Raw genomic sequence first — 112,582 nt, forward strand, 5'->3', positions numbered from 1 at the left:
CTCGCCGACGGCCGCGCGTACGCCCTGCTCTCCGAATCGGAACGCTGGCGCGTCGACGCGCACATCGCCGCGGCAATCAGCCGCTTCTCAGGCCTGAAGATGCTCGTGCTCGATCGTGCCGACGTCCTGGTCGGGCCGCAGCGCGACCGGCTGCTCTACTGGCTCGATGATCTCGCCTACACCGGCCAAGTCGATACCGCCCTCGTGTTCATGAGCCTGAAGTCGGCGCCGGCCGGCCTGCCGGACGGCATCGAGGCATTCTGGGTCGAAGATGGACAGGTCGGCGCCACCGCGCCGCGCGCAGTACGGGAGGCAGCGTGAGAGAGGACATTGAGCGGTATCTCGCTGATACGTCGGAAGCCACGGCGAAGGCCGTGGCGACCGGAACAGGACTTCCGCAGCTCGACGTGACGAAGGAGTTGAACCGCATGCTTGGCGACGGGCTGGTCGAGCGCGAAAAGCGCGCCGGCGGCGGCAACGAATACGTGTATTGGCTCGCGCGCGCGCTGCAGGCGCCCCCGCCGCCAGGCGACACGCCGTCGTCCCCCGCAGCGCCGGCGCTGGTATCCGTCGGCCTGGTCGAGAAGTCGCTGGACCCGAACGCCGGCGTCATCGACGCCGCGCGAACCATCGCGGACCTGCGCGCCGACGTCGAGCGCCTCACCGCCGAACGCGACGCCGCGCATCTGAAGGCCGACACCTGGCGCACAAACGCCGCGACGCTCGAGGCTCGTATCGACGAGCTGACGCTCGGCCCGGTCGGCGCCCGCGCACCGCTGTTCGTGACGATCGGCCGCACGTGTAAGCCGCAGCGTCACGCGTCGCTCGAACTCGCGCAACGCCGCGGCAGCGCGCTCGTGCGCAGCGAGAAGGAATCCGAGGTGCTCGTGCTCGAACCGGTTGGCCGGATCATGCGCGGCACGCAATGGATGCCCCGCTGATTCAACAGAGCCTATCCCGCGCGGCTTACCTCGGTCCGAGCGGCATTCGAAGGGCGCGATTCGGCGCCCTTCTCTTTTCCGGAGAAACCATGCAGATCCAGCTTCCCACGCTCGCTGAAGGCGAGATCTACCTCGGCGGCTTCGTCGACAAGAACGGCGACGTCACGCACACGATCCTGCTGCCCGGCGAGAACGATCGCGGGACCTGGCAGGAACAGATGGACTGGGCCAAGAGCCGCGGCGGGGACCTTCCGACGCGCGCCGAGCTCGTGGTCGCCTACGAGCAGCACCGCGACCTGTTCGAGAAGGCGGCGTACTGGTCCAACACGCCGGATGACGATCCCGATTATGCCGGCTGGGCGTGGTACCAGAACTTCTACGATGGCACCCAGATCAGCTACCACCAGGGCTACGAGTTGCGCGCCCGCGCCGTCCGCAGATTGTCGATTTAACCCTTCATCCATTCACAATCGGAGCATGCAATGACGATCACGCTCGAACAGATCGAAGCAGATCACGCGCGCATCGGCGCGATGATCGACGAGTTCAAAAAGCAGCCGCGCGCGACCGAGTACCAAGTCGACGCCGTCACGATTCCGCTCGCGGCCGGTGAGCGCATCGCCGGGCAGATCCTTCTCGAAGACGGTTCGCTGAGCCACTACCTGATTCTCCTGCCGGGCGATGCCGAAGATCTGGACTGGGAAGCGGCGAAGGCCTGGGCCGCCGAACGTGGCGGCGAACTGCCGACGCGGCGGGAGCAATCGCTCCTGTTCGCGAACCTGAAGGGCGAGTTCGAGCCGAGCTGGTACTGGTCCAGCGAGCGCCACGAATCGAACTCCGGCTGGGCGTGGTGCCAGTACTTCAACGGTGGCTACCAGTACGGCAACCGCCAGGGCCTCGAGTTGCGCGCCCGCGCCGTCCGCAGATTTATCCCTTCAGTTTTTTGATCATTTAACCCACCGTGGCCCTGCACAACCAACTCCCGATATATCGAGCGGCCTACGGGCTGCTCGATGACGTCACCAGCCTGGTCAAGAACATGCCCCGCGACTTCAAGCGCAGTATCGGCGAGAAGATCAGCGCGGAGTGCATCGAGATCATGGTGTTGGTGTTCCGCGCGAACGTCGCGGCCAACAAGGCGCCGCACCTGGTCGAATTGCTCGAGCGCCTTCAGGTGATCGAGCTGCTGCTTCGGCTCAGCATGGACAAGCGCCTGATCGCGCGGGAAGGCTACGCAGCTGCCGTCGAGAAAACGACGAGCATCGGGAAGCAGGCCACCGGCTGGAAGAACGCCGCAAACCGTCGCCCGCTCCGCTAAGGTCAAGGCCTTCGCGGCTGAGCGATATATCAATCTGGTCGTGCCGCTGGCTCACAAGGCCACCGCCATGCGCAATGAGGAAACCGGCCGCCGGCGTGCGGAAAGGTCCAGCGCAGTTTCCCGACTGAGAAATCGGCCGGGCGACGTAGATCGCACGATACCTCCGGCTGGGCGTGGTACCAGAACTTCAACAATGGCAACCAGAACAACAACCACCAGAACAACGAGTTGCGCGCCCGCGCCGTCCGCAGATCGAGGGCCGTTATCGTTCGCCGAGCTGGTCGAAGCATATCTCGACTGTCGGCGAACGAAGAGAAACAGCAATGCAGCGCTCGCGTTCGAGATGCGGCTCGAACGGAACCTGCGCCGCCTGTACGACGAGCTGGCCGACGGCAGCTACATGCCCGGCCGCTCGAAGTGCTTCGTCATTACGCGACCGAAGCCGCGCGAAGTCTGGGCGGCTGCGTTTCGCGATCGCATCGTGCACCACCTGCTGTACAACCGGATCGGCCCCCGCTTCGAGCGGTCTTTCATCGCCGATTCCTGCGCCTGCATCAAGGGGCGCGGCACGCTGTACGCTGCGCAGCGCCTCGAATCGAAGGTGCGATCGATCACGCAGAACTGGTCGAGGCGCGCGTTCTACCTGAAGTGCGATCTCGCGAACTTCTTCGTCAGCATCGACAAGCTGATCCTGCGCGACCTGTTGCTCGCGAAGATCTCCGAGCCGTTCTGGCGATCGCTGACCGAAACCGTGCTGATGCACGATCCACGGGGCGACTACGAGTACCACGGCGATCCCGCCATGATGGAGCTCGTGCCGCCCCACAAGCGGTTGCTCGAACAGGCACCGGACCTTGGGCTGCCGATCGGGAACCTGTCGAGCCAGTTTTTCGCGAACGTCTACCTCGACGTGCTCGACCAACGCGCGAAGCACGTGCTCGGCGCGCGGCACTACGTCCGCTACGTCGACGATTTCGTGTTCCTGCACAACTCGCCGGCGCGGCTGAACGAGATCCTCGCCGACGTAACCGCGTTCCTGCCCGCGCAGCTCGGCGCGCGGATCAACCCGCGCAAAACCATCCTGCAACCGATCGACCGCGGCATCGACTTCGTCGGCCAGGTCATCAAGCCGTGGCGCCGCGAGACGCGGAAACGCACGCGCAACGAAGCGCTGCGGCGCGTCGCCGAGACGCCGGCCGCCGACCTGATGCCGGTCGCAAATTCGTATTTCGGCCTGCTGCGCCAGGCAACAGCAAACCATCACGACCGAGCGAGCCTCGCGAACGTCCTTCGATCGCTCGGCAAAGCCGTTGATCGCGATCTCACGAAAACTTTCTGAGGATTACATCATGACCATCCAAACCGAAAGCAGCCACGCAGCTGATGTGCGCGTCGTCTGGAGCCGCAACAACGAGGATTTCACGTGTGACGAGCTTGATGAGCTGCTCGACACACACGACGACCTCACCGTCGGCGACGTGGTGTTCGTCGGCGATGCCGAACCCGTCCCGATCAAGTACCTATGCGATGCGGACGACGTGATTGGCACGATGGGAGATCGTGCCTACGACCAAGTCGGCGAATACGCGGATGGCTACCCGGACGTCACGCCAGAAGCAAGGGCCGAACTCGATGCGCTGCTGGCCGGCTGGATCGAGAAGCACGCGAAGCCGACGTTCTACAGCGTCGTCAATGTGCGCCAGTACGTCATCACCGCTGCCGACATGGAGGGCCGGGAACAATGACCACCACCGATACCCCGCGCGCCGCTATGCCGGCCGACCTCCAGGGGCTGCGCCGCGCGATTCTCACGCCGCGCGAGATCGTGCGCGACGAGGAAGGCATGCTGTCGCACCCGTCCGTCCCGTACCTCGACGAGGACGTGAACTACGAGACGTTCTTCGCCGCTTTCGATATCGAAGCCGCGTTCATCCACATGGAGAACGACGTCGATTGCGACACGTACGAACAGTACTTCGCATCCAATTGTGCGAACTGCAGCTTCTGGACGCCGAGCGCGCCGGCCGGCGACGGCTGGCTGCTGCTCGAAATCTACGACACCGAAGACGGCCCGGTCGCGCTGTACGTGCGCGAGAAGAAACGTGAATCGATGCGCGATCGCCTGAAGCGGAAAGAACAGGAGACGTGCGCCGCCACGCGGTCGGAGTCGCTCATCAAGAGCCTGTCGGACATCATCCACGACCAGACCGTCGCAATGCAGTCGGCAGTTATCGAGTGGCAGTACGGGAAAGGTGCTGAAGCCGGCCTGAGCTGGATCGTCAACACGCTGGAGGGGCCGGGCAACTTCCCCGATTTCGATGCACCCCACGGCAAGCATGCTCAGTTTTGGTTCAATGCAAATCAGGCAAATCCGCTCCCGGCGTGCTTCTGCGGCAATCCGTCTTCATCGCTCTGGATGGGACAAGGCTTCTGCTGCGACGAACACTATCGCGAGGCCCGGGCCAAACACGACACTGCCCGCGCAGGAGCCAGCCAATGAAAGCCCTTTCAATCCGCCAGCCGTGGGCTTGGCTCGTGGCCCACGGCCACAAAGACATCGAAAATCGAAGTTGGCCGACGTCGTATCGCGGGCCACTGCTGATCCATGCGAGTAAGGGCATGACGCGCGCAGAGTACGAGAACGCTATGCGCTTCGCGATCGTGGCAGGCGTGGCATACGAGCAGTTGCAGCGCTTCGACGACTCGGCGCGCGGCGGCATCATCGGCGTCACCGACCTGTTCGACTGTGTGCCGCCGTCGCGCGCTGAATCGCCGTGGCACATCGAAGGCAACTACGGCTTCGCGCTGCGCAACGCCAGACCGCTGCCATTCCTCCCCTACACCGGACGGCTCGGTATCTTCGAAGTGCCCGACGAGGTCCTGCACTTCGACCGCATGGGAGCAGAAGCATGAGCGAGAACACGAAGATTGAATGGTGCGATCATACTTTCAACCCGTGGGAAGGCTGCCAGAAGGTGGGCCCGGGCTGTGACCACTGCTACGCCGAGACGCGCAACGCGCGCTTCGCGGGAGGTGTGGCCGTGAACTGGGGGCCCGGCGCGCCGCGTCGCCGCACGTCGGCAGCGAACTGGCGGAAGCCGCTGCAGTGGAACCGGGACAGCACGTTCTACGCAATCCACGGCCGGCGCCAGCGCGTGTTTTGCGCTTCGCTCGCCGACGTGTTCGACAACGAGGTCGACCTGTTGTGGCGCCGCGACCTGTTCAAGCTGATTGTCGACACGCCGAATCTCGACTGGCTGCTGCTGACGAAGCGGATCGGCAACGTGCCGACGATGCTGCGCCACATCGGCGTCGAGCGGCTGCCCGATAACGTCTGGATCGGTGCGACGATCGTCAACCAGAAGGAAGCCGACCGCGACATCCCGAAGCTGCTCGAGGTGCCGGCGCGCGTGCGCTTCCTGTCGATGGAACCTTTGCTCGGCCCCGTGCGCCTCGATGCCATTCGCGGTCACGAATGGGACGAGGATCTTCGCGTGGATGTGCTGACGGGATACGGGATCACGTCTCCCCGTCAAGAAGAGCCTCATCGGGTTCTGGACGAGATGATCGATTGGGTGATCGTCGGCGGTGAAAGCGGTCCCGGCGCGCGGCCCATGCACCCGGACTGGGCCCGCTCGCTGCGCGACCAGTGTTCGGCCGCCGGCGTCGCATTCCATTTCAAACAACACGGCGAATGGGCGCTGGGCTCTGGCGACTTCGGCACCGGCCGCTTCGAAACCGCCGCGATCGCGCGCGACGGCCGTATTGCGACGGGCGGCCACCGCGTCGAGGACTTCCCGAACGGCGCGGCGAGCGGCGACGGTTGGGCGATGGTCCACCGTGCCGGCAAGCGCGCCGCCGGCCGCCACCTCGACGGCCGCACACACAACGAATTCCCGGAGGTATCGTGAACATTCGACTGATGAGCGAACAGGACCTGATCGACGTCACGGGGAAGAAGCGCCATAGCGCGCAAGTCGCATGGTTCAAGCTGCACTTCGGGTTAACTCCCGTGCAGAGCGCCGACGGCCGAATCATCATCACCTGGTCGGCCTTTGAAGGGCTGCAGGCGAAGCGCGCCGGAATCGGGATCCCGACTTCTGGCGGTGGCGAGCGCCCGCAGCTCGTTCCTCTCCGGAGGGCAGCTTGAACGCAAGGCGTAGAAAGAAAGACGAGCCATGGCCGCGCCGGGTTTACGTCCGGTCCAGCACGTTCTGGTGGGTACGCCCCACCGACGAACAGTGGATCAAGCTCTGCCGCGTCGAGGATGGCGAGACGAAGATGCTCGAGCGTCTCGCCGAAGAGAAGCGCAAGATCGAGATCGATCCGAACGCCGGCAACATGCCGCGCCTGGTCGACATCTACATGGACACGCACCAGACGAAGTATGCCGAGTCGTTCCGAGCCGAGTGGCGCCGGCGCGGCGAGTCGGTGAAAACTGGGTTCGTCCACTTCGATATACAGCAGGTCGATGCGGGGGCGATCTACGATTTCCTGCACGACAACTGGGGTGACAAGCTGCCGACGTTTCAGGCCATGCACGCATGGCTGTCGAAGTTCTTCGCCTGGGCGACCGTCAAGCGGTATGCCGCGTCGAACCCGTGCCGCGAGATCGAGGTCAAGAAGCCGAAAAAGCGGAAGGTCTACATCCCGAACGAGCATTTCCTCGCGATCCGCGAGGCTCTAGGTGTTTACACCTACGAAAAGAAGATCAAGGGCGAGAAGCGCACGATCTCGGCGAAGGTGCCGACCGGCCCGATGATGCAGGTGTTCATCGACCTCTGCTACCTGACCATCCAGCGCTCGACCGAGATCCGCGAGCTGCTCTGGAAGGCGGACCCCTCCGACCCGTTCGGGTGCAGTTGGGTCGACGAGAAAGCCGGCGTCATCCACTTCGTGCCGTCGAAGACCGAGGACAGCAGCGGCGAAACGGTCGACTGGCCGATCACGCCCGAGATTCAAGCCGTGCTCATTCGAGCGAAGGCGCTCGCGCCGACGTTCGGCCAACGATATGTGGTGCGCGATGAGAACGGGGCGCCGAAGACGGACGCAGCGTGCCGGGACGCTTGGCGAGATGCGAAACGTCGCGCCGGCCTCGCGAAGATGCCCTACACCGTGAAGGATATTCGGGCCAAGGCCATGACCGACGCAAAGCGCGCGGGCTACGACATCGACGCGCTGCAGATCGCTGCAGCGCACGCGGATCGGGCCACGACCGAGATCTACATCAAGTCGCGCGAGGTGCCGGTCTCAACGATCAGGATGGCGTTGCCGGCCGCCTGATTTTGGAAGTCTTCCAAATGGGCACCTGGACGCGCCGAGGTAGAAAAGAGAAAGCCCGCGTAACCGATTGATTACGCGGGCTTAATTTGGTCGGGGCGAGAGGATTTGAACCTCCGACCACCTGCACCCCATGCAGGTACGCTACCAGGCTGCGCTACGCCCCGAAAGAAAAAAATTATAACAGACAGTTTTCCGATTTAGAACGGGCCGCATGCATTTTGTGAATATTCTTGTGAAATTTTTTGGCGCGAAGGCACCGATGCGGGCAACGACGCGCGTGGCATGAACGAATTGCGCAACAGCAACCACACGACGCCGCCTCGCATTCACCGCTTGCGCGCCACACAGATGGCCGTGAGCCCGGCGACGCGGTTGAAACGGAATATCGGTAACTCGATCCGACAGATCGACTTGAGCAAGCCGTTGACGAACGGATGGTGACGACGCAATTGCGACGCCGGCTCGCTCGGCTGCCGACGCACCCGCTCGCCGAGCCGCAACGCTGCCGCAAGCGGAAACGTGAGACCGAAATAATAGGCGCCGTGCTCGACGTCGAGCCCCGAGCGGCGCACCACGTCCTCGAGACTGCCCAGCGTATATCGGCGTTTGTGCTCGAGAAAATCGTCGTGCCCGCTCCAGAGGAACTGGAACGCGGGAACCGTGATCAGAAAGCGGCTCCCCGAAGGCGCCCCCTTCACATACTGCGTGAGCAGACCGACATCGTCGTCGACATGCTCGAGCACATCCATCAGCAACACGAGATCGGCGTCGAATCGGTCGACAGATCGCCGAAAGTGGATGGGCTTGCCGGACGCTTCGCCGTCGGTATCGTCCGCATAGCTCGTATCGACACACCACGCCTCCGTCGCCTGCGTACGCTCCAGCAAGTGCTTCGAGAAGAAGCCCGAGCCTGCACCGACATCGAGTATCCGGTTTGCACCAGGCACCCCAAGGAACCGACGGATCGCACTCGCCTTCGACGCGTAGTACCAGTGATCGCCCACGCCCGCACCCAATACGTCGACTTCCTTGAGATCCATGACGTTTCCCCGTGATGGCTACTGTGCTTTGGTCGATACAGCCACTGATGTCGATCTTACCGCGCTGCCGCCGCCGATCCTACCTGTCGACAACGCGCAGCCGGCCCTGACAACCCGCATTCCGACCTAATCGAAAAGGACGATGGCCGGTTCGCCGCAAATCGTTACCGTGCGGTTACCCGGCGCGAGATCGATGCGCACGGGCGAACCGTCCGACTGCATGCCGATCGATCCGGCCCGGCTTTGCCGCGTCGCACGTGATACAGGAGGCAACCTCGGCCACCACCGCAGTCGCGACCCCTTGTAACCGTCTCCGATACAGGGCATTGAATGCATCAGAAACACGAAATTTCCCGTCGACAGTTTCTCCGGCTGGGCGCCGGTACGATAGGCGTGGCGCTGGGAAGCGCATCGCTTCTGTCGGCATGCGGAGGCGACTCGATTTCGGTCGCGCCGGTCACGACACCGCGGTTGAGTTCCGTATCGAATTTTCGCGACTCGGCCGGGCCGGACGGAACCGGCTACGTGACAACGAGCGGCGCCAAGATGAAAAAAGGCGTGATCTATCGTTCCTCCGCGCTCGCGTTGTCGGCCGCGGACATCGCCACCGTCGGCACGCTTGGCATCAGGCAGGTCTGCGACCTGCGCACGCCCGCCGAGATCAAGACGCAACCGGATGTGCCGCTGGCCGGGGCCACCTGGCAAAACCTCAACGTGCTCGGGGCGGCCAGCGTCGAGCCGCTCCCGACCACCGGCGCCACCGCGACGGCATTCATGTTGAGTATGTACCGCGCGTTCGTCACGTCGGACACCGCGCATGCCAGCTATCACGCGCTCTTCACCGGATTCGCCGGCTCAGGCGAAAACCTCGTGTTCCACTGCACGGCCGGCAAGGATCGCACGGGCTGGGCCACCGTGATCCTGCACACGATCCTCGGCGCGTCTGAACAAACGATACTCGCCGACTATCTGCTGACGAACGTCTACAGTGCATCGGCAATCGCGACTTCGGTCGCCCAGGCGCAGAAAGCCGGCGGGCAAAATGCGGCAGCCATGATGACCGCGCTGCAAGGCGCGCACACCGACTATCTGCAGGCGGCATTCGACCAAGTCACCGCATCGTACGGCTCGATGACGTCGTATATCGCGAACGGGCTGCAACTCGACCAGGCGACGCTGAACGCAATCCGGCGGCACATGCTGGTCTGACCGACCCGCGGCTGCTGCGTCGGGGCCGGATCGCAGCCCCGCTTCGACCGCCGCGGCCGCTGCCCGTCGCATCCGGCGAAACCCGCATCGGCCAAGGCTGCGGCGGATTTTCCCGGTCGCAGCGACATTCGCCGGCGACGGGCCGCGCAAACCAAACGACCGTTTGATCCGGCCGCCCAATCACCCTGAATCCATTGTCCCGCAGCCCGCCGGACGGCCCTACCCCGGCGCCCGTTGTTTGGTAACGCCGCTCTAGCGCGCTATGCCACACTGCACGGCATCGACGCTCGCGCCGTGCAGTGGCGCGCGCCGCCGTCGATCACGACAAGACATGGAGACAGACGATGCGGAATGCGGTCCGGCGCGGCCATCGCTTGCCTTTGGCAATTTTCGACTGGATTTCCGGCCCGCCACGCGCGGCCCGCCCCCTCTCGCCCACGACGTCCCGCATGTTCGGCTGCGGCGTGCTGGCGCTCGCGCTGCTGTGCGCCGGTTGCGCGGAATCCTCCGCGCAGCGTGACGGCAACACGTCGGTCGCGTCGACGAAGATCGAACGCACCAAGGCCGAACGCCTCGCCCGCGAGCAGCAGGTCGCACGCACCGTGCCGTCGCTCGCATCGATCAGCCTCACGCAACCGCGCCCGTTCACGCTGCGCGACTCCGGCCAGAACGGCGCGATGACGTTCCTGCGCGACGTCGATTTCCGCATCGTCAACAATCTCGGCTTCTTCATCCACCAGTTGTCGGCCACGCTCGTGCCGACGCAAGCGGGCGCGCCGATCGTGTTCGACGATCCGACCAGTTTCCAGATCGACGTGCATGAAGGCACGGTTACGCTCGACGACGCGAAACTCACCGCCCTCTTCAACACGTACATCTTCGGCTACCGCAACGCGCCCCTGCGCAAGCTCGCCGTGTCGGCCGGCGACGGCGTGATTCACCTGCAAGGCGAGATGCAGCGCGACGGCTGGGTGCCGTTCTCGCTGACCGGCACCCTCGCGATCCGTGACGGCAGCCAGCTCGTGTTCCATCCGACGGGCGTGCGCGTATCGGGCATCAACGCGCAGCCGGTGATGCGCGCGGCCAACGTGAAGATGGCCGACCTGCTGAAAGTCCAGACGCCGATCGCGCAACTCGCCGGCGACGATCTCGTGATGTCGGTCGACAAGCTGATGCCGCCGCCGCGCCTGAAGCTCACGATCACCGCGCTGCGCGTGACGCCGGCCGGGCTCGACCTGAAGCTCGACGACGGCACGCATGCCGGCTTCGCGATGCCCGCGAATGCGCCACAGCAAGCGATGTACATTCGCGGCGGCGACGTGAAGTTCATGCGCTCGATGCCGATGAACGCGGACATCCTGATCGGTCCGGTCGATTCCACGAAACGTGACCAGACTTTCGTGTTCGACCTGTATCACTATCGCGACCAGGTATCGGCCGGCTACTTCAATTTCGACGAAAGCGGCGCGATGGCGATCCGGATGCCGTCGTATGCGGGCCCGGCCAGCGGCGCGTTGCTCGGCAACGCGACCGCGCGCCTGAACGACAGCTTCCTCGCCGCGCAACAGAATGCGTTGCGCGACATACGCCAGCACTGGGAAGCCTACGCACTCGCGGCGAACCCCGCTCACCCCGGCATGCAGAAGGTCGCGATGCGGCACACGTCGACCACGCCGTTCAACGAACGGCACGTGTCGAACCGCAACCCGACGATCCATCTGCACAACGTCGACTTCAACCTGTCCGGGGATATCGGCTTTCACGTCGAGGACCTCGACGTCGAGCTCGTATCGAAGCGGCCCGGCGACCCCGTCGATCTCGACGATCCGAACCAGTACGACATCCGCATTCTCGGCGGCACCGTCGTCGAGTCGTGGAAGGCGATGTCGGCGCTCTTCAACAACTATCTGCTCGACTACTCACCGCGCTCGCTCAACGATCTGCAACTGAGCGCGGACGGCACGAACCTGCGCGTCGAGGGCGGCATCAAGCTGTGGAACCACGTGCCGGGCGTCTGGCTGCCGACCGACATGAAGGGCACGCTGTCCGTGCTCGACGACCGGCATCTCGCATTCACGCCGTCCCAGGTGTCGGTGCTCGGCATCCCGCAGGCGAAGCTGCTGCGTTCGCTCGGCATCGACCTCGCTTCGCTGACGCCGTTGCAGCGGCGCGGCGCGGAACTGCGCGGCGACACGCTCGTGCTCGACCAGTACACGGTGTTCCCGCCCCCCGTGCTGAACGGCAAGCTCGGACAGGCAACGGTCGAACGCGACGGGCTGCGCCTCACGTTCAGGCGCATGGCAGGCGCGCCCGCGCCGCAACGGCCGCAGATCGATGCACCGAGCTACATGTGGATGGAAGGCGGCGACATGAAGATGTTCAACGTGCTCGAACTGAACGTGCGTGCGCTGATCCGCAATTCCGCCGAGGCCGGCCCGATGCGTTTCGACCTGTACGGCTACCGCAACCAGGTCGCACAAGGCTCGGTGCGGATGCTGCCCGACGGTACGCTGGTCGTCGACATGGGGCAGAAGAACCCGCTGGCGTCACGCTGAAACGCACCCGGCACGCATGAAAAAAGCCCGGTGGCACGCTGCCAACCGGGCTTTTCATTTCATTCTTCGCGCTTCGCACTCAGTCGTGCTTCAGTCCGTCGAGCACGTCGAGCAGCGCCTGCCGCAATGCAATGACGTCGACGGTCGCGCCCGGCTTGCCCGCTGTACGAGCATCGGCGGCCTGCGCCTCCGGCTCGACGGGTGCTGCCGCAGCCCGCTCGCCGGCCGGCGAATCGAGCCGGTTGCGCGCACCGTTGATCGTGAATCCCTGCTCGTACAGCAACTCGCGAATCCGCCGGATCAGCAGCACTTCGTGGTGCTGGTAATACCGCCGATTGCCACGCCGCTTCACCGGCCGCAGCTGAGTGAATTCCTGTTCCCAATAACGCAGCACATGCGGCTTGACCCCGCACAGCTCGCTGACTTCACCGATCGTGAAGTAGCGCTTCGCGGGAATCGGAGGCAAGACGACTTTCTCAACCGTAGTGGTCATCGTCGGTTAACCGTCGGTAAAGGGTGCGCGGCGGCCGCGCGGAGACGTCAGCGCGCGGGGCTTACTCCGCGCCGTTTTCGACCAGCGCCTTCAGCTTCTGGCTCGCGTGGAAGGTTACCACCCGGCGGGCCGCGATCGGAATCGCCTCGCCCGTCTTCGGATTGCGGCCCGGGCGCTGCGGCTTGTCGCGCAACTGAAAATTGCCGAACCCCGACAGCTTGACGCTCTCGCCGTTTTCGAGCGCGTCACGGATCACCTCGAAAAACGCCTCGACCATGTCCTTCGCTTCACGCTTGTTCAGCCCGACGCTGTCGAACAGCAGCTCCGCCAGTTCCGCCTTCGTCAGCGTGGGCGTCTCGGTAGACGCCGGCGCCGAAGCGTCGCGGTTCATGGCGCTGCGTTGCGCCGTCAGGAGGGCTTCGAATTCACTCGAGGTCATGTCGTTCATATCTGCCATACAGCGCGTTAAATCAAAACTTACGATCGGAAAAGGCCGCCCGCGAGCGGGCGGACCTCCTCCTTAGCCGCGCAGGCGCGCACCGGCACGAGCCATCCGCTCGACCAGCGTCTGGATCGCCTGATCGACGACCTCGTCCTGTAGCGTGCCAGCCGCGTCCTGCAGCGTCACGCGGAAGGCAAGGCTCTTCTCGTGCGCGGCAAGACCACCGGAAGTGTTTGATTTTGCACGAAATTCGTCGAAGAGTACAACCTTCTGAACGAATCGGCAGGCCTCTTCGGCAAGCGCCTTCTTCATTTCGTCGAAAAGTGCCTGAACCTCGACCGCCTGATCGACGACAACGGCGATATCGCGACGAACCGGCGGGAATTTCGATACGTCGGTCGGCGCGGGCAACGCACGTGCAATCAGCGCGTCCGCGTCCACCTCGAACATCACCGGCGCGTGCGGCAGCTCGTACTTCTGCATCAGGCGCGGGTGCAGTTCGCCGATCCAGCCGACCGCACGGCCATCGACTTCGATGCGCGCGCTGCGGCCCGGATGGAGGGCCGGATGCTCCGCCTTCACGAAGCGTGCGGTTGCGGGCGCGAGCAGTGCCTCGAGATCGCCCTTCACGTCGAAGAAATCGACCGCGCGGGTTGCCGTGCCCCATTGCTCGTCGAGCGCCGGACCGTACGCAAGCGCACCGACGCGCTTCGGCTGCACGTAGCCCTCGACCGTCAGCTCGCCGGCCTTCGCCGCCGTATCGGTGAGGAACACGCGGCCGGCCTCGAACACGCGCACGCGATCCGCGCGGCGGTTCAGGTTGTGGCGCAGCACGGAAATCAGGCTGCCGAACAGCGTCGTGCGCATCACCGACAGCTGGCTCGCGATCGGGTTCAGCAGACGGATGGGTTGGTCGTTGCCTGCGAAATCCTGCTCCCACTCCGCATCGACGAAGCTGAAGTTGACGGTTTCCGCATAGTCGCGCGCGGCGAGCGCGTGACGGATGTCGTGGATCGAGCGCCGCGTCTCGTTGGTCGCGCGCATTTCGCTCGTCGCGACCGGCGGACGCGCCGGGATCTTTTCGAAGCCGTAGATGCGGGCCACTTCCTCGATCAGGTCTTCCTCGATCTCGATGTCGAAGCGATGCGACGGCGGCGTGACGAGGAATGCGTCGTCTTCACGCTCGAACGGCAGCCCGAGGCGCGTGAAGATGCTGGCGATCTCGTCGGCGCCGATCTGCACGCCGATGATGCGGTTCGCGCGCGACACGCGCATCTTCACCGGCGCGCGCTGCGGCAGGTTCACGGACTGATCGTCGACCGGGCCGGCCTTGCCGCCGCAGATCTCGAGAATCAGTTGCGTGATGCGCTCGACGTGCTCGACGGTCGTCGCGTAGTCGACGCCGCGCTCGAAGCGATGCGCCGCATCGGTCGAGAAGTTGTACTTGCGCGCGCGGCCGCGGATGCTGTCCGGCCACCAGAATGCGGCTTCCAGATAGATGTTGGTCGTATCGAGCGTGACGGCCGTGCTGTCACCGCCCATGATGCCGGCCAGGCTTTCGACCTGACGGTCGTCCGAAATCACGCCGACCGTTTCGTCGAGTTCGACCGTGTTGCCGTTGAGCAGCTTCAGCGATTCGCCGCGCTTGCCCCAGCGCACTTCGATGCCGCCGTGGATCTTGTCGAGATCGAACACGTGCGACGGGCGGCCGAGCTCGAACATCACGTAGTTCGAGATGTCGACGAGCGCCGACACGCTGCGCTGGCCGGAACGCTCGAGGCGCTCGACCATCCACTGCGGGGTCTTCGCATGCGCGTTCACGCCGCGGATCACGCGACCCGAGAAGCGGCCGCACAGATCGGGCGCGGCAATGCGCACCGGCAGCGTTTCGTCGAGTTCGACGCGCACCGGGCGGATGTCGACCGGCGTCAGTGGTGCGCCGGTGATCGCAGCCGTCTCGCGCGCGATGCCGAACACGGACAGGCAATCGGCCTTGTTCGGCGTCAGCTTGATTTCGAAGATCGTGTCGTCGAGATTGAGCGTCTCGCGGATGTCCTGGCCGACCGGCGTGTCTTCCGGCAGCACCATCAGGCCGCTGTGGTCCTCGGAAAGCTTCAGCTCGCGTGCCGAGCACAGCATCCCCTGGCTCTCCACGCCGCGCAGCTTCGACAGCTTGATCGCGAACGGCTTGCCGCCCTCTTCTGCCGGCGGCAGTTCCGCGCCGACCAGCGCGACCGGCACCTTGATGCCGGGCGCGACGTTCGGTGCGCCGCAGACGATATTCAGCGTCGCGCCGGTGCCGGCGTCGACCTGGCAGACATTGAGCTTGTCCGCATCCGGATGCTTGACGACTTCGAGCACGCGGCCGACGACGATCTTCGACGTCGGCGGCGCAGCCTTGCTCAGCGATTCGACTTCAAGCCCCGCCATCGTCAGCGCGTGCGACAGTTCGTCGGTCGTCAGCTGCGGGTCGACAAAGGTTCTCAACCAGGATTCAGGGAATTGCATGGATGTCTACGTTCGAAACAGGTTAGATCGACGCCCGGGCCCCTCGGAAATGTCCGTCGGGGCGTGCACGGGCACAGGTCGGCGCGGCGCGCGGCGTTACGCGAACTGGCGCAGGAAACGCAGGTCGTTCTCGAAGAACAGCCGGAGATCCTGGACGCCGTAGCGCAGCATCGTCAGGCGCTCGAGGCCGCTGCCGAACGCAAAGCCGATGTAGCGCTCGGGATCGAGGCCCATGTTGCGAATCACGGTCGGATGCACCTGCCCCGAACCGGAGATCTCGAGCCACTTGCCGGCGTTCTTGCCTTGCTCGAACATCATGTCGATCTCGGCCGACGGTTCCGTGAACGGGAAATACGACGGACGGAAGCGCACGAGAATGTCGTCGCGCTCGAAGAATTTTTTCAGGAAGTCGGTATAGACGCCCTTGAGGTCGGCGAAGCTGATGTTTTCGTCGATCCACAGCCCCTCGACCTGATTGAACATCGGCGAGTGGGTCGCATCGCTGTCGACGCGATACGTGCGGCCCGGCGCGATCACCTTGATCGGCGGACGGTTCATGCGCGCGTAACGCACCTGCATCGGGCTCGTGTGCGTGCGCAGCAGCAGCTGGCGGCCGTCGGCATCCTTGCCTTCGACGTAGAAGGTGTCCTGCATCGAACGCGCCGGATGGTTCTCCGGGCTGTTCAGCGACGTGAAGTTGTACCAGTCGGTCTCGATTTCGGGGCCGTCGGCCACATCGAAACCGATCGAGCCGAAAATCTGTTCGACACGCTCCCACGTGCGCATCACGGGGTGCAGGCTGCCTGCACCGGCGCCGCGGCCCGGCAACGTCACGTCGATCGCTTCGGCAGTGAGGCGCTGATTCAGTAGCGCGTCGGCCAGTGCCTGGCGACGGGCGGTCAGCGCGGCTTCAACCTGCTGCTTCGCGACGTTGATGCGTGCGCCTTCGGTCTTGCGTGCTTCGGGATCGAGCTTGCCGAGGCCCTTCAGCAACTCGGTCAGCGCACCCGACTTGCCGAGAAATCGTGCTTTCTCGTTTTCGAGCGTGGTGATGTCGGCAGCCTGTTCGAAGGACTGCTGCGCGTCGGCGACAATCTGGTCCAGATCCATAGATCCCATCATTTCCAACGTCATTCGGTCTTGGTGAGCGAAATCGCCCACCAAACAAAAAAGGGGCTCGGAAGAGCCCCGTTTTCGCTGCAGCGGCCGAGACTACCGGAACCTCGCTGCAACTAACCACGCAGTGCTAATTTCGCAATTAGGCTGCAACGGCGGCTTTCACCTGCTTGACGATCGCAGCAAAAGCAGCCTTGTCGAACACCGCCATGTCGGCCAGAACCTTACGGTCGAGTTCGATCGACGCCTTCTTCAGGCCGTTGATGAACACGCTGTAGGTCATGTCGTGCTGGCGAACTGCCGCGTTGATACGCGTGATCCACAGTGCGCGGAACACACGCTTCTTGTTGCGGCGATCGCGGTACGCGTACTGACCAGCGCGCATCACCGCCTGCTTGGCGATGCGGTAGACGTTATTGCGGCGGCCGCGATAACCCTTGGCCAGGTTGATGATCTTCTTGTGGCGGGCCCGTGCGGTTACCCCACGTTTGACTCGAGGCATGTTTCTCTCCTTAGAGTATCAGTTAGGGGTTACGCGAACGGCAGCATCGCGCGGACGGAGTTCAGATCGGAATCATGAACTGCCGTTGCGCCGCGCAGGTGACGCTTGTTCTTCGTGGTTTTCTTGGTCAGGATGTGACGCTTGAAGGCTTGACCGCGCTTGACGGTACCGCCCGGACGCACCACGAAGCGCTTTGCAGCACTCTTCTTGGTCTTCATCTTAGGCATGACGAACAACTCCAGTTTATTAGATGGCGATGGGTGTGCGGTTGGCTTGCGCCCTTGACCCGCCCTTCGAAACCCAGTCCACTTGTGTACGGCAAACCGCTTGCGCAGCCGCCGTCATTGCTGGCGCGCCGCCCTGACCGGGCAACGCGCCGAACCTCTGCGAACCTGCGCGCGACGCGCGCGGGCCCGTTACTTCTTTTTCTTCGGCGAGAGCACCATGATCATCTGGCGCCCTTCCATCTTCGGCATCTGCTCGACCTGGCCGACTTCCTCGAGATCCGTGCGCAGACGCTCAAGCATCCGCATACCGATTTCCTGGTGAGCCATTTCGCGGCCGCGGAAACGCAACGTGATCTTCGTCTTGTCGCCTTCTTCGAGGAAGCGCACGAGATTGCGGAGCTTGACGTTGTAGTCACCGTCATCGGTACCCGGGCGGAACTTGACTTCCTTGACCTGGATGACCTTCTGCTTCAGCTTCGCTTCGTGCTGCTTCTTCGACTCCTGGTACTTGAACTTGCCGTAATCCATCAGACGGCAAACCGGGGGAACCGCTTGCGGCGCGATTTCCACCAGGTCAACATCCAGTTCTTCCGATTTACGGAAAGCATCAGCGAGTTTTACGATACCGAGCGGTTCGTTCTCGATCCCGACCAGGCGCACTTCCGGCGCAGTGATTTCACCGTTGATGCGGTGCGACGACTTATCAGTAGCGATGTTACGTTTCCTCTAAAAATTAAAAAAACGAGCCGCGCTGCCAGGGCGGTTACTTGAACGAGCGCAGGTCTTCCTGCAGACGCTCAACGAAGGCTTCGACCGGCATCACGCCAAGATCGACGCCGCCACGGGCACGCACGGCTACCGTTTGCGCATCACGCTCCTTGTCCCCCACGACGAGGAGATAAGGCACCTTTTCCAGCGTGTGCTCGCGTATTTTATAGCTAATCTTCTCATTGCGCAAATCGGCCGTCACTCTAACCCCTTGTTTTTGCAACGATTGGGCCAGAGATTGCGCATATTCGGCCTGACTTTCGGCGATATTGAGCACAACTGCCTGGAACGGCGCGAGCCAGGCCGGCATCGCACCAGCGTGGTGCTCGATCAAAATGCCGAGGAAACGCTCCATCGAACCGACGATCGCACGGTGCAGCATCACCGGACGGCGACGGCTGCTGTCATCCGCGACATACTCGGCGCCGAGGCGCTCCGGCAGCACCATGTCGAGCTGCAGCGTGCCGCACTGCCACGAACGGCCGAGCGCATCCTTGATGTGGTACTCGATCTTCGGACCGTAGAACGCGCCTTCACCCGGCAGCTCTTCCCACGTGAGGCCGCACGCCGTCAGCGCGTCGCGCAGGCCCTGCTCGGCGCGATCCCAGGTTTCGTCCGTACCCGCGCGCTGCTCCGGGCGCAGCGACAGCTTGATGTCGATGTGATCGAAACCGAAGTCCTTGTACACGCTCATCGCCAGCGTGTTGAACGCGATCGATTCCGAGATGAACTGGTCTTCCGTACAGAAGATGTGCGCATCGTCCTGCACGAAGCCGCGCACGCGCATCAGGCCGTGCAGCGCGCCCGACGCCTCGTTGCGGTGGCACGAACCGAATTCCGCGTAACGCAGCGGCAGGTCGCGGTACGAGCGCAGGCCGTGCTTGAACACCTGGACGTGACCCGGGCAGTTCATCGGCTTGATCGCGTAGTCGCGCTTCTCCGACTCCGTCGTGAACATGTTCTCGCGGTAGTTCTGCCAGTGACCCGACGCTTCCCACAGCGAGCGGTCCATGATCATCGGCGTCTTGATCTCGAGGTAGCCGGCTTCGTTCACGCGGCGGCGCATGTACTGCTCGACCTGCTGCCACAGCGCCCAGCCCTTCGGATGCCAGAACACCATGCCCGGCGACTCTTCCTGCATGTGGAACAGGTCGAGCTGCTTGCCGAGCTTGCGGTGGTCGCGCTTTTCCGCTTCCTCGAGCATGTGCAGGTACTGGTCCTGGTCTTCCTTCTTCGTCCAGGCCGTGCCGTAGATGCGCTGCAGCTGCTCGTTCTTCGAATCGCCGCGCCAGTACGCGCCGGCGACCTTCATCAGCTTGAAGACCTTCAGCTTGCCGGTGGACGGCACGTGCGGGCCGCGGCACAGATCGGTAAAGCCGCCGTGCGAATACAGCTTGATTTCGTCGCTTTGCGGAATCGACTCGATGATCTCGGCCTTGTACTTCTCGCCGATGCTGCGGAAGTAGCCCGCCGCTTCGTCACGCGACACGACTCGGCGCGTCACGGGCTCGTCCTTCTTCGCGAGCTCCTGCATGCGCTTTTCGATCTTTTCCAGATCTTCGGGCGTAAACGGGCGGTTATACGAGAAGTCGTAATAGAAACCGTTGTCGATCACCGGGCCGATCGTCACCTGCGCGTCCGGATACAGTTCCTTCACCGCGTACGCGAGCAAGTGCGCCGTCGAGTGACGGATGATGTCGAGGCCGTCGGCGTCCTTGTCGGTCACGATCGCGAGGGACGCGTCGCGGTCGATCACGGCCGACGTATCGACGAGCTCGCCATCGAGCTTGCCACCAAGCGCAGCCTTCGCAAGGCCGGGACCGATCGAGGCTGCAACCTCGGCAACTGTCACCGGATGCTCGTATTGTCGAACTGAGCCGTCAGGCAAGCGTATCGAAACCATAGCAATCTCCGTGATGCCGACAGTGGGCGGCAGACCAGGTACGCGATATAAAAATCACGCGGGAAAATTTCACGACAAAAAAAATGCGGCCCCGCTTTCGAGGGGCCGCATTCGATACTTCACTCAAACTGAAAGGGCGAAAGGGTTCCTCGACTAGCGTCGCTCCGAAAAAGTTTCGGTCAACGTTCGCGGTGCCATAACCGTATTCGCCTTGTTCGCGTTGAGTTATTTGCTGCATCGAACACCCGGCAAGCGGGCATTCTCAATTCGTTGGTAGGCTCGATTGGACTCGAACCAACGACCCCCACCATGTCAAGGTGGTGCTCTAACCAGCTGAGCTACGAGCCTAGTGAAGCTAAGATTATATGGAGCCCTTACCCGCTTGGCAAGTATTTTTATGCGGTCGCAGCAAAATAACGGTGTTCGAACCCCACATCAGGCCTTTCGCCCCGCCCGCACGACGCCCTGCACCTCGCCGAGCAGCGTGCACGCGCGCTGCACCTGCGCCGAATTCGACACCTCGACCGTGAACTGCATGAATGCCGCATTGCGGCGGCTCTGCGTCTTCACGCCCACGACGTTCATCTTCTCGCGCGCAAACACTTCGGAGATGTCGCGCAGCAACCCTTGCCGGTCGCTCGCCTCGATCATCAGGTCGACCGGATAGACGGACGCACCGCGCCCGCCGAGCACGTCGGCCGACCAGGTCGTCTGCAGCACGCGCTCCGGCGCGCGCTCGACCATCCGGCGGAACGTCGGGCAATCGGTGCGGTGGATCGACATCCCTTTGCCGCGCGTGACGAAACCGCTGATCGGATCGGGCGGCGCCGGACGGCAGCAGCGCGCGAGCTGGGTCAGCAGCGCGTCGACGCCCACGACCAGCACACCGGTCGACGCGCCATGCGCCACGCTCGCGCCGCTGCTGCGCTTCTCGAAATCGGCAGGCGCCTCGGGCGCCGGTTCGGGCGGCGGCGCATCGGACAGCGCGTGCTCGACATTGCGCAGGCTGAACTCTTCCTTGCCGACGACCGAGAACAACTCCTCGGGCGACTTGAAGCCGAGCTTCGCGGCGAGATTATCCAGGCTGACCGACGTCTTGCCCTCGCGTTGCAGCGTCTTTTCGACGAGCGCGCGGCCATGCGCGACGTTTTCTTCCTGCTCGATCGAGTTGAACCAGGCCCGCACTTTCTGACGCGCGCGCGGGCTCTTCAAATAGCCGAGCTGCAGGTTCAGCCAGTCGCGCGACGGCCCGCCCTCCTTCACCGCGACGATCTCGACCGTCTGGCCGTTTGCGAGCGGCGTATTGAGCGGCACCATCGCGCCGTCGACGCGGGCGCCACGGCAGCGATGACCCAGCTCGCTGTGCAGGTGATATGCGAAATCGACCGGCGTCGCGCCCTGCGGCAACGCGATCACGCGCGCCTGCGGCGTCAGTACGTAGATGTGATCGTCGTCGAGCGACGTCTCGCGCAATTGCGCCCACGCCTTGTCGCCGGACTTTTCCGCGCCGTCCTCGACGTCATCCTTCCACGCGAGCAGCTGGCGCAGCCATGCAATCTTCTCGTCGTACTTGTCGCTTGCCGAGAACTGGCCGCCGTAGCCGCGCGCGCCGGCTTCCTTGTAGCGCCAGTGGGCGGCGACGCCGTACTCGGCGAAACGGTGCATCTCCTGCGTGCGGATCTGCACTTCGAACGCACGGCCATCGTCGCCGATCACGACCGTGTGCAGCGACTTGTAGCCGTTCGGCTTCGGCCGCGAGATGTAGTCGTCGAATTCCTTCGGCACCGGCTGCCACAGGTGATGCACGATGCCGAGCACCGCGTAGCAATCCTTGATGTCCGGCACGATCACGCGAAACGCGCGCACGTCGTACAGCTCGGAGAAGTCGAGTTCCTTGCCGCGCATCTTGCGCCAGATGCTGTAGATATGCTTCGGCCGGCCGCTCACGTCGGCCTGGATGTGCGCATCCGCCAGCTCTTGCTGCAACCGGTCGATCGCCTGCGTGACGTACGCTTCGCGCTCGATGCGTTTCTCGTCGAGCAGCTTCGCGATCCGCTTGTAGGTGACGGGATCCTCGAAGCGGAACGCGAGATCCTCGAGCTCCCACTTCAACTGCCAGATGCCGAGACGGTTCGCGAGCGGCGCGTAGATCTCGAGCGTCTCGCGCGCGACGTCGGGCGGCGGGTCGATCTTCGCGGCCGCGTAGTAGCGCAGCGACTGCAAGCGCGACGCGAGCCGGATCAGCACGACGCGGATGTCCTGTGCGAACGCCAGCAGCATCTTGCGCAGCGCCTCGATCTGCGTGCGCCGCTCTTCGGCCGCATCGCGCCCGGCGTCGGCCCCCGCGTTCTGCGCGGCACGCAGGCTGACGGTACCGAGCCGCAACAGCTTGCGCACGTCGGACACGAGCCGCGCCACTTCGTCGCCGAAACGCTCGGTGAGTTCGCGCTCGGGGTCGCTCAGGTGCGGCGTCAGCACGAACAGCGCGGCCGCCTGCATCGCGGACGGATCGACATTCAGCGTGCGCATGATCGACGCCGTGCCCGCCGAGTGATCCGCAAGCAGTTCGCCCGACGACAGGCGCACGTCGCCGGCCCGCTCGCGCACGAACGCGAGCACGTCATCGAACGACGGCGCCGCGACGGGGGAGGCGGAAACGGACTCGGTCATTGCTCGGCCTGGCGAAATGCGATCATCGTCGGGTGACGTTCAGTTCAGCTCCGCTGCGCGGCGACGACCACGATCTCGACGAGCAGCGCGGGATCCGCGAGCTTCGCCTCGACGGTGGCGCGCGGCGGCGTGTTGCCCTGCGCGACCCATGCATCCCACTCCGCATTCATGCCTTCGAAGTTCGCCAGATCCGAGATGTAGATCTGAACCGACAGCAGATGCGCCTTGTCGCTATTCGCTTCGGCGAGCAGGCGATCGATGTGGCCGAGCACTTCGCGCGTCTGGCCCCTGATGTCCTGCGTGGTGTCTTCGGCGATCTGGCCGGCCAGATACACGGTACCGTTGTGGATCGCGGTTTCGGAGAGACGGGCCCCGACGTGGTGACGAATGACTGCCATGGAATGTTCCGGTCGTGAGTGGATGGAGATTCGGGCGGCGGCACGGCCCGCGTGCCGTCGAACCGCATATTATGACGCGTTTATGCGCCGCCTTCGACGAAAAACCGCCGCGCGAGCGCAATCTGGCTTGCGTCGATGAACGCCGGCGCGTGGCCCGCCCCTGGAATCTCGGCATGGGTCACATGCCGGCCGCGACGCTCCATCTCGGCCACCGTCTCGCGCGACAGCAGGTCGGACGTCTCGCCTCGCACGACCAGCAACGATGCGTTCGTCGTCTCGATCGCGTGCCACAGCGCGGCCTCGCCGAGCGCCGCCAATTCGGGCGTCGTCGCCTTGAACGGTTCGGCGATGCGCGGATCGTAGCGAACCGTCCAGCCCCCTTCGGGCAGCTCGCGCAGCAGCGGCCCGTTGATCTCGCGCCATTCGTCGGCGGTCAGCGCCCCGAACGGCAGCGACAGCGACGTCAGATAGTCGATGCCCTCCTGCCGGGTCGCAAAGCGCGGCTGCACGCCGAGATATTCGCCGATGCGCGTGAGCGACTCGGGTTCGATGCGCGGGCCGACGTCGTTGACGATCATCCGGCGCAGCGGCGAACCCGGTAGCCCCGCGAACGCCATGCCGATCAACCCGCCCATCGACGTACCGAACCAGTCGACCGATTCGACGTCGAGCCGCGCGATCAGCGTCACCATGTCGGACACGTATTGCGGGATCGCATAGAGCCGCGGATCGGCGAGCCAATCCGACTGGCCGCGCCCGACGACATCGGGGCAGACGACGCGATACGTATCGGACAGCGCCGCGGCGAGCCGGTCGAAATCGCGCCCGGAACGGGTCAGGCCATGCATGCAGACCAGCACGCGCGGGTTGGCGGGATCGCCCCACTCGGTATAGGCGACGTGGTGAAGGCCGGCCGCGCTCGCACACTGCACGCGCCGCTGGCGAGGAACCTGGGAATTCGCTGGGGTCGTTGGCATCGTTGGCATCCTGTCGAACGGGGGGCGACGCGCAGGGCAACGCATGCGACGCCCGATGCAAACGATTGTAAACCGCTTCAGCCGCACGGGTCCGCTCGCCGGGCACCCGACAATCGGCCGGACGGAGGACACCATGGCAAACGCCCCGCATGCCGTCGTCCGGCATGCGGGGCGTCGAAGCTGCGCGTACGCGCGGAACCTTATGCGACCGCGCTGACGTCGAGCGGCGCGCCCGTCTTCGCCTGGATCTCGTCGACGCTCACGCCGTCGGCGAGTTCAAGCACCTTCAGGCCGGACGGCGTCACTTCGATCACGCCGAGATCGGTGATGATCAGGTCGACCACGCCGACGCCCGTCAGCGGCAGGTTGCATTCCTCGAGGATCTTGTGCTGGTCGCCCTTCGCGACATGCTCCATCAGCACGACGACGCGCTTCACGCCGGCGACCAGATCCATCGCGCCGCCCATCCCCTTGATCATCTTGCCGGGGATCATCCAGTTCGCGAGGTCGCCCTGCTTGCTGACCTGCATTGCGCCGAGGATCGCCAGGTTGATGTGGCCGCCGCGGATCATCGCGAACGAATCGGCCGACGAGAAGATCGACGAGCCCGGCAGCGTCGTGACGGTCTGCTTGCCGGCGTTGATGAGATCGGCGTCGACTTCGTCTTCGGTCGGCGACGGGCCGATGCCGAGCAGGCCGTTCTCCGACTGCAGCCACACCTCGACACCTTCCGGCACGTGGTTCGCCACGAGCGTCGGCAAGCCGATGCCGAGGTTCACGTAGAAGCCGTCCTGCAATTCCTTCGCCGCGCGCGCGGCCATCTGGTCACGATTCCAGGCCATGTCAGTCTCCTTTGGCGCGTACGACGCGTTGTTCGATGCGTTTTTCGGGCGTCGCGTTCAGCACGATGCGCTGCACGAAAATCCCCGGCGTGTGGATGTGGTCCGGATCGAGCGCGCCGTTCTCGACGATCTCCTCGACCTCGGCGACGGTGATCTTGCCGGCCATCGCGCACATCGGGTTGAAGTTGCGCGCGGTGCGGCGAAAGATCAGGTTGCCCGACTTGTCGGCCTTCCAGGCCTTCACGAGCGCGACATCGGCCGTCAGCGACGGCTCGAGCACGTAGTGGCGATCGCCGAACTGGCGCGTTTCCTTGCCTTCCGCGATCACGGTGCCGTAGCCCGTGTTCGTGAAGAACGCCGGGATGCCTGCACCGCCCGCGCGCAGCTTTTCGGCGAGCGTGCCTTGCGGCGTGAATTCGAGCTCGAGTTCGCCGGCCAGGTACTGACGCTCGAACTCCTTGTTCTCGCCGACGTACGACGAGATCATCTTCTTGATCTGGCGCGTCTCCAGCAGCAGGCCGAGGCCGAAACCGTCGACGCCCGCGTTGTTGCTGATGCAGGTGATGCCCTTGACGCCCGTATCGCGCAACGCCGCGATCAGCGCCTCGGGAATCCCGCACAGGCCGAAGCCGCCCACCGCGAAGGTCTGTCCGTCGCGGACGATCCCTTCCAGCGCGGCAGCCGCGCTTGGATAGACTTTGTTCATCAGTTGTCCCTTCCTCTATGGAAACCAGCGAAACCGGTTCACGCGCCCACGTGGCCCGCAAGCCCGCCGCATCATTCTATGCATGCACGGCGATGCCTGCGTCGAGGCGCGCTGTTTTTATGCCGCGGCAAACCGCCACGAGATGCCTGAAAGGGTACGATGCGGCGCGGATGCGGCACAATACGCAAAAATACATAAGCGTTTGCCTCCGCTTGCCTGCGCCATGCCCGCTCTCGATTACCAGACTGCCTTCCACCTCGCGCCGCTCGGCCTCGTGCTGTCGCGCGACCGCGTGATCGAGGACTGCAACGACGCGCTCGCGTCGATCTTCCGCTGCGCGCGGGCCGACCTGATCGGGAAGTCGTACGAGGTGCTCTACCCGTCGACGGACGAATTCCAGCGCATCGGCGAGCGCATCGCGCGCGTGATGGCCGCGAACGGCATCTACTCGGATGACAGAATCATGAAACGGGCGGACGGCGAACTGTTCTGGTGCCACGTCACCGGCCGCGCGATCGATCGCACCGCCCCGCTTGCGGCGGGTGTGTGGACCTTCGAGGATTTGAGCGCGACGCGCCGGGTCGCCGTCGAACTGACCCCGCGCGAGCGCGAGATCGCCGCGCAGCTCGCGACCGGCAAGACCAGCAAGCAGATCGGGCGCGTGCTGGACATCAGCTCGCGCACGGTCGACATCTACCGCGCACGGCTGATGCGCAAGTACGGGACCAACAATACGCCGGAGCTGCTGCAGCGCCTGCTCGGGCAGTGAGTGACGGCGCCCGGATGACAATCGGCCGCACACGGCGGCCGATTCGGGAAACAACGGGTATCGCGTGCCGCCCCGGCGACCGTGTGCCGGCCCGGACTCGCCGACTCGACGCTCAGCCGACCTTCGCCGCGAGCGCGCGCTCGATCGTGTCGCGCAGCAACTGGGGCAGCGGCACCGACTTGCCGAGCGCGTAGTCGACCCACACGCAGCGTGCATTGCCGCGCGCATAGACATGCTGCGGATCGTCGGCGCGCGTCAGTTCGAAACCGGTGTCGAAGCTGCTGCGGCCGGGTTTCGCAGCCGACATCTTCGCGATCACGTCGCCCGGATAGTGCAGCTGCTTGAGAAATTCCATCGACGCCGTGACGATGACGGGCCCCTGCCCCTCGCCGTTGCCGCCGGCAATGCCGAGCGCCTCGAACCACGAGATCCGCGCCTGCTCCATGTAGCGGAAATAGACCGTGTTGTTTACATGGCCGAATGCGTCCATGTCGCCCCAGCGGATCGGCATCGACATCTCAAAAACGGGGGAATAATCGCTCATTGCAGTCTTCTTTGTTGCGGTACGTCATCCGCTCAGGCGAGGCCGAAGCCATCATCGGCGGAGATAATCGAGCCATTGATGAACTGCGACTCGTCGGCCGCGAGCAGCAACAACAGCCCGTCGAGATCCTGCGGCTTGCCGACGCGCCGGCGCGGCAGCATCGACTGCAGCTTCTGGCCCTGCTCGGTTTCCCACAGGTAATGATTGATTTCGGTATCGATATAGCCCGGACAGATCGCGTTGACGTTGATCCCGTGGCGCCCCCATTCGAGCGCCATCGCGCGCGTCATCTGCACGACCGCGGCCTTGCTCATCGCGTACAGCCCGATCTGCGGAAACACGCGCAGGCCGGCCACCGACGCAATGTTGATGATCCGGCACGGCGGCTTGCCGTTGCCGCTTCCGTTCGCGCGCATGATCATCCGCTTCGCGACTTCCTGCGCAACGAAAAATGCGCCGCGCGTGTTGGTGTCGAATACGAACTCGAAATCCTCCGGCGTCACGTCGACGAGCTTCTGCATCGTCGAGACACCCGAATTGTTCACGAGGATGTCGATCGTACCGGCCTCCGTCTCCGCGTGCGCGACCGCCGCCTTGATGCTCTGGACATCGGTGACGTCGAGCGACACGACGTGCGCGGCGCCGCCCGCCGCCTCGATCTCGGCACGCAGCTCCTTCAGGCGCTCGACGCGACGGCTCGCGAGCACGACCTTCGCACCGGCCTGCGACAGCACCTGTGCAAAGCGCTGCCCAAGGCCGCTCGATGCGCCCGTGACCAGCGCAACCTTGCCTTCCAGATTGATCGACCGACCCATTTGCACTTCCCCTTTCGATGTCGTTTCGCCGCCACGGGCAGCACAGCCCGAGCGGCATTACCCTAGCACTAAAATAGAACGATCGTGCTAATCTAGCCGCATGCTGTTGCGGCAAGCGTTTCGTTTCGCAGACAATACGCTCCCGAATAAAAGCATTCTAACGGTTAGAGGAACGCCAATGACCCCCGCAAGCCTCATCGAGCAGTACGGCCCGCGCGAATCGATGGAATACGACGTCGTGATCGTCGGCGGCGGCCCCGCCGGGCTGTCGGCGGCGATCCGGCTCAAGCAGCTGGCCGCCGAGAAAGGCACCGAGATCGGCGTGTGCGTGCTCGAGAAGGGTTCAGAGATCGGCGCGCACATCCTGTCGGGCGCGGTGATGGACCCGCGCGCGATCACCGAGCTGTTCCCCGACTGGAAGGAACGCGGCGCGCCGCTCGACGTCGAGGTGACGGAAGACCGCTTCCTGTTCCTGTCCGAGAAGAGCGCGGTCACCACACCGAACTGGGCGCTGCCCGCGAACTTCCAGAACCACGGCAACTACGTGATTTCGCTGGGCAACGTCACGCGCTGGCTTGGGGCGCAGGCCGAAGCGCTGGGCGTCGAGATCTTCCCGGGCTTCCCGGCCGCTGAGATCCTGTACAACGACGACGGCTCGGTCAAAGGCGTCGCGACCGGCAACATGGGCGTGGGCAAGGACGGGGAGCCGACCGAGAACTTCCAGCTCGGCATGGAGCTGCACGCGAAGTACACGCTGTTCGCCGAAGGCTGCCGCGGCCACCTCGGCCGCCAGCTGATCTCGAAGTTCAAGCTCGACGCGAACACCGATCCGCAGGCCTACGGGATCGGCATCAAGGAACTGTGGGAGATCGATCCGGCCAAGCACAAGCCGGGCCTCGTGATCCACACGGCCGGCTGGCCGCTGAAGTCGGATACGTATGGCGGCTCGTTCCTGTATCACATGGACAACAACCAGGTCGTGGTCGGCTTCGTGGTCGGCCTCGGCTACACGAACCCGTACCTGTCGCCGTTCGAGGAATTCCAGCGCTACAAGACGCACCCGTCGATCCGCGCGTTCCTGGAAGGCGGCAAGCGCGTGTCGTACGGCGCGCGTGCGATCACCGCGGGCGGGCTGCTGTCGCTGCCGAAGACGGTGTTCCCGGGCGGCGCGCTGATCGGCGACGACGCGGGCTTCCTGAACGCATCGCGGATCAAGGGCAGCCATGCGGCGATCAAGACCGGGATGCTGGCGGCCGACGCGGCATTCGACGCGGTGCAGGCCGGCCGCCAGAGCGACGAACTGAACGCGTACCCGGACGCCTTCAAGCAGTCGTGGCTGTACACGGAGCTGTACCGCGCGCGCAACTTCAAGCAGTGGATGGCCAAGGGGCTGTACCTCGGTACGCTGATGGTCGGGCTCGAGCAGAAGGTGATGGGCGGCAACGTGCCGTGGACGCTGCACCACAAGCATGCGGATCACGAGATGCTGAAGCCGGCGTCGCAATGCCAGCCGATCGAGTATCCGAAGCCGGACGGCAAGCTGACGTTCGATCGTCTGTCGTCGGTGTTCATCTCGAACACGAACCACGAGGAGAACCAGCCGGCGCACCTGACGCTGAAGGACGCGAGCGTGCCGGTGAACGTGAACCTGCGCACGTACGCGGGGCCGGAGGGCCGTTTCTGCCCGGCAGCCGTGTATGAATTCGTGAAGAACGACGACGGCAGCGATCGCCTGGTGATCAACGCGCAGAACTGCGTTCACTGCAAGACCTGCGACATCAAGGACCCGACGCAGAACATCGTGTGGGTGACGCCGGAAGGTGGTGGCGGGCCGAACTACCCGAACATGTAATGGCCGGAACGCGCCGCCACGAGCGGCGCGCTTTTTCGGGTGCCGCAAACGAAACGGGGCGCTGCTTGATGCAGCGCCCCGTTTTGCATGCTCCGCGCAACTGCCGGCGAGACGCGCTGCGCCCCGCCCGCTTGCGTCAGGTCGCGCTGCCCGCAATCTTCGGCGTCGGCGTCTCGACATCGCCGCACTGCGCGCGATGGCGCAATGCATGGTCGATCAGCACCAGCGCGAGCATCGACTCCGCGATCGGCGTCGCACGAATGCCGACGCACGGATCGTGGCGGCCGAACGTTTCCACCGTCGCTTCCTCGCCGGCCTTCGTGATCGAACGGCGCGGCGTGCGGATGCTCGACGTCGGCTTGATCGCGATCGACACGGTGATGTCCTGCCCCGTCGAAATCCCACCGAGCACGCCGCCCGCATGGTTGCCGACGAAACCGCCCGGCGTCAGCTCGTCGCCGTGCACCGAGCCACGCTGCGCGACGCTGTCGAAGCCCGCACCGATCTCGACGCCCTTCACCGCGTTGATGCTCATCATCGCCTTTGCGATGTCCGCATCGAGACGGTCGAACACCGGCTCGCCCCAGCCGACCGGCACACCCGATGCGACGACGTCGATGCGCGCGCCGATCGAATCGCCATCCTTGCGCAGCGCATCCATGTACGCCTCGAGCTCCGGCACGACGGCCGCATTCGGCGAGAAGAACGGATTCTCATGGACGTGCGACCAGTCGACGAACGGCACGTCGATCTCGCCGAGGCCGCTCATGTAGCCGCGCACCTCGACGCCGAAGCGCTCGCGCAGCCACTTCTTCGCGACCGCACCCGCGCCGACGATCGGCGCGGTCAGGCGCGCGGACGAGCGGCCGCCGCCGCGATAGTCGCGGATGCCGTATTTCTGCCAGTAGGTATAGTCGGCGTGGCCGGGACGGAACGTCTCGACGATGTTGCCGTAGTCCTTGCTGCGCTGGTCGGTGTTGCGGATCAGCAGCGCGATCGGCGTACCGGTCGTCACGCCTTCGAACACGCCCGACAGGATCTCGACCTCGTCGGCCTCCTGCCGCTGCGTCACGTGGCGCGACGTGCCGGGCTTGCGGCGATCGAGTTCGACCTGGATGTCGGCTTCGGTCAGCCCCATTCCCGGCGGGCAGCCGTCGATCACGCAGCCGATCGCGGGACCGTGCGATTCGCCGAAGGTCGTGACAGTGAAAAGCGTGCCGAGGGTATTGCCGGACATGATGGAACCGCCCAAAGAGAAATGGACAAACCGATGCGCTGCCCAGGCCGCAGGCAGGTCGATCGTTTGCCGGTCGAGAAAAAGAGGTAAGCCGCTATTATGCCAGCCGTCCCGGGCACGCGGGCCGTGTGAACCGTTCGGACCACACCGGCCGGCCACGGGAGCGGCCCGGGGCGACGCTTGCGCACCCGCGCCGTTCCGGTCGAACGGGCCCGTTCACGGCGGCCATGACGGCCCGAGGCGATGCCGCCGGGCCCGCCCCGCCTACTTCCGCGCGCCGCGCAGTTCGGTGACTGCCGCCTGCAGCGCCTCGGGCGTCGCGACCGACGCCGGGATCGGCTCGCCGACCGCCAGCGTCAGCCGGCTCATCACGCCGCGCTTGATGGGCCGCGGCATCCGCGCATCGGAATGCCGCGAAAAATAGCTGCCCCAAAGCCCGCGCAGCGCCATCGGGATCACCGGCGCCGGCGTGCGGCCCAGGATCTCCGTGATGCCGTGGTGGAACGTGTTGATGTCGCCCGTCTTCGTCAGCTTGCCCTCCGGGAAGATGCACACGAGTTCGCCTTCCTTCAATGCGGCCTCGCATGCGTCGTACGCGCGCGCGAGCATCGCGGGATCCTCGTGGCGCGGCGCGATCGGGATCGCCTTCGCATGCCGGAACACCCAGCTCGCGAAGCGCGTCTTGAAGATCCGGTGGTCCATCACGAAACGGATCGGGCGCGGGCTCGCGGCGGCCAGCACGAGCGCATCGACGTAGCTGACGTGGTTGCACACGAGCACGGCCGCCCCTTCCGCCGGAATCCGCTCCGCGTGCACGAGGCGAATCCGGTAGAACGTATGCACGAGCACCCATGCGACGAAGCGCAGCAGGAACTCGGGCACGAGCAGGTAGATGTACGTCGCGACGATCACGTTCAGCAGCGCGGTGACGAGGAACAGCCCCGGGATGTCGACGCCGGCCTTGGTCAGCCCCATCGCCATCACGGCCGACAGGATCATGAACAGCGCGTTCAGGATGTTGTTCGCGGCGATGATCCGCGCGCGGTGCGTCGGTGCGCTGCGGCTCTGGATCAGCGCGTACAGCGGCACGCTGTAGAAGCCGCCGAACATCGCGAGCAGGAACAGGTCCGCCAGGATGCGCCAGTGGCGCGCGCCGGCCAGGAATTCGCCGACCGACAGCAGATGGCCGGGCGACGGCAGCGCATGGCTCGCGAAATACAGCTCGATCGCGAACACGCTGATGCCGATCGAACCGAGCGGCACGAGGCCGATCTCGACGCGCCGCTGCGACAGACGTTCGCACAACAGCGAGCCGAGGCCGATACCGACCGAGAACGTCGCGAGCAGGATCGTGACGACGTCGGGGCTTGCGGACAGCACGTCCTTCGCGAAATTGAAGAACGACGTGAGGAACGTCGCACCGACGAACCACAGCCACGAGATACCGAGCAGGCTCAGGAACACGGTGCGGTTCTGCCGGGCGAGCCCGAGGTTGCGCCAGGTCTCGCTGACCGGATTCCAGTTGATCACGAGATCGGGCTGCGGCGCCGGCGTGGGCGGCACGCGCTGCGCGACGAACCGCCCCGCGAGCGCGATGACGACGACGCTCACCGCGAGCACGCGCTCGCCGTTGCCCTCGATGCCCGCGGCCGCGCCGCCGATGATCGTGCCGATCAGGATCGCGATGAACGTGCCCATCTCGACGAGGCCGTTGCCGCCGACCAGCTCGTGCTCGCCGAGATGCTGCGGCAGGTACGAATACTTGACGGGCCCGAACAGTGTCGAGTGCATCCCCATCATGAACGTGCACAGATACAGCAGCGGCGCGCTGTGCGTGACGAAGCCGGCCGCGCCGACCAGCATCAGTACGATCTCGAAGGTCTTCACGAAACGCGTGAGGGTCGCCTTGTCGTACTTGTCGGCGATCTGGCCGGACGTCGCCGAGAACAGCACGAACGGCAGGATGAAGATCGCGGAAATCAGGAAGGCCGCCGTCTTCGCATCGACGCCGGAGAACCGCGCGGTGTGATAGGTGACGAGCGACGTGAAACCGATCTTGAAGACGTTGTCGTTCAGCGCGCCGAGGAACTGGGTCGTGAAGAACGGCGCGAAACGGCGCTCGCGCAGCAGGTCGAACTGCGACGCGTGCGCGCGCCGTTCGTCAGGCCGCCTGGAAGTGGCTTGCGTTTGATCGCTCATGCGGAATACGCGCGCGCCGTCTGGGCAGCGCTGCGCGGGCCTCGTGTGGTCATTGAAAAAAAGGCGGCGCAGGACCGACCTGCGCCGCCGCGTGCCGGGTGGCGGCGCCCGCGCATGACGGCGACGGGCGCGGCAGGGTTCACGACTTGTGCGCTTCGGCTTCCGATTCCGGCCAGTCGCGGATATATGCCTTCAGCATCCGGTTCTCGAAGCTCTGCGCCTCGACGACCGTCTTCGCGACGTCGTAGAACGAAATGACGCCCATCAGCACCTTCTTGTCGAGCACCGGCATGTAGCGCGCATGGCGCTCGAGCATCATCCGTCGCACTTCGTTGACGTCCGTTTCCGGCGTGCACGTGAGCGGCTCGTCCATCACCTTGCGCACCTGCACGTCGCCGATCGCGCCGCCGTTCACGTGCAGGCGCAGGATGATCTCGCGGAACGTCAGCATCCCGACGAGATCGCCGTACTCCATCACGACGAGCGAACCGATGTCGTGTTCGGCCATCGTATCGACCGCTTCGCGCAGCGGCTTATCGGGCGTCACCGTAAACAGCGTGTTGCCCTTCACTTTCAGAATATCGCTGACGCGCATCGTAGTCCCCTCATGCTTGAATGCAAAACCTCTTTCGATCCTATCGGAAAGCCTGTCAAAAGGAAAGCGCGGGCCCGCGCGGCGGGCCGCCCCCCCCGCTTGCGGAAGCGGACTGCCGGCAGCACAATGGCCCCATGAACAGCGGCCGGAGGAGACGTCCATGGCGCATACGCATTCGGAGCAATTCGCCAGCTTCGCCGATTTCTACCCGTATTACCTGAATGAACACCAGAACCAGACGTCGCGGCGGCTGCACTTCGTCGGCTCGCTCGGCGTGATCGGCTGCGTCGCGATGGCGATCGCGACCGGCGACTGGCTGTGGCTGCCTGCGGCAATCGTCTGCGGCTACGGCTTCGCGTGGGTCGGGCACTTCTTCTTCGAGAAGAACCGCCCGGCCACGTTCCGGCACCCGATCTACAGCCTGATGGGCGACTGGGTGATGTTCAAGGATATCTGTACGGGCAAGATCCCGTTATAACGCGGCCGGGCGCCCCGCTTACGCGGGGCGCGGCGGCCGCGCGTGCGGATCGGGCACGGCGCCCGGCGCCTGGCCCGCAATCGCCGCCGGCTGCGCCCCCGCAAGCCGGTGCGCAGCGATCAGCGACGCGAGCGACACGTCGAAGCGGTCGCTCGACAGCGCCGCAAGCAGCGCCGCGCCGTCGACGTGGCTGCGGCGCCGCTGCAGCTGGTAGGTCAGTTCGGTGCGATCGATCACCAGCACGTCGAACAGTTGCGCGAGCGTCAGCTGCTCCGGGTTCGCGAGCAGGATGTAGCGCGGCGTGGTCTCGCCGCCGCCGTCCAGCCGCGCAATCCATTCCCGCTCCTCCATCGTCGTCAGCAGGCGCTGCGCGGTTTCCATGTCGCAGCGCAACATGGTCGCGAGCCGCATCGCCGTGTAACCACGCTTGCCGGCGGCGCGCGCCTCGGCCAGCCGCGCGAGCATTTCCAGCGCGTCGAGCAGGTCGCTGCCCGGGTAGTGGATGCGGTGGAACTGGCCGACGCGGATCGCCGGCAGCGCGGACGCCACCATCGCGCCGAGCAGCGCGATGAACCAGCTCAGGTACACCCACAACAGGAACACGGGCAGCGCGGCGAACGCGCCATAGACGGCCGTATAGGTCGGAATGCGCCGCACGTAGTAGCCGAAGCCGCGCTTCGCGAGCTCGAACGCGACGGCCGCGAACAGCCCGCCGATCACCGCGTCGCGCCATGCAACCGTGCAGTTCGGCAGGTATACGTACAGCAGCGTGAACGCGAGCACCGTCAACGGCAGCGAGACGAGCGCGAGCAGCCACTCGACGATCGATGTGGACGGCGCGGCACCGGTAAACGCCAGCGACTGCGTAAACAGGTACGACGAGATCGACAGGCTCACGCCGAACAGCAACGGGCCGAGCGTGATCAGCGCCCAGTACGCGAGTACGCGCTGCGCGAACGGCCGCGGCTTGCGCACCCGCCAGATCAGGTTGAACGCCGACTCGATCGTCATCATCGTCATCACCGACGTGACGACGAGCACGATCAGGCCGGCCGTCGTCAGCCCCTTCGCCTTCGACGCGAACTGGTTCAGGTACTTGAAGATCTGGACGTTGAACTGCGCGGGCATCAGGTGATCCGCGAGGAACCCCTGCAGCGAGATCTGGAACGACGCGAACATCGGGAACGCGGTGAACAGCGCGAACGCGACCGTCACGAGCGGCACGAGCGCCAGCATCGTCGTGAACGTGAGGCTGCCCGCCACTTGCGGGATGCGATCCTCGGCGCTGCGCCGGGCCGCGAACTGCGCGAGGCGCTTGATGGTGTCGAGATCGACGCTCAACTTCGGCAAACGACTTCTCCTTCTTGATGCCGCGCGCCCGACGGCGCGCCGCCGCCGCGCTACGCGACAGCTTCAGCCCCTATAATAGCCGCTCGATTCCAGCAGGGGCCGACTGCACCGGGCACGCGCGCGGCCGCACGCGGCTCCGTCGCCCATGAAAGACATCCTCGTCCTCTATTACAGCCGCCACGGCGCCACGCGCGATCTCGCGCTCGCGATCGCGAACGGCATCGACAGCGTGCCGGGCATGCAGGCCCGCATCCGCACCGTGCCGCCCGTGTCGGCCGTCTGCGAAGCCACCGCCCCCGACATCCCCGCCGACGGCCCGCCGTACGCGGAGCTGCGCGATCTCGAGGAATGCGTGGGCCTCGCGCTCGGCTCGCCGACCCGCTTCGGCAACATGGCCGCCGCGCTCAAGTATTTCCTCGACGGCACCACACCGCAATGGCTGTCGGGCGCCCTGACCGGCAAGCCGGCCTGCGTGTTCACGTCGACGGGCAGCCTGCACGGCGGCCAGGAATCGACGTTGCTGTCGATGATGCTGCCGCTGCTCCATCACGGGATGATGATCGTCGGGATCCCGTACACGGAATCCGCGCTCACCACGACGCGCACCGGCGGTACGCCGTACGGCGCGTCGCACGTCGCGCAGCACGATCGCTCGGCAGCCGCCGGGCTGTCGGCGGACGAAAAGGCGCTCGCGGCCGCGCTCGGCGTGCGGCTCGCGCGCGCGGCGGCCGCCCTGTCCAGCGCCCAGGCCGCCGAGACCGCATGACCGCCCCCGCCCGCCCCGCCGTCGCGGCCCGGCCGCGCCACGCGCTGGTCGCCACCGCGTGCCTCGTCGCACTGATCGCGCTGTCGCTCGCGTGGGAGCTGTGGCTCGCGCCGCTGCGCCCGGGCGGCTCCGCGCTGATGCTCAAGGCGATCCCGCTCGCGCTCGCGCTGCCCGGCGTCTGGCGGCGTAACATCTATACGATGCAGTGGGCGAGCATGCTGATACTGGTCTATTTCGCCGAAGGCGTCGTGCGCGGCATGTCCGATCGCGGACTGTCCGCGACGCTCGGCTGGTGCGAGACCGCGCTCGCCGTCGTCTTCTTCGTGGCGGCGCTGGCGTACGTCGCGCCGTTCAAGCGCGCGGCGAAAAAGTCGCGCGCCGCGTCCTGACCCTTACGCGACAAGGTGATGATGTCCTCCGAAGCTTTCGTTTCCGCGTGCCGTGACGCGATCGGCGCCGATCATGTGCTGACCGACCCGCACGACACCGAACCGTTCCTGACCGACTGGCGCCGCCGCTACAAGGGCGCCGCATGCGCGGTGCTGAAGCCCGCGAGCACAGGCGAAGTCGCCGCGCTCGTCAAGCTGGCCAACGCACACGGCATCGCGCTCGTGCCGCAAGGCGGCAACACGGGCCTGGCCGGCGGCGCCACGCCCGACGCGAGCGGCAGCCAGGCCGTGCTGAGCGTCGCGCGCCTGAACCGCGTGCGTGCGCTCGATCCGCACAACAACACGATCACCGTCGAAGCCGGCGTGATCCTCGCCGACGTGCAGGCGCGCGCCCGCGAAGGCGGCCGGCTGTTCGCGCTGAGCCTCGCGGCGGAAGGCAGCTGCACGATCGGCGGCAATCTGTCGACCAACGCGGGCGGCACCGCGGTGCTGCGCTACGGCAACGCGCGCGAGCTGTGCCTCGGGCTCGAGGTCGTGACGCCGCAGGGCGAGATCTGGGACGGGCTGCGCGGACTGCGCAAGGACAACACGGGCTACGACCTGCGCGACCTGTTCATCGGCGCGGAAGGCACGCTCGGGATCATCACGGCGGCCGTGATGAAGCTGCATCCGCTGCCGGCCGCGCAGGTCACCGCCCTCGCCGCGCTCGAATCGCCGCACGCGGCGCTCGATTTCCTCGCCCTCGCGCAACGCGCGGCCGGGCCGCTGCTGACCGGCTTCGAGCTGATGTCGGACTTCTGCATGCAGCTCGTCGGCAAGCACTACCCGCAACTGCGCTACCCGTTCGCGCAGACGCATGCGCAGACGGTGCTGCTGGAGCTGTCCGATAACGAAAGCGAAGCGCATGCGCGGGCGCTGTTCGAAAAACTGATGGAAGAAGCGTTCGAGGCCGGGCTCGTGGTCGACGCGGTGGTCGCGGAGAATCTCGCGCAGTCGCGCGCGTTCTGGGATCTGCGCGAACACATCCCGCTCGCGCAGGCCGACGAGGGGCTCAACATCAAGCACGACATCGCGGTGCCGATTTCGTCGATCGCGCGCTTCATCGACGAGACCGACGCGGCGATCCAGCAAGCCGCGCCGGGCGCGCGGATGGTGACGTTCGGCCACCTCGGCGACGGCAATCTCCACTACAACGTGCAGATGCCCGAAGGCGGCGACCCGAAAGCCTTCCTGGCCGCGTTCCAGGCGCCGATCAACCGGATCGTCTACGACAACGTGCACCGCCACCACGGCACGATCAGCGCGGAGCACGGCATCGGCCAGTTGAAGATCGACGACGCGCAGCGCTACAAGTCGCCGGTCGAAACGACGCTGATGCGCACGCTGAAGACCGCGCTCGACCCGCTCGGCCTGATGAATCCCGGCAAGGTCCTGCGCTGAAGCCGTCCACTCCGGAGCCACGTCCGTGAAAGTCCGCGTCCTGTCCGACCTGCATCTCGAAAGCAACCTGCCCGACGCGATCCCGCATGCCGACGCGGATCTCGTCGTGCTCGCCGGCGACATCCACAATCATGCGGAAGGCCTGCGCTGGGCCGCCGAAACGTTCGATCCCGCGGTGCCGGTGATCTACGTGCCGGGCAACCACGAGTACTACGACGGGGAATTCGGCGCGCTGGAGTCGGCGATGCGCGATGCGGCGCGGGCGCTCGACAACGTGCATTACCTGAACAACGACGTCTACGTCGATCCCGGGCAGCGCTACCGCGTGCTCGGCACGACGCTCTGGGCCGATTTTTCGCTGTTCGGCGCCGACGAAGCCAGCGTTGCCGGTTCGATCGAGGCCGGGCAGCGCGTGATGCTCGATTTCAAGGGATTGATCCAGGTGACCTGGCCGCACGATGCGGCGCTGCATGCGGCGCCAGGCACGCCGGAGCGGGATTTCTCGCCGGCGGACGCGATCGCGCTGCATCGACGCAGCCGCGCGTGGCTCGAAGCGCAGCTCGCCACACCGTTCGCGGGCCAGACGATCGTCGTGACCCACCATGCGCCGCACCGGCGCTCGCTGGCGGCGCGTTATGCGGAAGATCTGGCGTCGGCGGGATTCGTGACGGACATGGCGGAACTCGTTCAGCCGCCGGTCAATCTGTGGCTCCACGGCCACACGCATACGTCATTCGACTATGTGGCGGACGGCGGCACGCGCGTGGTGTGCAACCCGCGCGGCTACATCCACAGGCGCACCGGCGAACTGGAAAATACCGCGTTCGCGTGGGACAAGGTGGTCGAGCTCGGCTGGACGCCGGCCCGCGCGGCCGCGTTGCGCGGCCTTTTCCGACCCGGAGCGTGACGGCCCGATCAGCGGCCGGGACGGCGTTGCTCGCGCACCCGCACCGGCACCGGCTTCATCTGCGCCTTCGCCTTCATCGCGCGCAGCAGGTCGCGGGTCGCCGCGGCGGCCGCGGCCGCGCCCAGCAGGACTCCAAGGCCGATCATCAGGTGCGTATCCATTGCCACTCCGGGGTTGCGTATCTCGTTGATTCTCACAGTATCAAACTGTCTGACACGCGTTCGTAAAAAAATGTTGCGTGAAGGACAAATCTCGTCAGATCGCGGTCAACCGCGCTGTCATGTCGCACGCGTGTACTGCTCGAGCGCGGCTTCGTCGGCGGCGAGCGTGGCCGGCAGTTCGTCGCGCAGGAAATCGACCCAGGTGCGAATTTTCGCGTCGAGGTACTGGCGCGACGGATACAGCGCGTAGATGTTCATCACGTGCGACCGGTACTCGGGCATCACGCGCACGATGTGCCCGCTGCGCAGCCAGCCGATCGCCGAATAGAGCGGCAGACCGCCGATCCCCATCCCTTCCCGCACGGCCACCGCGAGCGCCTCGGCGACGTTCACGCGAAACGGCGGCGCCGTGACCGGCACGACCTCGTCGCCGTTCGGCCCCGACAGCGCCCATTCGTCGAAGTGAAAGCCCGGCGCGATCATCCCGAGGCACACGTGCTGCGCGAGGTCGGCCGGCCGCTGCGGCACGCTGTGCGACTCGACATACGCGGGCGAAGCGCACACGACGCTATAGCTCACGCCGAGCCGCTGCGACACGAGCCCGGAATCAGGCAGGTCGCGGCCTACGACGATCGCGACGTCATACCCCTCGTCGAGCAAATCGGGCATCCGCTGCGCGAGGGTCAGCTCGACATGCACGTCCGGGTAGCGCTCGCGATAGCGCGCGATGGCCGGCACCAGGTAGTGCTGGCCGAGGCTCGTGAAGCAATGCACCTTCAGCTTGCCCGACGGGCGCGCATGCGCGTCACCCGCCTCGGCTTCGGCCTGGTCGACATACGCGAGGATCTGCTCGCAGCGCTGCAGGTAGCGCTCGCCGGCTTCGGTGAGCGCGATCCGGCGTGTCGTGCGGTTCAGGAGACGCGTGCGCAGGTGCGCCTCGAGATCCGAGACCGCGCGCGACGCGTAGGCGGTAGTCGAATTCATCTGCTGGGCGGCCGCGGTAAAACTTCCCGCGTCGACCACGCGGACGAATACCCGCATGTTTTGTAACGTATCCATCCCATTGCCCGTTTGAATCCGGACGGATTGTTGCACAGAGGCGAACAAGTATTGTCTCAGGATTCGTAAAAATGACTTGCACCCTTGTCCATTTATTCAGGAATCACTGAAAAATATAATCGCATCCGACTCATCTATATCGGAAAGGGAGAAAATCGTGCAGTCTCCGGCGACAAAAGGGACGCTCGCACTGGCGGTTCTTGCAGTCTCATTAATAATGGCCGGCTGCGCGAGCATGGGCGACAACAAGCCGCAGTCGGCCCGCATCGAAGCGAACGCGCTCGACGCCGGCGCGGCGATTCGCGCGGCCGACCGTGACGCGGGCTGGCCCGCGGCCGACTGGTGGCGCGCCTACCGCGATCCGCAACTCGACACCTGGATCGCCAACGCCCAGGCCGGCAACCCGACGCTCGCGGCCGCCGAGGCACGAGTGCGCGAAGCGCAGGCGATGGCGCGCGTGGCCCGCTCGGCCGAGCTGCCGCAGATCAACGGCAACCTGTCGCTGATGCGCCAGCACTGGCCGGACAACGTGTACTACGGCCCCGGCCCGCTCGCGAACACCGATACCTGGAACAACACCGGCACGCTCGGCCTGTCGTACCACCTCGACCTGTGGGGCAAGGACAAGAACGCGACCGAGCGCGCGCTCGACACCGCGCATGCGACCGCCGCCGACGCGCGTGCGGCCAAGCTGGAGCTCGAAGTCAACGTCGTGCGTGCGTACGTCGGCATGTCGATGAACTATGCGCTGCTCGACCTCGCGCACGAAACGTTCGAACGCCAGCGCGCGCTCGCCGATCTGGCGCGCAAGCGGCTGCAGGCCGGCCTCGGCACGCAGCTCGAAGTGAGCCAGGCGGAATCGACGCTGCCCGATTATGAGCGCCAGATCGACAGCTATGAGGAAGCGATCCAGCTCGCACGGCATCAGCTCGCCGCGCTGGCCGGCAAGGGCCCGGGCGCGGGCGATGCGATCAAGCGGCCGCAGCTGTCGCTCGACGCACCGGCCGGCCTGCCGTCGGCGATGCCGGCCGACCTGCTCGGCCGCCGCCCCGACGTCGTCGCGGCGCGCTGGACGGTCGACGCGCAGGCGCGCGGCATCGATGTCGCGAAGGCGTCGTTCTACCCGAACATCGACCTGCTCGCGACGGTCGGCGGCTTCGGCGTGACCGCACCGTTCACCGACTTCCTACGCGCGATGAACGGCGGCTGGACGGCCGGCCCCGCGCTGTCGCTGCCGATCTTCGAAGGCGGCCGGCTGCGTGCGCAGCTCGGCGCCGCGAATGCCGGCTACGACCAGGCGGTCGAGCGCTACAACCAGACGATCGTCGGCGCGCTCAAGGACATCGCCGACCAGGTCGTGCGGATCCGTTCGCTCGATACGCAGAAAAAGGACGCCGCACGCTCGGTGGCCGCCAACGACCGCAGCTACCAGCTGTCGCGCGAAGGCTTCCGCCGCGGGCTGACCGATTACGTGAACGTGCTGGTCGCGCAGCAGCAGTTGCTGCGCGCGCAGGAAACGGCCGCCCGCATCGATGCGGAACGCCTCGCCGCGCACGCGCAGTTGATGGCCGCGCTCGGCGGTGGGGTCGAGACGGATACGGACGTTCGGGGCGGCCATCCGCAGGGCGGCCATCCGTCGCATGACGAATCCGCCACCGGCGCAGCCGCGCCTGCCGCCGCGTCGGGCGCGAAGCCCGTGGCGGCCGTCGCCCGGCCCGCGCAGGTGGCCGCCGCCGGTGCGTCCGGCGTGCCGGCCGCACGGTAACGCGGAGCGACGCCATGTCAGCCTCCTCCCCCGCTTCCACACCCGCCGGCGGCCCGTTCGCGGCCTGGGCCGCCGCGTTCGGCGACTGGGCCCGCACCGACGGCGCCGCGTGGCTCTACCTGTTCAAGGCGCTGCTCGCGACCTTCATCGCGCTCGGCGTATCGATGCGGCTCGACCTGCCGGCACCGAAGACGGCGATGACGACCGTCTTCATCGTGATGCAGCCGCAAAGCGGCGCCGTGCTCGCGAAGAGCTTCTACCGGGTCGCCGGCACGATCTTCGGGCTCATCGCGACGCTCACGTTCGTCGGGCTGTTCCCGCAGCAGCCGCAGCTGTTCCTGCTGGCGATCGCCATCTGGATCGCGCTCTGCACCGCCGGCGCCGCGCGCAATCGCAACTTCCGCAGCTACGGCTTCCTGCTCGCCGGCTATACGACCGCGCTGATCGGCCTGCCCGCGTCGCAGCACCCGGACGGTGCCTTCATGAGCGCGATGACGCGCGTCTCCGAAGTCATCATCGGGATCGTGTCGGCCGGCGTGGTCAGCGCGCTCGTGTTTCCGCAGTACACCGGCGAGCAGATGCGCACGACGGTGCGCAAGCGCTTCGGCAGCTTCGTGGACTACGTCGCATCGGCGCTGTCGGGCCAGCTCGACCGCGCGCACATCGAGACCATCCACACGCGCTTCGTCGCCGACGTGGTCGGCTTCGAGGCCGCGCGCAGCATGGCCGTGTTCGAGAATCCGGACACGCGCATGCGCAGCGGCCGGCTCGCGCGGCTGAACAGCGAATTCATGAGCGCGTCGAGCCGCTTTCACGCGCTGCATCAGCTGATGAACCGGCTGCACGCGGCCGGTGCGCAGGCCGCGATCGATGCGATCGAGCCGTATTTCCGGGAAATCGCGCCGCTGCTCACGCGCCATGGCGAACCCGTGCGCACGTCGATCGACGCCGCGCACTCGGCCGAGCAACTGCTCGCGTGGCGCGACGCGCTGCCGCGCCGCATCCGCGCGACGCGCGCGGAACTCGAAACGCAGCCCGGCTTCCCGCTGCTCGACTTCGACACGGCCGCCGAGCTGCTGTACCGCTTCATCACCGACCTGCAGGAATATGCGGCGACCTATGCCTCGCTCGCGACCGCGACGCACGAGCGCGAACGCTGGATCGAACGCTACGAGCCGCGCACCAACCGGACGGCCGCCACGATCGCGGGAATCCGCACCGCGACGGTGATTCTCGCGCTGGGCTGGTTCTGGATCGAGACCGCTTGGCCGAGCGGCGTGATGCTGGTGCTGAACGCCGCGGCGACCTGCGCGCTCGCGTCGTCGGCACCGCGCCCGACCGCGATGGCCGCGCAGATGGGGATGGGCACGGCGCTGGCCGTTTGTACCGGCTTCCTGCTGATGTTCGGCATCTACCCGCGGATCGACGGTTTCTGGCTGCTGTGCGCGGCGCTCGCGCCGTTGCTCGCGATCGGCATCTACATGACGCTGAAGCCGAAGCTCGCGGGCTACGGGATGGGCTACCTGATCTTCTTCTGCTTCCTCGCCGGCCCGGACAGCATCACGCACTACGATCCGACGAGCTTCATGAACGATGCGCTCGCGCTGCTGCTGTCGATGCTGGTATCGGCGATCGCGTTCGCCGTGCTGTTTCCGCCGACCGCGCCGTGGCTCAAGAAGCGGCTGCTCGCCGACCTGCGCCACCAGGCCGTCGCGGCCTGCCATGCGCGGCTCGCCGGCTTGCGCACGCGCTTCGAGAGCGGCGCGCGCGACCTGATGTACCAGGCGCACACGCTGTCGGCCGACCAGCCCGACGTGCAGCGCGACGCGCTGCGCTGGATGTTCGCGGTGCTCGAAACCGGCAACGCGGCCATCGACCTGCGCCATGAGCTGGCCACGCTGCCGTCCGATCCGCGCTATGCGCCGACGACGCCGTGGCGACGCGCGATCGAGACGATGCGCGCCGCGCTGTCGTCGCTGTTCACCCGGCCGGACGCCGAACGCTTCGACGCCACGCTCGCCGCGGTCAACGCTGCGATCGACGCGACCCGGCAGACGCTCGACGCGTTCACGCCGACGCGCGAGGAACGCCACCAGTTGCAGCGGATCCTGAGCCACCTGCATTTCGTGCGCACGGCACTGCTCGATCCCGAATCGCCGCTCGCCGCGCTCAACCGCAACCGCCCCGTGCGTCCCCAACCAGGAGCCTCGTCATGATGCCGCGTGAAATCGCCATTCTCGATGCCTACATGCCCACGGTGGTGCTGATGTTCGTCCTCGGCGCGCTCGCGACCTGGGCCGTCGACCGCCTGCTCGCCTACACGGGCCTCTACCGACTCGTCTGGCACCCGTCGCTGTTCCGGGCCTGCCTTCTCGTCTGCATTTGCGGCGGACTGAGTCTTGCCGTTTACCGTTGATTCCGAACCATCATGATTCTCAGAAAACTCTTCGGCTTCGTCGCGACCGCCATCATTCTTCTCGTCGCGATCCTGATCGGGCGCTCGCTGTGGGTGCACTACATGGATGATCCGTGGACGCGCGACGGGCGCGTACGCGCCGAGATCGTCAACGTCGCGCCGGACGTGTCGGGCGCGATCGTCGAGCTGCCCGTGCATGACAACCAGCTCGTCAAGAAAGGCGACCTGATCATGCAGATCGACCCGTCGCACTACCAGATCGCGGTCGAGCAGGCGCAGGCGGCCGTCGCCGCCCGCCGCGCGGAACTGCAGATGCGCCGCGACGACGCGGCCCGCCGCGCGGATCTCGATGCGCTCGTCGTGTCGAAGGAAAACCGCGAGAACGCCGCGCACAGCGCGTCGAGCGCCGATGCGCAGTACCAGCAGGCGATCGCCGCGCTCGACGCCGCGAAACTCAACCTCGAGCGCACGCGCGTCGTCGCGCCGGTCGACGGCTACATCACGAACCTGCAGACCTTCAAGGGCAACTATGCGGTGGCCGGCCAGGCGAAGCTCGCGATCGTCGACAGCCACTCGTTCTGGGTCTACGGCTACTTCGAGGAAACCAAGCTGCCGCGCGTGAAGATCGGTGCGCCGGCCGAGATGCGGCTGATGAGCGGCGGCGTGATGAAGGGCCACGTCGAAAGCATCTCGCGCGGCATCTACGATCGCGACAACCCGCAGAGCCGCGACCTCGTCGCGGACGTGAACCCGACCTTCAACTGGGTGCGCCTCGCGCAGCGCGTGCCGGTGCGCATCAAGATCGACGACGTGCCGGCCGACGTGGTGCTGTCGGCGGGCACGACCTGCACGGTCATCATCGATCCGGACAAGCAGAAGAAGTCGTAAGCGCCGGATGGCCGGGGGCGCTTACGCGGCGATGCGGAAACGCCCGACCAGCGACTTCAGCGCCTGAGCCTGCTCGTCGAGCGCATTCGCGGCCGCGGCCGCCTGTTCGACGAGCGCCGCGTTCTGCTGGGTGCCGGCGTCCATTTGCGTGACCGCACGGCCGATCTCTTCGATGCCGGCGCTCTGCTCGTCGGATGCCGCCGAAATCTCGCCGATGATGTCGGTCACGCGCTTCACTGCCCGCACGACGTCGCCCATCGTGCGGCCCGCGTCGTGCGCGAGCGTTGCACCGTTCGCGACGCGCTCCACCGACGCACCGATCAACTCGCGAATCTCCTTCGCCGCGGTCGCCGAGCGTTGCGCGAGCAGCCGCACCTCGCCCGCGACCACCGAGAAGCCACGCCCCTGCTCGCCGGCGCGCGCGGCCTCGACCGCCGCATTCAACGCGAGAATGTTGGTCTGGAACGCGATCCCCTCGATCGTGCCGATGATGTCGCGGATGTTCTTCGCGCTGTCGTCGATCTCGCTCATCGTCGCCACCACCCGCCCGACGACTTCCCCGCCCGTCTCCGCGACGGCCGACGCATTAGCCGCGAGCGCGCTCGCCTGCCGCGCGTTCTCGGCGTTCTGGCGTACGGTCGACGTGAGCTGCTCCATGCTGGCCGCGGTGCGCTCGAGCGCGACGGCCTGCTGCTCGGTGCGCTTCGACAGATCGAGGTTGCCGGTGGAGATCTCGCCCGACGCCGCCGCGATCGCCTCGGCGCTGACGGCGATCTCGCCGACGGTCGCCGCGAGCCCGGTCTGCATCTCGGCCAGCGCACGCACCATGCTGTCGCGGTCGTGCCGGCCCAGCGTGATCGGTCGCGTCAGGTCGCCGCGCGCGATGTCCGCGGCGATCGCCTTCGCGTGCGCGGGCTCGCCGCCGAGCTGCGACGCGAGACGGCGCACGACGCGCTCGGCGATCACGATCGCGAGCACGATCAGCGCACCCGTCATCGCCGCGATCATCGCGAACGACGACGAGAATATGGTGGCGGATGCATCGAGCGTCGCCTTCGACTTCGCACCGCGCGTCTTCACGAGTTCGGCGACGAGTTTCTCGAGCTTGCCGGTTTCGACCAGCAGCGACACGTCCTGCGTGCCGACCTGCCAGTTCATCTGCGACAGGTCGAGCGGCTGCGCACGCACGAGTTCGACGAAATCGCGCAGATGCGCGCTCCACGTACCGACCGCCGTCGAGAACGCGTGCAGCCGCGCCGAATCGTCGGCGTCGGCCGGATCCGCGTAGCGCTGCAGCGTACCGAGCGCCTGGCCGATCGACGCGAGCCCCGCGCCCACGTCGGCGCCCAGTTCGTCGCGCTCCTTCGCGGTGGTCGCGGTCAGCAGCATCTTCTGGGCACGGCTCGCGCGCAGCACTTCGGCCCGGACCTCCTCGGCCGCGCGGCTCGCGACGTGGCCCTGCTCGTAGACCGACGCGATCGACGCGTTCAGCCGGCTGATCTGCCAGAGCGAGAACACGCCGATCGCCAGCGTGCCGACCAGCAGGATCGCGAAGGCGGCGCGCAACGTCGCCTTGACGGTCCACGGCCGGCGCTCGCGACGCGCCGCGCGCGGGCGCCGTGCGGCGCGGCCGGCGGCAACGTCGGGGGCGGCGGCTGCCACACCCGGCTGTGGATGCAAAGATGCTGCTTTCATCGAACTATCCCCGTATTGATCACGCGGCCGGAAAGGTCGGTCCCGGCGTTCCCGCGATGGCTGGCCTTGCCGCGCGTCCTGCGCCCGCACCGGCGGATAGCCGGTGCCGGGCGCGGCGCGCCTGTTGTCATTGGGTCGTTCTACGGCCGCCACCGCCGTTTCTTGAGTCCGGGAAACCACGCACCGGCCCCCGGGCGCGCCCTCCGCCGACCGGCAGGGGCGCCGCCTGCGTTATACCCGGTCAAAAAAGTGCGTATCGGACGATCCGTCAGATGAATGTCCGATTCGCGATAAAACTTGTCCTGACATTCTCGATACGCCACATTACACTTCTTTGACGCAGCAACGATTCAAGACGCGCCCATCCCCAGCAGAGCGCGCCCGCCACCTCAACTCGTTCAGCTCTCACATGGAAACCAGCCTCGACACCGGCTCCGCCGGCGCAGCCGCCGCCCAGCCATCCGCCCCGCCCGTCGCCCGCACCGTGTACCCGGTGCTCGGCGCGATCAGCTTCTCGCACATGCTCAACGACATGATCCAGTCGTTGATCCTCGCGATCTATCCGATGCTCAAGAGCCAGTTCGCGCTGTCGTTCGCGCAGATCGGCCTGATCACGCTCACCTACCAGATCACCGCGTCGCTGCTGCAGCCGCTCATCGGCCTCTATACCGACAAGCGTCCGAAGCCGTATTCGCTGCCGGTCGGCATGGGCTTCACGCTCGCGGGGCTGCTGCTGATGTCGGTCGCGACGAGTTTCCCGATGCTGCTGGTGGCCGCGGCGCTGGTCGGCTGCGGCTCGTCGGTGTTCCATCCCGAGTCGTCGCGCGTCGCGCGGATGGCGTCGGGCGGCCAGCACGGGCTCGCGCAGTCGGTGTTCCAGGTCGGCGGCAATGCGGGCTCCGCGCTCGGGCCGCTGCTCGCCGCACTCGTGATCATTCCGCACGGCCAGCACAGCATCGCGTGGTTCTCGGCGGCCGCGCTCGTCGCGATGATCGTGCTCACGCAGATCGGCCACTGGTACAAGAAGCATCCGTCGATGAAGAAGAAGGCCACCGCGGCCGGCCACCCGACGCTGTCGCGCGGCCGCGTGATGAGTGCGATCGGCGTGCTGGTGCTGCTCGTGTTCTCGAAGTACTTCTACCTCGCGAGCATCAACAGCTATTTCACGTTCTACCTGATCGACAAGTTCCACCTGTCGGTGCAGGCCGCGCAGATCCACCTGTTCGTGTTCCTCGCGGCCGTGGCGGCCGGCACGCTGATCGGCGGGCCGGTGGGCGACCGGATCGGCCGCAAGTACGTGATCTGGGTGTCGATCCTCGGCGTCGCGCCGTTCACGATGCTGCTGCCGTACGCGAACCTGTTCTGGACCAGCGTGCTGACCGTGATCATCGGCGTCGTGCTCGCGTCGGCGTTCGCCGCGATCCTCGTCTATGCGACGGAGCTGATGCCCGGCAAGGTCGGGATGGTCGCGGGCCTGTTCTTCGGCTTCGCATTCGGCCTCGGCGGCGTCGGCGCGGCCGTGCTCGGCCAGCTCGCGGACGCGACGAGCATCCCGTTCGTCTACAAGGTGTGCTCGTTCCTGCCGCTGATCGGCGTGCTGACGGTGTTCCTGCCGAACCTCGAGAGCAGCCGGCGCAAGCAGGCGTGACGCACCGGCCGCGGCGTGCGCGCCGCGGCCGGTCGAACGGCTCGAATGAAGGAATGAAGAAAACGGCGGCGGCTTCAGGCCGCCGTCGTCGCATGCAGCGTCAGGAAACGCTTGAGGATGCCCGACGAATAGCTGCTCGCGATCGCCGACAGGAAGTGCGAGAACGACTGTGTCGCATGATCGTCGGCCGTATCGGAGATCGTGCGCACGAGCGCGAACGGCACGTCGTGCTCCGCACAGACCTGCGCAATCGCGGCGCCTTCCATCTCGACCGCAAGCGCATCCGGCAGCGCGTCGCGCAGCGCGACGACCTCGCGCTCGCTCGACACGAAGCGGTCGCCGCTGATGATGAGCCCCGCATGCAGCGTCGCACCGGCCAGGCCGAAGCGCGCGGCGAACTGCGCGCCCTCTTCCTCGACGAACTGCGTGCACGCCGCCCGCAGGCCCGCGGTCAGCGCCGTGTCGGTTGCGAAACGCGTGATGCCGAGCAGCGGCACCTCGTAGCGCGGAAAGAGCGGCGACGCGTCGAGATCGTGCTGCAGCAGCGTATCGGCCACGACGACATCGCCGACCCGCACCGTGCGCGACACGCCGCCCGCCACGCCGGTGAACACGACGCCCGCCACGCCGAACACGTGGATCAGCGCACTGACCGTCGCGGCGGCCGCCACCTTGCCGACCCGTGCGAGCGTCACGACGCAGGCCGCGCCGTGCACGGTGCCGACGTGATAATCGCGACGGCCGAGCGTGACCGTCTTCATCGCGCCGTCGGCGCGCATCGCGGCGATCAGGTCGCCGAGTTCCTCGGGCAGCGCGGCCAGAATGCCGAGCGGGCGGGCCGCAGGCGTCACATCCAGGTCGATACCCATCATTCCACCGCCTGCAGTTTCGCGACCGCGAGCGCGAGCCACTTCTCGCCGTGCCGCTTGAACTTCACCTGCGCCTTCGCATCGGTGCCGTTGCCTTCGAGCGCGGTGACCGTGCCTTCGCCGAACTTGGTGTGGAACACCTGCTGGCCGACCCGGAAGCCGGCATCGGCCGCGCGCTGCTTGTCCGCGAACGCGGGCAGCGGCGCGGATACGGCCGGGTCGACGATCTGCTCGCGACTGCCGCCGCCCGGCCGCGCGAACCAGTCGCGCCCGTATCCGGCGTTGTCCGACCGGCCACCCCAGCGCGAACCGGCCTCGACCTTCGGCGTCAGCCACTTCAACACGTGCTCGGGCAGTTCGTCGAAGAAGCGCGAGCGCACGTTGTAGCGCGTCTGGCCGTGCAGCATCCGGCTCTGCGCGAACGACAGGTAGAGCCGCTCCTTCGCGCGCGTGATCGCGACGTACATCAGCCGGCGCTCTTCCTCGAGGCCGTCCGATTCGAGCACGCTGTTCTCGTGCGGGAACAGCCCTTCCTCGAGCCCCGTGATGAACACGGCCGAGAATTCGAGCCCCTTCGCCGCGTGCACCGTCATCAGCTGTACGGCGTCCTGCCCGGCCTGCGCCTGGTTGTCGCCGGCCTCCAGCGATGCATGCGACAGGAAGCCGGCGAGCGGCGTCATCGTGTCGGGGTTCTGCGCCGGGTCGGCGGGCGATACCGGGTCGAGCACGTCGACGGCCGGATCGTCCGTCGCGGTGCCGAGCTCGGGCGCCGCGATCGCGCCCGCGCGCAGCGGGATCGAACGGGCCGGCGTGTCGAGCCCGTAGCCTTCCTCGGCGATGAACGCGGTGGCCGCGTTCACGAGTTCCTGCAAGTTCTCGAGACGGTCCTGGCCTTCGCGCTCGCCCTGGTAGAAATCGGCGAGGCCGCTGGCGCGCACGATGTGCTCGACGGTATCGGGCAGGTTCATGTGCTGCGTGTCGGCGCGCATCTTCGCGATCAGGTTCGCGAACCCGCCGAGGCTCGTGCCGGCCTTGCCCGTCACGTACGGGATCGCGGCGGCCATCGAGCAGCCGTACAGGCGCGCGGCGTCGGCCAGCTGCTCGATCGAGCGCGCGCCGATGCCGCGGGTCGGGAAGTTCACGACACGCACGAACGCGGTGTCGTCGTTCGGGTTGTCGATCAGGCGCAGGTACGCGAGCGCATGCTTCACTTCCTGGCGCTCGAAGAAGCGCAGGCCGCCGTACACGCGGTACGGGATGCCCGACGACATCAGCGTGTGCTCGATCGAGCGCGACTGCGCGTTGCTGCGGTACAGGACGGCCACTTCGCTGCGCGCCATCCCGGTGTTGATCAGCGAGCGGATCTCCTCGACGATCCAGCCGGCTTCCTGCGAATCGGTGCTCGCTTCGTACACGCGCACGGGCTCGCCGTGGCCCGCGTCGGTGCGCAGGTTCTTGCCGAGGCGGTGCGCGTTGTTCGAGATCAGCTGGTTCGCCGCGTCGAGGATGTTGCCGTGCGACCGGTAGTTCTGCTCGAGCTTGATCAGGTTGCGCACGCGGAATTCGTCTTCGAAGTCGCGCATGTTGCCGACGTTCGCGCCGCGGAACGCGTAGATCGACTGGTCGTCGTCGCCGACCGCGAAGATCGCGTTCTCGCCGCCCGCGAGCATCTTGAGCCACGCGTACTGCAGCTTGTTGGTGTCCTGGAACTCGTCGACGAGGATGTGCTTGAAGCGCGCCTGGTAGTGCGCGCGCAGCGGCGCGTTGTACGCGAGCAGTTCGTAGCAGCGCAGCAGCAGCTCGGGGAAGTCGACGACGCCCTCGCGCTGGCACTGCTGGTCGTACGCCTGGTACAGCTCGACGAACTTGCGGTTGAAGTTGTCGGACGCGTCGACCTTGTCGGGACGCAGCCCCTGCTCCTTCGCGTTGTTGATGAAGTACTGCACGTTCTTCGGCGGGTACTTTTCATCATCGACGTTCGCTGCCTTCATCAGCCGCTTGATCGCGGACAGCTGGTCGGCCGTATCGAGGATCTGGAAGGTCTGCGGCAGGCCGGCGTCACGCCAGTGCGTGCGCAGCATCCGGTTGCACAGGCCGTGGAACGTGCCGATCCACATCCCGCGCGTGTCGATCGGCATCATCGCCGACAGGCGCGCCATCATTTCGCGCGCGGCCTTGTTCGTGAAGGTCACGGCGAGCACGGTGGGCGGCGACGCGTAGCCCTGCTGGATCAGCCACGCGATGCGGGTGATCAGCACGCGGGTCTTGCCGCTGCCCGCCCCTGCGAGGATCAGCGCCGGTTCGTTCGGCAACGTGACGGCGGCGAGTTGTTCGGGGTTCAGATTGGCGAGCAGATCGGGCATGGAGCGGCAGCAAACGGGCGAGAAAAATGCGGACCCGACATTATAAGTCGGCCGCGCGATGCCGTTCCCGATCCGTTCGCCGGCACGTCACGGACGCGCTGTTGCGGCGTCCCGCGAGGCCCGCGCCGGCACGGCGATGGCTGGTCGATGTGCATCCATTTATAATTGTCAGATTCGGCATCCAATTCACGCATTTTTCGGCAGATTTCCAACATGAGCGACAACACGCTTGCGAAGAGCTTCGAGCCCCACACCATCGAGTCCCAATGGGGGCCGGAGTGGGAAAAACGCGGCTACGCCGCCCCGGCATTCGACCCGGCCCGCCCCGATTTCGCGATCCAGTTGCCGCCGCCGAACGTGACGGGCACGCTGCACATGGGCCACGCGTTCAATCAGACGATCATGGACGGCCTCGCCCGCTACCACCGGATGCTCGGCGAGAACACGCTGTGGGTGCCCGGCACCGACCACGCGGGGATCGCGACCCAAATCGTCGTCGAGCGCCAGCTCGATGCACAGGGCGTATCGCGCCACGACCTCGGCCGCGAGAAGTTCGTCGAACGCGTGTGGGAATGGAAGGAAAAATCGGGCTCGACGATCACCGGCCAGGTGCGCCGCCTCGGCGCATCGACCGACTGGTCGCGCGAATACTTCACGATGGACGACAAGATGTCGGCCGCCGTGCGCGACGTATTCGTCACGCTCTTTGAACAGGGCCTGATCTACCGCGGCAAGCGCCTCGTGAACTGGGATCCGGTGCTGCTGACCGCCGTGTCCGACCTCGAAGTCGTGAGCGAAGAGGAAAATGGCCACCTGTGGCACATCCGCTACCCGCTCGTCGACGGCTCGGGTTCGCTGACCGTGGCCACGACGCGCCCGGAAACGATGCTCGGCGACGTCGCGCTGATGGTCCACCCGGAAGACGAGCGCTACGCGCACCTGATCGGCAAGCTCGTCACGCTGCCGCTGACGGGCCGCGAGATCCCGGTGATCGCCGACGACTACGTCGATCGCGAGTTCGGCACGGGCGTCGTGAAGGTCACGCCCGCGCACGACTTCAACGACTACCAGGTCGGCCAGCGCCACAAGCTCGCGCCGATCGAGATCCTGACGCTCGACGCGAAGATCAACGACAACGGCCCCGAGCAGTATCGCGGCCTCGACCGCTTCGACGCGCGCAAGGCAATCGTCGCCGACCTCGACGCAGCGGGCTTCCTCGACTCGGTGAAGCCGCACAAGCTGATGGTGCCGCGCGGCGACCGCACGGGCGTCGTGATCGAGCCGATGCTGACCGACCAGTGGTTCGTCGCGATGACGAAGCCGGCGCCGGAAGGCACGTTCAATCCGGGCAAGTCGATCACGGAAACGTCGCTCGACGTCGTGCGCAGCGGCCAGATCAAGTTCGTCCCGGAAAACTGGACGACCACCTACTACCAGTGGCTCGAGAACATCCAGGACTGGTGCATCTCGCGCCAGCTGTGGTGGGGCCACCAGATTCCCGCGTGGTATGGCGAGAACGGCGAGGTGTTCGTCGCGCGCAACGAGGAAGAAGCGCGCGCGCAGGCTGCCGCGAAGGGCTACACGGGTGCGCTGAAGCGCGACGAAGACGTGCTCGACACGTGGTTCTCGTCGGCGCTCGTGCCGTTCTCGTCGCTCGGCTGGCCGAACGAAACGCCTGAACTGAAGCACTTCCTGCCGTCGTCGGTGCTCGTCACGGGCTTCGACATCATCTTCTTCTGGGTCGCCCGGATGGTGATGATGACCACGCACTTCACGGGCAAGGTGCCGTTCCACACCGTCTACGTGCACGGCCTCGTGCGCGACGCGGAAGGCCAGAAGATGTCGAAGAGCAAGGGCAACACGCTCGACCCGATCGACATCGTCGACGGCATCGACCTCGACACGCTGGTCGCGAAGCGCACGACGGGCCTGATGAACCCGAAGCAGGCCGCGACGATCGAGAAGAAGACGCGCAAGGAATTCCCGGACGGCATCGCCGCGTTCGGCACCGACGCGCTGCGCTTCACGATGGCGTCGATGGCGACGCTCGGCCGCAACGTGAACTTCGACCTCGCGCGCTGCGAAGGCTATCGCAACTTCTGCAACAAGCTGTGGAACGCCACGCGCTTCGTGCTGATGAACTGCGAAGGCCACGACTGCGGCAGCGACAAGCCGGAAGTCTGCGGCGCGGGCGATTGCGGCCCGGGCGGCTACCTCGATTTCTCGGCGGCCGACCGCTGGATCGTGTCGCTGCTGCAGCGCACCGAGGCCGACATCGCGAAGGGTTTCGCCGATTACCGCTTCGACAACATCGCCAGCAGCATCTACAAGTTCGTGTGGGACGAGTACTGCGACTGGTATCTCGAGCTCGCGAAGGTACAGATCCAGAACGGCACGCCGGAACAGCAGCGCGCGACGCGCCGCACGCTGCTGCGCGTGCTCGAGACGGTGCTGCGCCTCGCGCACCCGATCATCCCGTTCATCACCGAAGCGCTCTGGCAGAAGGTCGCGCCGCTCGCCGGCCGGTATCCGCGGGGCTTGGCGGAAGGCGAAGCGTCGCTGATGACGCAGGCGTACCCGGTCGCGAACCTGCAGAAGATCGACGAGGTGTCCGAACAGTGGGCGGCCGACCTGAAGGCGATCGTCGACGCGTGCCGCAACCTGCGCGGCGAGATGAACCTGTCGCCGGCCACCAAGGTGCCGCTGCTGGCAGCCGGCGATGCCGAGCGCCTGCGCTCGTTCGCGCCGTACGTCCAGGCCCTCGCGCGCCTGTCGGAAGTGCAGATCCTCGCGGACGAAGCGACGCTCGACAAGGAAGCGCACGGCGCGCCGATCGCGATCGTCGGGCCGAACAAGCTGGTGCTGAAGGTCGAGATCGACGTCGCGGCCGAACGCGAGCGCCTGTCGAAGGAAATCACGCGCCTGACGAACGAGATCACGAAGTGCAATGCGAAGCTCGGCAACGAGGCATTCGTCGCGAAAGCGCCGCCGGCCGTGGTCGAACAGGAGCAGAAGCGCGTCGCGGAATTCCAGAGCACGCTAGAAAAACTGCGCGCGCAGCTCGATCGGTTGCCTGCGTAACAAAGGGTAAGGTCGTTTGCGTTCACTATAATGGGGACGTGAACATAGACCATCTGACAAGTCGATTACAGGAATAAAGGTTCGATCATGTTGAAAGTTACCAAGGCAGTGTTCCCCGTTGCTGGTCTCGGCACGCGGTTCCTCCCGGCAACGAAAGCGAGCCCCAAGGAAATGCTGCCGGTCGTCGACAAGCCGCTGATCCAGTACGCGGTTGAAGAAGCGATCGCCGCCGGCATCACCGAGATGATCTTCGTCACCGGGCGCAGCAAGCGCGCGATCGAGGACCACTTCGACAAGTCGTACGAGGTCGAGGCCGAACTCGAGGCGCGCGGCAAGGAAAAGCTGCTCGAACTGGTGCGCAGCATCAAGCCGAGCCATGTCGACTGCTTCTACGTGCGCCAGCCGGAAGCGCTCGGCCTCGGCCATGCGGTGCTGTGCGCGGAAAAGCTCGTGGCCGACAACCCGTTCGCGGTGATCCTCGCGGACGACCTGCTCGACGGCAATCCGCCCGTGATGAAGCAGATGGTCGACGTGTTCGACCACTATCACAGCTCGGTGATCGGCGTCGAAGAGATCCCGCCGTCGGAGACGAAGTCGTACGGGATCGTCGACGGCAAGGAGTGGGAAGAGTCGATCGTCAAGATGTCGGCGATCGTCGAGAAGCCGGCGCCGGAAGTCGCGCCGTCGAACCTCGGCGTGGTCGGCCGCTACATCCTGAAGCCGCGGATCTTCGAGCACCTGCGTGCGCTGAAGCCCGGCGCGGGCGGCGAGCTGCAGCTCACCGACGCGATCCAGGCGCTGCTCGCCGATGAGCAAGTGCTGGCCTACAAGTACCAGGGCACGCGCTACGACTGCGGCAGCAAGCTCGGCTACCTGAAGGCGACGGTCGAATTCGCGCTGCGCCACGCGGAAGTAGGCGCGGAGTTCGACGCGTACCTGCGCGCACGCAACGGCGCACACCCGGCCGCCTGAACGCGGCAAGGGCACGACGGCCCGCTCCGGCGGGCCCGCCCTCACCTCACCGGCCGGCGCTCAGCGCGCTTCGGCCGGCTTCACCGAGACGACGCCCGGCATCGCGCCCGCGTCGTCTTTTTTCGTCTTGACGAGCCAGCCGCCGCCGTCGCCGAACGGCAGCTTGGCGAGTGCGCTCTTCACGAGCGCCGGCGCGGCCTGCTGCGTGCCGGGATCGCGATCGCGCAGCGCGGCCGATACGCGGTAGACGTCGGCGCCCGATTTCGCGTCGACGAAGCGCAGCGTCAGCACATGGCGATACACGCGTCCCATGAACGGCAGCGAGAACGGCGCCGGCCCGTCGACCGTCACGCATGCGCTGCTCGCGGCCCCGCATCCGTCGGCGCGCGCCGCGACCGAGGCCGGCTGCGTCGCATACGCGATCGACAATCGGTAGCGCGCGGCCGCGAGCGGCTTCGCATCGAAGCCGCGGTGCGCGAGTTCGTCGCGCACGAGCGTCTCGATCTGCCGGTATTCGGCATCGTCGGCCTGCGCGGCCGTGCGCACGAAATCGTAGCCGTGCGCACCGGATGCGAACGCGTTCGGCTGCCCGAGCACACTCACGCCGCTCGTCACGCCGGCGCAACCCGTCAACAGCGACGCCGCCAGCGCGGTCGCTGCCCATTCCTTTCTCATGGCTTTCCCCAAATGCCTGCCGTCGCGCCCGGCCCTGTCAGGCGGACGGCTCGTCGATCGCGGGCAGCGACACCGTCACCGCGGTGCCGACACCCACCTCGCTGTCGACCGACACGCTGCCCCCATGGCGCGTGACGACCGTCTTCACGAATGCCATGCCGAGCCCGGAGCCCGAGATTTCGGGTCGCTCGCCGGCATGGAATCGCTTGAAACGCTCGAACAGATGCCGCTGATCTTCCGGCGCAATGCCGTATCCCTGATCGCGAATCGTACAGAACATCCGTTTCGACGCGTGCTCGACCGCCAGCGTACACGTGATCACGGTATCGGACGGACTGTATTTGACTGCGTTGTTCAGCAGGTTCACGAACGCGCGCGTGATCAGCGAGCGGTCCGCGCGCACCCAGCACATGTCGGTGCCGACGTCGGTGTCGACGCGAATGTGCTTCGCCTGCGCCTGCGGCCACACCTCGTCGCTCGCGTCGATCAGCACGTCGACGAGGCTCGTCACCTCGAGCTGGTACACCTGCGACTCCGCGCGCGCCAGCTGCACGAACTCGTCGGCCAGCGACAGCGCGCGGTGCGCATAGCGCTCGATCCGCGCGAGCAGCCCGCGCATCTCATCGGTCTCGGCGCGGTCGCGCTCGATCTCGACGAGCGCGAGAATCGACGACTGCGGCGAGCGCATGTCGTGCGACAGCAGGTGCAGCGCTTCCTCGCGCTGCCGCTCGGCGGCGTGCAGTTCGGTCACGTCGACGAGGCCGGCGATCCAGCCCGTCACGCGGCCCTGCGCGTTCGTACACGCCGCGTAGCGTAGCAGATGGTCGAGCCCGTCACGATCGCGCACCTCGATGCCGCGCGCCATCGCGTCGTGCTCGGCCTCGAGCGTCGGGTCGAGTGCCGCCGGCCAGTGTTCGCGGATCGTCGCGTCGTGTTCGGCATTGCCGTCGACGGTCTTCATGAAGGTCAGCTCGCCGAGCGCGGTGCGCAGCGGCCGCCCTTCCGGCAGCGGCAGCGACAGGCGCGACCCGTAGCGCTTGGCCGCGTGGTTCGCGATCAGCACGGTGCCGGCCAGGTCGGTCACGAAGATCGGCTCGGGCATGCTGTCGAGGCTGTCCCACACGAAGCGCTTCATGTCCTGCACGCGCTGCGCGGCTTGCGCCATCAGCGCCATCTGCCGCTCCAGCACGTCGCCGCCGACGCTGCGCGTGCGCGGCGCCTCGGGCAGCAGGTGCGGCTCGTCGGCGAGCCGCTGCAGCTCGCGGCGCAGGTACGACATCGTCATTTCCAGGCGCCGCCAGTTCCAGATCGGGTAGACGGCGATCAGCCCGAAGATCGCGGGCGCCGGCGACAGCCAGATGCGCGCCTCGAACAGCAGCGCCATGCTCGCGACGACGGCCAGCGCGGCCAGGCTCAGCGTGAGCAGCAGCGCGCGCCACGGCGACAGCATCAGGAAGCCGCCCACCAGCACGGCGAGCGGCAGCAGCGACGCGACGAACAGCCCGGCGCGCGACGCCGGCGAGATCGCACTGCCGGTCGCCAGCATGTCGAGCACGTTGGCATGGATATACACGCCAGCGAGCGGCCCGAACTCACCGGACACGGGCGTGGCGAAGCGGTCGTACAGCCCCGACGCCGTCACGCCGACGACGACGATCTTGCCGCGCAGCGCGTCGGGCTTCACGCGCCCTTCGAGGACGTCGTCGAACGACAGCGTCGGATACGCGGGCGTGTTGCGGCTGAACGGGATCAGATAGCGGCCCTCGCCCGCCGCATCGCGCGACAGGTCGTGCGCATCCGCGCCGGGCATGCCGCCGACCGGGTGCAGCCGGCCGGCCTGGATCGCGCGGTAGACGGGCACCATCAGTTGCGGCCAGCGCACGCGGCCGTCGCTTTCGTACAGCGCCACGCTGCGTACGATACCGTCGCGATCGACTTCGAGGTTGATGTGACCGAGCCCGACCGCGCGCGCCGCGAGTGCGGCCACCGGCGGATCGACCGCGCGCGTGCCGTCCGCCTGCTCGGGGCTCAGCAGCACGGGCAGGAAGGTCGGCACGTGGGTCATTGCGTCCGCGAACGCGCGATCTTCCGACGACGGTTCGGTAAACAGCACGTCGTAGACGACGGCGGCCGGCTGCGCGCGCGCCAGCGTGTCGAGCAGCCGTGCATGCACGTCGCGCGGCCACGGCCAGCGGCCGAGCGCGGACACGCTCTGGTTGTCGATGTCGACGACGACCACGTCGGGTGACAGCGGCAGGCTGCGCAGCATCAGCAGCCGGTCGTAGATCAGGCCGTCGACGCTCGCCGACAGCCGGCCGAGCGTGCACGCGAGGATCACCGCGATCCCGAGGCAGCCGATCGCGATCCATTCGATCAGGAAGCGGCGGCCGAGGTGCCGCCGCGGAGAAACGGAATCGGGTTTCATGCGCCGCGGATCAGCGCGACAGCGTGAACGCGCTGACCGGACTGGTCTTCTCGTAGAACTTGCCGCCTTCGAACTCCTCGACGGTCACGGCCCAGAAATACTCGCCCGGCGGCAGGTGCGCGACGGTGATCTGGCGCGTATGCAGGCCGACCTGGTCGACGACCGGCGCGCTCAGGTCCTTCGAGCGCGACAGCACGAACCGGTAGCGCGCGCCCTTGCCCGAACCGTTCGGCGACCAGCGGAACTCGTAGCCGCCGGCGCCGGGCGACGCGCTCGCGTCGAGCCCCATCACGCGGCGTTCGAACGCGTACGTTCGCGGCCGGCCCTCGAGGCCGTTCGCATCGATCGCGGCGATCCGCACGAAGTAGTTCCCGTTCGGCACGTCGTGGAAAACCGCGCGCGGCGAATCGGTGCGCGTTTCGCGGAACAGGTCGAGCAGCCCGGCGTCGTGCGCGAGTTGCACGCGGTACGCATGCGCGTCGGCGAGCGGCGCGACGTCGAAGGCGACCTCGGGCTCGTCCTGCACCTTGTCGGGATGCGCAAGCGCCGGCGCGGGCAGCAGCTCGACGGGCGCGCCGACCGCGCCGGACGATGTCGCGACGCTGCCGAAATTCGCATGCACGAGCGTCGGATCGGCGGGCTTCCGGCCGCCCGCGACGCCGACGGTGCCGTCGAGCACTTCGACGCGCGTCGACGCATTGCCGGCCGCGTCGTAGTTCACGCGAAAGTGCGTGCCGCGCACGCCGGCCACGACCGACGGCGACCGGATCTGGAAGCGGTCGTCGCGTTTTTTCAGATGGGTGACTTCGCTGTCGACCGAGCCGCGCGTGAGTTCGAACTCACGATCGAGCGTGCCGGTCAGCACCGTGCGGCGCAGCGCCTTCAGGTTAAGCTGGCTGTCGGGCGGCAGGCTCATGTGCGTGCCGTCGGCGAGCTCGAGCGTCACGAAGCCGTTCGGGCCCGTGCGCACGCGATCACCCTCGGCGAGCGTCGCGTCGTTCGCGAGCGGCACAAAAGCATCGCCGGACGCGCGTTCGGCCGTGCCCTGCACCGCGATGACGCGGGCGGTCAGCTTTTCCTTGCGCAGGCGCGCCACCGGCAGCTTCAGCGCGATGCCGGGCTGCAGGTGCTTCGGCGCAGGCACGCCGTTGATCTGTTGAAGCAGTTGCCAGTCGTCCGCGCCCTGCAGATAGCGCGCGGCGACGCCGTACAGCGTGTCGCCCGCCTGCGTGCGGTAGACGACCGTCTTGCCCGCCGCCGCCGCGGGCGGCTGGGCGGCCGCATGCTGCGCGGCGAACGCAAACGCGACCGCGCAGGCTGCGCGCCGCGCGACCGTGCGCAGGTTCGCCGTGCGCTGCGTGATTCCCGTGGTCACTCCGGTTCTCCCTGCCCGACCCGTTCGAGCCGGTAGCCGTAGCCGTAGATCGGCGCGAGGCGATAGCCGTTTTCGGGCCGCAGGCCGAGCTTGGTGCGCAGCATCGAGATGTGCGTATCCATCGTGCGCGACGGAATGTCGGTCGCCTGCTTCCACACGAGATCGAGAATGTGCGCGCGCGACAGCGGCCGGTCGAGGTGCTGGAACAGCAGCAGCGCGAGTTCGAATTCCTTCTGCGTGAGGCTCACGGCCTTGTCGCCGACGTAGGCCTGCTTCAGGTTCACGTCGAAACGGAACTGATCGAATTCGCGAACGGTGGCCTCGGCGTTGACCGGATACGCGCGACGCAGCAGCGAGCCGATGCGCGCGCGCAGGATCGGGCCCGACACCGGCTTGACCACGTAATCGTCGGCGCCGGCGTTGAGGATCTGCGTGATCCCCGCCTCGTCGTCACGGCTCGTCATGAAGATGATCGGCAGGCTGTGCTCGGTCTGATTGGCACGCACCCACTTCAACACCTCCTCGCCGGACATGTCGGGCACGTTCCAGTCGAGCACCAGCAGATCGAACGTCTCGCGCTGCAGACGCTTCTTCAGGGCCTTGCCTTCCTTGAACGCATAGCACGTATGGCCAACGGCCGTCAGCGTTTGACTGACGAAATCCGTCTGGGCCGGATCGTCATCCAGTACAGCAATTCTCATAGCACCCCGCAAATCGAAATCGATTCGTCCTGTTCAGCTCCCCGCCCTAACCCGGCCGCGCAGCATGCGCGCGGCTTCCGGATACCGGCCGGCGAGCCGTCGTTCGCCGCTCGCGCCACCTGCGCAAACCAGCGACCCCGGCTAAATATCTCAAAAACGGGGCACGGACGAACCGGCGATTTCATCATAGTAGTATGAAATTCGCCAATAAATTGCGCGGACTACCGTCTTTTCTTCGAATAATCCTTCCTGCCGCGCAATCGAGCGCCTAATCGGCGCCCGTGATGCCCGCTACCTGCTCGGCAACATCGTCGGCCGGCACACGTGGCAACAGCGGCTCCGGACGCGCCGGTTGTACCAGCATCCGCTGCAGCTGGCCGCGCACGCGCTCCCACGCGGTGGCCGCGTAATCCGGCTGGCTCGCCGCCCACGCCTGCGCCAGATCGAACACGCGCTCGATCGTCGCACCGCAGTAGGTCGCGCCCGAGCCGTCGTCCTGCGCGGCATCGCGCAGCCGTTCGTCGAGCCACTCGGCCAGCCACGGCATCTCGGCCGCGGCGGAATCCGCGTAGGCCTCCAGCGCGGCACGCGCGTGGCGATCCTGTTGCGGATCGAGCTCGATACGGCCCAGCCCCGATGCGCTGCGTTCCGCTCCGGACGGACTTCGAATGGTCCCTGGTCTGAAGGACATGTCCTCTCCCCGTTGTACGACGGTAGCGTCAGGCATGGCCCCCGTGCCCGCCGTACGACGTACCGTGGCCGGCGCATCCGCTGGGAGCGGACGACCGGCCGGGTCAGTATACGCAGCCGATCACGCAGCGAGGTTTAAGAATTGTCAGAAAAGGGGGGGCCGGCGCCAGGCGCTGCCGGCGGCGTGATGCGGGCCGTCAGCGGCGGCGCATCAGGAACACGAAGGTCTTGTCCTGCGTCGTCGATTCGACGATCTCGTTGCCCGTCTGCTTCGCGAACGCGGCGAAATCGCGCTGCGAGCCGGGATCGGTCGCGAGCACCTTGAGGATTTGCCCGCTTTCCATATCGGCGAGCGCTTTCTTGGCACGCAGGATCGGCAACGGGCAATTGAGCCCGCGCGCGTCCACTTCCTTGTGAATCTGCATCGGCTGTCGACCTTCGAATGACGCGCCGTTCAAGGCGCGGAGAGAAGGCGTGATTTTACCGCAGCGCCGTCGTGCCTGCCCGCGCTGCCGGCAGCCCGACGCCCACGGACACCGGGCTCAAGTGCCCGAGAAGCCGCCCGCGAGCCGTTCGCGCAGGTGCCGCACGAGTGCGCGCACCGCGCTCGGCACGACCGGGCTGTACGGACGGATCGCGAAGATGTGGTCGCCGAACGCGCCCGACGGCCGCCAGCCATCGAGCAGCGCGACCAGCCGGCCGGCGTCGAGATCGCGCTGCGCGCTGAAATCCGGCAGCAGCGCGATGCCGAGCCCGCCGAGCGCCGCCTCGCGCATCGCCTCGCTATTGTTCGCCGCGAAGCTGCCGCGCACCGGCACGCTCACGCGCTCGCGCCGCCGGCCGTGCGGCTCGAAGCTCCAGGCGGCCGGCTCGTTGTCGCGCAGGTAGCACAGGCAGCTGTGCTCGACGAGCTCGCTCGGGTGCCGCGGCGCGCCGCGCGCGTCGAGATAGTCGCGGCTCGCGACGAGCAGCGAGCGCGTGTCGCACAGTTTCCACGCAACGTGGGTCTGCGGCGCGGTGGTCGTATGGCGGATCGCGAGATCGAAGCCCTCCTGCGTCAGCGAATGCAGCCGGTCCGACAGGTCGAGCTCGATCTGCACGCCCGGATGCTGCCGCAGGAAATCGGGCAGGTGCGGCACGACCTGCTGGCGGCCGAGCGCGACCGGCACCGTCAGGCGCAGCAGGCCGCGCGGTTCCCCGGCCAGATCCTTCACGCGCGCGAAGTGCTGCCCGATCGACTCGAACGCGTCGCGCGTGCTGTCGACGAGCGTCTGGCCGGCGTCGGTGAGCCGCACGCTGCGCGTCGTGCGACGCACGAGCGGCACGCCGGCCGCCTTTTCGAGATCGGCGATGCGCTGGCTCATCGCGGCCTTGCTGATGCCGAGCCGCTGCGCGGCGGCCGTGAAACTGCCGGCCGCGGCCAGCACCGTCAGCGAATGGATATGCGGCCAGAGCGCCTGGACATTTTGCTGATTCATCCGGTGATTATTCAGAATTCTGAACAGTGAATCAAGCTGCGCGGCCTTCTCCCGCCCTGCGCGTTTGCCTAGACTGGGCGCTGTCCACCCTCACCCGAGATCCCCCCCCAGGAGACACGATGAATCCGGTTCCCGCGTACACCTCCGACGCCGACGTCGGCCACTATGTCGACGGCGCGCCCGTCGCCGGCCGCAGCGGCCGTTTCCAGGACGTCCTCAACCCGGCGCTCGGCCGCGCGGTGCGCCGCGTGGCGCTCGCCGACGACAGCGAAGTGCAGCAGGCCGTCGCGTCGGCCCACGCCGCGTTCCCGGCCTGGGCCGCGACGCCGCCGATCCGCCGCGCGCGCGTGCTGCACCACTTCCTGCAGCTGATGAACGAGCACCGCGACGCCCTCGCGGCGATCATCACGGCCGAGCACGGCAAGGTGTTCTCCGATGCGCAAGGCGAAGTCGCGCGCGGCATCGACATCATCGAATTCGCGTGTGGCGTGCCGCAGCTCCTGAAGGGCGACTTCACCGACGAGGTCAGCACCGGCATCGACAACTGGACGATGCGCCAGCCGCTCGGCGTCGTCGCGGGCATCACGCCGTTCAACTTTCCGTGCATGGTGCCGTGCTGGATGTTCCCGGTCGCGATCGCGACGGGCAACACGTTCGTGCTGAAGCCGAGCGAGCGCGACCCGTCGGCGGCCCTGTTCATCGCCGACCTGCTCACGCAGGCAGGTCTCCCGGCCGGCGTGTTCAACGTCGTGCAGGGCGACAAGGGCGCGGTCGACGCGCTGCTCGACCACCCCGACGTGCAGGCCGTCAGCTTCGTCGGCTCGACGCCGATCGCGGCCTACGTGCAGCAGCGTGCCGTGCAATCCGGCAAGCGCGTGCAGGCACTCGGCGGCGCGAAGAACCACCTCGTCGTGATGCCCGACGCGAACCTCGAGCAGGCCGTCGATGCGCTCATCGGCGCCGCGTACGGCTCGGCCGGCGAACGCTGCATGGCGATCAGCGTCGCGGTGCTGGTGGGCGACATCGCGGACCAGATCGTGCCGCTGGTGGCCGAGCGCGCGCGCAAGCTGGTGATCGGCGACGGCATGTCGCCGGAAGTCGAGATGGGCCCGATCGTCACCGGCGACGCGCTGAAGCGCATCGAAGGCTATATCGAGCAAGGCGTGAACGAAGGCGCGCAACTGGTGGTCGACGGCCGCGGGCTGCGGGTGCCGGGCCGCGAGGCCGGCTTCTTCACCGGCGGCACGCTGTTCGATCACGTGACGCCCGACATGCGCATCTACAAGGAAGAAATCTTCGGGCCCGTGCTCGGCTGCGTGCGCGTGAAGGACTTCGGCGAAGCGGTCGACCTGATCAACGCGCATGAATTCGGCAACGGCGTGTCGTGCTTCACGAGCGACGGCGGCATCGCGCGCGAGTTCGCGCGGCGCATCCAGGTCGGCATGGTCGGCATCAACGTGCCGATTCCGGTGCCGATGGCGTGGCACGGCTTCGGCGGCTGGAAGAAGAGCCTGTTCGGCGACATGCATGCATACGGCGAGGAAGGCGTGCGCTTCTATACGCGCCAGAAGTCGGTGATGCAGCGCTGGTCGTCGAGCATCGGCAAGGGCGCCGAATTCGCGATGCCGACCGCGAAGTAACCGTCTGACGGCACGCCGCCCGCTGCGCCGTCGCGCGGGCGGTGCGCCGGCAGCACCGGCAGGACGCGTCAGCCGGCCTGCGTGCCGTGCGCGCCGTCGGCGGTCGGCAGGTACGACAGTTCGAGCCGGTACGCGAGCGCGACGAACAGGCTCTGCGCAAGGCCCATCGTGGCCGTCAACGCGCGGAAGCCGAACGTCGCGCTGTCCTGCACCATCAGCGTCACCTCGGCCTCCCGCGCCAGCGGGCTCATCCGGCTGTCGGTGATCGCGATCAGCCGCGCGCCTCGCTGCACGGCCTGCTGCGCGACCTGCACGGTTTCCTCCGCATACGGCATGAACGAGATGACGATCATCACGTCGCCCTCGCGCACCGAACGGATCTGCCCGAGATGCATGCTGCCGAGCGCGCTGAACAGCCCGATGCGCTTGTCGGTGTGCTGCAGCGCGTAGTCGAGATAGACCGCAATCGGAAACGCGCGCCGCGAGCCCGCGATCCAGATCGCCTGCGTCTCGGCGAGCAGGTCGACGGCCTGCGCGAGCGCCTGCGAATCGAGCGTCTGCCGCAGCTGCTGCATCCCGGCAATGCTGCCCTTGATGAATTCGTCGGCGATCTGCTCGGGCTGCAGGCTCGACGAGCCCGATTCGATCACGTCGCGCAGCCGCAGGTTGTACGCGCGCCCCGGCGCGATCTGCTGCGCGAGCCCCTCGCGGAACAGCTTCTGCATCTCGGAGAAGCCGGAAAAGCCGAAATGCTTCGCGAAGCGCACGACGGCCGACGGCTGGACGCCGCACGCTTCCGCGAGCGACTGGATACCCTCCAGGCCAAGCTGGTCCCGATGCGTTTCCACGTGGCGCGCAATCACCTTCAGGCGATTGCTGAGGCCGTCGTATTCCTGCGTCAGGTGCTGCAGGAACTGCTCGACGGTGGCGGGAGGTTTCTCGGATGAACTCATCGGATAGCGCGAAGTTGACGGCCCCGATGTGCGCGCGATGTTGACGAACGCGGGCCGGGGCTCACCTGGATACATGCATGAAGGGCGAATTTAATCACGTTTGCGACGCAGCCCGCGCCGCGTGCTCGCTCCCACGCGCTCGATCATCACTTGCCTACGCTCCACGGCAACACTGGAAGCGATTGTCCAACGCGCTCGCGGCGGCGTAAAGATTAGGGCGTCTACCAAGACCGGCCGTCGGTGCAAAGCCTTGCGCGACGGGCGCGCGGCGCACCGCCGGCCCGTCGCGCGCGGTTCGACCGGTTCAACGATAGTCGACCCACACGCCGCCCGCGTCGGCGGAGCGCACGCAGTTCTCGACCCAGCGCACGCCTTCCACGCCCGCATGGACGTCCGGATAACGGATGTTCTTCAAGGCCGCAACGTCGCCGCGGTCGGCCGCATCCATCGCGAGCGCGAAGCGCGCATACAGGTTCGACCAGGCCTCGAACAGCCCTTCAGGATGCCCGGCGCCGACGCGATCCTCGCGCAATGCATGCGGATGCAGATAACCCATCCCGCGATCGAGCACCTGCGCGGGCTGCCCCTGCACTTCGTAGCGCAGCTGGTTCGGATGCTCGTCCCACCACTCGACGCTCGCCTTCGAGCCGATCACGCGCACCTTCTGGCCGTGCATCGAGCCCGCGTTCACCGCGCTCGACCACACGTAGCCGACCGCCCCCGTGTCGTATTCCATGATCGTGAACGCGTTGTCTTCCAGCGGCGCGCGGCTCTTCACGAAGCTCTGGCGCGAACACATCAGGCGCCGGATCTTCAGTTCGGGCGCCATCACCTCGGAGATGTACAGTGGATGCGTGCCGATGTCGCCGAGCACGTAGCTCGGGCCCGCGAACTTCGGGTCGACGCGCCAGCGCGCGGCCGCGCTCGCGGCCTCGACACCGTCGCTGTGGAAGCCGTGCGCGAACTGCATCTGCACGATGCGGATCTCGCCGAGATCGCCGCGGGCGATCATCTCGCGCGCCTGCTCGATCATCTGGTGTCCGGAATAACCGTAAGCGACGCCGACGATCCGGTTCTTCTCGACCGACAGCCGCTCCAGCGCCTCGGCCTCCTCGGTCGTGAAGCACAGCGGCTTCTCGCAGACCACGTGCAGGCCCGCGTTCAGCGCCGCGCGGCAGATCTCGAAGTGCGTGTTGTTCGGCGTCGCGATCGACACCGCGCGGATGCCGTCCGGGCGGCGCGCCTCGGCGTCGAACATCGTCGCATAGTCGGGATAGCAGCGTTCGGCCGCGACGCCGAGCTTCACGCCGAACTGGCGGCCGCGTTCGGGATCGATGTCGAACGCGCCGGCGACCAGCTGGAAGCTGCCGTCGCGCAGCGCGGCCGACCGGTGGCTGTAGCCGATCTGGCTGCCGAGCCCGCCGCCGACCATGCCCCAGCGAATCGAATGTCCAAGCAGAATCTGTCCGTCAATCATGATGGTGGTGGTCCTGGTGCGTGTTCAGTTCAGGGTGGGCGTGATGCGGTGGATCACGCGAAGCCGGCCGATGCGAGAAACGCGCGGCTCGCCGCGACGTCGCGCAGGCTCGTGCCGGCATGGCGCGGGTCGCGCTCCTGCTCGATCGTGATATAGCCCGCATAGCCGATGTCGATGAGCGCACGGCGGATCGCTGGGTAGTCGAGCACGCCGGTGCCGATCGGGCACATCACGCCGCGCGCGCACGCGGCGAAGAACGCGATGCGCTCGCCCATCACCGCGTCGTACACGGCCGCGTCGATGTCCTTGAAATGCACGTAGTCGAGGCGCGCCGCGTGGCGGCGCAGCCACGCCTGCGGGTCCATGCCCGAGTAGTACAGGTGGCCCGTGTCGAGACAAAGCCCGGCCGTGTCGGCCGGAATGTCGGCGACGATCCGGTCGATCTCGTCCGCGAACTCGATGTAGCCGCCCGCATGCGGATGGATCACCGTGCGCACGCCGAATCCGTCGCGTGCAATCGTCGCGATCTGCCGGATGTGCCCGACCATCGCCGCCCAGCTTTCGTCCGACAGCCGCGGCGCGCGATCGCCGTGGCCCGCCGCGTAGTCGCGCTCCTCGTGGCCCCAGTCCATCACGACCAGGTACGGCGCCGCGTAGCGCTGGCCGTCCTGCGTCGGCAGCTTCGGCAGCCGCGTGATCAGCGCGCAGATCTCACGCGTCTGGCGCACCAGGTTCGGCAGGTTCTCCGGCGACACCAGATCGTCGAAGATCGTGCCCGCGGTGATGCTCAGGCGCTGCCGCTCGAGCTCGGCGCTCACCACGTCGAGTTCGAGCGGGATGTAGCCGTACGGCCCCAGCTCGATGCCCGAGTAGCCGGCCTTGGCGGCTTCGGCAAGCACCTGCCGCCACGGCGGCAGGTGCGGGTTCTTCACGTCGTCGACACCCCAGCAGCACGGTGCGCAACCCATCTTCATCGTCATGTCGGTCAGTCCGGCAAGTTGCGGCTGCGGGTCAGCCGCGATAGAACGCGGGGCGTTCGGCCATCGCGATCGGCTCGACCGCCCCGCTCTTTTGCGCACGCACGCAGGCGTCGGCCGCGACCGCCGCCGCGTAGCCGTCCCAGGCCGACGGCCCGGTGAGCGCGTGCGCGCGCACGCCGTCGATGAACGCCTGCAGCTCGACGTCGTACGACGCGATGAAGCGCTCCTTCCAGTCGGTCATGATCTCGACCGACTGCCGCGCCGAATGCTTGAGCCCGACGGCCGGCGGATCGGGCAGCTTCGCGATGCCCTGCTCGCCGACCACCTCGCACTGGATGTCGTAGCCGTACTGGCAGTTCACGAAGATCTCGACGTCGATGCGCACGCCGCTCGCGGTTTCCAGCAGCACGATCTGCGGATCCGCGAGATGGGCCGACGCATGACGCGTCTTCCTCGGATAGACGACCTGCGTGCTCACGTAGTCCTCGCCGAGCAGCCAGCGCAGCACGTCGAGCTCGTGGATCAGCGTGTCGGTGATCGCCATGTCGGTCGTGTAGCGCTCGCCGACCGACTGGTTGCGGTGCGCGCAATGCAGCATCAGCGGCGCGCCGATCTCGCCGCTGTCGATCACGCGCTTCAGCGCGCGATAGCCTTCGTCGTACGGCCGCATGAAGCCGACCTGCACGAGCCGCTTGCCGTGCGCGACTTCCGCTTCGACGATCCGCATGCAGCCTTCGGCCGTCACGGCGAGCGGCTTCTCGCAGAACACCGGCTTGCCGTGCGCGATCGCGTCGAGCACGAACGCTTCGTGCGTCGGCCCCCACGACGTGACAAGCACGGCCTGCACGTCGGCGGCCGCGACCACCTCGTGGCCGTCGCCGTAGATCTCCGCGTCGAGCCCGTACTTCGTCACCGCGTCGCGCGCCTGCTGCGGATCGATGTCGTTGACGGCCACGACGCGCGCGCCGGACAGCGTGCGGGTCAGTCTGCGAATATGGTCCTGGCCGATCGCTCCGCAGCCGATCACGCCGATTTGCAAGGTCATCTAACAGTCTCCAGTCGTTCATTGGCGGTGCGGCACGCGCCGCACCGGTCAGTCATCCGTCAGCGCGCGGTACGATCGAAATGACGATCGACGTAGCGCTGGATCGTGTCGCGCATGTAGCGCGACGATGCTTCCGCGCGGTCCTCCCACGCGAACACGCACGACGACATCACGCCGTCGAAGCCTGCCGCGCCGAGCGCGCGAAAGAACACGTCCCAGTCGATCTCGCCCTGCCCGATGTCGAGATGCTGGTGCACGCGGATCTGGTTCGAACCCGGCGGGTTCACGATGTAGCGCAGCTGGCTGCTCTTGCGATGGTCGAAGGTGTCGGCCACGCGCACGTGCGCGAGGATCGGCGCGGCCTGCGCGATCATCGCGGCCATGTCGTCGCCGTAGTAGAACGTGTGCGGCGCGATGTACGACAGCTTCAGCGACGGCGAGCCGAGGTTCGTGACGATGTCGATCGCCGGCTGCAGCTGCTCGATCCAGTCCTCCGGATGCGGCTCGACCGACAGCACGATGCGTTCGCGCTCGAGGATCGGCAGCAACTCGTCCATCGACCGGAACCACGCGGCTTCGCACAACTCCTTGGGGTTCGCCCCCGGCCGTTCGCCGACCGAGCGCTCGGGCGACGCGCCGCGCCCGAACTCCGACACCATCAGCGCACACTCCATCTCGACCGCCACCTCGATCGCCTTCTTCCAGCAGCGCACCGCCCATTGCCGCTCGTCCTCGAACGGGCTCGCCCAGCGGTACATCGGCTGCAACGACGCGAGGCCGACGCCGCTCGCGCGCATCGCCTGCCGGAACGCGGCCATCCGCTCGCGCGTGGCGCGGGGCATTACCCACCAGTCGAGAAAGTCGCTGCGCGGCGACAGCTCGATCTGGTCGTAGCCGAGCTCGGCCACCGCGTGCGGCAGGCGGTCGAGCGGCAGGTGGCGAATCATGTAGGGGTCCAGCGCGATCTTCATCGAATATCCTCGACGATGGCGGGTAGCGGGGTGCCGGACGCAGGCGGCGGCACGTGCCGCCCTCGCCCGGCGATGCACGAAGGGTCAGCGGCGCTTCTTCTTGTTGCGGTACTGGTCGGCGATCACGGCCGCGACGATGATCGCGCCCTTGACCATCTCCTGGTAATACGCGTCGATGCGGATGAACGTGAAGCCCGACGTCATCACGCCGAGGATCAGCACGCCGATCACGGTGCCCGTCACGCGGCCGAGGCCACCCGACAGCGACGTGCCGCCGATCACGACCGCCGCGATCGCATCGAGCTCGTACATCACGCCCATGCCCGACTGGCCGGAGATCGCGCGCGCGGCCGTCACGGTGCCGGCGATCCCGCTCAGCAGGCCCGCGATCGCATAGACGAAGATCAGGTGGCGCGTGACGTTGATGCCCGACACGACGGCCGCATGACGGTTCGCGCCGATCGCATACGTGTACTTGCCGAAGCGCGTGTAGCGCAGCACGACGTGGAAGATCGCGGCGATCACGAGAAAGATGATCACCGGGTTGGCGCCCGCGCCGATGGCTGCGAACTGGTCGGTCAGCATCGACACCGGCATCCCGTTGGTGAACCACTTCGCGAAGCCGCGCGCGGCGACCATCGTGCCGAGCGTCGCGATGAACGGCGGGATGCCCGTCATCGCGATCAGCGAGCCGTTCAGCAGGCCGACCAGCAACCCGACGCACACGCCGGCGAGCACGGGCCAGATGATCGGCAGGTCGGTCAGGTGCGGAAACACCGCGCGCGGGAAGTCGGACACCTGCGCGAGACTGGCCGAGACGACCGCCGCGGCGGCCACGACCGAGCCCGACGACAGGTCGATCCCGCTGGTGATGATCACGAGGTTCACGCCGACCGCGATGATGCCGATCACGGCCATCTGCAGCACGATGATCTCGAGCCGCTCGGTGTTGAACAGGAAGCTCTGGCCGACGACGATCCAGCCGACGATCTCGAAGAACAGGCTGATGCCGACGAGCACGAGGAAGATGCTCAGCTCGGGCGGCCACTTCGTGTGCCGCGTCTTGAGGGTCATGGTCTGCGCATCCGCGACCGGGTTCAGGTTGCCCATTGCTTTGTCTCCAATCTTGGTTCGGCTCAGCGCGACGCGAGATCCATGATGCGGACCTGGTCGGCGTCCTTGCGATCGACGATGCCGGTCATGCGCCCTTCGTGCATCACCATCACGCGATCGCTCATTCCCAGCACTTCCGGCATCTCCGACGAGATCATCAGCACCGCGACGCCCTTGCCCGCGAGCGCGCTGACGAGCCGGTGGATCTCGGCCTTCGCGCCGACGTCGATGCCGCGCGTCGGTTCGTCGAGGATCAGGATGCGCGGCTGCGTGAGCAGCCACCGGCCGATCAGCACCTTCTGCTGGTTGCCGCCCGACAGGTTCTGGATTTCCTCGTGCAGCCCGGGCGACTTCACGCGCAGCATCCGGCTCATTGCCTCGCAGTCGCGCTTGAGCTGCGCCTGCCGCACGAAGTTGAACTTCACGTAGCGGTTGCTGAGCACCGCGGCTTCCATGTTCGCGAGCAGGTCGAGATTCAGGAAGCAGCCGGTGTCCTTGCGGTCTTCGGTGAGGAAGGCCATCCCGTGCTTCATCGCCTGCGCGGGCGTCGTGATGCGCACCGGCTTGCCGTCGATGCGGATCTCGCCCGACGTGGCCGGCACGACGCCGAACAGCGCCTCCGCGACGTTCGAGCGCCCCGAGCCGACGAGGCCCGCCACGCCGAGGATCTCGCCCGCGCGCAGCTCGAAGCTCACGTCGCGGAACACGCCGTCGACGCCGAGGTTCTTCACCGACAGCACGACCTCGCCGATCGGCACTTCCTCCTTCGGGAACATCTGCGTGATCTCGCGCCCGACCATCATGCGGATGATGTCGTCGCGCGTGACGTCGCTCGATGCATGCGTGCCGATGTACTTGCCGTCGCGGAACACCGAGAACTCGTCGGCGATCTCGAACAGCTCGTTCATCTTGTGCGTGATGTAGACGATGCCCTTGCCCTGCTCGCGCAGCTGGCGAATGATCCGGAACAGGTGCGTGACTTCCTTGTCGGTCAGCGCGGAAGTCGGCTCGTCCATGATCAGCACGTCGGAGTCGAACGACACGGCCTTCGCGATCTCGACCATCTGGCGGCTCGCGACCGTCAGCGTGCGCACGTCGGTTTCCGGGTCGATGTCGATCGACAGCCGCTCGAACAGCGCGGCCGTCTGGCGGCGCAGCGCGGCGTGATCGATCAGGCCGAAACGGTTCTTCGGTTCGCGGCGGATCCAGATGTTCTCCGCGACCGTCATGTACGGCATCAGGTTGAGTTCCTGGTGGATCATCGCGATGCCGCGGTCGAGCGCATCGAGCGGGCCGTTGAGCACGACCGGCTCGCCGTTGATCAGGATCTCGCCCTGGTCGGGCGTGTAGACGCCCGCGATGATCTTCATCAGCGTCGACTTGCCCGCGCCGTTCTCGCCCATCAGCGCATGGACGGTGCCGCGCCGCACGCGGAACTGCACGCCGTCGAGCGCGACGACGCCCGGAAAGGACTTGCCGACGCCGCGCACCTCGAGCACGCAGTCGGCCGCGGAAGAAGCCGGCGGGGCCGACGCGCCGGTCGAGCCGGACGAAGCGGCCCGCGCATCGTCGCCGGCCATCGGGCGCGCGACTCTGGCTGTAAACATGGACGTTCCTCGACAAGTCGTGCGCGAACCCGGTCGTGCCGGGCCCGCGCCATTCAACGGATCACCGGTCAGTGCTTCGCGTACTGGTTCATGTTCTCGGGCGTCACGAGCTCGAACGGCACGTTCACGTAGCGGTCGACGGGCTGCTTCTTCGCGAGCTTGAGCGCGGCCGCGACGGCCTGCTGCCCCTGCCCGGATGCGTTCTGGTACACCGACACCTTCAGCTCGCCGCTCTTCATCGATGCGAGGCCATCCGGCGTCGCGTCGATGCCGGCGACGATCGTCTTCGGCGTCCACTTGCGCGCGGCCTTCAGCGCGTTGATCGCGCCGATCGCCATCTCGTCGTTGTTCGAGATGATCGCGTCGTACTTCGTGCCGGAGCTCAGCCAGTTCATCGTGATGTCCTGGCCCTGCGTGCGGCTCCACTTGCCCTCGCGCTTGTCGACGATCTTCATGCCCGAGCAATCCTTGGTCGCGATCACGTCCTCGATGTCCTTGGTGCGGGCGCGCGCCGACTCGTTGGACAGCTCGCCCATCAGCACGAGGAGGTCGCCCTTGCCGCCGAGCAGCTTGCACACCTGACGCGCCTGCAGCGTGCCCGACTGCTTCTCGTCGGACGCGACGACCGCGACGCCCGTCGGCAGCTTGTCGAAATCGACCGGCTTGCGGTTCACGTACACGAGCGGAATCTTCGCCGCCGTCACCATCTTGGTGATCTTCGGCGTCGCGTCGGTATCGACCGCGTTCACGATGATCGCGTCGACCTTCTGCGCGATCATGTTCTGGACCTGGCTCAACTGCTTGCCGACGTCGTTGCCGCCGTCCTCGATCTGCACCGTCGCGCCGTCCTTCTTCGCTGCGTCGGAAATGCTGTTGCGCAGGATGGTCAGGAACGTGTCGTCGAACGACGCCATCGTCACGCCGATCTTCTCGGCATGCGCGAGCGGCGCTGCCAGGATCGCGGCGGCCGCGACGGCCATCAGCTTGGTCTTCATGATCAATCTGTCTCCTCATCTCCGGGGGGCGGAAGACGGCGCGTTGCGCGCCGCCGGGCCGAGTCCGATCGAATCCGATACGGACTGAAGCATCCGGATGAAACTGTAGATCACTTCCTCGAAAATTTGGAAATTTATTTCTACGTGATTTCACCTAGGGAACTGGATTTCCAAAAAGTCTAGACTCCGTTCCGTAGCCCGATTCCTTGCGGCAGGCAGTCCCGCGTCGTGCCCCACACGATGCGGATCGCCGCCGCCGGTTCGGTCCCCTAATCCGCCGGCATCGCCGAACGCCGGCCGCGAGCGTGACACGTGATATGAGCCTGCTGACCTTTCCGAGTGACCGCCCCATCGATCTCGCCTGCCTCGGCCGCGTGGCCGTGGATCTCTATGCGCAGCAGTACGGCAGCCGCCTGGAAGATGCGCGCAGTTTCCAGATGTATCTCGGCGGCTCGTCCGGCAACGTCGCGTTCGGCGTGGCCCGGCTCGGGCTGAAGACCGCGATGATCTCGCGCGTCGGCGACGAGCAGATGGGCCGCTTCCTGCGCGAGACGCTCGAGCGCGAAGGCTGCGACACGAGCCAACTTCAGACCGACCGCGAGCGGCTGACCGCGCTGGTGCTGCTCGGGCTGAAGGACCGCGACACGTTCCCGCTGCTGTTCGTGCGCGAGAACTGCGCGGACATGGCCGTGCGCGCCGACGAGATCAGCGAGGACTTCATCGCCGGCTGCCGCGCACTCGCGATCACCGGCACGCACCTGTCGACGCCGGGCACGCGCGAGGCATCGCTGACCGCGCTCGGCTATGCGCGCCGCCATGGCGTCGTGCGGATACTCGACATCGACTACCGGCCGGTGCTGTGGGGGCTGACCGCGCGCGGCGCGGGCGAAAACCGCTACGTGCCGGACGCGCAGGTGACGCGGCAATTGCAGCAGGTACTCGGCGAATTCGACCTGCTGGTCGGCACCGAAGAGGAATTCCTGATCGCCGGCGGCGTGCCGCACGACGTGATCGGCTCGTTGCAGGCGGTGCGCAAGATCACGAACGCGACGCTGGTCGTCAAGCGCGGCGCGCTCGGCTGCTGCGTGATCGAAGGCGACATTCCCGAGCGCATCGACGATGCGCCGACCTATCTCGGCGAACGTGTCGAGGTGCTCAACGTGCTCGGCGCGGGTGATGCGTTCCTGTCGGGCCTGCTGTCGGGGCTGCTGCGCGGGCGCGACTGGGCCGAGTCGACACGCATCGCGAACGCGTGCGGCGCGATCGTCGTGTCGCGCCACGCGTGCTCCGCCGCGATGCCGACGCCGGCCGAGCTGGCGCACTGGTTCGACGGCAGCCGCAATCCGGTGGTCGACGCCGACCACACGCTCGCGCACCTGCATCGCGTGACGGTGCCGCGCCGCGAATGGGACGACCTGTGCGTGATGGCGTTCGACCATCGCAGTCAGTTCTACGAACTCGCGGTGCAGGCCGGCGCGGACGAAGCGCGGATCAAGACCTTGAAGCGCCTGCTCGTGCGCGCGGTCGAACAGGTCGAGCGCGATCGCCAGATCGAAGGCCACGTGGGCGTGCTGATCGACGGCGGCGGCTACGGCAGCGACGCGCTGGCGTCGGCGACCGGACGCGGCTGGTGGGTCGGCCGCCCGGTCGAGCTGCCCGGCTCGCGGCCGCTGCGCTTCGACGAAACGCGCTCGGTCGGCTCGTCGCTCACGCACTGGCCGACCGAACAGGTCGTGAAGTGCCTCGTGCACTATCACCCGGACGACCCGGTCGACCTGCGCGTCGAACAGGAGCAGCGCGTGCTGGAGCTGTGGGAAGCCACGCGCGCCAGCGGCAACGAGCTGCTGCTGGAAATGATTCCGCCGCGCGCGGTCACGCCGGCCGGCACCGAGGACGACGCGGTGCTGCGCACGATCGCGCGCTTCTACAACCTCGGCGTGAAGCCCGAATGGTGGAAGCTCACGCCGCTCACCGCCGACGGCTGGACGCGGCTCGCCGCGTTGATCGCCGAGCGCGACCCGTATTGCCGGGGCGCGGTGATCCTCGGGCTGAACCAGCCGCTGCAATACCTCGTCGACAGCTTCCGCTCGGCGACCAACCCGATCGTCAAGGGCTTCATGGTCGGGCGCACGCTGTGGGCCGACGCATCGCTGAACTGGTTCGCCGGCCGGATCGACGACCAGGCGCTGATCGACGAAGTCGCCGGCAACTTCGCGCAACTGGTCGATGCGTGGCTCGGCCGCCGTGCCGCGGCCGCCCGCGCCGCCGCGGCCTGACGCGACGCCCGCCATGGCCCTTTCCTCTTCACCGACCGACATGACCTCTACCGTGAGACTGACCGTCAGCCAGGCGCTCGTGCGCTACCTGGCCGCCCTGCGCGCCGAAGTCGTCCAGCCCGACGGCCGCACCGAGATCCTGCCGTACTGCGGCGGCGTGTTCGCGATCTTCGGCCACGGCAACGTGGCCGGGCTCGGCGAGGCGCTGCACGCGGAAAAAGACCGCCTGCCGACCTTCCGCGCGCACAACGAGCAAGGGATGGCCAATGCGGCCATCGCGTTCGCGAAAGCGAACTTCCGCCAGCGGATGATGGCCGCGACGTCGAGCATCGGCCCTGGCGCGACCAACATGCTGACCTCGGCCGCGCTCGCGCACGTCGGCCGGCTGCCGCTGTTGCTGCTGCCCGGCGACGTGTTCGTGTCGCGGCTGCCCGACCCCGTGCTGCAGCAGGTCGAGGATTTCGAACAGGGCGACGTCAGCGCGAACGATTGCTTCCGGCCGGTGACACGCTACTTCGACCGCATCACGTCGCCCGAGCAGTTGCTCGTCGCGCTGCCGCGCGCGATCCAGGTGATGACCGATCCCGCGCAGTGCGGCCCGGTGTGCCTCGCGTTGCCACAGGACGTACAGACCTTCGCATACGACTGGCCCGAGGACTTCTTCGCACCGCCGGTGATCCGGATGCGCCGGCCGCCGGCCGACGCGCTCGAACTCGCCGATGCGCTCGACGTGCTGAAGGCCGCCAAGAAGCCGCTGATCGTCGCGGGCGGCGGCGTGCTGTACAGCCAGGCGTGGGATGCGCTACGCGCGTTCGCCGATACGCATGGCGTACCGGTCGCCGAATCGCAGGCCGGCAAGGGCAGCCTCGCATGGGACCATCCGCTGAATCTCGGGTCGATCGGCGTGACGGGCTCGCCGGCCGCGAACCGTGCGGCCGCGCAGGCCGACGTGGTGTTCGCGGTCGGCACGCGGCTGCAGGACTTCACGACCGGCTCGCATGCGCTCTACGGCCATGCGACGCTCTTGAGCCTGAACGTGCAGCCGTTCGACGCAGGCAAGAAACGCGGCCGTCAACTGGTGGCCGATGCGCGCACGGGCCTCGGCCAGCTGTCGGCCGCGCTGGCCGGCTGGCAAGCCGATCCGGCGTGGACCGCCGGCAACCGCGACCAGGCCACCGCCTGGAACGCGCGCGTGACCGAGCTCACGACCCGCATTCCGAAGGACACGCTGCCGTACGACGCGGAAGTGATCGGTGCCGTGCGCGACTCCGCCGCCGACGCGGGCCGCGACAGCGCACGTGATGACCTCGTCGTGTGCGCGGCCGGCACGCTGCCGGCCGAGCTGCACAAGCTGTGGCGCAGCGGCGTGCCGGGCAACTACCACATGGACTACGCGTACTCGTGCATGGGCTACGAGGTCGCGGGCGGCCTCGGCGCGAAACTCGCGCGGCCCGAACGCGAAGTGATCGTGATCGTCGGCGACGGCTCGTACATGATGCTCAACGCGGAACTCGCGACGTCGGTGATGCTCGGCCGCAAGATCATCGTCGTGATCCTCGACAACCGCGGCTACGGCTGCATCGAGCGGCTGCAACTGAATTGCGGCGGCGCGAGCTTCAACAACATGCTCGACGACTGCGTGCCGGAGGGCGGCGAGCGCTCGACGATCGACTTCGCGATGCATGCGCGCGCGATGGGCGCCGACGCCGTGCACGTGCGCGACATCGGCGAGCTGCGCAGCGAGATGAAGCGCGCCCGCGCGGCGACGAAGAGCCAGGTGCTCGTGATCGACACCACGCACCGCCGCACGACCGACGACGGCGGCGCATGGTGGGAAGTCGCGGTGCCACAAGTATCCGAACGCGCCGGCGTCGATGCAGCGCACCGCGCGTATCTCGATGCGAAGACCCGGCAGCGGCGCTGATCCGCCCACCCTTTCCATCCGCCGCGCCGAAACAACAACATTCGAACCCAGGAAACACGTCATGAGCTGGAACGTCCGCATCGGTATCAATCCCCTGTCGTGGATGAACGACGACCTGCCGTCGCTCGGCGGCGAGACGCCGCTCGAAACGGCGCTGAAGGAAGGCGCCGAAATCGGCTACGCGGGCTTCGAGCTCGGCAACAAGTTTCCGAAGACGGGCCCCGAGCTGAAGGCGAAGCTCGCCGAGTTCGGCCTTGTGTGCGTGTCCGGCTGGTATTCGGGATTCCTTGCCGAGGTCGAGCCGGGCATGAGCGACGACGATGCGGTCGCCGCCGAGATCGAGCGCTGCCGCGCGCACATGACGAAGCTGCAGTACAACGACGTGAAGGTCGTTGTGTACGGCGAATGCGCGGGCACGATCCAGGGCAACATCGACACGCCGGTCGCGAAGCGGCCGCGCTTCGTCGACGACGCAGCCTGGCGGCGCTACGCGGCGCGCCTCGACGCGTTCGGCGCGCACCTGCTCGACACGTACGGCATCAAGCTTGCGTACCATCACCACATGGGCGCGTACGTCGAGTCGCCCGACGACGTCGACCGGCTGATGGCGCTGACCGACCCGTCGAAAGTGTTCCTGCTGTTCGACACCGGCCACGCGTATTTCGGCGGCGCGGCCGACCCGGTCACGCTGCTGAAGAAGCATGTGTCGCGCGTGGTTCACGTGCATTGCAAGGACGTGCGGCCGCAGGTCGTCACGCAGGCGCGCAACGACGGCTGGAGCTTCCTGAACGGCGTGATCAACGGCACCTTCACCGTGCCGGGCGACGGCGCGCTCGACTACGAGGCGACGCTCCGTACGCTGAAGGACGCCGGCTACGAAGGCTGGCTCGTCGTCGAGGCCGAGCAGGATCCGGCCGTCGCGCCGAGCTATGCGTATGCGAAGAAGGGTTACGAATCGCTGCGCGCGATCGTCGACCGGTTGAGCGCGTGAACACATGAACGCGTGAACGCATGAGCCCTACCCTGTTGCGGAGCCCTACCCCATGACGATTTCTCCCCTGCTGATCAAGGCCTCGGCCGACCGCGAGATCTGCAACGTCACGCCCGAGTCGGCCGGCTGGAAACACGTCGGCTTCCGTGCGCTGCGCCTGAAGGCCGGCGACACCGAGACGCTCGACACCGGCGCGCGCGAATTGTGCGTCGTCGTGCTCACCGGCACGGTGCGTGCGGATGTCGACGGTAAAACCTACGATGCGCTCGGCAAGCGCGACAGCGTGTTCGAGGACGTGTCGCCGGATGCGCTGTACGTGCCGGGCGGCAAGACGGTCACGCTGGTCGCGACGCGCGATGCGGAAGTCGCGCTGTGCACCGCGCCGTACGCGAGCGGCGACAAGCCCGTGCAACGCCTCGACGGCGAGCGGATGCGCCGCTCGGTACGCGGGCAAGGCACCAACACGCGGTACGTGTGCGACATCCTGATGGGCGACAACCCGGCGGCCGACCGGCTGCTCGTGGTCGAGGTCGTCACGCCGGCCAGCCATTCGAGCAGCTATCCGCCACACAAGCACGACCGCGACGCGGCGCCGGAAGAAACGTCGCTCGAGGAAACCTACTACCACCGGATCGATCCGCCGCAAGGCTTCGCGTTCCAGCGCGTGTACACGGACGACCGCAGCCTCGACGAAGCGTGCGCGGTCGAGGACCACGACGTCGTGATGGTGCCGCGCGGCTACCACCCGGTGGTCGCGCCGCACGGCTACAACCTGTACTACCTGAACGTGATGGCCGGGCCGAGCCGCGCGTGGGCGTTCAAGAACGATCCCGCGCACGAGTGGATGCTCGACGCCCCGAAGCGCTGATGGAAAGACGGGCCCGCGCGCGGCCCGTGACGATGCGACGCCCGGCGCGCGCACCCAGCGCCGGCGACGCCACGGAGCCGCCATGGTGACGACCCTCTTTCGCCTCGACCCCCATCCCTTCGACGACGACGCGTCGAACCCGGCGCTGCCGCGCTTCGACGCGGCCGTTGCGCGCCGGATGGGGGAAATCGCTGTCAATCTTGCGTCGCGCCGCGGGCTGCCGATCGCGGTGAGCATCGTCGGCGAGCAGGCGCCGCTGTTCTACTGCGCGCTCGACGGCAGCGATGCCGATGACAGCGACGCGATCCGCCGGCGGCAGAACACGGTGTTGCGCTTCGGCCTGAGTTCGCTCGCGGTCGGCGAGCGGTTTCGCCGCGCCGGCTGGTCGCTGCAGTCGCAGGGGCTGTCGGATGACGACTATGCGCTCGACGGCGGCGGCGTGCCGCTGCGGATTGCCGGGGCCGGCATCGTCGGTGCGATGACGATCGCGGGGCTCGACTCGGAACACAATCACGCGCTCGTCGTCGAGAGCCTGCAGTGGCACGTCGGCCGTTACGCGCTCGCGATGCACGCGTAACGAAACGGGCGGCACGACCGGCGCACGCGCGCCGCTGCACCGCCCTGCACGATCAGTTCAACCCGCCGCTCACGACGAGATGCTCGCCGGTCATCCAGCGTGCATCGTCCGACGCGAGGAACACGGCGACCGACGCGATGTCGTCCGGCTCGCCGAGGCGGCCGAGCGGCGTCTGGCCGAGCACCTGCGCTTCGAGATCGGAACCGATGATGCCCGCGCTGTGCGTGCCTTCGGTCACGACCATCCCCGGGTTGATCGCGTTCACGCGGATCTTGCGCGGCGCGAGTTCGAGTGCGAGCACGCCGGTGATCGCGTCGACCGCGCCCTTGGTGCCGCTATACACGGCGCTCGCGGGCGGCGTGATGCTGGTCACCACCGAGCTGATGTTGATGATGCTCGCGCCTTCGCCGAGATGCTTGACCGCGGCCTGCGTGGTCAGCAGCACGCCGAACACGTTCGTGTCGAACTGACGGCGGTAGTGCTCTTCGGTGATCGCTTCGATCGGCGCGAATTCATACACGCCGGAATTGTTGACGAGCACGTCCAGACGCCCGTACGTGTCGATCGCGGTATCGACGATGCGCTGCGCATCCGCCGCCTTCGACACGTCGCCACCGACCGCGACCGCGCGGCCGCCGGCTTCGACGATCGCGCTCACGACCGCCTCGGCGCCCGCCTTGCTGCTCGCGTAGTTGACGACCACCGACGCGCCTTCCGCGGCCAGTGCCTTCGCGATCGCCGCGCCGATGCCCTTCGAGCCGCCCGTGACGATCGCGACCTTGTTTGCCAGCTTGCTCATGATTTCATTCCTCAGTCAGAAGACTTTCGATGGAGGGTGCCGGTTGCGGCGTTGCTGCGTCGTTGCGTCGATATGCAACCGGTATGACTGGCAATTTACTGTGCGGTACCGCGGCGATAAAGCGGCTCGTCACGAATTGACTGGCAGCGTTTTCCGAACAATCGTTCGTGCGCTATCAGCCGGCGCTCAGCCATGCATTCGCGACGTCGCCGCCCAACCCGTCGAGTGCACCGTCGTACACGATCCGTCCGCGCCCCATGACCGCGACGCGCCGCGCGAGCTGCGGCGCGAACTGCAGCCGCTGCTCGATCAGCACGATCGCGACACCGTCGGCCTGCAACGCGGCGAGGCAGGCGCCGACTTCGTCGACCGCGAGCGGCGCGAGCCCTTCGGCCGGTTCGTCGACGATCAGCACGCGCGGGCGGGCGGCCAGCGCCCGCACCAGCGCGAGCACCTGCTGCTCGCCGCCCGACAGCCGCCCCGCTTTCACATCCGCGCGCGCAGCCAGCAACGGAAAGCGGTCGAACAGCCGTTCGAGCGCCGCGCGTTCGGCCACGCCGCTGACGCCGCGCAGCCCGAGCCGCAGGTTGTCGCGTACCGTCAGCAGCGGAAACACGTCGCGGCTTTCGGCGACGTAAGCCACGCCGCGCCGCGCGATCTCGAACGTGCGCGCCCCCACACATTCGGCGCCGCCGATGCGCACCGAGCCGGCCGTGCGCACGAGCCCCATCACGGCCTTCGCGAGCGTCGAGCGCCCCGAGCCGTTGCGGCCGAGCAGCGCGAGCGTCTCACCCGGCGCGAGCGCGAGATCGACGCCGTCGAGCACGGGTTGCAGCCCGTACCACGCGCGCAGGTCGCGAATGTCGAGCAGCGCGCTCATGGGGCGCCCTCGCCCAGATAGGCGGCCCGCACGGCCGGATCGGCGCGGATCGCATCGGGCGCGCCGGTCGCGACCACCGTGCCGCGCACGAGCACCGTGATGCGTTCGGCGAAGCCGAACACCGCATCCATGTCGTGCTCGATCAGCAGGACCGTGCGCCCCTGCGTGGTGGCGCGAATCAGCGCGATCATCCGGGCCGCCTGCGCGCGGCTCATGCCGGCCGTCGGCTCGTCGAGCAGCAGCGTGCGTGCGCCGCTCGCGAGTGCGATCCCGAGATCGAGCGCGCGCTGTTCCGCATAGCTCAGTTCGCCGGCCAGCGTGTCGCGATGCGCATCGAGGCCGATATCGTGCAGCACGCGAGCGGCCGCGAGATCGACCGACGCCGCTTCGCGCAGCCGGTTCCACCAGCGCCGCCGCTCGGCCGGCGCATGCAGCGCCGCGCAGCGCAGGTTGTCGAACACGGTCAGCCGCGCGAACGCGCTCGTCTGCTGGAAACTGCGGCCGATGCCGAGCCGGCTCGCGACGACCGGCCCGCGCCCGCGCAGCTCGACGCCATGCAGCACGACGCGCCCGCGCGTGGGCCGCACCGCGCCGGCGATCAAGCCGAACAGCGTCGACTTGCCCGCGCCGTTCGGCCCGATCAGCGCATGACGCTCGCCGGCCGCGATGCTCAGTTCGACGCCGTCGAGCACCGTCTGCGCGCCGAAGCGCTGCACCACGCCGTGCAGCGCGATCGCGTTGCCGTTCATCGCCCGTCCCCCCGCTGGCCGGCCTGCCCGCCCGGCGCGAGCCGCGCGCGCCAGCCCCACAGCAGCGTGCCGATGCCGAACGCGGAGCACGCGACGGCCCAGCCGGCCGGCGTATCGGCGTCGATACGCCAGGCGCCGAATGCGAAGCCCGCGCCGTCGTCCTGCGCGAAACGCCACGCGTAGCCGAGCTCGGCCGCGCAGACGAGCGCGACGCCCCAGAACACACACGCACCGACCGCACACAGCATGCGCCACCGCTCGGCCGCCGGCGCGCCGCGCCGCAACGCCTGCGCGAGCGCTGGCACGATCCCGGCGATCCCGCGCGGCGCGGCCACGACGACCACGACGAACAGCACGCCGAGATACAGCGCCCACGCGCGCGACACGCCCGCGACGACGATGCTCAGCACCGTGAGCACGGAGGCACCGGCCGCCGGCCCGAAGAACGCGCCGGTGCCGCCGATCACCGCGGCGATCAGCACGGTCGCCGACCGCGCCATCGATACGCTGTCGGGCGTCGCGATCTCGACGTCGATCAGCGTCAGCGTGCCGGCGACGCCGGCGAAGAACGACGCGCAGGTGACCATCGCGAGCCGCACGCGGCGGGGATCGGAGCCGAGCGCGGCGACGCGCACCGGGTTGTCGCGCACCGCATTCGCGAGCCGCGCGAGCGGGGTGCGTGTCAGCGCGTGCATCGCCCACGCCGACGCGAGGCACCACGCGGCGATCACCGCATACGCCTGGACGGGTGCGCCGAAATGCCAGCCGCCCCACGGCGTGCCGCTCGCCCGGTCGATCGGCACGCCGCCGATTCCGCCGAACCAGGCCGGCACGCTCCACGCGGCGGCCGCGACGCACTCGCCGAGCCCGAGCGTGATCATCGCGAACGCGGTGCCCGAGCGGCGCGTCGCGAGCAGCCCGGCCGCGAAGCCGAAAGCGGCGCCGGCCACGCCGCCGACGAGCGGCAACAGCGGCAGCGGGCCGCCAAAGTGGTTGAACCAGTGCGCGGCCGCGAACGCGCCGAGGCCCGCGAACGCCGCGTGCCCGAACGACAGCAGCCCGGTCGTGCCGAGCTGCAGGTTGTACGACAGTGCAAGCACGACGAGCGCGGCCGTCTGCGCGAGATAGCCGAGCACCGCGCCATGCGGCCACAGCCACGCGGGCAGCACGACGCAGGCGGCGAACAGAGACCAGCGCATGACGCCGGCGAGCATGCGGTTACGCATCGGCACGCTCGCCGAACAGCCCGCGCGGCCGCGCGACCAGCACCGCGACGAGCAGGAGGTACGGCACCAGCGGCGCCAGCTGCGCGATCGACACCGCGGCCACGCTGTCGGGCAGCGCGATGCCGGCCCATTCCGTGAGGTCGCGCAGCGACGTGTCGCTCGCGGCCGCGAAGGTCTGCGCGAAGCCGACCGCGAGCGACGCCGCGAACGCGCCGCCGAGCGAGCCGAGCCCGCCGATCACGACGACCGCGAACACGACCGACCCGACCGTTTCGGCCAGCGCGGGTTCGATCACCGCGAGCGGCGCGCCGATCACGCCGGCCAGCGCCGCGAGCGCGGTGCCCGCACCGAACAGCGCCGTCATCACGCGCGGCACGTCATAGCCGAGCGCCTCGACGGCCGCACGGTGCGTGAGCGCCGCGCGCACGACGAGCCCGATGCGCGACGCGCGCAGCAGCGCGCCGAGCGCGACCAGCATCGCGGTGGACATCCCCATCATGAACAGCCGGTAGCGCGGCAGCGCGAGGCCGAATACGGTGACGGGCGCGCCGTCGAACAGCGCCGGCACGGGCGCCGGCAACGGCGCGAGGCCCCATACGAGTTTCGCGCCCTCGCCGATCAGGTACGCGAGGCCGAAGGTCAGCAGCAGTTCGCTCGTATGGCCGCGCGCCTGCACGCGGCGCAGCAGCACGCGTTCGCAGCCGGCGCCGAGCAGCCCGACCGCGAGCGGCGCGAGCACCAGCGCGGGCCAGAAGCCCGCGCCGGCCGCGATGCCGTAGCCGACGTACGCGCCGAGCATGTAGAAGCTCGCATGCGCGAAATTGAGCACGCCCTGCACGCTGAAGATCAGCGTGAGGCCGGCCGACAGCATGAACAGCAGCAAGCCGTAGCTGAGGCCGTTGAAGGCCTGGAGCGCGAACGCGTGCACCGCGCAATCAGGCCGCGAGCGGCTCGAGCGCGGCGCGCAGCGCGTCGGGAAGCGGCACCGGCCGGCGCGTGCCGCGATCGACGTACACGTGCACGAAATGCCCCTGCGCGGCGGGCGTGGCGTCGCCCTGCGCGAACAGCCCGACCTCGTAGCGCACGCTCGACGTGCCGAGCTTCACGACCCGCAACCCTGCGTCGACCGACTGCGGGAACACGAGCGGCGCGAAGTAGTTGCATTGCGTCTCGACCACGAGGCCGATCGTCTGCCCGTGCTCGACGTCGAGCACGCCGGCGCGGATCAGGTATTCGTTCACGACCGTGTCGAAGTAGCTGTAGTAGACGACGTTGTTCACGTGCCCGTAGACGTCGTTGTCCATCCAGCGGGTCGTGATCGGCAGGAAGTGGCGATAGGCGTCGCGCGGACGCGGTTGCGGCTTGTCGGACATGGCGATGGCGGTCAGGACGAGGGAAGCGAGGGGGACGACGCGCGGCGCCCGCGGGACACGACGCACCGGCATGAAGCGGAACGCCGCGCCGCGATCGCGCGCGGCACGGCGGAGACAACGCGGCTGGCGGGCCGGCCCGTCACTGCCCCGGCCGGTCGACGAACTCGAAATCGAGGCCGCGCGCCCGCATCCAGTCGGCGAGCGCGACGCCCGTGCCGGCGCGCCACGGGCGCAGCAGCAGCGGATCGACGAGCTTGTATTCGAGCAGTTCCGGCGACAGCGCGACCGTGCCCGACGCACGCACGTGGTACGCGATGATCAACTCGTTCTTGCGGATGAATTCGTAGACGCCGACGAGCGACACGTGCTCGGCCTTCAGCGCCGTTTCCTCGAAGACCTCGCGCGCGATGCCGTCCTCGGGCGTCTCGCCGTTCTCGAGGAAGCCGGTGATCAGCGCGAACATCCCTTCGGGCCAGGCCGCGTTGCGCGCGAGCAGGATCTTGCCGTCGAGCTCGACGATCGCGGCGACGACGGGCAGCGGGTTGTTCCAGTGCACATAACCGCAGGTGTCGTCGGGGCACGCCTGGCGAATGCGGCCGCCTTCATGATCGGGATCGGCGCGCTCGGTGAGCGGGCTCGCGCAGCGCGGGCAAAAGCGGTAATCGGCGGTGGTCATCGATGAGAATCTGGCAGGCGCCGGACGGCCGCCTGCCGGCTGCCCGCGCACCCGCTCGGCGCGGGAAAGGCTTCATTCTAGCGAGTTTGCCCGGGCCGCAGACGATCCGGCCCCGCCGACATCAGGGTTGCCGGCGCCCGCGTGCGGCGGTTGCCGCGAAGCCGGCGGCGCCCAGCAGCAGCGCGGCGACCGCAACCCACAGCGCGGGGGAAAACGACCCGAAGCGCGCGGCCAGCGGCGCCGCGACGAGCGGGCCGAGAATCTGCCCGACCCCGTACGACGCGGTCGCATAGCCCATCAGCCCGGCTGCCCGCTCGCCGTGCAAGCGCCGCGCCTCGCGCATCGCGAACAGCGTGATCGCGGTGAACGGCAGGCCGAGCAGCGCGCTGCCGACCGAGAAACCGGCCGCGTTCGGCCACACGATGCCGGCGACAATGCCGAGCGCCTGTGTCGCGCAGCCCGCCGCGAGCAGCAGCCGGTTGTCCCAGTGCGCGGGCAGCCGCGCGGCGGTGATCGCGCCGACGATCAGCGCCGCGCCGAACATCGGCCAGAACAGGTCGGGCCATGGCGAGCCGGCCGGCAGCGCGGCGCGCGCGATCACGGGCAGGAACGTCGCGGTGATGATGTAGCCGAAGCCCGGCATGCCGTACAGCACGACGAGCCATGCGGCGTCCGCGCGATGGCGGCCCTTGTGCGCGGGGTTCGGCGCGGTGGCGGCGGCCGCATGCGGCGCGGCACCGCCCGGCGGCACGGCTTGCTCCGGGGCGGCCGCGAACGTGCGCCAGATCACGACCGACAGCACCGCGGACAGCGCGGCGAACCCGAGCCAGCCCGACGCCGCGCGCTGGCCGGCCAGCGCGCTGCCGATCAGCCCCGTCACCACGATGCCGACGCCGGGCCCCGCGTAGATCACCCCGCTCCACTCGGGCGCATGCAGTTCGGCCAGCCGCCGCAGCCCCCATTGCGACACGAACACGAACGTCCATGCGCTGACGACGCCCGCGACGAAGCGCACCGCGAGCCACACCGGCAGCAGGTGGCCGACACCCATCGCCGCGGTGAGCAGCACGGTGGCCACGAGCCCGACGCGCACCATGCGCGCGGGCGCCACCCGCAGCGCCGCGCAACTGACCGCGCCGACGAAGTAGCCCGCGTAGTTCGCCGACGCGAGCCAGCCGCCGGCCTTCAGGCCGATCGAGCCGTCCGCGAGCATCAGCGGCAACAAGGGCGTGAACGCAAAACGGCCGACGCCGAGCACGACCGCGAGGCCGACCATGCAGGCCAGCGCGGCCGTGCGGGCGCGGCGGTCGGCATCATCGACGAAAGGCGCGCCGGCGGCGGTCGGGGTATCGGAGCGGGACATGGCGGCAAGGGCCGGCGTTCAACGCGTCGGCCGGATCGGAAATCGGAATGCTTCCATCCTAGCTTGACCAAACGTTCTCGAAAAATGAATAATTGAGAATCCAATCATCGCTCGGAGAGAATCATGGACCTGGCGGCGCTGGCGATTTTCCGGGCCGTGGTGCGCGAGAACGGCGTGACGCGTGCGGCGGCCAAGCTCAATCGCGTGCAGTCGAACGTCACGACGCGCATCAAGCAGCTCGAGGAGGAACTCGGCGCGGCGCTGTTCGTGCGCGACGGCCGCCGGCTCGTGCTGACGCCGGCCGGCCATACGCTGCTGCCGTATGCGGAGCGCCTGCTCGCGCTCGCCGACGAGGCGCGCGACGCGGTGCGCGAGGACACGCCGCGCGGGCGGCTGCGGCTCGGCACGATGGAAAGCACGGCCGCGAGCCGATTGCCGACCGTGCTCGCGCGCTATCACCACGCGTGGCCCGACGTGTCGCTCGAGCTGCTGACGGGCACGACGGGCTGGCTGATCGACCGCGTGCGCGACTTCGAGATCGACGCCGCGCTGTTCGCCCGCCCGCCCGCGCCGGAGACGCTCCCCGACACGTTCGAGACGGTGCCGGTCTTCCGCGAGGACCTGGTGCTGCTCACGCCGCGCGGCCACCCGCCGGTGCGCACGCCGCGCGACGTGATCCTGCCGACGCTGATCGCGTTCGAGCGCGGCTGCACGTATCGCAAGTACGTCGAGCAGTGGTACGCGGCGCATGGCGTCAAGCCGGCGCGCGTGCTCGAACTCGGGTCGTATCACGCGATCGTCGCGTGCGTCGCGGCCGGTGCCGGCATCGCGGTCGCGCCGCGTTCGGTGCTCGACCTGCAGCCCGAAACCGGCAACATCACCGCGCACGTGATCCCCGAACTGGAAGGCATCGATACGCTGCTCGCGTGGCGCCAGGGTTATGCGTCGGCCGCGTTGGCCGCGTTGCGCGATGCGCTCACCGAGGCCGCACGGCAGGCGGATGGTGCAGCGAAGCCGCCGGTCACCGTGCCGGCCTGAATCGTCGGGCGCGGCCGGCACGCATCGTTCCGGCGGAGCAACAAAAAGACCCGACCGGCGCATGCCGATCGGGTCTTTCTTATTTCAAATGATGCCGTAACGAGACGGCATCACATCGGTCGCGACGATCAGAGCCGCTCTTCGACCCAGCCCTTCACGCCAGCCAGCGCGCCCGGCAGGTTCGCCGGCTCGGTGCCGCCTGCCTGCGCCATGTCCGGACGGCCGCCCCCCTTGCCGCCGACCTGCTGCGCGACGAAGTTCACGAGCTCGCCGGCCTTGACCTTCTTGCTCGCGTCGGGCGTGACGCCCGCGATCAGGCTGATCTTGCCGCCTTCGACGGCTGCCAGCACGATCGCCGCGCTCTTCAGCTTGTCCTTCAGCTTGTCGACCGTTTCGCGCAGCGTCTTCGCGTCGGCGCCGTCGAGCGTCGCGGCCAGCACGAACACGCCGCCGATTTCGACCGCCTGCTGCGCGAGCTCGTCGCCCTGGCTCGACGCCAGCTTCGACTTCAGCGCGCCCAGCTCCTTCTCGAGCGACTTCACCTGGTCCTGCACCTGCGCGATCCGCTGCGTGAGCTCCGACGGCTGCGCCTTCAGCGCGGCCGCGGCTTCGTTCACGCGCGCGTCGAGTTCCTGCACGTAGCGCACCGCGTTGTCGCCGGTGATCGCCTCGACGCGGCGGATGCCGGCCGCGACGCCGCCTTCGACGACGATCTTGAACAAGCCGATGTCGCCGGTGCGGTGCACGTGCGTGCCGCCGCACAGTTCGCGCGAGAAGCCGAGGTCGAGCACGCGCACTTCATCGCCGTACTTCTCGCCGAACAGCGCCATCGCGCCGCCCTTCACCGCTTCGTCGTACGGCATCACACGCACGATGCCCGGCGCGTTGGCCAGGATTTCGTTGTTGACGATCTGCTCGACGCGACGGATTTCGTCGTCGGTCATCGGTGCGTTGTGCGCGAAGTCGAAGCGGGTCTTTTCCGCGTCGACCAGCGAACCCTTCTGCTGCACGTGCGCGCCGAGCACCTCGCGCAGCGCCTTGTGCATCAGGTGGGTGGCCGAGTGGTTGCGCTGCGTGCGGGCGCGGCGATGCGCGTCGATTTCCGCGCGCAGCACGTCGCCGACCTTCAGCGTGCCCTGCTCCAGCGTGCCGTGGTGGCCGATCACGTCGGCCTGCACCTTCAGCGTGTCGGCCACCGCGAAGCGCGTCGCGGCGTTCGCGAGCACGCCCTGGTCGCCGACCTGGCCGCCCGATTCCGCGTAGAACGGCGTGTGGTCGAGCACGACGACCGCGTCCTGGCCCGCCTTCACTTCGTTGACCGACGAACCGTCGACGTACAGCGCGACGACCTTCGCGTCGTCGAACGCGATTTCTTCATAGCCGTGGAAGGTGGTCTTCGCGCCCGTGTATTCGAGGCCCTGCGCGGCCTTGAACTTGCCGGCCGCACGCGCCTGCTCGCGCTGGCGCGCCATCGCGTCGTCGAATGCCGGCTCGTCGACCGTCATCCCGCGCTCGCGGCACACGTCGGCCGTCAGATCCAGCGGGAAGCCGTAGGTGTCGTGCAGCTTGAACGCGAGCTCGCCGTCGAGCACCTTGCCGCCCTTCGCTTCGACATCGGCCAGCGCGGCTTCGAGGATCGACATGCCGTGCTCGATCGTCTCGAAGAAGCGCTCTTCTTCCTGGCGCAGCACGTCGGTCACGCGCTGTTCGGCTTCCTTCAGCTCCGGATACGCGACACCCATCTCGGCGACGAGGTCGGCCACCAGCTTGTGGAAGAACGCGCCCTTGCGGCCGAGCTTGTAGCCGTGGCGGATCGCGCGGCGCACGATCCGGCGCAGCACGTAGCCGCGGCCTTCGTTGCCGGGAATCACGCCGTCGACGATCAGGAACGAGCATGCGCGGATGTGATCGGCGATCACCTTCAGCGAGTTGTTCGTGAGGTCGCTGATGTCGGTCACGCGCGCGGCGGCCTTGATCAGGTTCTGGAACAGGTCGATTTCGTAGTTGCTGTGCACGTGCTGCAGCACCGCGGCGAGACGCTCGAGGCCCATGCCGGTATCGACCGACTGCTTCGGCAGGCGCGTCATGTTGCCCTGCGCGTCGCGGTTGAACTGCATGAACACGAGGTTCCAGATCTCGATGTAGCGGTCGCCGTCTTCCTCAGGCGACCCCGGCGGGCCGCCCCACACGTCCGGGCCGTGGTCGTAGAAGATTTCGGTACACGGGCCGCACGGGCCGGTGTCGCCCATCGTCCAGAAGTTGTCCGACGCGTAGCGCGCGCCCTTGTTGTCGCCGATGCGGATGATGCGCTCGGTCGGCACGCCGACTTCCTTCGCCCAGATGTCGTACGCCTCGTCGTCTTCCTGGTAGACCGTGACCCACAGCTTCTCTTTCGGCAGCTGGTAGACGGTGGTCAGCAGTTCCCACGCGAACTTGATCGCGTCGTGCTTGAAGTAGTCGCCGAACGAGAAGTTGCCGAGCATCTCGAAGAACGTGTGGTGGCGCGCCGTGTAGCCGACGTTCTCGAGGTCGTTGTGCTTGCCGCCCGCGCGCACGCTGCGCTGCGCCGTCGTGGCGCGCGAGTACGGACGCGGGTCCGTGCCGAGGAACACGTCCTTGAACTGGACCATGCCCGAGTTCGTGAACATCAGCGTGGGGTCGTTACCGGGCACGAGGCTCGACGAGCGGACGATCGTGTGGCCCTTCGATTCGAAGAATTTGAGGAATTTCTCGCGGATTTCGGCAGCTTTCATGGCGTGCGGGGACAGTCTGGCAAAGACGGCTTCAAACGCCGGCACCCTTGTCGGGGCGCGCGGCGGCATGGATTCGGAAACGATCGATTATACGGGATCGGGGCCGGCTTCCGGGCAAAGCGGCGGAAAGCGGCTCGGCCCTCCCGCCGGGCCGGAGGAGCCTGTTTCCGCTAATAACGGGCTTGCGAACGTGCCTTTCCGCCCGCAGTGCAAGGAGAGAGGAGGCGCAATAGCCGTAGCTATTGCAACGACGAACGACGCCGCAATGCGGGCGGAAAGGCACGTTCCCCTGTTTGGAAAAATGCTCTCGTGGGGCTGGCCCCCAGAAGGGCCGATCGCTGCGTCATACTCCTTGCGCTCGGCCCTTCTGGGGGCCAGCGCAAGCCCGTTATTAGCGGAAACAGGCTCCAGGCCACTCGCGCAGCCGATTCGCCTTAAGATGCTCGGCATGCCAACCGGCCTTGCCCGACCAGGCGAGCCATGAAAGGAGACGATTCGACGATGGGTGCCCTGAGCCATATCCGCGTGCTGGACCTCACCCGCGTGCTCGCGGGCCCGTGGTGCGCGCAGACGCTTGCCGATTTCGGCGCGGACGTGATCAAGGTCGAGCGCCCCGGCGCCGGCGACGACACGCGCCACTGGGGGCCGCCGTACCTGAAGGACGCGGACGGCGCGGATACCGCCGAGGCCGCGTACTACCTCGCGGCGAACCGCAACAAGCGCTCGGTGACGGTCGACATCGCGACGCCCGAGGGCCAGCAGATCGTGCGCGAGCTCGCCGCGCAGAGCGACGTCGTGCTCGAGAACTACAAGGTCGGCCAGCTGAAGAAATACGGGCTCGACTACGATTCGCTGCGCGCGGTGAAGCCCGACCTCGTCTACTGCTCGGTCACCGGGTTCGGCCAGACCGGCCCGTACGCGCACCGCGCGGGCTACGACTTCATCATCCAGGGGATCGGCGGCTTCATGAGCATCACCGGCGAGCGCGACGGCGAGCCGGGCGGCGGCCCGCAGAAGGCCGGCGTCGCGATCGCCGACCTCGCGACCGGCCTCTACTCGACGATCGCGGTGCTCGCCGCGCTCGCGCACCGCGACCGGACCGGCGAAGGCCAGTACATCGACATGGCGCTGCTCGACGTGCAGGTCGCGCTGCTCGCGAACATGAACACCAACTTCCTCGCGAGCGGCAAGCCGCCGGTGCGCTGGGGCAACGCGCATCCGAACATCGTGCCGTACCAGACGTTCCAGACGCGCGACGGGTGGATCATCGTCGCGGTCGGCAACGACGGGCAGTTCCGCAAGTTCGTCGAGGCCGGCGGCCGGCCCGAGCTGGCGGACGACGAGCGGTTCGCGACGAACCCGTCGCGCGTGCGCCACCGCGACACGCTGGTGCCGATCCTCGCGGAGATGGTGAAGGCGCGCGACAAGGCCGACTGGATCGGCGCGCTCGAAGCGGCCGGCGTGCCGTGCGGCCCGATCAACGATCTCGACGAGGTGTTCGACAACGAGCAGGTCGTCGCGCGCGGAATGCAGGTGTCGCTGCCGCACCCGTGCGGCGCGGACGCGAAGCTCGTGCGCAACCCGATCCGGATGAGCGCGACGCCGCCGGAAGCACGCACGGCCCCGCCGCTGCTCGGCGCGCAGACCGACGACGTGCTGCGCGACATGCTCGGCTACGACGACACGAAGATCGCCGCGCTGCGGGCGAAACAGGCGATCTGAACGCGGTGAGTAGTGCGGGTGCGGACGGCCGGCGTGGCAGCGGCCTCCACCGCCGCCCCGCCCCGCGCGGTCCATCGACCGGTCAATCGGGAGGTCAATCGCGACGGGCGAGCGCGTCGAGCCAGCCGCGCGCCTCGGGCCAGTCGCCCAGCCCGCTGTCCGCATTGATGTGGCCGCGTGGGCCGATGTCGTGGAAGGCGCTGCCCCATGCGTTCGCGCAGGTGCGGGCGAACGCGAGCGAGCCATACGGATCGTCGCTGCTGGCGACGACGCAGGTCGGAAACGGCAGCCGTTCGAGCGGCACGGGCCCGAAGCCGTGCGCATCAGCCGGAAACGCGGGACCGTCGGGATCGGGCACCGCGACGAGCAGCGCGCCGCGCACTTTGGCGAGCGCGGCCGGGCGCGCATAGCGCGTCGCCCACCACGCGGTGGTGAGCGTACCGAGGCTGTGGCCGGCAATCAGCACCGGCCCGCGTGCGGCCTCAACCGCGCGATCGAGCGCGAGACACCAGCCGTTGCGGAACGCGCGGTCCCAGTCCGGCATCGCGACGCGCGAGAAGCGTGCGTCGGCACGCTCCCAGCGACTCTGCCAGTGAAGCGGGCCCGAATTGGCGTAGCCCGGCAGGACGAGAACGGGTAAACGGCTCATGGAAAGTGCGTCGACGAGTGAAATCGTTATGGTGCGTCGGCGCAGTGTCGCACACCCGTTCCTCCCTGATGCTGCCTGTCTGATATTGGAAGGATGTGCGCGGGGTCGGGACGCGCTGAGCGCAGCGTCGCGACCGGACGTCAAGCCGCCGTTGTGCAGGCGGCTCGCGTCATGTCGGTCGGTCAGCGCACGTTCGCGCCGACGATACCGCCTGCCGCGGCGCCGGCGACCGTGCCGAGCGGGCCGCCCGTGACCAGGTAGCCGAGCGCGCCGCCCGCGGCTGCGCCGATACCGGCATTGCGCTGCGTGTGCGTCATGGCGCACGCGCCGAGTTGCGACAGGGCCGCGACGATCACGGCGGTACGAACGATAAACGTGGTCTTTTTCATCATGGTTTTTAGTTTCCTCCCGCCGCGCGGCATCCCGGACGGCGGCATTGATTCGGTGAAGCCATCATAGGCAACGCCAAACGGCCCGGGCAATCCGATTTACGTCGTGTTACAGCCGACACAATATCGAGATAATCGGTCGAAACCCGCCCCCATCATGCCGCAAGCCGCGCGGGACGGACCCCGGTCAGGTAGAATCACGGGATTAAACCGGCGCGACGCGCGCGCCGACACAACCTGACGCCATCCGCATGAGCACCGAACGCAACGACGCCCCCGCGGCTTCCAATTTCATCCGCAACATCATCGACGACGACAACCGCACCGGCAAATGGGGCGGACGTGTCGAGACGCGCTTTCCGCCCGAGCCGAACGGCTATCTGCACATCGGCCATGCCAAGAGCATCTGCCTGAACTTCAGCGTCGCGCGCGACTACGGTGGCGTGTGCCATCTGCGCTTCGACGATACGAACCCGGAAAAGGAAAGCGTCGAGTACGTCGATTCGATCGTCGACGCGGTGCGCTGGCTCGGCTTCGACTGGCGCAAGGACGCGGTCGATCACCAGTACTTCGCGAGCGACTACTACGACAAGCTGTACGAGTTCGCCGAGCTGCTGATCCAGCGCGGCAAGGCCTATGTCGACAGCCAGAGCGCCGATGAAATGCGCGCGAACCGCGGCTCGCTGACGGAAGGCGGCAAGCCGTCGCCGTTCCGCGATCGCACGCCGGCAGAAAACCTCGACCTGTTCCGCCGCATGAAGGCCGGCGAGTTCAAGGAAGGCGAGCACGTGCTGCGCGCGAAGATCGACATGGCTTCGCCGAACATGAACATGCGCGACCCGGTGATCTACCGGATCCGCTACGCGCACCACTACCGCACCGGCGACGCATGGTGCGTGTATCCGATGTACGACTACACGCACTGCATCTCGGATGCGCTCGAAGGCATCACGCATTCGCTGTGCACGCTCGAATTCGAGGATCACCGCCCGCTGTACGACTGGGTGCTGAACGAACTCGCGGAAGCCGGCAAATTCACGCGCCCGCTGCCGCAACAGATCGAATTCTCGCGGCTGAACCTCACGTACGCGATCACCAGCAAGCGCAAGCTGCTGCAGCTCGTGACCGAGGGCCACGTCGACGGCTGGGACGACCCGCGGATGCCGACGATCGTCGGCGTGCGCCGCCGCGGCTTCACGCCGGAGAGCATCCACCTGTTCTGCGAGCGGATCGGCGTGACGAAGATCGACTCGTGGATCGACATGAGCATCTTCGAAGGCGCGCTGCGCGACGACCTCGACGACAAGGCAGCCCGTACCGTCGCCGTGCTCGACCCGCTGAAGCTCGTGATCGACAACTATCCGGAAGACCTCGAGGAAGCGTGCACGGCGCCCGTGCACCCGCACCACCCGGATCGCGGCGTGCGCACGTTCCCGATCTCGCGCGAGCTGTGGATCGAGCGCGAGGACTTCGTCGAGAACCCGCCGAAGGGGTATTTCCGCCTGTTCCCGGGCAACAAGGTGCGCCTGCGCTACGGCTACGTGATCGAATGCACGGGCTTCGACAAGGACGCCGACGGCAACGTGACGGCCGTGCACTGCAACTACTTCCCGGACAGCAAGTCGGGCACCGAAGGCGCGAACACGTACAAGGTCAAGGGCAACATCCACTGGGTCAGCGCGAAGCATGCGCAGCCGGCCGAAGTGCGCATCTACGACCGCCTGTTCAAGGAGCCGCACCCGGACGCGGGCGGCGCGAACTTCCTCGAGGCGCTGAACCCCGACTCGAAGAAGATCGTGCAGGCCTACATCGAACCGGGCAATGACGACATCGCACCGGAGACGCGCCTGCAGTTCGAGCGTCACGGCTACTTCGTCGCCGACCGGGTCGATTCGAAGCCGGGCAAGCCTGTGTTCAACCGGATCGTCGGGCTGCGCGACAGCTGGGGCAAGCCGGCGTAACGGCATGCTTCGCACGCGGCTCGCGGCTTCCCAAGCCGCCGCCGCGTGACCATAAAAAACCGGCCCCAGGGCCTAATGCCGTTCAGTTAAGACCTGAACGGCATTTTTGTTTTCGGGGTTTGGAGTTGTAAACGGGGCGGCAAGCTGTTAACTTTGGTCGCGATGCTAAGCGACCACCTGACCTTCCTGTTGGATGCAGCGCCCGCCGACCTAAGTCGGCTGGGCGAGCATCTGCCGCAGGAGTGGATCGAGCAAGCCATTGATGCCACGGGCACGGCCAGCATTCGTCGCCGGCGCTTACCGGCCGAACAAGTCGTGTGGTTGGTCATCGCGCTGGCGATCTACCGCCACTGGTCCATCAGTGAGGTGGTCGATAGCCTGGATCTGGTGTTGCCCAACGAAGCGACGTTCGTCAGCAAGAGCGCCATCGCTCAGGCTCGGCAGCGATTGGGTGATGCGCCCATGGCGTGGTTGTTCGAGCGAACCGCGCAAGCCTGGTGCCAGCAAGACGCGGCACGCCACGCCTTCAAGGGGTTGAGCTTGTGGGCCATGGATGGCACCACGTTACGCACGCCAGACAGTCCGGCCAATCGCGAACACTTCGGCGCTCAGGGCTATGCCAGCGGCAAGGTGGCGAGCTATCCGCAGGTGCGAGCCGTGACCCTGAGCTCGCTTCCGACTCACCTCGTTGCAAACATTGCGTTTGGTCGCTACGACACGAATGAGATGCTGTATGCCAAGCAATTGCTGGAACAGATTCCGGATCATTCGCTGACGGTCTTCGACAAGGGCTTTCTATCCGCCGAGATCCTGTGCGGCCTGAGCGCAGGCGAACGTAATCGCCACTTCCTGATTCCCGCCAAATCCAATACGCGCTGGGAAGTCGTGTCTGGCAAATCCGAGGATGCCTTGGTGCGAATGCGTGTTTCACCGCAGGCGCGGCAGAAGTGCCCGGAGTTGCCTGAATGGTGGATGGCTCGCGCGATTCGCGTGCTTGATGCGGCGGGCCGTGAGCGGGTGCTGCTGACTTCGCTGACCGATCGACGTCGATTCAAGGTGGCGGATTTGAATGCCTGCTACGAACGTCGCTGGCAGGTTGAAACCAGCTATCGCGAGCTCAAGCAATCCATGCTTGGCAGCGCACTGACGCTACGCAGCCGGACTGTCGAAGGCCTTTATCAGGAAATCTGGGGCGCTTTGATCGCCTACAACCTGATCCGTCGCGAAATGGCCTGCGCTGCCTTCGAGGCCAAGTGCGAGCCAACCGAACTCAGTTTCGTGCGCTCCTTCCACCTTATCCAGCACGAGATGATGTGGGCCGCGCGTACGCCAGCATTGGCAAAGCTCCCCGCCGTTCTGAAACGACTACGTGAGCACCTCAAACTGCTCATCAACGTAAAACGGCCCGATCGTAAATGCGATCGGGCCGTCAAATCCCTTCCGGCTCGTTATGCCGTTCGATATCTTCGGAAAGACCTTAACTGAACGGCATTAGGCCCCAGGGCCGGTTTTTTGTTGCGTGCTTCGAAGCGAAGCCGGGGCATGCAGCCGCAGAAGCCGCCGCGCCCGTTCACTCGCCCCTCAACCGCCGATGCAACTCCACCAGCGACAGCTTCGTGCGAAACAACCGCGCGAGGCTGCGGCTCGCATACGCGTCGATGTCGCCGGGTGGGGTCCAGCGATACGCATCCATCTCGGGAATCATCGAGCCGTCGCGACGGCTCGGAAACAGCGACGTGCACGTACAGTGCGCGAGATCGACTTCGTCGTCGGCCACGCGCACCGCGAACAGGTGCAGATCCTTGTCGTGCCGGTACGCGAAGCGGCCAAGATCGAGCAGCCGATCGGCGCCGAACACGATGCCCGTTTCCTCGAGCAGTTCGCGCAGCGCCGCTTCGGCCGGCGTCTCGCCCGGCTCGCCCTGCCCCTTCGGGATGTCCCAGTGCGTGGTATCCGTCGCGTGCGCGAGGAACACGCGGCCGGCCGCATCGAGGATCACGACGCCGCACGACACCGTGCGCGGCGCGCCGCCCCGCTTCATCACGCGCGTGCTCAGCGCTTCTGCAGTTGCCACTTGCCCGCGGCCGTCTTGCAGTAGACGGGCTTGAGCGTCATCGTCTGGCCCTTCGCGGTGATCTCGGTGGCGACTTCACGGCAGGTCTTGCCGTCCGTCTCGGTCGTGGTCGGCGTGAGCTTCGCATCGATCTGCGTGCCGCGGCCGCTGCTCTGCCACGTCGTGGTTTCGCCGTCCTTGCCTTCGTCGCGCACCTGCACGACCGCCTTCGACAGCGACGCGCGGTCGGTCTTGCTGAAATAGCTGATCGGCGTGTCGTTCAGGAAGTTCAGGTTGTTCTGCGCATGGGCGGGCAGCATCGCGGCTGCGCACGCGGCGCCGGCCAGCACGCGCGTGACGACGGAAAGGGATGCACGCATCGACATGTTTTTTCTCCTTGGATGTTCGATCGAACGGCGTGGTGCAGGCCGGCGAACCGGGGGCCGGCCATCCGGTACGCACCACGCCCGTCAGCGAGCGAGCATAGCATGCGTGCTGTAATGAATGCCTCTACGGCTTGGCCGGCGCGGCCGTTTGCTGATATCCGTCAGTCAGCGTCCCCAGGAACGCGATCACATCCTTGATCTCGGCCGCGTTCAGCGCCGGCTGGTCGCCGCGCTTGCGATCGAACGGCGCCTCGCGGTTGATGTTCGGCCAGTAGCGCTTGGGCAGGTCGTCATAGATCTGCACCTTGCCGTTCACGACCGGATAGAACTTCTCCGGATGGATGTCGCGTTCGACGTAGAAGCGCATCACGTCCTCCAGCGAGTGATACACGCCGTTGTGGAAGAACGTCTTGCGCAGCGCGACGTTGCGCAGCGACGGCGTGCGGAACAGCCCGCAGAATTCGTCGCGGCCCTTCAGGTCGGTCCGCTCGGGGCCGCACGCGCCGAGATCGTGGAAACGTGGGTCGTGATTGACGGGCAGCGCGCGGTTGCGCGGCACCGCGATCGCGATCAGCCCGAAATCGCTGAACTGCGGCGGGCCGCCTTCGAGCGTGCGCTGGCTGATGTGGCAGCTCGCGCAGTTGCCCTTCTTCTCGTCGTTGAACAGCTGCAGCCCGCGCAACTCCGCTGGCGTGAGTTGCGCATGGCCGGCAAGGTACGCGTCGTACTTGCTCGTGTACGGATCGAACAGCGCCGGCTGCTGCTGGAACGCGTCGAGCGCGCGCAGCACCGCGTCGAAGGTCGCCTGGTCGTCGCCGAGCACCTGGTCGCCGAACGCCTTGCGGAACGCGTCCGCATACGGTGCGGCGCGAACCGCCTTCGCGACCCTCGCCGGCGAGCTGCTCATCTCGAATGGCGACGTGAGCGGAATGCGCGCCTGCGCGTCGCGGGTATCGACACGACCGTCCCAGGTAAGCCCGCCAGTCGGACCCGCGTCGATGCTTTCGTCACCTTCGTCCGGCGAATCGTGGAAGTGCTCGCTGAACGGTGGAATGCCGCGCAGGTACTTCAACGACGGCACGGCGCGAAAGCCCGTGCGGTGCATGTCGTCGCCGCCGAGCTGCACCGACAGCGCGTTCGGCGGCCCGAACGCATGCTCGGCGCTATGGCACGACGCGCAGGCGAGCTTGCCGGAGCCCGACAGCGACGGATCGAAGAACAACTGCTTGCCGAGCGCCGTCATCTGCTTGACGCCCTCGAATACCTGCGCGCGCGTCTGCGGCTGGCTGGCCGGCGCCACCGCGGGCGCGGCCGGGGCCGCTTGCGCCGCCGGCACGACGGACGCGGCCGGCGTAGTCGCGCCGGGCCGCGCATCGCAACCGGCGAGCGCCGCGAGCCCGGCGGCCAGCGCCAGCGCGGCCGCGGCAGGGGTCAACGATCGCGCGAACGCGCGGGGTTTCAGAAGGCTGGGCATCGTCGTTCTTCTTGTAGCGGTGGGCAATCGGCCGGAGCTTATGTCAGTTCCATGACCGTTGCATGACGTTCCACCGACAGTCAATTGAAAGCAGCCCTACACCCGCCTGTCAAATCGGTTCCAGATAATGCGCGCAACCGGTCGGTGCCTCGCAATGCCCGCACCGGCCGTACATCAACCCGGTTCCCACACGCGACAAACGACGAAAGAGAGAACATCGCATGAAGAAGCACGCCTGGATTCGCTATACGCCGATCGCCCTCGCGGCCGCGCTCAGCCTGACCGCCTGCGGCGGCGACGATGTCACGCAGCAAGGCCTGTCGGCCGTCAAGAACGTGGTCGTGATCTACGCGGAAAACCGCAGCTTCGACAACCTGTATGGCAACTTCCCCGGCGCGAACGGCCTGCAGAACGCCACGGCCGCGAACTCGGTGCAAAAGGATCGCGACGGCTCGACGATGGCGACGCTGCCGAAGATCTGGGGCGGCCTGACCGCGACCGGCATCACGCCGGCGGTGACCGAGGCGATGACGGCGAACCTGCCGAACACGCCGTTCGCGATCGACGATCCGAAAGGCTTCAACCAGTCGATGAGCATCGCGACGCGCGACATCGTGCACCGCTTCTACCAGGACCAGATGCAGATCAACGGCGGCAAGAACGACATGTATGCCGCGTGGACCGATGCGGGCGGCCTGACGATGGGCCACTACACCGCCGACCCGTCGAAGCTGCCGCTGTGGAAGGTCGCGCAGCAGTACGTGCTGGCCGACAACTTCTTCATGGGTGCGTTCGGCGGCTCGTTCCTGAACCACCAGTACCTGATCTGCGCGTGCGCGCCGTTCTATGCAAACGCGGACAAGAGCCCGGCGGCCGGCAAGATCGCAGTCCTGAACGCCGACGGCAAGTCGCTGAAGGTCGCCGCGAACTCGCCGGCCTCGGCGCTGAGCGGGCCGCCGAAGTTCGTCAACGACGGCGCGCTGACGCCTGACTTCTACGGCATCAACACGATGCAGCCGGCGTACCAGCCGAGCGGCAACAAGGCGGCCACGGGCGGCGATCCGCTGCTCGCCGACCCGGCCAATCCTTCGACGATGCCGCCGCAGACGGCGACCAACATCGGCGACCTGATGACCAATGCGGGCGTGTCGTGGGCATGGTACAGCGGCGCGTGGGGCCAGGCGCTGCAGGCGAGCCAGAACGGCACGTCGAACGTGATCTACGGTGCCGATCTGTCGACGCCGAACTTCCAGCCGCACCACCAGCCGTTCAACTACTTCGCGAACCAGGCGCCGGGCACCGCGAGCCGCGCGCAGCACCTGCTCGACGGCGGCGCGAACGGCGCCGAGTTCATCAAGGCGATCGATGCGGGCACGCTGCCGCAGGTCACGTTCTACAAGCCGCAGGGCAACCTGAACGAGCACCCGGGCTACACGGACGTCACCTCGGGCGACCAACACATCGCCGACGTGATCGCGCACCTGCAGGCCAGCCCGCAGTGGAAGAACATGGTCGTGATCGTCACGTACGACGAAAACGGCGGCTTCTGGGATCATGCCGCGCCGCCGACCGCCGACCGCTGGGGCCCCGGCACCCGCATTCCGGCGCTGATCGTGTCGCCGTACGCGAAGAAGGGCTTCGTCGACCACACGCAGTACGACACCGGGTCGATCCTGCGCTTCATCACGCGCCGCTTCTCGCTGCCGCGCCTCGCGGGCCTGCAACAGCGCGACGACGCGCTGAAGGCCAACGGCGCGCAGCCGATGGGCGACCTGACGAACGCGCTGCAACTGTCGCCGAACCTGTAACGGCATCGTCACCACCGCGAACGGGCCGGCCACGCCGCCGCCCCGGACGAACGAAGGGCAGCCCCACGGGGCTGCCCTTTTTCATGTCGCGTGCGGGTGGCTGCGCGCCGCCGTCACCAGCCGTACTTCAGCTCGACGCCGACATAGTCGGCGTTGTGCCCGCCCGCCTGGCGGATCGCATCTCCGACCTGGAAGTGCACGGCCTCGACCGCGCCGATCAGGTTCGCGGCGATGGTCCAGTCCGCCCGCAGCTGCACGTACATCCCGGTCCACAACCCGCCCTTGCCCGCCGTGCCCGGCACCGGGATGTTCGGCTGCTGATAGACGGCGTCGCCGGTCGTCTCGCGCCACTGGAAGCCGAGCGCACCGAGCAGCGACAGGTTCGCCGACGGCTTCAGCGTCACGGACGGCTTCACGTGAATCAGGTTCGCGTAACTCGTATAGCCGGCCAGCGTGAAGTAATAGCCGTTCGGAAACAGCGGATTGAAGGTCCCGACACGGCCGTCGTGCGGATGCCGGTCGCCCGACGCCGCGTCGACCTGCAGCGCGATGCGCGGCGACCACGGCGCATCGAGCTTGTAGCCGGCGATCGAACCGACCGCCCACGCCCCGATCGTCGCGTTACCGACCGTGCCGGTCTGCAGCATCGTTTCGAGATCCCAGTCGAAGCGCCCCAGCGTGCCCGTGTAGCGTACGTCCCACACGTCGCGATGCTCGGGACCGCTCGCGTCGAGGAACCGCGCGTTGTTGCGGTTGTAGCGCGACCAGTAGCCGGACAGGTCGCCCGGCCCGACCGACTGCCGCTCGAAGCGCACGCCGCTGAACGTGAGATCGCGATTCGACACGTCGTCGAAATCGGACGCGTTGCGGTTCTGCACCGGCTGCGTCGCATAGCCGATGAAGCGCCACTTCTGGTACTCGTACACGGCCCAGACCGCGTCGAACGCCTGCCGCACGTTCGGGCCGTCGCGCGTGGCGATGAAACGCTGCAAGTCGAACGCCATCTCCTGCCGGCCCACGCGGAACTTGAACGTGCCGCCGCCGAGCGCGCCCGTGTAGGTCGCGAACGCCTGCTCGAGATCGAGCGGGTTCTTGTCGACCGGCGACACCGTGTTCTTGCCGAACGCGCGGGCGTCCTGCAACTGCACGAAGAACTGCCAGTGCTGGCCGAGATGCGCGTCGGCATGCACTTCGATGCGCTGGATCAGGTACGTATCCGATTGCGCGGAGCCGATCCCGAACAGCGGCGCGTCATTGGTCTCGAGACGCTCGCGCAGGTTCACGCCGAGCGACAGATAGGAGGCCGGATCATTGCCGAGCGGAAGGTATTTCAGGCCGTCGAGCGGTGCGCGCGGCACGCACGGATTCGCGAGCACCGACCAGTCTTCCTGCCAGCGGTTGAACAGCACCACGGGGCGCTTGGCCGTGCAGGTCGATGCGGCAGTGGCGGTTGGCGTTGCCGATGTCGGTGGTGATGTCGATGACGCGGCCGGCGCCGGCTCCTGCACCGGCGTGGAAGCCGCCGTCGAGGCCGCCACCGTTTGCGCGCATGCCGCGTCGGCGCCCGCGAACAACAGCCCCGCGACGATCGACGCGTGCGCGGCCCGTGCGGCGTGCCGGCCGTGATGTCTCCCCCCTCTCCGCTCGATCATGCGCGCTCCTGTGTGGTCGTACCCGCCGTTTGTGCCGCGCACAGGGCCAGCGTCGCGAGCGCGCCGACCGGCGCGAGCAGCGCGAGGAACCCGACGAAGCGGAACCCGAGCGCGCCGCCTGCGGCGCCGAGCGCGAACGCCACGATCGCCGGCAGCATCTTGCCGAAGCGCGCCCGCGCCGCCGCGCGCGCGGCATCGGCGGTGCCGGCCGACAGCAGGTCGACCGCGTCGAGGATCGCCTGTGTCACGTTGCCGGTCATCACCGTGTTCGGCACGCCGCCGGCACGCGCAATCACGCGCGGATGCGCGTTCTGCACGCCCATCGCGAACGTGCCGACGATGCCGGCCACGAGCGCCGGCAGGCTGTCGGGCTGCGTGACGGGCGTCGCCCATACGCCAGCCGCGCAGAAGCCGAGCAGCAGCACGGCCTGCACCGCATGCAGCGTGCGCGCGCCCTGCCACGCGGGCCGCCCGGACATCGCCCGCGCGATCAGGCTGCTCGCGATCACACCGCACACGAACGCGGGAAACACGCTGAGCTTCAGCACGATGCCCTGGCCAAAGCCCGCGATGCCCGCGCCGATCAGCACGAAGTTGCCGGTCACGTGCGCGGTGAACAGCCCGAACAGCGCGACGAAGCTCAGCGTGTCGACGAAGCCGGCCACCGCGGCAAGGATCGTATCCTCGTGCTTCATCGCGCCGCGCTCGCGTGGATCTCGGCGACGTAGCCGCCCGGGAACTGCACGAGCGCCGCGTCACGGCCGTCCGACGTGAACGGCGGCACGAGCACGGTCACGCCGGCCGCCTTGGCCTTCTCCAGCGTCGCGGCGAGATCATGCACTTCGTAGCCGGTCATCTCGCGTCCGAACGGGTATGGCAGGTGGCCGTCGGTCACGAGCACGGTCATCTTGCCGAAGCCCGATTCGATGCGGATGCGGCGATACGTGTCGTTCGGCCGGCCGATCTCGATGCCCGGCGCCGTGAGCGTGTCGGACACCACCTTGCCGTTCGAGAACTTCACGAAATCGTGCACCAGCTTGCGCACGCTTTCCGGCGACACGTACACGCGATTCTCCGGCACCGTCTCCAGCGCGTCGTAGTGCGGCGCTTCCGTATGCCAATAGAGTTGCATGTTCAGGCCGCCGGCCCAGCGGATGATCGCGTCGCGGCCGATCGGATCGGGGAACGTGTCGACGATCACGTCTGCACCGTGCGCGCGCGCCGTCTTCATCGCGACGTCCATGTCGGTGACGAGATAGCCGGTGCGCTCCGCGCAGAACGGATACGGGATCGGCGTCTTGAAGCCGAACACCGACACTGTGCCGACCGGCGTGAGCACGAGCTGCGACATCGTCTGGCTCGGCGTGGGCGTGACCTGGAACACGCCCTGCTTCGACTTCTTGCCGCCGAACGTCGCGACGAAGCTGTCGGTGAAGCGGTCGAAGTCTTCCGGTGCCACGCACACGTGCGTCGTGTCGTATTGCGGACCGACGGCCACCGTCGGCGTGGCCGCCGGCGGCACCGGCGGTTTCGCGAACGACGCCGGCGCCGCGACGCAGCCGGCCGCGATCGTCAGTGCGCACAGCGCGGATCGAATGGTCATCATGATCAGGTTTCCTTGTTGTGTCATCGAATGGTGCAACCGGTCACGCGCGGCCGTCGCCGTCCACGCGCTTCGCATCGGCGAGCAGCGTCGCGAGCACGAGTGCGGCGATCAGCCCGAGATGCTCGAAAAAGCTGTTGAGCGCCATGAAATGCTCGGCGCCCGTACGATTCCAGAAATCGTTGGCCACCGCCATCGCGACCAGCGTCAGCATACCGAGGCTGCCCGCGCCGAGCCACGTGAAGCGGCCCAGCACGATGCACAGCGAGCCGGCGATCTCGACTGCGATCGCGAGCGCCGCCCACAGCGCCGCCGGCTGCAGCCCGAAATGCGCCTGCTCGGCGACCGCGCCATGGAAGTCCAGCGCCTTCGCGACACCGCCGATCAGGTACGCGGACACCAGCGCCAGCCGCGCGAGCGGCAGGATCCACGGCTGCGCGAGCAGCGCGCGGACCCACGCCGGATTGATCGAACCCACAGGCGTTGCCATGTCAGACCGCCCAGCACGAACAGCCGAACGCGCCCCAGAAGCCCTTCGCGTCCGACGTCGGCAACGCGCGGCTCCACGCGTTCGCGTGTGCATGGCCGTGCAGGCCGCACGCGCTTGCGCAACCGCACTGCGCGGCGGCCGCCGCGGCGCGCTGCAGCGGCGCGCCGTTGCGCTGCGTCGCGCCCCAGCCGCCGTAGCCGCCGTACTCGCGCACCGGCGACCAGTCGGGCATCGCGGGCGGAATCGGCGCATCGTGCGACGCGAACGGCCCCGCCCCCCACACGATCCGGCCGCCGACTACCGTCAGCAATGCAGTCGTATCGACGATATCGTCCTCCGCGCACGTGAAGAAATCGCGATCCGGGACCATCAGGTCGGCGAGCTGGCCCACCGCGATGCGCCCTTTCTTGCCTTCCTCGTTCGAGAACCACGTCACATACTCGGTCCACATGCGCAGCGCGGTCTCGCGATCGAGCAGGTTGCGCTGCGGATACATCCGCATCCCGCCGACCGTCTTGCCCGTCACCAGCCACGCCAGCGACACCCACGGGTTGTACGACGCCACCCGCGTCGCGTCGGTACCGGCCGACACCTTGAGCCCCTTCTCGAGCATCTTCGCGACGGGCGGCGTCGCCTCGGCCGCCTGCGCGCCGTAGCGCTCGACGAAGTATTCGCCCTGGTACGCCATCCGGTGCTGCACCGCGATGCCGCCGCCGAGCGCGGCGATGCGGTCCATCGAGCGTTCCGAGATCGTTTCCGCGTGATCGAAGAACCAGTTCAGCCCGTCGAGCGGAATGTCCTCGTTGACCTTCTCGAACACGTCGAGCGCACGGCTGATCGTTTCATCGTAGGTCGCATGCATGCGCCACGGCCAGCGGTTCTGCGCGAGCACGCGCACGACGCCTTCGAGATCGTCCTCCATCTGCGCCGGCAAGTCGGGGCGCGCGACGCGGAAATCCTCGAAATCGGCCGCCGAAAACACCAGCATCTCGCCCGCGCCGTTGTGGCGGAAGTAGTCGGTGCCGTCGTGGTACTTGACGCTCTTCGTCCAGTTCACGAAGTCTTCCTTCTCCGCATTCGGCTTCTGCGTGAACAGGTTGTACGCGATGCGCACCGTCATCTCGCCCGCGTCGTGCAGCTTGCGGATCACCTCGTAGTCGTCGGGATAATTCTGCGATCCGCCGCCTGCGTCGATCACGCCCGTCACGCCCAGGCGATTGAGTTCGCGCATGAAGTGGCGCGTCGAGTTGTACTGGTATTCGAACGGCAGCTTCGGGCCTTTCGCGAGCGTCGCGTAGAGGATCGTCGCGTTCGGGTTCGCGAGCAGCAGACCGGTCGGGTTGCCCGCGGCGTCGCGCAGGATCGTGCCGCCCGGCGGCTCGGGCGTGTCCTTCGTGTAGCCCACCACGCGCAGCGCGGCCGCGTTCAGCAGCGCGCGGTCGTACAGGTGCAGGATGAACACCGGCGTATCGGGCGCGACCGCATTGAGTTCGTCGATCGTCGGCAGGCGCTTCTCGACGAACTGGTGTTCGGTGAAGCCGCCGACCACGCGCACCCATTGCGGCGCCGGCGTGATCGCAACCTGGTGCTTGAGCATTTCCATCGCGACCGCGAGAGAACGCACGCCATCCCAGCGCAGCTCGAGGTTGTAGTTCAGGCCGCCGCGAATCACGTGCGTGTGGTTGTCGATCAGGCCGGGCAGCACGCCGCGGCACTCGAGATCGACGACCTTCGTCGTGCGACCCGCGAGCGGCATCACGTCCGCGTCGGCGCCGACCGCGACGAAGCGGCCGTCCTTGATCGCCACAGCGGTGGCGACGGGGTTCGCACGATCGAGCGTCGTGATGCGCCCGTTGTGCAGGATGAGATCGGGTTGAGTAGCGGTTGCGCTCATGAAGTGTCCTCGATGCGGTCAGAAGCCGAGCCAGTGACGGACCGGCGCGATGGCCTGTACGCCGATCAGCATGCCGGCCAGGCCGACCAGCGCGATCAGCGGCGGTGCCGGCGAACGCACCTTGATCACGCTGTACACGACGCCGATCAGCACGCCGGCGCCCAACGAAAGTAGATAAGATTCCATAACGATTTTTCTCCCGGCCGGATTAGAATTCCCTGCATCGCACGCCCGCTTTCGCGGTGCGCTGCATCCGTTCCGCTTCCCTGCCATGTATCCCGACCATGCAACACCTTCCTGATCTCGAAGCCTGGGCCATCTTTGCGCGCGTCGCGGAGACGGGCTCGTTCGCGAAAGCCGCCGACCTGCTCGGCGTCACGCAGCCGACGGTGTCGAAAGCCATCGCGCGCCTCGAAAAGCGCCTTGGCGCGATGCTGCTGTACCGCACGTCGCGCAAGCTGTCGCTCACGCCGACCGGCGAACTGCTGCGCGACCGTGCGATCCGGCTGCTCGCCGATGCGGAACTGATCGAGAGCGAAGCGTCCGCGCAGGCGCTCGAACCGCATGGCCTCGTGCGCGTGAATGCGCCGATGTCGTTCGGGGTGCGCCACCTGTCGCCGGTGCTGCCCGCGTTTCTCGAACGCTATCCGCGCGTCGACATCGACCTCGTGCTCTCCGATCACATCGTCGACATCGTGTCCGGCGGCTTCGACGTCGCGATCCGCATCGCCGAGCTGAGCGATTCGTCGCTGCGCTCGCGCCGCCTGTGCGCGGTGCGCCGCCCGCTCGTCGCGTCGTCGGCGTATCTGGACCGTCATGGCCGGCCCACGCATCCGCGCGACATCGAGAAGCACGTGTGCCTCACCTACACGAACCTGCCGACACCCGAGCACTGGCGCTTTCGCCACCCGGACTCGGGCGACGACTTCGGCGTGAACGTGCACGGACGCATCCGCACCAACAACGCCGACGTGATCGTCCCCTCGCTCATCGCCGGTCATGGCCTTGCCCTTCAGCCGGAGTTCCTGGTGTGGGAAGCCATGCAGAGCGGCGAGCTCGAGGAAGTGATGGCGGACTGGAAGATCGCCGACATCAACGTCAACCTCGTCACGCCGCCCGGCATGCTGCGCGCCGCGCGCGTGACGGTGCTGCTCGACTTCCTGGCGGAACACTTCGCGCACGCGCCGTGGGCACTGCCGGCAGCCTGAGCGGGCGACGGCCGGCGACAGCGGATCGCCGCGGCCGGCCGTTGCCACGATCGCGGCCGGTCGCCCGTTACTTCGCCGGCACGGCCGGGATCGACTCGTGCGGCGTCGCGGTGCGCTGCGCGGCCTTGTGAACCATCGTGTATGCGTAGTCGACGCCCATTCCGTACGCACCCGAGTGCTCCTTCGCGATCGCCATCACCGCGTCGTAGCTGTCGCGGCGCGCCCAGTCGCGCTGCCATTCGAGCAGCACCTGCTGCCACGTGACGGGCACGACACCGGCCTGCACCATCCGCTGCATCGCGAAGTCGTGCGCGGCCTGCGACGTGCCGCCCGATGCGTCGGCCACCATGTAGATCTCGTAGTCGCCTTCGAGCATCGCGCACAGTGCGAACGTGGTATTACAGACTTCCGTCCAGAGACCCGACACGACCACCTTCTTGCGGCCATTCGCGGCCAGCGCGTCGCGCACCTTCTGGTCGTCCCACGAGTTCATCGACGTGCGTTCGAGCGTCTTCTGGTTCGGGAACACGTCGAGCAGCTCCGGGAAGGTATGGCCGGAGAAGGCCTCGGTCTCGACCGTCGTGATGGTGGTCGGCACGTTGAACGCCTTGGCGGCCTTCGCGAGCCCGACGACGTTGTTCTTCAGCGTCTGGCGATCGATCGACTGCACGCCGAACGCCATTTGCGGCTGCTGGTCGATGAAGATCAGCTGGCTGTTCTGCGGCGTCAATACTTCAAGTTTCGGATTGCTCATGGCGCAAGGTGTCCTGTGAACGAAAAAAGGGGGGCCTGCCTCGACCGTCAGAACGGGAGGAGCCGGAGGTACGTCAGCGCCGGATCGTCATCCGGGCCGAAATATTTAAGCCGCAAACGCGCGGCGCGAACACCCAAGAAACGGAATCGATCCGATTCCCGGATCGATGCCTGTTCGGGGCTGCCCGCCCTTTTATTCTTCACGCAAACCCGATACGCTTTCGAAATCTTGACGGCGCGCCCCGCGCCGCTCGTCTGCCATCACGGGACGCCCGCCATGAAACCGTATTTCCTGTCGCTGCTCGCCGGCGTCCTTGCCGGCGCCATCTACGGCACGATCGGCGTGAATTCGCCGGCGCCGCCGATCATCGCGCTCACCGGCCTGCTCGGCATGCTCGCCGGCGAACAGATCCTGCCGGTCGCGCGGCGCATGCTCGCGGGCCACCGGCTGAACACCGCATGGCGCGACGCGAAGTGCAGCCAGCACATGTTCGGCGCGCTGCCCGGCGGCACCACGAACGATCGCAAGCCGTCGTGACGCAATCGTTCATCACCGGCCACGCATGACCAACGTCGAGCTGTTTCATTACCTGCTGCTGTTGATCTGCGGTGCCGGCGCGCTCACGTGGCTCGCCGAACGGATTTCGATTCCACCGGCCGTCGTGCTGCTGTTCGGCGGCTGTGTCGTCGCGGTCTTCGGCAAGCGCGTGCCCGACATGGACCCGGCGCTGCTGCTCGCAGCCGTGCTGCCGCCGCTGCTGATGTCGAGCGGGTTCTACACCGCGTGGAAGGAATTCCGGCAGGAGCTTGCGTCGATCGCGTCGCTCGCGCTCGGCGCGGTGGTGTTCACGACCGTCGCGGTCGCGTTCGCCGTGCATGCGGTGAACCCCGCGCTGCCATGGGCCGCGTGCTTCACGCTCGGTGCGATCGTGTCGCCGCCCGATGCGGTCGCCGCGAAGGCAATCCTGCAGCGCCACCCGCTGCCCGCGCGGCTCGTCGCGGTGCTCGAAGGCGAAAGTCTCGTCAACGATGCGTCGGGCCTGCTGCTGTACCAGATGGCCGTGTCGGCCGCGCTCGCCGTGTCGATCACGGCCGCGAGCGCCACCGGCCTGTTCTTCTCGCTCACGCTGATCGGTATCGCGGTCGGCCTCGCGTGCGGCCATGCGATGAGCTGGGTGCTGCCGCGCCTGCGCGATCCGATGCTCGGCATCGTCGTGACCTTCGCGATGGCATGGGGCAGCTACGGTGTCGCCGAAGCCGTCGACGGCTCGGGCGTGCTGGCGGTCGTCACCTGCGGCCTCGTGCTCGGCGTGCGCCAGCATCGCGTGTTCGACGCCGACATGCGGATCAAGGCGAAGGCGACCTGGGAAGCGATCGTGTTCGTGCTCGACGCGCTCGTGTTCATCCTGATCGGCCTCGCGCTGCATGCGATCCTCGCGCGCGTGAATCACGAAGGTGCGGTGCTGATGGCCGGCCTGCGCGTCGCACTGCCCGCCACCGCCGCCGCGATCGCCGCGCGCATCGTGTGGGTGTTCGTCGCGATGTGGCTGCCGGGCCGCCTGCGTGCGCCACGCGCCGGCCACGCACCGTGGTCGTGGCGCGAAGCCGTCGTGCTCGGCTGGTCGGGCATGCGCGGCGTCGTGAGCCTCGCGGCCGCGATCGCGCTGCCCGCCAATTTCCCGGGCCGCGACCTGATCCTGTTCAGCACGTTCCTGCTGATCATCGCCACGCTCGTCGTGCAGGGCGGCACGCTCGCGCCGCTGATCCGCGTGCTGAAGCTGCGCCCGGCCGCACGGCACACGATGTCCGAGCATGCGGTGCGCGCGCATACGTTCGGCGCGGCGCTCGCCGAGCTCGACGCTCGCGAGCAGCGCGGCTCGACCCTGGAGCGCGCATCGCTCGACCGGCTGCTGACCGAATACCGCAGCCGCGTTGCGTTCAACGAGCGCGCGCACCGCGACGGCGCGCAGCCTGCGGACGTGCGCGCGCGAATGCTGCGCGTCGAGCTCGAACTGGTGGGCGTGTCGCGCGACGCACTGCTCGACCTGCATCGCGACGGCCGGGTCGACGACGCGGTGCTGCACCGCATAGAATCCGAGCTGGATTTCGAGGAGTTGCGGCTGCAGCGCCTGCTCGAACCCTGAGCGTGCGGCCATGCATGGCCGCACGCCAGCCGATCCCCCTTCCCCACATGGAATTGCAATGAGCGAACTGTCCGTCGAAGCGAGCATCGGCTCGGTCGATTACCTGGTCCACTTCACCGACGGCGTCCACCAGTGGCGCGCCGACGAACCCGCATCGCTCGGCGGCGGCGATACGGCGCCGACGCCCGTCGCGCTGCTGCTGTCGAGCCTCGGCGCATGCACCGCGATCACACTGAAGATGTATGCGCAGCGCAAGGGCTGGCCGCTCACCGAAGTGCACGTGAAGCTCGCGCACGAATCGGGCAGCGCGGGCAGCACGATCGTGCGCCGCATCACGCTCGAAGGCGACCTGTCCGGCGAACAGCGCGAACGCCTGCTGCAGATCGCGAACGCGTGCCCGGTGCACAAGATCCTCACGCATCCGATCACCATCGACACGGCGATCGCCTGACGCGCTCCGCCTCGACTACACGATCCCCACCATGTCCGCCTCGATCAAGACCCTGCTCACGCCGCGCGAAAGCGACATCGGCAACCTCGTCGTGCGCCGCGTGCTGCCCGCGCGCGCCGCCCGCCTCGTCGGCCCGTTCATCTTCTTCGACGAGATGGGGCCGGCCGTGCT

Annotated in this window: 105 protein-coding genes and 2 tRNA genes (2 of these 107 cut by a window edge); 44 read left to right on the top strand and 63 right to left on the bottom strand. The window is 67.1% G+C overall.

The window, feature by feature from the left end; translation table 11 throughout:
• The 12 genes from CFB34_RS16460 to CFB34_RS16515 form a co-directional block, all read left to right on the top strand.
• Window positions 1-321: the end of an AAA family ATPase gene (locus CFB34_RS16460; protein ID WP_089439895.1), read on the top strand. 1,446 nt of this gene lie to the left of the window's left edge; the window shows 321 of its 1,767 coding nt (coding positions 1,447-1,767); its start codon lies off the left edge, out of view; the stop codon is at window positions 319-321.
• Window positions 318-941 (top strand): 1-pyrroline-5-carboxylate dehydrogenase, encoded by a 624-nt coding sequence (locus tag CFB34_RS16465; RefSeq protein ID WP_089439894.1) that lies wholly within the window; start codon window positions 318-320, stop codon window positions 939-941. The genes CFB34_RS16460 and CFB34_RS16465 overlap by 4 nt, the downstream gene beginning before the upstream one ends.
• A gap of 89 nt (window positions 942-1,030) precedes the next feature.
• Window positions 1,031-1,393 (top strand): DUF1566 domain-containing protein, encoded by a 363-nt coding sequence (locus tag CFB34_RS16470; protein ID WP_089439893.1) that lies wholly within the window; start codon window positions 1,031-1,033, stop codon window positions 1,391-1,393.
• 30 nt (window positions 1,394-1,423) lie between these two features.
• The gene (locus tag CFB34_RS16475) at window positions 1,424-1,888 is read left to right on the top strand and encodes a DUF1566 domain-containing protein (RefSeq protein WP_089439892.1); all 465 of its coding nucleotides are present in this window, start codon (window positions 1,424-1,426) and stop codon (window positions 1,886-1,888) included.
• Window positions 1,889-1,902: 14 nt separating this feature from the next.
• Entirely contained in the window at window positions 1,903-2,259 is a 357-nt protein-coding gene (locus CFB34_RS16480) for a four helix bundle protein (protein ID WP_089439891.1), read from the top strand.
• A gap of 343 nt (window positions 2,260-2,602) precedes the next feature.
• Complete coding sequence (locus tag CFB34_RS16485) at window positions 2,603-3,598, top strand: RNA-directed DNA polymerase (RefSeq protein ID WP_089439890.1); 996 nt, start codon at window positions 2,603-2,605, stop codon at window positions 3,596-3,598.
• A 10-nt stretch (window positions 3,599-3,608) separates the two neighbouring features.
• Complete coding sequence (locus tag CFB34_RS16490) at window positions 3,609-4,004, top strand: hypothetical protein (RefSeq protein ID WP_089439889.1); 396 nt, start codon at window positions 3,609-3,611, stop codon at window positions 4,002-4,004.
• Window positions 4,001-4,759 (top strand): hypothetical protein, encoded by a 759-nt coding sequence (locus CFB34_RS16495; RefSeq protein WP_143329435.1) that lies wholly within the window; start codon window positions 4,001-4,003, stop codon window positions 4,757-4,759. The genes CFB34_RS16490 and CFB34_RS16495 overlap by 4 nt, the downstream gene beginning before the upstream one ends.
• Window positions 4,756-5,172: an ASCH domain-containing protein gene (locus tag CFB34_RS16500; protein WP_089439887.1), complete on the top strand. Its 417-nt coding sequence runs from the start codon at window positions 4,756-4,758 to the stop codon at window positions 5,170-5,172. The genes CFB34_RS16495 and CFB34_RS16500 overlap by 4 nt, the downstream gene beginning before the upstream one ends.
• On the top strand, window positions 5,169-6,170 hold the full coding sequence (locus tag CFB34_RS16505) for a phage Gp37/Gp68 family protein (protein WP_089439886.1): 1,002 nt from the start codon (window positions 5,169-5,171) through the stop codon (window positions 6,168-6,170). The genes CFB34_RS16500 and CFB34_RS16505 overlap by 4 nt, the downstream gene beginning before the upstream one ends.
• Entirely contained in the window at window positions 6,167-6,409 is a 243-nt protein-coding gene (locus CFB34_RS16510) for a DUF4224 domain-containing protein (RefSeq protein ID WP_089439885.1), read from the top strand. Before CFB34_RS16505 ends, CFB34_RS16510 begins: the two co-directional genes overlap by 4 nt.
• 191 nt (window positions 6,410-6,600) lie before the next feature.
• Window positions 6,601-7,542, top strand: coding sequence for a tyrosine-type recombinase/integrase (locus CFB34_RS16515; RefSeq protein WP_242808669.1), 942 nt, complete (start codon window positions 6,601-6,603; stop codon window positions 7,540-7,542).
• Between the two features lie 87 nt (window positions 7,543-7,629).
• Here the strand turns inward: CFB34_RS16515 and CFB34_RS16520 are convergent.
• Both CFB34_RS16520 and CFB34_RS16525 read right to left on the bottom strand, forming a co-directional pair.
• Window positions 7,630-7,706 (bottom strand) — tRNA-Pro (locus CFB34_RS16520).
• Window positions 7,707-7,868: 162 nt separating this feature from the next.
• Complete coding sequence (locus tag CFB34_RS16525; RefSeq protein WP_089439883.1) at window positions 7,869-8,582, bottom strand: methyltransferase domain-containing protein; 714 nt, start codon at window positions 8,580-8,582, stop codon at window positions 7,869-7,871.
• Between the two features lie 330 nt (window positions 8,583-8,912).
• On the opposite strand from CFB34_RS16525, the gene CFB34_RS16530 reads away from it, so the two are divergent.
• On the top strand, window positions 8,913-9,791 hold the full coding sequence (locus CFB34_RS16530) for a tyrosine-protein phosphatase (protein ID WP_089439882.1): 879 nt from the start codon (window positions 8,913-8,915) through the stop codon (window positions 9,789-9,791).
• Window positions 9,792-10,135: 344 nt separating this feature from the next.
• Window positions 10,136-12,346: a hypothetical protein gene (locus CFB34_RS16535; protein WP_089439881.1), complete on the top strand. Its 2,211-nt coding sequence runs from the start codon at window positions 10,136-10,138 to the stop codon at window positions 12,344-12,346.
• 79 nt (window positions 12,347-12,425) lie between these two features.
• On the opposite strand, the gene CFB34_RS16540 is transcribed toward CFB34_RS16535, so the two are convergent.
• The 14 genes from CFB34_RS16540 to CFB34_RS16605 form a co-directional block, all read right to left on the bottom strand.
• A complete protein-coding gene (locus tag CFB34_RS16540; RefSeq protein ID WP_089439880.1) occupies window positions 12,426-12,839 on the bottom strand; it encodes a MerR family transcriptional regulator in 414 nt (137 codons plus the stop codon).
• 61 nt (window positions 12,840-12,900) lie between these two features.
• Complete coding sequence (locus CFB34_RS16545; protein ID WP_006486093.1) at window positions 12,901-13,287, bottom strand: integration host factor subunit alpha; 387 nt, start codon at window positions 13,285-13,287, stop codon at window positions 12,901-12,903.
• Window positions 13,288-13,359: 72 nt separating this feature from the next.
• Window positions 13,360-15,789, bottom strand: a complete 2,430-nt coding sequence (pheT, locus tag CFB34_RS16550; protein WP_089439879.1) for a phenylalanine--tRNA ligase subunit beta — start codon at window positions 15,787-15,789, stop codon at window positions 13,360-13,362.
• A gap of 96 nt (window positions 15,790-15,885) precedes the next feature.
• Window positions 15,886-16,899, bottom strand: a complete 1,014-nt coding sequence (pheS, locus tag CFB34_RS16555) for a phenylalanine--tRNA ligase subunit alpha (protein WP_006486107.1) — start codon at window positions 16,897-16,899, stop codon at window positions 15,886-15,888.
• A 148-nt stretch (window positions 16,900-17,047) separates the two neighbouring features.
• Window positions 17,048-17,407, bottom strand: a complete 360-nt coding sequence (gene rplT / locus CFB34_RS16560; protein ID WP_004192938.1) for a 50S ribosomal protein L20 — start codon at window positions 17,405-17,407, stop codon at window positions 17,048-17,050.
• Between the two features lie 29 nt (window positions 17,408-17,436).
• The gene (gene rpmI / locus CFB34_RS16565; RefSeq protein WP_004191477.1) at window positions 17,437-17,634 is read right to left on the bottom strand and encodes a 50S ribosomal protein L35; all 198 of its coding nucleotides are present in this window, start codon (window positions 17,632-17,634) and stop codon (window positions 17,437-17,439) included.
• Window positions 17,635-17,823: 189 nt separating this feature from the next.
• The gene (infC, locus tag CFB34_RS16570; protein ID WP_071734130.1) at window positions 17,824-18,348 is read right to left on the bottom strand and encodes a translation initiation factor IF-3; all 525 of its coding nucleotides are present in this window, start codon (window positions 18,346-18,348) and stop codon (window positions 17,824-17,826) included.
• 49 nt (window positions 18,349-18,397) lie between these two features.
• Window positions 18,398-20,305 (bottom strand): threonine--tRNA ligase, encoded by a 1,908-nt coding sequence (gene thrS / locus CFB34_RS16575; RefSeq protein ID WP_089439878.1) that lies wholly within the window; start codon window positions 20,303-20,305, stop codon window positions 18,398-18,400.
• A gap of 271 nt (window positions 20,306-20,576) precedes the next feature.
• A tRNA-Val gene (locus CFB34_RS16580) sits at window positions 20,577-20,653 on the bottom strand.
• 87 nt (window positions 20,654-20,740) lie between these two features.
• Window positions 20,741-22,975: a bifunctional (p)ppGpp synthetase/guanosine-3',5'-bis(diphosphate) 3'-pyrophosphohydrolase gene (locus tag CFB34_RS16585; protein ID WP_089439877.1), complete on the bottom strand. Its 2,235-nt coding sequence runs from the start codon at window positions 22,973-22,975 to the stop codon at window positions 20,741-20,743.
• A gap of 44 nt (window positions 22,976-23,019) precedes the next feature.
• Window positions 23,020-23,373 (bottom strand): RidA family protein, encoded by a 354-nt coding sequence (locus tag CFB34_RS16590; protein WP_027784253.1) that lies wholly within the window; start codon window positions 23,371-23,373, stop codon window positions 23,020-23,022.
• Window positions 23,374-23,453: 80 nt separating this feature from the next.
• Window positions 23,454-24,350, bottom strand: a complete 897-nt coding sequence (locus CFB34_RS16595; protein WP_089439876.1) for an alpha/beta hydrolase — start codon at window positions 24,348-24,350, stop codon at window positions 23,454-23,456.
• A gap of 200 nt (window positions 24,351-24,550) precedes the next feature.
• On the bottom strand, window positions 24,551-25,192 hold the full coding sequence (locus CFB34_RS16600) for a CoA transferase subunit B (protein ID WP_089439875.1): 642 nt from the start codon (window positions 25,190-25,192) through the stop codon (window positions 24,551-24,553).
• Window position 25,193: 1 nt separating this feature from the next.
• The gene (locus CFB34_RS16605) at window positions 25,194-25,898 is read right to left on the bottom strand and encodes a CoA transferase subunit A (protein ID WP_089439874.1); all 705 of its coding nucleotides are present in this window, start codon (window positions 25,896-25,898) and stop codon (window positions 25,194-25,196) included.
• Between the two features lie 223 nt (window positions 25,899-26,121).
• Between CFB34_RS16605 and CFB34_RS16610 the strand changes: the two genes are divergently transcribed.
• On the top strand, window positions 26,122-26,667 hold the full coding sequence (locus tag CFB34_RS16610) for a LuxR C-terminal-related transcriptional regulator (protein ID WP_089425197.1): 546 nt from the start codon (window positions 26,122-26,124) through the stop codon (window positions 26,665-26,667).
• A gap of 112 nt (window positions 26,668-26,779) precedes the next feature.
• Here the strand turns inward: CFB34_RS16610 and CFB34_RS16615 are convergent, their stop codons facing one another.
• Window positions 26,780-27,211, bottom strand: coding sequence for a thioesterase family protein (locus CFB34_RS16615; protein ID WP_089439873.1), 432 nt, complete (start codon window positions 27,209-27,211; stop codon window positions 26,780-26,782).
• Window positions 27,212-27,243: 32 nt separating this feature from the next.
• Window positions 27,244-28,026, bottom strand: a complete 783-nt coding sequence (locus CFB34_RS16620; protein ID WP_089439872.1) for an SDR family oxidoreductase — start codon at window positions 28,024-28,026, stop codon at window positions 27,244-27,246.
• Window positions 28,027-28,204: 178 nt separating this feature from the next.
• On the opposite strand from CFB34_RS16620, the gene CFB34_RS16625 reads away from it, so the two are divergent.
• On the top strand, window positions 28,205-29,878 hold the full coding sequence (locus tag CFB34_RS16625; RefSeq protein WP_089439871.1) for an electron transfer flavoprotein-ubiquinone oxidoreductase: 1,674 nt from the start codon (window positions 28,205-28,207) through the stop codon (window positions 29,876-29,878).
• A gap of 136 nt (window positions 29,879-30,014) precedes the next feature.
• On the opposite strand, the gene aroC is transcribed toward CFB34_RS16625, so the two are convergent.
• The 3 genes from aroC to CFB34_RS16640 form a co-directional block, all read right to left on the bottom strand.
• Window positions 30,015-31,115, bottom strand: coding sequence for a chorismate synthase (gene aroC, locus CFB34_RS16630; RefSeq protein ID WP_089425194.1), 1,101 nt, complete (start codon window positions 31,113-31,115; stop codon window positions 30,015-30,017).
• Window positions 31,116-31,379: 264 nt separating this feature from the next.
• A complete protein-coding gene (locus tag CFB34_RS16635; RefSeq protein ID WP_089439870.1) occupies window positions 31,380-33,314 on the bottom strand; it encodes an MFS transporter in 1,935 nt (644 codons plus the stop codon).
• A gap of 139 nt (window positions 33,315-33,453) precedes the next feature.
• Window positions 33,454-33,909 (bottom strand): CBS domain-containing protein, encoded by a 456-nt coding sequence (locus tag CFB34_RS16640; RefSeq protein ID WP_006755543.1) that lies wholly within the window; start codon window positions 33,907-33,909, stop codon window positions 33,454-33,456.
• A gap of 160 nt (window positions 33,910-34,069) precedes the next feature.
• Between CFB34_RS16640 and CFB34_RS16645 the strand changes: the two genes are divergently transcribed.
• A complete protein-coding gene (locus tag CFB34_RS16645) occupies window positions 34,070-34,387 on the top strand; it encodes an Mpo1-like protein (protein ID WP_089439869.1) in 318 nt (105 codons plus the stop codon).
• A gap of 18 nt (window positions 34,388-34,405) precedes the next feature.
• On the opposite strand, the gene CFB34_RS16650 is transcribed toward CFB34_RS16645, so the two are convergent.
• Window positions 34,406-35,737 (bottom strand): YihY family inner membrane protein, encoded by a 1,332-nt coding sequence (locus tag CFB34_RS16650; protein WP_089439868.1) that lies wholly within the window; start codon window positions 35,735-35,737, stop codon window positions 34,406-34,408.
• A 145-nt stretch (window positions 35,738-35,882) separates the two neighbouring features.
• Between CFB34_RS16650 and wrbA the strand changes: the two genes are divergently transcribed.
• From wrbA to CFB34_RS16670, 4 genes are read left to right on the top strand one after another with little or no spacing between them, the layout of a single operon-like run.
• Window positions 35,883-36,503 (top strand): NAD(P)H:quinone oxidoreductase, encoded by a 621-nt coding sequence (gene wrbA / locus CFB34_RS16655; protein ID WP_089439867.1) that lies wholly within the window; start codon window positions 35,883-35,885, stop codon window positions 36,501-36,503.
• The gene (locus CFB34_RS16660; RefSeq protein WP_089439866.1) at window positions 36,500-36,892 is read left to right on the top strand and encodes a DUF2069 domain-containing protein; all 393 of its coding nucleotides are present in this window, start codon (window positions 36,500-36,502) and stop codon (window positions 36,890-36,892) included. Before wrbA ends, CFB34_RS16660 begins: the two co-directional genes overlap by 4 nt.
• Window positions 36,893-36,910: 18 nt before the next feature.
• Window positions 36,911-38,332, top strand: coding sequence for an FAD-binding oxidoreductase (locus CFB34_RS16665; RefSeq protein WP_089439865.1), 1,422 nt, complete (start codon window positions 36,911-36,913; stop codon window positions 38,330-38,332).
• Window positions 38,333-38,357: 25 nt separating this feature from the next.
• Window positions 38,358-39,239 (top strand): metallophosphoesterase, encoded by an 882-nt coding sequence (locus tag CFB34_RS16670; protein WP_089439864.1) that lies wholly within the window; start codon window positions 38,358-38,360, stop codon window positions 39,237-39,239.
• An 8-nt stretch (window positions 39,240-39,247) separates the two neighbouring features.
• Here CFB34_RS16670 and CFB34_RS16675 read toward each other — a convergent pair whose 3' ends face one another.
• Together CFB34_RS16675 and CFB34_RS16680 are read right to left on the bottom strand one after the other, a co-directional pair.
• Window positions 39,248-39,400, bottom strand: coding sequence for a hypothetical protein (locus tag CFB34_RS16675; protein ID WP_163008969.1), 153 nt, complete (start codon window positions 39,398-39,400; stop codon window positions 39,248-39,250).
• 117 nt (window positions 39,401-39,517) lie between these two features.
• Window positions 39,518-40,459: a LysR family transcriptional regulator gene (locus tag CFB34_RS16680; protein ID WP_089439863.1), complete on the bottom strand. Its 942-nt coding sequence runs from the start codon at window positions 40,457-40,459 to the stop codon at window positions 39,518-39,520.
• 157 nt (window positions 40,460-40,616) lie between these two features.
• On the opposite strand from CFB34_RS16680, the gene CFB34_RS16685 reads away from it, so the two are divergent.
• The 4 genes from CFB34_RS16685 to CFB34_RS16700 are packed head-to-tail and all read left to right on the top strand — an operon-like array spanning window position 40,617 to window position 45,528.
• Window positions 40,617-42,224 carry an efflux transporter outer membrane subunit gene (locus tag CFB34_RS16685; protein WP_089439862.1) on the top strand — a complete coding sequence of 536 codons (1,608 nt, stop codon included), beginning with the start codon at window positions 40,617-40,619 and terminating at the stop codon, window positions 42,222-42,224.
• Between the two features lie 14 nt (window positions 42,225-42,238).
• Entirely contained in the window at window positions 42,239-44,440 is a 2,202-nt protein-coding gene (locus CFB34_RS16690) for an FUSC family protein (RefSeq protein WP_089439861.1), read from the top strand.
• Window positions 44,437-44,640 carry a DUF1656 domain-containing protein gene (locus tag CFB34_RS16695; RefSeq protein WP_011351756.1) on the top strand — a complete coding sequence of 68 codons (204 nt, stop codon included), beginning with the start codon at window positions 44,437-44,439 and terminating at the stop codon, window positions 44,638-44,640. Before CFB34_RS16690 ends, CFB34_RS16695 begins: the two co-directional genes overlap by 4 nt.
• A 12-nt stretch (window positions 44,641-44,652) precedes the next feature.
• Complete coding sequence (locus CFB34_RS16700; RefSeq protein WP_089439860.1) at window positions 44,653-45,528, top strand: HlyD family secretion protein; 876 nt, start codon at window positions 44,653-44,655, stop codon at window positions 45,526-45,528.
• Window positions 45,529-45,549: 21 nt separating this feature from the next.
• Here CFB34_RS16700 and CFB34_RS16705 read toward each other — a convergent pair whose 3' ends face one another.
• A complete protein-coding gene (locus CFB34_RS16705; protein ID WP_089439859.1) occupies window positions 45,550-47,223 on the bottom strand; it encodes a methyl-accepting chemotaxis protein in 1,674 nt (557 codons plus the stop codon).
• A 409-nt stretch (window positions 47,224-47,632) separates the two neighbouring features.
• Here CFB34_RS16705 and CFB34_RS16710 point away from each other — a divergent pair, with 409 nt between their 5' ends.
• Window positions 47,633-48,871: an MFS transporter gene (locus CFB34_RS16710; RefSeq protein WP_089439858.1), complete on the top strand. Its 1,239-nt coding sequence runs from the start codon at window positions 47,633-47,635 to the stop codon at window positions 48,869-48,871.
• 74 nt (window positions 48,872-48,945) lie between these two features.
• Here CFB34_RS16710 and CFB34_RS16715 read toward each other — a convergent pair whose 3' ends face one another.
• Window positions 48,946-49,743, bottom strand: coding sequence for a 5'-methylthioadenosine/adenosylhomocysteine nucleosidase (locus CFB34_RS16715; RefSeq protein ID WP_089439857.1), 798 nt, complete (start codon window positions 49,741-49,743; stop codon window positions 48,946-48,948).
• Complete coding sequence (locus CFB34_RS16720) at window positions 49,740-52,103, bottom strand: UvrD-helicase domain-containing protein (protein ID WP_089439856.1); 2,364 nt, start codon at window positions 52,101-52,103, stop codon at window positions 49,740-49,742. The genes CFB34_RS16715 and CFB34_RS16720 overlap by 4 nt, the downstream gene beginning before the upstream one ends.
• A 213-nt stretch (window positions 52,104-52,316) precedes the next feature.
• On the opposite strand from CFB34_RS16720, the gene CFB34_RS16725 reads away from it, so the two are divergent.
• Window positions 52,317-55,184 carry a valine--tRNA ligase gene (locus tag CFB34_RS16725; protein ID WP_089439855.1) on the top strand — a complete coding sequence of 956 codons (2,868 nt, stop codon included), beginning with the start codon at window positions 52,317-52,319 and terminating at the stop codon, window positions 55,182-55,184.
• 87 nt (window positions 55,185-55,271) lie between these two features.
• On the top strand, window positions 55,272-56,156 hold the full coding sequence (gene galU / locus CFB34_RS16730; RefSeq protein ID WP_089439854.1) for a UTP--glucose-1-phosphate uridylyltransferase GalU: 885 nt from the start codon (window positions 55,272-55,274) through the stop codon (window positions 56,154-56,156).
• A 60-nt stretch (window positions 56,157-56,216) separates the two neighbouring features.
• Here galU and CFB34_RS16735 read toward each other — a convergent pair whose 3' ends face one another.
• The 7 genes from CFB34_RS16735 to CFB34_RS16765 all read right to left on the bottom strand — a co-directional run bounded on the left by CFB34_RS16735 (window position 56,217) and on the right by CFB34_RS16765 (window position 63,500).
• The gene (locus CFB34_RS16735) at window positions 56,217-56,831 is read right to left on the bottom strand and encodes a DUF4136 domain-containing protein (protein ID WP_089439853.1); all 615 of its coding nucleotides are present in this window, start codon (window positions 56,829-56,831) and stop codon (window positions 56,217-56,219) included.
• 37 nt (window positions 56,832-56,868) lie between these two features.
• A complete protein-coding gene (locus tag CFB34_RS16740) occupies window positions 56,869-59,256 on the bottom strand; it encodes a CHASE2 domain-containing protein (RefSeq protein WP_089439852.1) in 2,388 nt (795 codons plus the stop codon).
• A gap of 10 nt (window positions 59,257-59,266) precedes the next feature.
• Complete coding sequence (locus CFB34_RS16745; protein WP_089439851.1) at window positions 59,267-60,631, bottom strand: FecR domain-containing protein; 1,365 nt, start codon at window positions 60,629-60,631, stop codon at window positions 59,267-59,269.
• The gene (locus tag CFB34_RS16750; RefSeq protein WP_006490421.1) at window positions 60,628-61,332 is read right to left on the bottom strand and encodes a response regulator transcription factor; all 705 of its coding nucleotides are present in this window, start codon (window positions 61,330-61,332) and stop codon (window positions 60,628-60,630) included. The genes CFB34_RS16745 and CFB34_RS16750 overlap by 4 nt, the downstream gene beginning before the upstream one ends.
• 268 nt (window positions 61,333-61,600) lie before the next feature.
• Entirely contained in the window at window positions 61,601-62,023 is a 423-nt protein-coding gene (locus CFB34_RS16755; RefSeq protein WP_089439850.1) for a peptidase, read from the bottom strand.
• A 196-nt stretch (window positions 62,024-62,219) separates the two neighbouring features.
• Window positions 62,220-62,447: a sulfurtransferase TusA family protein gene (locus CFB34_RS16760; protein ID WP_006402122.1), complete on the bottom strand. Its 228-nt coding sequence runs from the start codon at window positions 62,445-62,447 to the stop codon at window positions 62,220-62,222.
• 117 nt (window positions 62,448-62,564) lie between these two features.
• Window positions 62,565-63,500, bottom strand: coding sequence for a LysR family transcriptional regulator (locus CFB34_RS16765; protein WP_089439849.1), 936 nt, complete (start codon window positions 63,498-63,500; stop codon window positions 62,565-62,567).
• Window positions 63,501-63,619: 119 nt separating this feature from the next.
• Here CFB34_RS16765 and CFB34_RS16770 point away from each other — a divergent pair, with 119 nt between their 5' ends.
• The gene (locus CFB34_RS16770) at window positions 63,620-65,140 is read left to right on the top strand and encodes a CoA-acylating methylmalonate-semialdehyde dehydrogenase (protein ID WP_089439848.1); all 1,521 of its coding nucleotides are present in this window, start codon (window positions 63,620-63,622) and stop codon (window positions 65,138-65,140) included.
• Between the two features lie 68 nt (window positions 65,141-65,208).
• Here CFB34_RS16770 and CFB34_RS16775 read toward each other — a convergent pair whose 3' ends face one another.
• The 8 genes from CFB34_RS16775 to CFB34_RS16810 form a co-directional block, all read right to left on the bottom strand.
• Window positions 65,209-66,093 carry a MurR/RpiR family transcriptional regulator gene (locus CFB34_RS16775; protein ID WP_089439847.1) on the bottom strand — a complete coding sequence of 295 codons (885 nt, stop codon included), beginning with the start codon at window positions 66,091-66,093 and terminating at the stop codon, window positions 65,209-65,211.
• Window positions 66,094-66,397: 304 nt separating this feature from the next.
• Complete coding sequence (locus CFB34_RS16780) at window positions 66,398-67,570, bottom strand: Gfo/Idh/MocA family oxidoreductase (protein WP_089439846.1); 1,173 nt, start codon at window positions 67,568-67,570, stop codon at window positions 66,398-66,400.
• Between the two features lie 53 nt (window positions 67,571-67,623).
• Complete coding sequence (locus tag CFB34_RS16785; RefSeq protein ID WP_089439845.1) at window positions 67,624-68,550, bottom strand: TIM barrel protein; 927 nt, start codon at window positions 68,548-68,550, stop codon at window positions 67,624-67,626.
• 31 nt (window positions 68,551-68,581) lie between these two features.
• Window positions 68,582-69,595, bottom strand: a complete 1,014-nt coding sequence (locus CFB34_RS16790; protein WP_089430967.1) for a Gfo/Idh/MocA family oxidoreductase — start codon at window positions 69,593-69,595, stop codon at window positions 68,582-68,584.
• A 59-nt stretch (window positions 69,596-69,654) separates the two neighbouring features.
• A complete protein-coding gene (locus tag CFB34_RS16795; protein ID WP_089439844.1) occupies window positions 69,655-70,566 on the bottom strand; it encodes a sugar phosphate isomerase/epimerase in 912 nt (303 codons plus the stop codon).
• 84 nt (window positions 70,567-70,650) lie between these two features.
• Entirely contained in the window at window positions 70,651-71,676 is a 1,026-nt protein-coding gene (locus tag CFB34_RS16800; RefSeq protein ID WP_089425167.1) for an ABC transporter permease, read from the bottom strand.
• Window positions 71,677-71,702: 26 nt separating this feature from the next.
• Complete coding sequence (locus CFB34_RS16805; protein WP_089439843.1) at window positions 71,703-73,286, bottom strand: sugar ABC transporter ATP-binding protein; 1,584 nt, start codon at window positions 73,284-73,286, stop codon at window positions 71,703-71,705.
• A gap of 68 nt (window positions 73,287-73,354) precedes the next feature.
• Window positions 73,355-74,281, bottom strand: coding sequence for a sugar ABC transporter substrate-binding protein (locus CFB34_RS16810; protein WP_089439842.1), 927 nt, complete (start codon window positions 74,279-74,281; stop codon window positions 73,355-73,357).
• A 317-nt stretch (window positions 74,282-74,598) separates the two neighbouring features.
• On the opposite strand from CFB34_RS16810, the gene iolC reads away from it, so the two are divergent.
• The 5 genes from iolC (at window position 74,599) to CFB34_RS16835 (ending at window position 80,917) form a co-directional block, all read left to right on the top strand.
• Entirely contained in the window at window positions 74,599-76,557 is a 1,959-nt protein-coding gene (gene iolC / locus CFB34_RS16815; RefSeq protein WP_089439841.1) for a 5-dehydro-2-deoxygluconokinase, read from the top strand.
• A gap of 40 nt (window positions 76,558-76,597) precedes the next feature.
• Window positions 76,598-78,481 (top strand): 3D-(3,5/4)-trihydroxycyclohexane-1,2-dione acylhydrolase (decyclizing), encoded by a 1,884-nt coding sequence (gene iolD / locus CFB34_RS16820; protein WP_089440388.1) that lies wholly within the window; start codon window positions 76,598-76,600, stop codon window positions 78,479-78,481.
• Between the two features lie 61 nt (window positions 78,482-78,542).
• Window positions 78,543-79,472, top strand: coding sequence for a myo-inosose-2 dehydratase (iolE, locus tag CFB34_RS16825; RefSeq protein WP_089439840.1), 930 nt, complete (start codon window positions 78,543-78,545; stop codon window positions 79,470-79,472).
• Between the two features lie 52 nt (window positions 79,473-79,524).
• Complete coding sequence (gene iolB / locus CFB34_RS16830) at window positions 79,525-80,340, top strand: 5-deoxy-glucuronate isomerase (RefSeq protein ID WP_089439839.1); 816 nt, start codon at window positions 79,525-79,527, stop codon at window positions 80,338-80,340.
• Window positions 80,341-80,422: 82 nt separating this feature from the next.
• Window positions 80,423-80,917 carry a heme-degrading domain-containing protein gene (locus CFB34_RS16835; RefSeq protein WP_089439838.1) on the top strand — a complete coding sequence of 165 codons (495 nt, stop codon included), beginning with the start codon at window positions 80,423-80,425 and terminating at the stop codon, window positions 80,915-80,917.
• 52 nt (window positions 80,918-80,969) lie between these two features.
• Here the strand turns inward: CFB34_RS16835 and CFB34_RS16840 are convergent, their stop codons facing one another.
• The 8 genes from CFB34_RS16840 to CFB34_RS16875 all read right to left on the bottom strand — a co-directional run bounded on the left by CFB34_RS16840 (window position 80,970) and on the right by CFB34_RS16875 (window position 87,983).
• The gene (locus CFB34_RS16840) at window positions 80,970-81,716 is read right to left on the bottom strand and encodes a glucose 1-dehydrogenase (protein ID WP_089439837.1); all 747 of its coding nucleotides are present in this window, start codon (window positions 81,714-81,716) and stop codon (window positions 80,970-80,972) included.
• Window positions 81,717-81,891: 175 nt separating this feature from the next.
• Complete coding sequence (locus tag CFB34_RS16845) at window positions 81,892-82,596, bottom strand: ABC transporter ATP-binding protein (protein WP_089439836.1); 705 nt, start codon at window positions 82,594-82,596, stop codon at window positions 81,892-81,894.
• Complete coding sequence (locus CFB34_RS16850; protein WP_089439835.1) at window positions 82,593-83,345, bottom strand: ABC transporter ATP-binding protein; 753 nt, start codon at window positions 83,343-83,345, stop codon at window positions 82,593-82,595. The genes CFB34_RS16845 and CFB34_RS16850 overlap by 4 nt, the downstream gene beginning before the upstream one ends.
• Entirely contained in the window at window positions 83,342-84,571 is a 1,230-nt protein-coding gene (locus tag CFB34_RS16855; RefSeq protein WP_089439834.1) for a branched-chain amino acid ABC transporter permease, read from the bottom strand. The genes CFB34_RS16850 and CFB34_RS16855 overlap by 4 nt, the downstream gene beginning before the upstream one ends.
• Window positions 84,564-85,499, bottom strand: a complete 936-nt coding sequence (locus tag CFB34_RS16860; RefSeq protein WP_089439833.1) for a branched-chain amino acid ABC transporter permease — start codon at window positions 85,497-85,499, stop codon at window positions 84,564-84,566. Before CFB34_RS16860 ends, CFB34_RS16855 begins: the two co-directional genes overlap by 8 nt.
• 7 nt (window positions 85,500-85,506) lie before the next feature.
• Window positions 85,507-85,944 carry a thioesterase family protein gene (locus CFB34_RS16865; protein ID WP_089425894.1) on the bottom strand — a complete coding sequence of 146 codons (438 nt, stop codon included), beginning with the start codon at window positions 85,942-85,944 and terminating at the stop codon, window positions 85,507-85,509.
• A gap of 139 nt (window positions 85,945-86,083) precedes the next feature.
• The gene (locus CFB34_RS16870; protein WP_089439832.1) at window positions 86,084-86,620 is read right to left on the bottom strand and encodes an NUDIX domain-containing protein; all 537 of its coding nucleotides are present in this window, start codon (window positions 86,618-86,620) and stop codon (window positions 86,084-86,086) included.
• 121 nt (window positions 86,621-86,741) lie between these two features.
• Complete coding sequence (locus CFB34_RS16875; protein WP_089439831.1) at window positions 86,742-87,983, bottom strand: YbfB/YjiJ family MFS transporter; 1,242 nt, start codon at window positions 87,981-87,983, stop codon at window positions 86,742-86,744.
• Between the two features lie 123 nt (window positions 87,984-88,106).
• On the opposite strand from CFB34_RS16875, the gene CFB34_RS16880 reads away from it, so the two are divergent.
• Window positions 88,107-89,021: a LysR family transcriptional regulator gene (locus CFB34_RS16880; RefSeq protein ID WP_089439830.1), complete on the top strand. Its 915-nt coding sequence runs from the start codon at window positions 88,107-88,109 to the stop codon at window positions 89,019-89,021.
• Window positions 89,022-89,149: 128 nt separating this feature from the next.
• Here CFB34_RS16880 and alaS read toward each other — a convergent pair whose 3' ends face one another.
• On the bottom strand, window positions 89,150-91,774 hold the full coding sequence (alaS, locus tag CFB34_RS16885) for an alanine--tRNA ligase (protein ID WP_089439829.1): 2,625 nt from the start codon (window positions 91,772-91,774) through the stop codon (window positions 89,150-89,152).
• A 501-nt stretch (window positions 91,775-92,275) separates the two neighbouring features.
• Here alaS and CFB34_RS16890 point away from each other — a divergent pair.
• Window positions 92,276-93,496, top strand: coding sequence for a CaiB/BaiF CoA-transferase family protein (locus tag CFB34_RS16890; protein ID WP_089439828.1), 1,221 nt, complete (start codon window positions 92,276-92,278; stop codon window positions 93,494-93,496).
• Between the two features lie 94 nt (window positions 93,497-93,590).
• Here the strand turns inward: CFB34_RS16890 and CFB34_RS16895 are convergent, their stop codons facing one another.
• Window positions 93,591-94,145 carry an alpha/beta hydrolase gene (locus CFB34_RS16895; protein ID WP_089439827.1) on the bottom strand — a complete coding sequence of 185 codons (555 nt, stop codon included), beginning with the start codon at window positions 94,143-94,145 and terminating at the stop codon, window positions 93,591-93,593.
• Window positions 94,146-94,327: 182 nt separating this feature from the next.
• Window positions 94,328-94,537, bottom strand: coding sequence for an ornithine acetyltransferase (locus CFB34_RS16900; RefSeq protein ID WP_011351716.1), 210 nt, complete (start codon window positions 94,535-94,537; stop codon window positions 94,328-94,330).
• A gap of 248 nt (window positions 94,538-94,785) precedes the next feature.
• Here CFB34_RS16900 and CFB34_RS16905 point away from each other — a divergent pair, with 248 nt between their 5' ends.
• Window positions 94,786-96,495 (top strand): glutamine--tRNA ligase/YqeY domain fusion protein, encoded by a 1,710-nt coding sequence (locus CFB34_RS16905; protein WP_089439826.1) that lies wholly within the window; start codon window positions 94,786-94,788, stop codon window positions 96,493-96,495.
• 162 nt (window positions 96,496-96,657) lie between these two features.
• Window positions 96,658-97,980, top strand: a complete 1,323-nt coding sequence (locus CFB34_RS16910) for an IS4 family transposase (protein WP_089439146.1) — start codon at window positions 96,658-96,660, stop codon at window positions 97,978-97,980.
• Window positions 97,981-98,065: 85 nt separating this feature from the next.
• On the opposite strand, the gene CFB34_RS16915 is transcribed toward CFB34_RS16910, so the two are convergent.
• From CFB34_RS16915 to CFB34_RS16925, 3 genes are all read right to left on the bottom strand, one after another.
• On the bottom strand, window positions 98,066-98,536 hold the full coding sequence (locus CFB34_RS16915; protein WP_089439825.1) for an NUDIX hydrolase: 471 nt from the start codon (window positions 98,534-98,536) through the stop codon (window positions 98,066-98,068).
• Between the two features lie 11 nt (window positions 98,537-98,547).
• Window positions 98,548-98,934 carry a hypothetical protein gene (locus CFB34_RS16920; protein ID WP_089439824.1) on the bottom strand — a complete coding sequence of 129 codons (387 nt, stop codon included), beginning with the start codon at window positions 98,932-98,934 and terminating at the stop codon, window positions 98,548-98,550.
• Window positions 98,935-99,058: 124 nt separating this feature from the next.
• A complete protein-coding gene (locus CFB34_RS16925) occupies window positions 99,059-100,408 on the bottom strand; it encodes a cytochrome c peroxidase (protein ID WP_089439823.1) in 1,350 nt (449 codons plus the stop codon).
• A 221-nt stretch (window positions 100,409-100,629) separates the two neighbouring features.
• Between CFB34_RS16925 and CFB34_RS16930 the strand changes: the two genes are divergently transcribed.
• Window positions 100,630-102,216 (top strand): acid phosphatase, encoded by a 1,587-nt coding sequence (locus CFB34_RS16930; RefSeq protein ID WP_089456043.1) that lies wholly within the window; start codon window positions 100,630-100,632, stop codon window positions 102,214-102,216.
• Window positions 102,217-102,329: 113 nt separating this feature from the next.
• Here CFB34_RS16930 and CFB34_RS16935 read toward each other — a convergent pair whose 3' ends face one another.
• From CFB34_RS16935 to CFB34_RS16960, 6 genes are read right to left on the bottom strand one after another with little or no spacing between them, the layout of a single operon-like run.
• Window positions 102,330-103,868 (bottom strand): alginate export family protein, encoded by a 1,539-nt coding sequence (locus CFB34_RS16935; protein WP_089439821.1) that lies wholly within the window; start codon window positions 103,866-103,868, stop codon window positions 102,330-102,332.
• Window positions 103,865-104,563 carry a YoaK family protein gene (locus tag CFB34_RS16940; RefSeq protein ID WP_089439820.1) on the bottom strand — a complete coding sequence of 233 codons (699 nt, stop codon included), beginning with the start codon at window positions 104,561-104,563 and terminating at the stop codon, window positions 103,865-103,867. Before CFB34_RS16940 ends, CFB34_RS16935 begins: the two co-directional genes overlap by 4 nt.
• Window positions 104,560-105,474, bottom strand: a complete 915-nt coding sequence (locus CFB34_RS16945) for a glyoxalase (protein WP_089439819.1) — start codon at window positions 105,472-105,474, stop codon at window positions 104,560-104,562. The genes CFB34_RS16940 and CFB34_RS16945 overlap by 4 nt, the downstream gene beginning before the upstream one ends.
• A gap of 40 nt (window positions 105,475-105,514) precedes the next feature.
• Window positions 105,515-105,961, bottom strand: coding sequence for a DoxX family protein (locus CFB34_RS16950; RefSeq protein ID WP_089439818.1), 447 nt, complete (start codon window positions 105,959-105,961; stop codon window positions 105,515-105,517).
• A 1-nt stretch (window position 105,962) separates the two neighbouring features.
• Entirely contained in the window at window positions 105,963-107,855 is a 1,893-nt protein-coding gene (locus CFB34_RS16955; RefSeq protein ID WP_089439817.1) for an amidohydrolase, read from the bottom strand.
• Between the two features lie 18 nt (window positions 107,856-107,873).
• A complete protein-coding gene (locus tag CFB34_RS16960) occupies window positions 107,874-108,041 on the bottom strand; it encodes a DUF1427 family protein (RefSeq protein WP_089439816.1) in 168 nt (55 codons plus the stop codon).
• 98 nt (window positions 108,042-108,139) lie between these two features.
• Between CFB34_RS16960 and CFB34_RS16965 the strand changes: the two genes are divergently transcribed.
• Complete coding sequence (locus tag CFB34_RS16965; protein ID WP_089439815.1) at window positions 108,140-109,063, top strand: LysR family transcriptional regulator; 924 nt, start codon at window positions 108,140-108,142, stop codon at window positions 109,061-109,063.
• Window positions 109,064-109,130: 67 nt separating this feature from the next.
• Here the strand turns inward: CFB34_RS16965 and CFB34_RS16970 are convergent, their stop codons facing one another.
• Window positions 109,131-109,817: a hydrolase gene (locus CFB34_RS16970; protein WP_089439814.1), complete on the bottom strand. Its 687-nt coding sequence runs from the start codon at window positions 109,815-109,817 to the stop codon at window positions 109,131-109,133.
• A 276-nt stretch (window positions 109,818-110,093) separates the two neighbouring features.
• On the opposite strand from CFB34_RS16970, the gene CFB34_RS16975 reads away from it, so the two are divergent.
• The 4 genes in view from CFB34_RS16975 to CFB34_RS16990 are tightly spaced (at most 58 nt apart) and all read left to right on the top strand, a layout consistent with a single transcriptional unit that may run on beyond the window.
• Window positions 110,094-110,354: a XapX domain-containing protein gene (locus CFB34_RS16975; RefSeq protein ID WP_089440387.1), complete on the top strand. Its 261-nt coding sequence runs from the start codon at window positions 110,094-110,096 to the stop codon at window positions 110,352-110,354.
• A gap of 25 nt (window positions 110,355-110,379) precedes the next feature.
• A complete protein-coding gene (locus CFB34_RS16980; RefSeq protein ID WP_089439813.1) occupies window positions 110,380-111,960 on the top strand; it encodes a Na+/H+ antiporter in 1,581 nt (526 codons plus the stop codon).
• 58 nt (window positions 111,961-112,018) lie between these two features.
• Window positions 112,019-112,411, top strand: a complete 393-nt coding sequence (locus tag CFB34_RS16985) for an OsmC family protein (protein ID WP_046545423.1) — start codon at window positions 112,019-112,021, stop codon at window positions 112,409-112,411.
• Window positions 112,412-112,442: 31 nt separating this feature from the next.
• Window positions 112,443-112,582: the 5' portion of a pirin family protein gene (locus CFB34_RS16990; RefSeq protein ID WP_089439812.1), read on the top strand. It continues 763 nt past the right edge of the window; 140 of the gene's 903 nt are visible here — the first part of the coding sequence; the start codon lies at window positions 112,443-112,445; its stop codon lies beyond the right edge, outside the window.

The organism is Burkholderia sp. HI4860 (assembly GCF_002223045.2).
GTDB lineage: Bacteria > Pseudomonadota > Gammaproteobacteria > Burkholderiales > Burkholderiaceae > Burkholderia.

Excerpts from the sequence above, each read along its gene's own strand:
- CFB34_RS16470 (WP_089439893.1), top strand. The coding sequence starts at position 1,031 with ATGCAGATCCAGCTTCCCACGCTCGCTGAAGGCGAGATCTACCTCGGC.
- CFB34_RS16475 (WP_089439892.1), top strand. The coding sequence starts at position 1,424 with ATGACGATCACGCTCGAACAGATCGAAGCAGATCACGCGCGCATCGGC.
- CFB34_RS16485 (WP_089439890.1), top strand. The coding sequence starts at position 2,603 with ATGCGGCTCGAACGGAACCTGCGCCGCCTGTACGACGAGCTGGCCGAC.
- CFB34_RS16490 (WP_089439889.1), top strand. The coding sequence starts at position 3,609 with ATGACCATCCAAACCGAAAGCAGCCACGCAGCTGATGTGCGCGTCGTC.
- CFB34_RS16495 (WP_143329435.1), top strand. The coding sequence starts at position 4,001 with ATGACCACCACCGATACCCCGCGCGCCGCTATGCCGGCCGACCTCCAG.
- CFB34_RS16500 (WP_089439887.1), top strand. The coding sequence starts at position 4,756 with ATGAAAGCCCTTTCAATCCGCCAGCCGTGGGCTTGGCTCGTGGCCCAC.
- CFB34_RS16505 (WP_089439886.1), top strand. The coding sequence starts at position 5,169 with ATGAGCGAGAACACGAAGATTGAATGGTGCGATCATACTTTCAACCCG.
- CFB34_RS16515 (WP_242808669.1), top strand. The coding sequence starts at position 6,601 with ATGCCGCGCCTGGTCGACATCTACATGGACACGCACCAGACGAAGTAT.
- CFB34_RS16525 (WP_089439883.1), bottom strand. The coding sequence starts at position 8,582 with ATGGATCTCAAGGAAGTCGACGTATTGGGTGCGGGCGTGGGCGATCAC.
- CFB34_RS16530 (WP_089439882.1), top strand. The coding sequence starts at position 8,913 with ATGCATCAGAAACACGAAATTTCCCGTCGACAGTTTCTCCGGCTGGGC.
- CFB34_RS16535 (WP_089439881.1), top strand. The coding sequence starts at position 10,136 with ATGCGGAATGCGGTCCGGCGCGGCCATCGCTTGCCTTTGGCAATTTTC.
- CFB34_RS16540 (WP_089439880.1), bottom strand. The coding sequence starts at position 12,839 with ATGACCACTACGGTTGAGAAAGTCGTCTTGCCTCCGATTCCCGCGAAG.
- CFB34_RS16545 (WP_006486093.1), bottom strand. The coding sequence starts at position 13,287 with ATGAACGACATGACCTCGAGTGAATTCGAAGCCCTCCTGACGGCGCAA.
- pheT (WP_089439879.1), bottom strand. The coding sequence starts at position 15,789 with ATGCAATTCCCTGAATCCTGGTTGAGAACCTTTGTCGACCCGCAGCTG.
- pheS (WP_006486107.1), bottom strand. The coding sequence starts at position 16,899 with ATGGATCTGGACCAGATTGTCGCCGACGCGCAGCAGTCCTTCGAACAG.
- rplT (WP_004192938.1), bottom strand. The coding sequence starts at position 17,407 with ATGCCTCGAGTCAAACGTGGGGTAACCGCACGGGCCCGCCACAAGAAG.
- rpmI (WP_004191477.1), bottom strand. The coding sequence starts at position 17,634 with ATGCCTAAGATGAAGACCAAGAAGAGTGCTGCAAAGCGCTTCGTGGTG.
- thrS (WP_089439878.1), bottom strand. The coding sequence starts at position 20,305 with ATGGTTTCGATACGCTTGCCTGACGGCTCAGTTCGACAATACGAGCAT.
- CFB34_RS16585 (WP_089439877.1), bottom strand. The coding sequence starts at position 22,975 with ATGACCGAGTCCGTTTCCGCCTCCCCCGTCGCGGCGCCGTCGTTCGAT.
- CFB34_RS16590 (WP_027784253.1), bottom strand. The coding sequence starts at position 23,373 with ATGGCAGTCATTCGTCACCACGTCGGGGCCCGTCTCTCCGAAACCGCG.
- CFB34_RS16595 (WP_089439876.1), bottom strand. The coding sequence starts at position 24,350 with ATGCCAACGACCCCAGCGAATTCCCAGGTTCCTCGCCAGCGGCGCGTG.
- CFB34_RS16600 (WP_089439875.1), bottom strand. The coding sequence starts at position 25,192 with ATGGCCTGGAATCGTGACCAGATGGCCGCGCGCGCGGCGAAGGAATTG.
- CFB34_RS16605 (WP_089439874.1), bottom strand. The coding sequence starts at position 25,898 with ATGAACAAAGTCTATCCAAGCGCGGCTGCCGCGCTGGAAGGGATCGTC.
- CFB34_RS16610 (WP_089425197.1), top strand. The coding sequence starts at position 26,122 with ATGCCCGCTCTCGATTACCAGACTGCCTTCCACCTCGCGCCGCTCGGC.
- CFB34_RS16615 (WP_089439873.1), bottom strand. The coding sequence starts at position 27,211 with ATGAGCGATTATTCCCCCGTTTTTGAGATGTCGATGCCGATCCGCTGG.
- CFB34_RS16620 (WP_089439872.1), bottom strand. The coding sequence starts at position 28,026 with ATGGGTCGGTCGATCAATCTGGAAGGCAAGGTTGCGCTGGTCACGGGC.
- CFB34_RS16625 (WP_089439871.1), top strand. The coding sequence starts at position 28,205 with ATGACCCCCGCAAGCCTCATCGAGCAGTACGGCCCGCGCGAATCGATG.
- aroC (WP_089425194.1), bottom strand. The coding sequence starts at position 31,115 with ATGTCCGGCAATACCCTCGGCACGCTTTTCACTGTCACGACCTTCGGC.
- CFB34_RS16635 (WP_089439870.1), bottom strand. The coding sequence starts at position 33,314 with ATGAGCGATCAAACGCAAGCCACTTCCAGGCGGCCTGACGAACGGCGC.
- CFB34_RS16640 (WP_006755543.1), bottom strand. The coding sequence starts at position 33,909 with ATGCGCGTCAGCGATATTCTGAAAGTGAAGGGCAACACGCTGTTTACG.
- CFB34_RS16645 (WP_089439869.1), top strand. The coding sequence starts at position 34,070 with ATGGCGCATACGCATTCGGAGCAATTCGCCAGCTTCGCCGATTTCTAC.
- wrbA (WP_089439867.1), top strand. The coding sequence starts at position 35,883 with ATGAAAGACATCCTCGTCCTCTATTACAGCCGCCACGGCGCCACGCGC.
- CFB34_RS16660 (WP_089439866.1), top strand. The coding sequence starts at position 36,500 with ATGACCGCCCCCGCCCGCCCCGCCGTCGCGGCCCGGCCGCGCCACGCG.
- CFB34_RS16665 (WP_089439865.1), top strand. The coding sequence starts at position 36,911 with ATGATGTCCTCCGAAGCTTTCGTTTCCGCGTGCCGTGACGCGATCGGC.
- CFB34_RS16675 (WP_163008969.1), bottom strand. The coding sequence starts at position 39,400 with ATGGATACGCACCTGATGATCGGCCTTGGAGTCCTGCTGGGCGCGGCC.
- CFB34_RS16680 (WP_089439863.1), bottom strand. The coding sequence starts at position 40,459 with ATGGATACGTTACAAAACATGCGGGTATTCGTCCGCGTGGTCGACGCG.
- CFB34_RS16690 (WP_089439861.1), top strand. The coding sequence starts at position 42,239 with ATGTCAGCCTCCTCCCCCGCTTCCACACCCGCCGGCGGCCCGTTCGCG.
- CFB34_RS16695 (WP_011351756.1), top strand. The coding sequence starts at position 44,437 with ATGATGCCGCGTGAAATCGCCATTCTCGATGCCTACATGCCCACGGTG.
- CFB34_RS16700 (WP_089439860.1), top strand. The coding sequence starts at position 44,653 with ATGATTCTCAGAAAACTCTTCGGCTTCGTCGCGACCGCCATCATTCTT.
- CFB34_RS16705 (WP_089439859.1), bottom strand. The coding sequence starts at position 47,223 with ATGAAAGCAGCATCTTTGCATCCACAGCCGGGTGTGGCAGCCGCCGCC.
- CFB34_RS16710 (WP_089439858.1), top strand. The coding sequence starts at position 47,633 with ATGGAAACCAGCCTCGACACCGGCTCCGCCGGCGCAGCCGCCGCCCAG.
- CFB34_RS16715 (WP_089439857.1), bottom strand. The coding sequence starts at position 49,743 with ATGATGGGTATCGACCTGGATGTGACGCCTGCGGCCCGCCCGCTCGGC.
- CFB34_RS16720 (WP_089439856.1), bottom strand. The coding sequence starts at position 52,103 with ATGCCCGATCTGCTCGCCAATCTGAACCCCGAACAACTCGCCGCCGTC.
- CFB34_RS16725 (WP_089439855.1), top strand. The coding sequence starts at position 52,317 with ATGAGCGACAACACGCTTGCGAAGAGCTTCGAGCCCCACACCATCGAG.
- galU (WP_089439854.1), top strand. The coding sequence starts at position 55,272 with ATGTTGAAAGTTACCAAGGCAGTGTTCCCCGTTGCTGGTCTCGGCACG.
- CFB34_RS16735 (WP_089439853.1), bottom strand. The coding sequence starts at position 56,831 with ATGAGAAAGGAATGGGCAGCGACCGCGCTGGCGGCGTCGCTGTTGACG.
- CFB34_RS16740 (WP_089439852.1), bottom strand. The coding sequence starts at position 59,256 with ATGAAACCCGATTCCGTTTCTCCGCGGCGGCACCTCGGCCGCCGCTTC.
- CFB34_RS16750 (WP_006490421.1), bottom strand. The coding sequence starts at position 61,332 with ATGAGAATTGCTGTACTGGATGACGATCCGGCCCAGACGGATTTCGTC.
- CFB34_RS16755 (WP_089439850.1), bottom strand. The coding sequence starts at position 62,023 with ATGTCCTTCAGACCAGGGACCATTCGAAGTCCGTCCGGAGCGGAACGC.
- CFB34_RS16760 (WP_006402122.1), bottom strand. The coding sequence starts at position 62,447 with ATGCAGATTCACAAGGAAGTGGACGCGCGCGGGCTCAATTGCCCGTTG.
- CFB34_RS16765 (WP_089439849.1), bottom strand. The coding sequence starts at position 63,500 with ATGAATCAGCAAAATGTCCAGGCGCTCTGGCCGCATATCCATTCGCTG.
- CFB34_RS16770 (WP_089439848.1), top strand. The coding sequence starts at position 63,620 with ATGAATCCGGTTCCCGCGTACACCTCCGACGCCGACGTCGGCCACTAT.
- CFB34_RS16775 (WP_089439847.1), bottom strand. The coding sequence starts at position 66,093 with ATGAGTTCATCCGAGAAACCTCCCGCCACCGTCGAGCAGTTCCTGCAG.
- CFB34_RS16780 (WP_089439846.1), bottom strand. The coding sequence starts at position 67,570 with ATGATTGACGGACAGATTCTGCTTGGACATTCGATTCGCTGGGGCATG.
- CFB34_RS16785 (WP_089439845.1), bottom strand. The coding sequence starts at position 68,550 with ATGACGATGAAGATGGGTTGCGCACCGTGCTGCTGGGGTGTCGACGAC.
- CFB34_RS16790 (WP_089430967.1), bottom strand. The coding sequence starts at position 69,595 with ATGACCTTGCAAATCGGCGTGATCGGCTGCGGAGCGATCGGCCAGGAC.
- CFB34_RS16795 (WP_089439844.1), bottom strand. The coding sequence starts at position 70,566 with ATGAAGATCGCGCTGGACCCCTACATGATTCGCCACCTGCCGCTCGAC.
- CFB34_RS16800 (WP_089425167.1), bottom strand. The coding sequence starts at position 71,676 with ATGGGCAACCTGAACCCGGTCGCGGATGCGCAGACCATGACCCTCAAG.
- CFB34_RS16805 (WP_089439843.1), bottom strand. The coding sequence starts at position 73,286 with ATGTTTACAGCCAGAGTCGCGCGCCCGATGGCCGGCGACGATGCGCGG.
- CFB34_RS16810 (WP_089439842.1), bottom strand. The coding sequence starts at position 74,281 with ATGAAGACCAAGCTGATGGCCGTCGCGGCCGCCGCGATCCTGGCAGCG.
- iolC (WP_089439841.1), top strand. The coding sequence starts at position 74,599 with ATGAGCCTGCTGACCTTTCCGAGTGACCGCCCCATCGATCTCGCCTGC.
- iolD (WP_089440388.1), top strand. The coding sequence starts at position 76,598 with ATGACCTCTACCGTGAGACTGACCGTCAGCCAGGCGCTCGTGCGCTAC.
- iolE (WP_089439840.1), top strand. The coding sequence starts at position 78,543 with ATGAGCTGGAACGTCCGCATCGGTATCAATCCCCTGTCGTGGATGAAC.
- iolB (WP_089439839.1), top strand. The coding sequence starts at position 79,525 with ATGACGATTTCTCCCCTGCTGATCAAGGCCTCGGCCGACCGCGAGATC.
- CFB34_RS16835 (WP_089439838.1), top strand. The coding sequence starts at position 80,423 with ATGGTGACGACCCTCTTTCGCCTCGACCCCCATCCCTTCGACGACGAC.
- CFB34_RS16840 (WP_089439837.1), bottom strand. The coding sequence starts at position 81,716 with ATGAGCAAGCTGGCAAACAAGGTCGCGATCGTCACGGGCGGCTCGAAG.
- CFB34_RS16845 (WP_089439836.1), bottom strand. The coding sequence starts at position 82,596 with ATGAGCGCGCTGCTCGACATTCGCGACCTGCGCGCGTGGTACGGGCTG.
- CFB34_RS16850 (WP_089439835.1), bottom strand. The coding sequence starts at position 83,345 with ATGAACGGCAACGCGATCGCGCTGCACGGCGTGGTGCAGCGCTTCGGC.
- CFB34_RS16855 (WP_089439834.1), bottom strand. The coding sequence starts at position 84,571 with ATGCGTAACCGCATGCTCGCCGGCGTCATGCGCTGGTCTCTGTTCGCC.
- CFB34_RS16865 (WP_089425894.1), bottom strand. The coding sequence starts at position 85,944 with ATGTCCGACAAGCCGCAACCGCGTCCGCGCGACGCCTATCGCCACTTC.
- CFB34_RS16870 (WP_089439832.1), bottom strand. The coding sequence starts at position 86,620 with ATGACCACCGCCGATTACCGCTTTTGCCCGCGCTGCGCGAGCCCGCTC.
- CFB34_RS16875 (WP_089439831.1), bottom strand. The coding sequence starts at position 87,983 with ATGTCCCGCTCCGATACCCCGACCGCCGCCGGCGCGCCTTTCGTCGAT.
- CFB34_RS16880 (WP_089439830.1), top strand. The coding sequence starts at position 88,107 with ATGGACCTGGCGGCGCTGGCGATTTTCCGGGCCGTGGTGCGCGAGAAC.
- alaS (WP_089439829.1), bottom strand. The coding sequence starts at position 91,774 with ATGAAAGCTGCCGAAATCCGCGAGAAATTCCTCAAATTCTTCGAATCG.
- CFB34_RS16890 (WP_089439828.1), top strand. The coding sequence starts at position 92,276 with ATGGGTGCCCTGAGCCATATCCGCGTGCTGGACCTCACCCGCGTGCTC.
- CFB34_RS16895 (WP_089439827.1), bottom strand. The coding sequence starts at position 94,145 with ATGAGCCGTTTACCCGTTCTCGTCCTGCCGGGCTACGCCAATTCGGGC.
- CFB34_RS16900 (WP_011351716.1), bottom strand. The coding sequence starts at position 94,537 with ATGATGAAAAAGACCACGTTTATCGTTCGTACCGCCGTGATCGTCGCG.
- CFB34_RS16905 (WP_089439826.1), top strand. The coding sequence starts at position 94,786 with ATGAGCACCGAACGCAACGACGCCCCCGCGGCTTCCAATTTCATCCGC.
- CFB34_RS16910 (WP_089439146.1), top strand. The coding sequence starts at position 96,658 with ATGCTAAGCGACCACCTGACCTTCCTGTTGGATGCAGCGCCCGCCGAC.
- CFB34_RS16915 (WP_089439825.1), bottom strand. The coding sequence starts at position 98,536 with ATGAAGCGGGGCGGCGCGCCGCGCACGGTGTCGTGCGGCGTCGTGATC.
- CFB34_RS16920 (WP_089439824.1), bottom strand. The coding sequence starts at position 98,934 with ATGTCGATGCGTGCATCCCTTTCCGTCGTCACGCGCGTGCTGGCCGGC.
- CFB34_RS16925 (WP_089439823.1), bottom strand. The coding sequence starts at position 100,408 with ATGCCCAGCCTTCTGAAACCCCGCGCGTTCGCGCGATCGTTGACCCCT.
- CFB34_RS16930 (WP_089456043.1), top strand. The coding sequence starts at position 100,630 with ATGAAGAAGCACGCCTGGATTCGCTATACGCCGATCGCCCTCGCGGCC.
- CFB34_RS16935 (WP_089439821.1), bottom strand. The coding sequence starts at position 103,868 with ATGATCGAGCGGAGAGGGGGGAGACATCACGGCCGGCACGCCGCACGG.
- CFB34_RS16940 (WP_089439820.1), bottom strand. The coding sequence starts at position 104,563 with ATGAAGCACGAGGATACGATCCTTGCCGCGGTGGCCGGCTTCGTCGAC.
- CFB34_RS16945 (WP_089439819.1), bottom strand. The coding sequence starts at position 105,474 with ATGATGACCATTCGATCCGCGCTGTGCGCACTGACGATCGCGGCCGGC.
- CFB34_RS16950 (WP_089439818.1), bottom strand. The coding sequence starts at position 105,961 with ATGGCAACGCCTGTGGGTTCGATCAATCCGGCGTGGGTCCGCGCGCTG.
- CFB34_RS16955 (WP_089439817.1), bottom strand. The coding sequence starts at position 107,855 with ATGAGCGCAACCGCTACTCAACCCGATCTCATCCTGCACAACGGGCGC.
- CFB34_RS16960 (WP_089439816.1), bottom strand. The coding sequence starts at position 108,041 with ATGGAATCTTATCTACTTTCGTTGGGCGCCGGCGTGCTGATCGGCGTC.
- CFB34_RS16965 (WP_089439815.1), top strand. The coding sequence starts at position 108,140 with ATGCAACACCTTCCTGATCTCGAAGCCTGGGCCATCTTTGCGCGCGTC.
- CFB34_RS16970 (WP_089439814.1), bottom strand. The coding sequence starts at position 109,817 with ATGAGCAATCCGAAACTTGAAGTATTGACGCCGCAGAACAGCCAGCTG.
- CFB34_RS16975 (WP_089440387.1), top strand. The coding sequence starts at position 110,094 with ATGAAACCGTATTTCCTGTCGCTGCTCGCCGGCGTCCTTGCCGGCGCC.
- CFB34_RS16980 (WP_089439813.1), top strand. The coding sequence starts at position 110,380 with ATGACCAACGTCGAGCTGTTTCATTACCTGCTGCTGTTGATCTGCGGT.
- CFB34_RS16985 (WP_046545423.1), top strand. The coding sequence starts at position 112,019 with ATGAGCGAACTGTCCGTCGAAGCGAGCATCGGCTCGGTCGATTACCTG.